This window comes from Beijerinckia mobilis, assembly GCF_000745425.1.
GTDB classification, from domain to species: Bacteria; Pseudomonadota; Alphaproteobacteria; order Rhizobiales; family Beijerinckiaceae; genus Beijerinckia; species Beijerinckia mobilis.
Map to the genome: position 1 here is coordinate 1 of NZ_JQJH01000018.1, position 82,557 is coordinate 82,557.

At 57.8% G+C, this 82,557-nt stretch carries 66 protein-coding genes, 1 tRNA gene and 1 pseudogene; 23 read left to right on the forward strand and 45 right to left on the reverse strand.

Translation table 11 applies throughout. From position 1 onward, the window contains the following. Positions 1 to 21: 21 nt before the first annotated feature. Complete coding sequence (locus DL88_RS13495; protein ID WP_051955798.1) at positions 22 to 1,404, reverse strand: IS5 family transposase; 1,383 nt, start codon at positions 1,402 to 1,404, stop codon at positions 22 to 24. Positions 1,405 to 1,641: 237 nt separating this feature from the next. Beyond that, positions 1,642 to 3,096, reverse strand: coding sequence for a methyltransferase regulatory domain-containing protein (locus tag DL88_RS13500; RefSeq protein ID WP_034996997.1), 1,455 nt, complete (start codon positions 3,094 to 3,096; stop codon positions 1,642 to 1,644). A gap of 239 nt (positions 3,097 to 3,335) precedes the next feature. Between DL88_RS13500 and DL88_RS13505 the strand changes: the two genes are divergently transcribed. Together DL88_RS13505 and DL88_RS13510 are read left to right on the forward strand one after the other, a co-directional pair. Beyond that, positions 3,336 to 5,054 (forward strand): caspase family protein, encoded by a 1,719-nt coding sequence (locus DL88_RS13505; RefSeq protein ID WP_169741582.1) that lies wholly within the window; start codon positions 3,336 to 3,338, stop codon positions 5,052 to 5,054. A 15-nt stretch (positions 5,055 to 5,069) separates the two neighbouring features. After that, a complete protein-coding gene (locus tag DL88_RS13510; protein ID WP_034997001.1) occupies positions 5,070 to 5,729 on the forward strand; it encodes a DUF4384 domain-containing protein in 660 nt (219 codons plus the stop codon). 18 nt (positions 5,730 to 5,747) lie between these two features. Here DL88_RS13510 and DL88_RS13515 read toward each other — a convergent pair whose 3' ends face one another. Further along, on the reverse strand, positions 5,748 to 6,245 hold the full coding sequence (locus DL88_RS13515; protein WP_034997003.1) for a PAAR domain-containing protein: 498 nt from the start codon (positions 6,243 to 6,245) through the stop codon (positions 5,748 to 5,750). Positions 6,246 to 6,475: 230 nt separating this feature from the next. On the opposite strand from DL88_RS13515, the gene DL88_RS13520 reads away from it, so the two are divergent. Beyond that, positions 6,476 to 7,633, forward strand: a complete 1,158-nt coding sequence (locus DL88_RS13520; protein WP_156971103.1) for a DUF4424 family protein — start codon at positions 6,476 to 6,478, stop codon at positions 7,631 to 7,633. A gap of 110 nt (positions 7,634 to 7,743) precedes the next feature. Here the strand turns inward: DL88_RS13520 and DL88_RS13525 are convergent, their stop codons facing one another. Continuing rightward, a complete protein-coding gene (locus tag DL88_RS13525; RefSeq protein ID WP_034997012.1) occupies positions 7,744 to 8,817 on the reverse strand; it encodes a LysM peptidoglycan-binding domain-containing protein in 1,074 nt (357 codons plus the stop codon). A gap of 141 nt (positions 8,818 to 8,958) precedes the next feature. Between DL88_RS13525 and DL88_RS13530 the strand changes: the two are divergent. Then, a pseudogene (locus tag DL88_RS13530) lies at positions 8,959 to 9,159 on the forward strand (helix-turn-helix domain-containing protein); the annotation flags it as partial. 93 nt (positions 9,160 to 9,252) lie between these two features. Then, positions 9,253 to 10,495, forward strand: a protein-coding gene (locus DL88_RS13535) for an ISAzo13 family transposase (protein WP_156971104.1) whose coding sequence is annotated in 2 segments (ribosomal slippage) — positions 9,253 to 10,350 and positions 10,352 to 10,495 — 1,242 coding nt in all. Because the reading frame shifts where the segments join, the coding sequence is not laid out codon by codon here. Between the two features lie 582 nt (positions 10,496 to 11,077). On the opposite strand, the gene DL88_RS13550 is transcribed toward DL88_RS13535, so the two are convergent. The 3 genes from DL88_RS13550 to DL88_RS13560 all read right to left on the reverse strand — a co-directional run bounded on the left by DL88_RS13550 (position 11,078) and on the right by DL88_RS13560 (position 12,860). Next, a complete protein-coding gene (locus DL88_RS13550) occupies positions 11,078 to 11,239 on the reverse strand; it encodes a transposase family protein (RefSeq protein ID WP_210165317.1) in 162 nt (53 codons plus the stop codon). 304 nt (positions 11,240 to 11,543) lie between these two features. Continuing rightward, positions 11,544 to 12,047 carry a hypothetical protein gene (locus tag DL88_RS13555; RefSeq protein WP_156971105.1) on the reverse strand — a complete coding sequence of 168 codons (504 nt, stop codon included), beginning with the start codon at positions 12,045 to 12,047 and terminating at the stop codon, positions 11,544 to 11,546. 736 nt (positions 12,048 to 12,783) lie between these two features. Then, positions 12,784 to 12,860 (reverse strand) — tRNA-Met (locus DL88_RS13560). Between the two features lie 352 nt (positions 12,861 to 13,212). On the opposite strand from DL88_RS13560, the gene DL88_RS13565 reads away from it, so the two are divergent. Beyond that, the gene (locus tag DL88_RS13565; protein ID WP_034997024.1) at positions 13,213 to 15,810 is read left to right on the forward strand and encodes a heavy metal translocating P-type ATPase; all 2,598 of its coding nucleotides are present in this window, start codon (positions 13,213 to 13,215) and stop codon (positions 15,808 to 15,810) included. Between the two features lie 258 nt (positions 15,811 to 16,068). On the opposite strand, the gene DL88_RS13570 is transcribed toward DL88_RS13565, so the two are convergent. The 20 genes from DL88_RS13570 to DL88_RS13665 form a co-directional block, all read right to left on the reverse strand. Next, entirely contained in the window at positions 16,069 to 16,620 is a 552-nt protein-coding gene (locus DL88_RS13570) for an RBBP9/YdeN family alpha/beta hydrolase (protein ID WP_034997027.1), read from the reverse strand. Positions 16,621 to 16,628: 8 nt separating this feature from the next. Continuing rightward, on the reverse strand, positions 16,629 to 17,258 hold the full coding sequence (locus tag DL88_RS13575; protein WP_034997030.1) for a ferritin-like domain-containing protein: 630 nt from the start codon (positions 17,256 to 17,258) through the stop codon (positions 16,629 to 16,631). Between the two features lie 33 nt (positions 17,259 to 17,291). After that, a complete protein-coding gene (gene purB, locus DL88_RS13580) occupies positions 17,292 to 18,599 on the reverse strand; it encodes an adenylosuccinate lyase (RefSeq protein ID WP_034997033.1) in 1,308 nt (435 codons plus the stop codon). 63 nt (positions 18,600 to 18,662) lie between these two features. Beyond that, the gene (locus DL88_RS13585; RefSeq protein ID WP_034997035.1) at positions 18,663 to 19,691 is read right to left on the reverse strand and encodes a P1 family peptidase; all 1,029 of its coding nucleotides are present in this window, start codon (positions 19,689 to 19,691) and stop codon (positions 18,663 to 18,665) included. A gap of 285 nt (positions 19,692 to 19,976) precedes the next feature. Next, positions 19,977 to 20,507, reverse strand: a complete 531-nt coding sequence (locus DL88_RS13590) for a transglycosylase SLT domain-containing protein (RefSeq protein WP_084705184.1) — start codon at positions 20,505 to 20,507, stop codon at positions 19,977 to 19,979. Then, complete coding sequence (gene fliK / locus DL88_RS13595; RefSeq protein WP_034997041.1) at positions 20,491 to 22,224, reverse strand: flagellar hook-length control protein FliK; 1,734 nt, start codon at positions 22,222 to 22,224, stop codon at positions 20,491 to 20,493. The genes DL88_RS13590 and fliK overlap by 17 nt, the downstream gene beginning before the upstream one ends. Further along, positions 22,221 to 23,435 carry a MotC family chemotaxis protein gene (locus tag DL88_RS19485; protein ID WP_156971106.1) on the reverse strand — a complete coding sequence of 405 codons (1,215 nt, stop codon included), beginning with the start codon at positions 23,433 to 23,435 and terminating at the stop codon, positions 22,221 to 22,223. The genes fliK and DL88_RS19485 overlap by 4 nt, the downstream gene beginning before the upstream one ends. Before the next feature lie 38 nt (positions 23,436 to 23,473). After that, positions 23,474 to 24,700: a MotB family protein gene (locus DL88_RS13605; RefSeq protein WP_034997043.1), complete on the reverse strand. Its 1,227-nt coding sequence runs from the start codon at positions 24,698 to 24,700 to the stop codon at positions 23,474 to 23,476. Positions 24,701 to 24,702: 2 nt separating this feature from the next. Continuing rightward, entirely contained in the window at positions 24,703 to 25,323 is a 621-nt protein-coding gene (locus DL88_RS13610; RefSeq protein ID WP_034997045.1) for a FliH/SctL family protein, read from the reverse strand. Beyond that, entirely contained in the window at positions 25,320 to 26,966 is a 1,647-nt protein-coding gene (gene fliF, locus DL88_RS13615; protein WP_034997048.1) for a flagellar basal-body MS-ring/collar protein FliF, read from the reverse strand. Before fliF ends, DL88_RS13610 begins: the two co-directional genes overlap by 4 nt. Before the next feature lie 306 nt (positions 26,967 to 27,272). Beyond that, positions 27,273 to 28,187 carry a flagellin N-terminal helical domain-containing protein gene (locus tag DL88_RS13620; RefSeq protein ID WP_034997050.1) on the reverse strand — a complete coding sequence of 305 codons (915 nt, stop codon included), beginning with the start codon at positions 28,185 to 28,187 and terminating at the stop codon, positions 27,273 to 27,275. Between the two features lie 534 nt (positions 28,188 to 28,721). Further along, positions 28,722 to 29,525 (reverse strand): adenosylcobinamide-GDP ribazoletransferase, encoded by an 804-nt coding sequence (gene cobS, locus DL88_RS13625; protein ID WP_034997052.1) that lies wholly within the window; start codon positions 29,523 to 29,525, stop codon positions 28,722 to 28,724. 54 nt (positions 29,526 to 29,579) lie between these two features. Further along, positions 29,580 to 30,008 (reverse strand): DUF3775 domain-containing protein, encoded by a 429-nt coding sequence (locus tag DL88_RS13630; protein ID WP_084705185.1) that lies wholly within the window; start codon positions 30,006 to 30,008, stop codon positions 29,580 to 29,582. 135 nt (positions 30,009 to 30,143) lie between these two features. After that, positions 30,144 to 31,622, reverse strand: coding sequence for a LysM peptidoglycan-binding domain-containing M23 family metallopeptidase (locus tag DL88_RS13635; protein ID WP_051955978.1), 1,479 nt, complete (start codon positions 31,620 to 31,622; stop codon positions 30,144 to 30,146). A 277-nt stretch (positions 31,623 to 31,899) separates the two neighbouring features. Then, positions 31,900 to 32,619: a protein-L-isoaspartate O-methyltransferase family protein gene (locus tag DL88_RS13640; RefSeq protein ID WP_084705187.1), complete on the reverse strand. Its 720-nt coding sequence runs from the start codon at positions 32,617 to 32,619 to the stop codon at positions 31,900 to 31,902. Positions 32,620 to 32,628: 9 nt separating this feature from the next. Then, the gene (gene surE / locus DL88_RS13645) at positions 32,629 to 33,441 is read right to left on the reverse strand and encodes a 5'/3'-nucleotidase SurE (protein WP_051955982.1); all 813 of its coding nucleotides are present in this window, start codon (positions 33,439 to 33,441) and stop codon (positions 32,629 to 32,631) included. 39 nt (positions 33,442 to 33,480) lie between these two features. Beyond that, on the reverse strand, positions 33,481 to 34,803 hold the full coding sequence (serS, locus tag DL88_RS13650) for a serine--tRNA ligase (protein ID WP_034997141.1): 1,323 nt from the start codon (positions 34,801 to 34,803) through the stop codon (positions 33,481 to 33,483). An 81-nt stretch (positions 34,804 to 34,884) separates the two neighbouring features. Beyond that, on the reverse strand, positions 34,885 to 35,676 hold the full coding sequence (tatC, locus tag DL88_RS13655) for a twin-arginine translocase subunit TatC (RefSeq protein WP_034997055.1): 792 nt from the start codon (positions 35,674 to 35,676) through the stop codon (positions 34,885 to 34,887). Between the two features lie 55 nt (positions 35,677 to 35,731). Continuing rightward, positions 35,732 to 36,277 (reverse strand): Sec-independent protein translocase protein TatB, encoded by a 546-nt coding sequence (gene tatB, locus DL88_RS20845; protein WP_084705188.1) that lies wholly within the window; start codon positions 36,275 to 36,277, stop codon positions 35,732 to 35,734. A 270-nt stretch (positions 36,278 to 36,547) separates the two neighbouring features. After that, entirely contained in the window at positions 36,548 to 36,793 is a 246-nt protein-coding gene (locus DL88_RS13665; RefSeq protein ID WP_034997057.1) for a twin-arginine translocase TatA/TatE family subunit, read from the reverse strand. 538 nt (positions 36,794 to 37,331) lie between these two features. On the opposite strand from DL88_RS13665, the gene DL88_RS13670 reads away from it, so the two are divergent. After that, positions 37,332 to 37,571 carry an FmdB family zinc ribbon protein gene (locus tag DL88_RS13670; RefSeq protein ID WP_034997059.1) on the forward strand — a complete coding sequence of 80 codons (240 nt, stop codon included), beginning with the start codon at positions 37,332 to 37,334 and terminating at the stop codon, positions 37,569 to 37,571. Positions 37,572 to 37,694: 123 nt separating this feature from the next. On the opposite strand, the gene scpB is transcribed toward DL88_RS13670, so the two are convergent. From scpB to DL88_RS13695, 5 genes are all read right to left on the reverse strand, one after another. Next, positions 37,695 to 38,414: an SMC-Scp complex subunit ScpB gene (scpB, locus tag DL88_RS13675; protein ID WP_051955979.1), complete on the reverse strand. Its 720-nt coding sequence runs from the start codon at positions 38,412 to 38,414 to the stop codon at positions 37,695 to 37,697. Positions 38,415 to 38,662: 248 nt separating this feature from the next. Beyond that, complete coding sequence (locus tag DL88_RS13680; protein WP_370736397.1) at positions 38,663 to 39,574, reverse strand: segregation and condensation protein A; 912 nt, start codon at positions 39,572 to 39,574, stop codon at positions 38,663 to 38,665. Positions 39,575 to 40,041: 467 nt separating this feature from the next. Then, the gene (locus DL88_RS13685; RefSeq protein WP_034997062.1) at positions 40,042 to 41,703 is read right to left on the reverse strand and encodes an SPOR domain-containing protein; all 1,662 of its coding nucleotides are present in this window, start codon (positions 41,701 to 41,703) and stop codon (positions 40,042 to 40,044) included. Between the two features lie 796 nt (positions 41,704 to 42,499). Further along, entirely contained in the window at positions 42,500 to 44,272 is a 1,773-nt protein-coding gene (gene argS, locus DL88_RS13690) for an arginine--tRNA ligase (RefSeq protein WP_034997064.1), read from the reverse strand. Positions 44,273 to 44,450: 178 nt separating this feature from the next. Then, on the reverse strand, positions 44,451 to 45,668 hold the full coding sequence (locus DL88_RS13695) for a deoxyguanosinetriphosphate triphosphohydrolase (protein WP_034997067.1): 1,218 nt from the start codon (positions 45,666 to 45,668) through the stop codon (positions 44,451 to 44,453). 325 nt (positions 45,669 to 45,993) lie between these two features. Here DL88_RS13695 and DL88_RS13700 point away from each other — a divergent pair, with 325 nt between their 5' ends. From DL88_RS13700 to DL88_RS13715, 3 genes are all read left to right on the forward strand, one after another. Then, a complete protein-coding gene (locus tag DL88_RS13700; protein ID WP_051955980.1) occupies positions 45,994 to 46,353 on the forward strand; it encodes a HesB/IscA family protein in 360 nt (119 codons plus the stop codon). Positions 46,354 to 46,800: 447 nt separating this feature from the next. Beyond that, entirely contained in the window at positions 46,801 to 48,618 is a 1,818-nt protein-coding gene (locus DL88_RS13710) for an aq_1923 C-terminal domain (protein ID WP_156971107.1), read from the forward strand. 190 nt (positions 48,619 to 48,808) lie between these two features. After that, positions 48,809 to 49,042 carry a hypothetical protein gene (locus DL88_RS13715; RefSeq protein ID WP_034997074.1) on the forward strand — a complete coding sequence of 78 codons (234 nt, stop codon included), beginning with the start codon at positions 48,809 to 48,811 and terminating at the stop codon, positions 49,040 to 49,042. A gap of 254 nt (positions 49,043 to 49,296) precedes the next feature. Here the strand turns inward: DL88_RS13715 and DL88_RS13720 are convergent, their stop codons facing one another. The 3 genes from DL88_RS13720 to ilvD all read right to left on the reverse strand — a co-directional run bounded on the left by DL88_RS13720 (position 49,297) and on the right by ilvD (position 52,289). Beyond that, positions 49,297 to 49,533: a hypothetical protein gene (locus DL88_RS13720; RefSeq protein ID WP_034997077.1), complete on the reverse strand. Its 237-nt coding sequence runs from the start codon at positions 49,531 to 49,533 to the stop codon at positions 49,297 to 49,299. 336 nt (positions 49,534 to 49,869) lie between these two features. Further along, on the reverse strand, positions 49,870 to 50,166 hold the full coding sequence (locus tag DL88_RS13725; protein WP_034997079.1) for a DUF6525 family protein: 297 nt from the start codon (positions 50,164 to 50,166) through the stop codon (positions 49,870 to 49,872). A 269-nt stretch (positions 50,167 to 50,435) separates the two neighbouring features. Continuing rightward, positions 50,436 to 52,289, reverse strand: a complete 1,854-nt coding sequence (gene ilvD, locus DL88_RS13730; protein ID WP_034997151.1) for a dihydroxy-acid dehydratase — start codon at positions 52,287 to 52,289, stop codon at positions 50,436 to 50,438. Between the two features lie 504 nt (positions 52,290 to 52,793). On the opposite strand from ilvD, the gene DL88_RS13740 reads away from it, so the two are divergent. Further along, entirely contained in the window at positions 52,794 to 53,447 is a 654-nt protein-coding gene (locus DL88_RS13740; protein WP_034997085.1) for a class I SAM-dependent methyltransferase, read from the forward strand. A 119-nt stretch (positions 53,448 to 53,566) separates the two neighbouring features. Here the strand turns inward: DL88_RS13740 and DL88_RS20685 are convergent, their stop codons facing one another. The 4 genes from DL88_RS20685 to DL88_RS13760 form a co-directional block, all read right to left on the reverse strand. Next, complete coding sequence (locus DL88_RS20685; RefSeq protein ID WP_034997087.1) at positions 53,567 to 54,469, reverse strand: energy transducer TonB family protein; 903 nt, start codon at positions 54,467 to 54,469, stop codon at positions 53,567 to 53,569. Positions 54,470 to 54,629: 160 nt separating this feature from the next. Next, on the reverse strand, positions 54,630 to 55,139 hold the full coding sequence (gene exbD / locus DL88_RS13750; RefSeq protein WP_034997089.1) for a TonB system transport protein ExbD: 510 nt from the start codon (positions 55,137 to 55,139) through the stop codon (positions 54,630 to 54,632). Between the two features lies 1 nt (position 55,140). After that, positions 55,141 to 56,181, reverse strand: a complete 1,041-nt coding sequence (exbB, locus tag DL88_RS13755; RefSeq protein ID WP_051955983.1) for a tonB-system energizer ExbB — start codon at positions 56,179 to 56,181, stop codon at positions 55,141 to 55,143. A 324-nt stretch (positions 56,182 to 56,505) separates the two neighbouring features. Then, complete coding sequence (locus tag DL88_RS13760; RefSeq protein ID WP_034997091.1) at positions 56,506 to 57,186, reverse strand: Fe2+-dependent dioxygenase; 681 nt, start codon at positions 57,184 to 57,186, stop codon at positions 56,506 to 56,508. A 499-nt stretch (positions 57,187 to 57,685) separates the two neighbouring features. On the opposite strand from DL88_RS13760, the gene DL88_RS13765 reads away from it, so the two are divergent. Then, positions 57,686 to 60,016 (forward strand): TonB-dependent receptor, encoded by a 2,331-nt coding sequence (locus DL88_RS13765; protein ID WP_034997094.1) that lies wholly within the window; start codon positions 57,686 to 57,688, stop codon positions 60,014 to 60,016. On the opposite strand, the gene DL88_RS13770 is transcribed toward DL88_RS13765, so the two are convergent. The 5 genes from DL88_RS13770 to DL88_RS13790 form a co-directional block, all read right to left on the reverse strand. After that, positions 59,935 to 60,426 carry a hypothetical protein gene (locus DL88_RS13770; RefSeq protein WP_156971108.1) on the reverse strand — a complete coding sequence of 164 codons (492 nt, stop codon included), beginning with the start codon at positions 60,424 to 60,426 and terminating at the stop codon, positions 59,935 to 59,937. The two genes, DL88_RS13765 and DL88_RS13770, sit on opposite strands and share 82 nt — an antisense overlap. 288 nt (positions 60,427 to 60,714) lie before the next feature. Then, entirely contained in the window at positions 60,715 to 61,059 is a 345-nt protein-coding gene (locus DL88_RS19495) for a CsbD family protein (protein ID WP_051955981.1), read from the reverse strand. A 146-nt stretch (positions 61,060 to 61,205) separates the two neighbouring features. Continuing rightward, positions 61,206 to 63,281 (reverse strand): NAD(+) synthase, encoded by a 2,076-nt coding sequence (locus tag DL88_RS13780; RefSeq protein WP_034997099.1) that lies wholly within the window; start codon positions 63,279 to 63,281, stop codon positions 61,206 to 61,208. Positions 63,282 to 63,314: 33 nt separating this feature from the next. After that, positions 63,315 to 64,469, reverse strand: a complete 1,155-nt coding sequence (locus tag DL88_RS13785) for an LptF/LptG family permease (RefSeq protein WP_034997101.1) — start codon at positions 64,467 to 64,469, stop codon at positions 63,315 to 63,317. Between the two features lie 167 nt (positions 64,470 to 64,636). Continuing rightward, positions 64,637 to 64,882 carry a hypothetical protein gene (locus DL88_RS13790; RefSeq protein WP_156971109.1) on the reverse strand — a complete coding sequence of 82 codons (246 nt, stop codon included), beginning with the start codon at positions 64,880 to 64,882 and terminating at the stop codon, positions 64,637 to 64,639. Between the two features lie 435 nt (positions 64,883 to 65,317). On the opposite strand from DL88_RS13790, the gene DL88_RS13795 reads away from it, so the two are divergent. The 4 genes from DL88_RS13795 to DL88_RS13810 all read left to right on the forward strand — a co-directional run bounded on the left by DL88_RS13795 (position 65,318) and on the right by DL88_RS13810 (position 71,145). Then, on the forward strand, positions 65,318 to 66,664 hold the full coding sequence (locus DL88_RS13795; RefSeq protein WP_034997107.1) for a (Fe-S)-binding protein: 1,347 nt from the start codon (positions 65,318 to 65,320) through the stop codon (positions 66,662 to 66,664). A 146-nt stretch (positions 66,665 to 66,810) separates the two neighbouring features. Then, on the forward strand, positions 66,811 to 67,977 hold the full coding sequence (locus DL88_RS13800; RefSeq protein WP_034997109.1) for a glycosyltransferase family 2 protein: 1,167 nt from the start codon (positions 66,811 to 66,813) through the stop codon (positions 67,975 to 67,977). A 222-nt stretch (positions 67,978 to 68,199) separates the two neighbouring features. Continuing rightward, positions 68,200 to 69,609, forward strand: coding sequence for an adenosylhomocysteinase (gene ahcY / locus DL88_RS13805; RefSeq protein ID WP_034997111.1), 1,410 nt, complete (start codon positions 68,200 to 68,202; stop codon positions 69,607 to 69,609). A gap of 285 nt (positions 69,610 to 69,894) precedes the next feature. Then, positions 69,895 to 71,145, forward strand: a complete 1,251-nt coding sequence (locus DL88_RS13810; protein WP_034997113.1) for a metallophosphoesterase family protein — start codon at positions 69,895 to 69,897, stop codon at positions 71,143 to 71,145. A 190-nt stretch (positions 71,146 to 71,335) separates the two neighbouring features. On the opposite strand, the gene DL88_RS13815 is transcribed toward DL88_RS13810, so the two are convergent. Further along, positions 71,336 to 71,809 (reverse strand): globin domain-containing protein, encoded by a 474-nt coding sequence (locus tag DL88_RS13815; RefSeq protein WP_034997115.1) that lies wholly within the window; start codon positions 71,807 to 71,809, stop codon positions 71,336 to 71,338. A 790-nt stretch (positions 71,810 to 72,599) separates the two neighbouring features. Between DL88_RS13815 and DL88_RS13820 the strand changes: the two genes are divergently transcribed. From DL88_RS13820 to DL88_RS13850, 7 genes are all read left to right on the forward strand, one after another. Next, a complete protein-coding gene (locus DL88_RS13820) occupies positions 72,600 to 75,092 on the forward strand; it encodes a PAS domain-containing sensor histidine kinase (protein WP_084705191.1) in 2,493 nt (830 codons plus the stop codon). 153 nt (positions 75,093 to 75,245) lie between these two features. Continuing rightward, the gene (gene tsaE, locus DL88_RS13825; protein ID WP_034997117.1) at positions 75,246 to 76,847 is read left to right on the forward strand and encodes a tRNA (adenosine(37)-N6)-threonylcarbamoyltransferase complex ATPase subunit type 1 TsaE; all 1,602 of its coding nucleotides are present in this window, start codon (positions 75,246 to 75,248) and stop codon (positions 76,845 to 76,847) included. A gap of 233 nt (positions 76,848 to 77,080) precedes the next feature. Further along, on the forward strand, positions 77,081 to 77,779 hold the full coding sequence (locus DL88_RS13830) for a nucleotidyltransferase family protein (RefSeq protein ID WP_034997157.1): 699 nt from the start codon (positions 77,081 to 77,083) through the stop codon (positions 77,777 to 77,779). Positions 77,780 to 77,895: 116 nt separating this feature from the next. Next, on the forward strand, positions 77,896 to 79,191 hold the full coding sequence (locus DL88_RS13835) for a hypothetical protein (RefSeq protein WP_034997119.1): 1,296 nt from the start codon (positions 77,896 to 77,898) through the stop codon (positions 79,189 to 79,191). 198 nt (positions 79,192 to 79,389) lie between these two features. Further along, complete coding sequence (locus DL88_RS13840) at positions 79,390 to 79,914, forward strand: GNAT family N-acetyltransferase (RefSeq protein ID WP_034997121.1); 525 nt, start codon at positions 79,390 to 79,392, stop codon at positions 79,912 to 79,914. A 432-nt stretch (positions 79,915 to 80,346) separates the two neighbouring features. After that, a complete protein-coding gene (ppa, locus tag DL88_RS13845) occupies positions 80,347 to 80,883 on the forward strand; it encodes an inorganic diphosphatase (RefSeq protein ID WP_034997123.1) in 537 nt (178 codons plus the stop codon). Between the two features lie 97 nt (positions 80,884 to 80,980). Then, on the forward strand, positions 80,981 to 82,557 hold a 1,577-nt coding region (locus DL88_RS13850), incomplete at its 3' end, for a Na+/H+ antiporter (RefSeq protein ID WP_034997125.1).

Below are 82,557 nucleotides of genomic sequence, written 5' to 3' on the forward strand. Positions count from 1 at the left end.
GTCGACTGTGAAGAAGGGCATTCAAGCCTGAGCGAAGTGATTTTTTGAGTGGCCACAGCTTGTAATGAAGCTCCACAGAATGGCGAGCCAAACGCGGAGCCATGAGAGGATGCGTTTGAAGTTGTAGCCGACTGCCGCGAGGACAGCGTTGATGGCATCGCCGGCTTGGCCCGCGAGATAATTTCGGTCCATGCGATGATCGGATTTTGTATGGCCGATGACGGGCTCGACGGCGGACCTGCGCCGCATCTGGCGGCGGATTTCCTTTGTCATGCCGCGTTTCTGTCCGGCGCGATAGACCTTGAAGCGGTGGGCAGGTGGCGCGTTGTGGCCCTTGTACCCCGCATCGGTGAATATCCGTTCAAGGGAGCATCCGATGAGTTGTTCGATGTCGGGAATGACTGTCCCGAGCGTATGGCCGTCATAGGGCTTGCCGGGCAGAGCCTTGGCATGGACGATGAACTGGCCGCCCTTTGAGCGTTTGAGTGTCGTCGCCAGCGAGACCTTCACCCCAAACTCATAGGGCTTGTGCGGCTTGCCCTTGCCGATGCATTCGACCTCCGGCGCATGCAGGCTGAACACCCGCAGGTCTGTATCAGCCTTTTGTCCCCTGAGAGGCCGCAGGTTTCTGTTGCCGGCATGGACGCGGCGGGCCAGCATGAGTTCGGGGGCGAAGATCTGCTGGAGTGCCTCCTGGTCTTTGATCTTGCGGGTGATGTCGCGGATCACCCGGCCGAGAGAGGTCTTGAGGGTCTTTAGCGAGCGTCTGGCGCGCCTGAACTGTTTGGCATGGGCATAGCGCTGCTGCCTGATCAGCGCATATTTGCCGACGCGGTGGTAACTCTGGCGCAGACTGACACCGTGTTTCCTGGCGAGCCGGACCAGCCTTTCACGGGCGCGCTGCATGAGCCTGGCATCCGTCGGATGCGCTACCGCCTTCGGCTGCACGGTCGTGTCGATGATCACCTTGGCGAAGTCGGAGGGCTTGGCCGCGCCGGTGCGCGTCGCACTCGCCAGACTTTCCTGCAACAGCGCGACAAGCTTTTCTTCTCCCATCCGCTGCCGCCAGCGGGTCATCGAAGAGCGGTCGAAGGCAAGGCTGTGCTGGAAGAACTCTTCTCCGCAAAACAGCTGATAATAAGGGTTTTCGACCCAGCGCTCGCAGAGCGCTTCGTCAGACAGATCGACCATGTGCTTGAGGATCGCCACGCCAGCCATCAACCGCGTCGGCAGAGGAGGATGGCCTGGCGCATCGCTGTAAGCGGCGCCAAAGCGCTTTTCGAGAAAGCCCCAGTCGATCGCCGCCGCCAGCTTCACCAGCGGATGCTGCATGTCGAGGATCTGATCGAGCCGCGCCCGAAACAGATCCTGCTGGCCGCTCTCACGCCTCTCCCGTGGCCGCATCCCCGCTGATCCTCCGCTTCCCTCAGAACCAGAGAATCACACCCAAAGCCCACGATCAATTTGCAAGAAAACCCGTCCACAGCCTATCAAATCCGGCAAATACAAAGACTTGCCAGAGGAAAATATAATCATTCATTCAATGGGTTGGGGATTCTTCACGGGCGACCATCTATGCGGAAGCTGGGACATTACCAAACTTTCCGTCTTCTCCTTGCCCCCGAAAAAACGGTAAGCCTCCTAACCTCTCGTCAGCCCCCAGGCCGCAAATTTCTTAAGTCCCTCGACAACGCTTGCACTGGCCTCATCGGGTCTGCCAGTGCTCCCCGCCATCTCCTGGACCATCTCCGCCACGGTCCGAGTTCCATCGAGCAATTGCAGGAACCGGCGCGCCTCCTCGCCTGAAATCCCCACGTTCGTATGCCGGTAGGTCGCCACTGCATGCGCCCCGAGGCGGGCCTGGGCGCGCGCGAGTGGGCTTGCGAAGGGTTTTTCGCCATAGTCGCGGCCGACCGGCGGCGGCTCGGTCGTCAGCCGGGCCATGCCCATGACGAAGAGACGCATCAGTGCGTCTGTCACGACCGCGTCTGTCGCAAGCGCCTCGAACGGCAGTGCAGCAGGAAAAGCTTCACCGAGCCGCTGCAAGGCCGCAGCGAAAGCCGGATCGCGTGTCGAAATTTCGCCGCCACGAGCCGTCTTGAACGCAAATTCACCTGCTTGAACAGTCGTGTCCGCGAAAGGCTCGAGCCGCGCGTCGAGAAAAAGTCCCCGGGCACGCTCTGGCAAAAAGCGCCGATCCAGAGGCGCCCCTGCGCGACAAAACAGGCTGCGGCGGAAAAAGCGCGTCTCGACGAAGTCGCGAAACTGCTCGTAGGCGAGAAAATCTCCACCCGTCAACGGCAGGCTCTGCGTCCAGAATTCATCTTCCCACAGGGCACCGGCGGCGAGCGACAGATCGGCGTCGCAGAGATAGTCAAGCCCGTGGGCGCGCGCGGCGGCGGCGACCTGCGAGAAGAGCTGAGGCTCGTAGAATTCACCAAGCTCGTCGTGGAAGAGGAGGCCGTCAGGACGCTCCAGGAGATCGCGGGCCTCAGCCGCGAGCGCGGCCGAAAAAGCCTCGTTTTTCGCCCAATGTTCGGCATGGAAGGCTGCGGCGTGTCGTGCCGCCGCGAGCTTTTGCTCCGGGAAAGAAAAGCCCGCGCTCGAATAGATGAGCATGTCCCGCATTGCTTGGCGCAGGCGGCATCCAGGCAGCGCATTGTAGCTGACCATGGCGACGCCTCGAGGTGAGAGGTACCGGCCGCAAAGTTTGAGGATCGCGTCGCGAACCTCTTCCGGGACCCAGGCATAGACGCCATGCGCGATGATATAGTCGAAAGATTGCTCGGGCGCCTCGAAAGCTCGGATGTCAACATAGTCGAGCCGGACATTGGCGAGCCCGGCCTCGGCGATGAGCACCCTCCCCCTCGCGATGGCGTGTTCCGAGAGGTCGATGCCCACGAACTCGGAGTCCGGCGCGGTGGTAGCCATGCTCGCGAGATTGACGCCATCTCCCGCGCCGATCTCAAGCACCCGGCAGTCCCGAAACGGGGCGGGCGGACGTCCTACCAACTGCGACAGCGCCCCGAGCAGCGCCGGATGCGTCGAAGACCTGACCGCATACGGATAGTCCATCGCGTCATAGGCGTTGCTCATAAATCCCCTCCCCGTCCAATGGGCGTCTCTTTCGCCGCGTTCGGACTTGCGACATTCGCCGCGAGGATCGCAAATGTCCAGCCCACCTTGCCCGGTGGCTCGGGGAGGTGATATTTTCAACATCCCAAGAGATGGTTCGGACGCCGCGTTATTGAATCGGAGTGGAGGAAATGGTTGCCCACGCGGACACCGGCGTTTCGCACCGCATGAGGTTGTCACGCTGCGGTGAGCGTTTGCTTGTGAGCCTTCCCCGCGCGATCGTCACCGCGGCGTTTCTCTCGCTCGTCCCGCTCGCGGCAGCGGCGGCGGCGACACGCGCTATCGTCATCGGTGTCGACATGTATCGACAAGTTCCACAGCTTCGCGGAGCGACAGCGGATGCGCGCGACATCGAGAGTGCATTGCGGCGGCACGGCGCCACCGACATCACGTCACTGCTCGACGGCGACGCAGACCGCGCCTCCGTTCTACGAGCGCTCGACAGGACCCTCGAGCGAACAGGCCCGGGTGACACGGTCATCGTTTCATTTGCGGGTCACGGCGCGCAAGAGCCGGAACATTTCGAAGGATCACAGCCGGACGGCCTCGATACGGTCTTCCTGCTCGCCAATTTCGACCCTCGTGATGCGCAGGCGAACGGCGAGAAACTCCTTCAAAGCGAATTCAACCACTATATCCGGGCGTTTGAAAGCAAGGGCGCACGCGCCACGTTCATCGCCGACGCTTCTTCGGGCAAGGGCCTGACGCGTGAGGTGGATCCGCGAGCAGCCACAATCGCCTATCGTTCGGTCGCCTATACGGCGATCCCGGACCGACTGCAACCAGTCGCGACGGGAGCCGACGCCGCACTGGTGCCCGCCGATTTCGAGCGCTCGATTTTTCTCGCCGCCGCCGACAAGCAGTCGAAAGCACCAGAGATCGAGGTCCCGGGTGAAGGCTATCGCGGAGCGCTGAGCTATGCGGTCTCCCGCGCGCTCGACGGCGCGGCCGATACGGATGGAGATGGTCTCGTCACGACCGATGAGTTCCTCGCCTATGTCCGCCAATTCACCTACCAGCTCAGCGATCAGCGGCAGAATGTCGTCGTCGAGCAGGCGAGGGCCTCAGACCCACACCAGGAGGTCGTCGCCGAGCTGCATCGCGGTGTCAGCGTTGTAGCGACAGGAGTTCGGCCAACGGAAGCCGCGCCCACGATGAGTGACGCCAAGGACAGTGCCAGCGGTCCCGCTTCGGGTGGGTTACAGATCCGGCCTCTCGCGCCGAAGTCTCTTTCGATTGCGCCCGGAGAGATGCCCGTTCCAGCCAGGCTGCCGCTCGCTGTGCCGCCGCGACCAAAGGAGCCCATCCGGCTGGCTCTGAGCGGAGCCGGGCCAGAACCGGGCTTCGGCCAGGGGTCGCGCTCCGCCTTCGACGTCGTAGGATTGGGCTCCGATCCAGACGTGATATGGGACTCTCTGACGAAGGACGTGATCGCTGGCGGCGATGTGCTCGCCCACAATATCGAAGCGAAAGATCTCAATGTAATCATCGACCGCGCAGCGACGGTGCGCTGGCTAAAGCTCTTCGCCGGTCGCGGGCCCCAATCCATCCGCGTCTCTCCCAGCGACGGCCTACACAGGAAAGGTGAGAAAATCAGCGTCTCGATTGGCGGAATGACGGGGCGCAACCTCGTCCTGTTCAACCTCACGGGCAACGGCTCGCTGCAATTCCTCTATCCGCTCGGCTCGGACCCGCCGGTTCTCGAGAGCGCCGAATACCACCTAAACCTCACCGCCCGCGAGCCCTTCGGCGCGGATCAGATCGTTGCTATCACGTCGAGCAGGCGGAATCTTCAGCTCGAGCAGGCATTGCGCCAGCTGGATCAACGTCGCGATCCGGCCAGGATCATCGATATCCTCTCTGAATATGCCGCGGAAGGCGCCCTTGTGGGTACAGTCGGAGTGTTTACCGCACGCTGAGAGAAGAGGAAAACAATGCATCTCATTTCACTATTCTCGGCCGGTTGTCTCGTTCTCATTGCCTTGGCAGCGCTCGCCGAGCCGCAAGGACAGGCCCGTTCGGTCCGAATCATCGAGAACCCGGCCGCCGAGGACTCGGCGCCAGTGCGAAAGAAAGAGCCCCCCATTCCGTTGCTGAAGGAGACGCTAAAGAGTTCCGGTGTGCGGGTCGATGTGCTGCCAGAGGCCAAATTTTCCATCGGCGCGCCGATCGCCTTCCGCGTCACTGCGGAAAAAGCGGGCTATGTCGTCCTCGTCGACGTCGACGCGCAAGGTCGTTTATCGCAGATCTATCCGAACATGGTGACGCTCTCGGATCCTGCTGGTGTCGACGAGAAGGCCAATTTCCTGCGCGTGGGACAATCGATCACTTTGCCCGACGAGAACGCCGGGGCGGGCTATAGATTCGTTGCCTCTCCTCCGGAGGGTGTCGGCATGGTCGTCGCGATTTTGAGCGAGACGCCCGTGCAGGTGATCGACCTGCCGGATGTGCCGGCCGCACTTGCAGGCCAGACCAAGGCAGCCGAGTTCGTCAAGGATATGACACGTTCGCTACAGATTTTGCCCGCCGAGGGGAGACGGCCAGTCCGCGCACCCAAATGGGCATTCGCAACGACCTTTTACTCGATCAAATAAGACCAGAGTTTACACGTTTCAACCGCCGATAAACACTGTCGGACAGCCCATGGCGATCTTGTTGGGCGGCCCTATCGCCTCGACGATGGTATCGCCCTGGCGGCAGCCTGGCAGGCCATTGATGAACACCGTCATCGAGCCATCGACGACGACGCCCGGACCATGGGGCGGGATTGGAAGAGGCGTAGAGCACACATGAATATCGGCGCCTCCGGCGGCCGAGGAAATCATCGAGCCCATCGACGCGGCCGCCGCAGCCTTTGTTGCCTCTTCGGCAGCCTTGGCGGCAGGTAGGCCGGGCGTGCCGACGGACGCAAGCGTCGCGGCTTCCGCCGTCTGGATCACCGCATCGGAGACGGCCTTCGCCGATTGTACGGCCGCCGCTGCTATTCCGCCGACTCCGCGCCACGCAGGCAGGCCGCCGATGAACACGTTCAAGCTGCCGGGCCCCGGCGTCAGCACGGGAGGCAGAGGATGGACGACAGGATCGGTCATTCTCGCCGCGGGACGTCCCATCGCTCTTTCTCTCCTACGCTTTAAAACGCTCTCCACGAGAACGGCAATCCGCAGCGAAGAGTCTCCAACAGAGTAAGCGATCGTGAGCAACGGTCAATCTGCTTGTCGACGGCATCGCACTATCAGTGATTTCGGCTCGGCGCGGCGCTGCGAAGAAGATATCCTTAAGCTCGATCGATGGATCTGCTCCGATCACGCCGACGGACAGCAGCTTTTTCGAAGGGGCCTCAATGAAAAATTGGTTAAAGCGCCTTTGTGGCGCGGCAGCGGTTCTTGCTCTCGTCTCTGATTGCGCGGTAGCGCAGGAATCGTTGCTGGAGCTCACGCATCGGGGTCCCAACCTTCGCGCGTTAGAGGCCGCTGGACTCGTTGTTGAATCGATCGATGTATCTATCGGCGTCGAGAACTCCACGCTGAAATATCGCATATCCAACCCAACCGCGGCACTCGTCTCGACGACTTTGTCGGCACCGCTGCCCGACCTCGATTTTTCCGATCCAGACTCTGCCTGGTCCATCCCCGACGCCGATCCCGTCAATTTCGTCTCGCTGGCCGCGATGATCGATCGGAAGCCCGTGACGCTCTCCTTCACCCAAACCGCGCGTGCAAACGAAAAAGACGTAGGTGTGATCCTGCGCCGCGCCGGCTTGCCTCTCGTTCCGCTCGACCAGTTCCAGAACCGTCTTGCGGCACTGACACCGGAGGCAAAGGCCCTCCTTGAAAGAGACGGATTGATCGCCGAAGCAGGACGGAACCAGGCTGGAGAGCCGCTCTATTATCCCCATTGGTCCGCCAAAACGGTGGCGTCGCGCAAGATCGATCTCTCTCCCGGACAGACGATCGCGATCGAACTCAGATTTCGAACCAGTGTTGGCCAGACCCGAGACAGTGTGCTGCGCGAGCCGTTGCGTTCAGAAAAGGCCCTCGCACGTGAAGTTGAGCGTCTTCGTGCCGATTATTGTATCGATCGCAGCTTTTTCAACGGAATAGACAAGATCGTCTCGACAGCCGTCGCGCAACTCACCCGGCCGGCCGAGAGCATCGCGTCGGGGCAAGGCTTGCCCCAAGAACCACAAGGTGATGGAAAGCCGCCCGTGTCTGGTCAGTCGGATCCGGACGCCGCCGAGCAGATGGCGATCAGGGTTTTCCCCGAAGCGAATGTAGCGAATTTGCGGGAGAAACGAATTACTTTCGACCTTGGCGCCGACGTCCCGGACGCGCCGGTTCGCCAGTTCCGCCTCGGTGTAGACAAAGGCAAGCCCGCGCAGATCATCAGCTTCTGCGCGACCAATCTACGCAAGATTTCGGCGACAGGCTTCGAGATGCAGGCCTCCGATCATCGTCCGAGCGGCCTTCTCAAGATCCTACTCATTGGCACGAAGGATTGAGCGAGTATTACACAGCTGCAGCTCGACGATCGATCGTGAAGAACGACATTTCAAGCTCTGGCGGCTGAGTTTTCTTTCGGTTCCATAGATAACCTTGTGTCGGGATGTCGTTAGAGGGGCGGAAGCACCAGGGTCTGGCCGACCAGGATCAGATTCGGGTTGGCGCCGATCACCGCGCGGTTCGCTTCGTAGATCTTCTTCCACTTTGAGGCGTCGCCATAGATGCGCTGGGCGAGGGCGCTCAGCGTATCGCCGCGCTTTACTACGTAGGTGCGTGTTTCAGGCTCCGGCGCGGGGCGCGGTTTCAATGTCTTCAACTTGAAGCGCTGGTGCGCGCCGGGAAGATCGGGAAGTGGAGGGCTCGGGACCCGTGGGACGCTTGGTTCACGCCCGTCCGGGGTCTTGATGGGACTTTGGATTGCGCCCGAGGCGAGATTGATGGTGAAGGGAATGTCGGCCGACCAGGGCAGCGACTTGGTGCACCCACCAATCTCGATCGCGTACATGAAGGCGGTGAAGATGAGCGGCCGGTTCAGCGGGCCGGCGAAAGGGCTGCCTCCGGATGTGGGGGCAAGAGCAAGGTCGGCTTCATAGGTGGTGATGCATTTACTGTAGAGACGCAGCGGATTGTTATCGTCTTCAACGTAGAAGGCCGCCAGATTCTTGCGGTATTTATCATAGAAAGGAAACATCGATCGGTCATTGTCGAAATCATAGGCGTCCTTGATGTTGTAGCTTCCAACAACAACATTGAATAATTCGTCCTTATAGTAGGCGTTGATGAGGCCGATTGAATGAATGCCGCTAATAACCTGTTGCAAGTCGCCGGAAAAATACGGCTTCACCATTTGAATGTCGCCGGACCCAGTCAGATCGGGCATCGGCATACGAAATTCATCAACGGCTTGTGCGGCGGTTGCCAGCAACTCCGGTGCCGCGAGCTTTCGACCCGTGCTGGCCTGGCGACCTTCGATGCGCTCCTTGATGAACGCAACGATCTTTTGATGCGTGGTGTGGCCCTGGACGGCCTTGACGATCCTCGACAGGACCTCCAGCCGCATGCTGCCATCAAGGTAGCAACCGAAGATGTCGGCCGCGAGTTGGGCGTGCGGGCCTCCGAAAAAGGGAATGGCCAGCTGTCCGGCGCGTGCATGGGCGAGGCATGCTATCTGAAGCAGTCCCATGGTGAGGCTCTCCTCGGGGCGAGCAAGTATCAAGTATAGCGTAGGGGGTAAAGTTATACCAAGTCCTTGGAAGGCTGACTCGTTGAGGTTTTCCAATTGGCGTTGATGTGATTCAGTTGTGGCGACTGAAGGAGGTTCGCCATGATGATCCCGGTTAAGCTCCGGACGGATTATGTTGGGTCGCAGCTTCGGACCTTGGCGAAGCAGACCAAGGAGGCGGCCTTTGCCCGTCGTCTGTTGGCGCTTGCCGAGATCTATGATGGCGGCACGCGGACCGACGCGGCCCGCATCGGCGGGGTCGGGCTGCAAACCATCCGGGATTGGGTGCTGCGCTTTAACGCTTAGGCATCGTCCGGGAATAACTGAATCGATTGAGGAGGGGTTTTCCCGCTTAAGAGGATTCCCAGCGGGTTCGCAAGGCTGTAGCCTTTCCCAATGATCGATGAATCCGCCATCCGGCTGCGTTTTGAAGCGCTCGCCCCCGTTCTTGATGAACAGGGCCGGCGGCGTTTTGCGGCAACGGAGGCAACGGCGGCTGGACGCGGCGGAATTGCTGCCGTGTCACGTGCCACGGGCATCGCCTGCAGCACCATCGGTCGGGGGCTCGTCGAATTGCGCGCCGGCAGTGAGTTCCCTCCGGCGCGGCTACGCCAACCGGGCGCTGGCCGCAAGCCGCTCAGAGAGACCGACGCGTATCTCCTCGAAGATCTGCGATCCTTGGTCGAACCGCAAACGCGAGGAGATCCGCAATCACCCCTTTTGTGGACGTGCAAGAGCTTGCGCAAGCGCAGCCAAGGGCTGTGCGAGATGGGCCATAAGATCGGCCGCCGCACCGTCGTCGGCGAACTGCTGCATGAACTCAGCTATCGTTTGCAGTCCAATCGCAAAACGCGGGAAGGATCGAGCCACCCGGATCGTGATGCTCAGTTCCATGACATCAACGATCGGGTGAAGGAGGCGCTGGCCACAGGCGTCCCGGCGATCTCGGTCGATACCAAGAAGAAGGAACTCGTCGGCAATTTCAAGAACGCCGGACGTGAATGGCGACCCCAAGGCCCTCCCGAGGAAGTTCGCGTCCATGACTTCGTCATTCCCGAACTCGGACGGGCCGTGCTGGAGCCTGCCCTCGGGCTTGACCCGAGGGGTGTCTATGACATTGCCGGCAATAAGGGCTGGGTCAGCGTAGGGATTGATCACGACACCGCGGCTTTTGCGGTCAATGCCATCCGCAGATGGTGGAAACTCATGGGCGAGGAACGTTATTGGGATGCTTCAAGCCTATTGATCACGGCCGATGGCGGCGGCAGCAACGGCTCGCGCGTGCGATTGTGGAAACTCGAATTGCAAAAGCTTGCCGATGAGTTTGGTATACCGATCACAATATGCCATCTGCCGCCCGGCACGAGCAAATGGAACAAGACCGAACACCGTCTGTTCTCGTTCATCACCGGCAATTGGCGGGGCAAACCGCTTATCAGCCATCAGGTCATCGTGCAATTGATCGCCGCCACGACAACAAAGGCTGGTTTGACGGGTGCGCTGCGAACTCGATCCGCACCCCTATCCAGCTGGCATCAAGGTCTCAGATGCCGAACTCAAGACTGTCAATCTCATTCGCCACGACTTTCACGGCGATTGGAATTATACAATCCGACCAAACCCACCCATACCAAAGTAATAATTTACGGACAGTGCCTTAGCCTTGCGGCTTGCCGTACGCGTTCCAGCGCCTGTGACACGCTTGCCCGGTCCTGAGCCCGGCGCGCGCTTTGCTGGTCCGCGTTCCCCTTGGTCCCGGTCCTTGGCTCCACCAGCTCCGCTACCAGTTGCCTAGTTTTGTTCACCGGCTTCCCAGCTACTTTGACTGAGGCAGACTTCTCGGGATCGTGCATCATCGGCTACGGTTCCTCACCTTCCCGATGCGGGCCTGCGGCGTTCCCCCGCAGGTCAATCCCGAGATCTCCCGGTTCCCGTGCAAAGAGCGTCCACATATGCCAGGGTCTTTGACCACGCCGGGCCAGACAGCAGCTCGCGATAGCGCCTCTGCCCATATTGCCTTCCGCCGATGTGACAGCGTCAGCACCCAGAATTATTAAACTTTCGCGGCTCCATGGCTGGCCTATGCGCTCCCCTGCCGACGCTTCGTCCTTGGCCTCACGGCCAAAAACGCACGGCTCGGGGCCGACGTGAATCGCTACTCCTTCATCGTAGTGGACTTTCACCACATACTCCTTGCCAGTCTCCCGGCGCACCACATCGTTTAGGACACCCTCTGCGCCGGCGTTCCGTTGGCGAACGGCCGGAAGTGGCTCAACAGATCGAGCTTCTTCTCACCAAAACGAGCGATGTCGGTGAAGGCTTCGGCTTCCACCGACATCGCGAGCAGGCACAAAAGCAGGATCTCATCGAGCGGATAAATCACCTTGCCTGCCTGCGATGGTCCGGCATACCTATGAAATATTGGAGGAAAACCGTCGTCTTGGCCAGCGCCGTACAAGCGGTTCCACTCTCGTCCACCGCCCCATCCTTCGTCCCGAATCAGAGGATGGACACAGATTCAGCTCAAATCCCTTTTGTCACCTGGTTCTTCACCCGATTGCCCTGACCATTCATCCTCTATTACTTTTCAAGTTAAGCATTCTCGGAGTAATGGCGATCTTTCCGCAATGGTTTGCTCATCGCGATGTTTGAGAAGAGCAGCTTCCGCAAATGGTTTTTGGATTTTCCTATTCGGGCTCATTCGGAGTTTGCGATTGAACGGAGCGCACTTCGATTATTGAAAGCGTTCGACCGGGAATAGGTGACGGCAATGCGGGACGCACGGCCGCGTTGGGCTGAGGATTCGGTGACGTCTGAGATGGATAGCGCTTTCTGGCCGAGATTCCCGTTGCCGCGAAGCGTTTGTCATCCTCGATGTCGCGGCAGACACGCAGCCACATGCGCCGAAGAGGTTTCGCCGAAAGCTTCTGTCCCCGGGCTCCCACGATACCTTCATCCGTCAACGCCTGGGCAACCACTCTCCAGGCCGGCTGATATTTTTTGATGGCCTCGCTGAGAGGCTCGTGATGCTCGCGCAGCCAACGATAAGTGTCGGAGCAGCGACCGAAGCTCTTCTCTCGGAGGCGAGCCAGAAAAATGGTGATGGAATCTTTGCTCATGGAAGAATCGTGGCATGGGTTCGCGATAAAAGGGACACCTAAACAAATCACATTCCCGTGAAAATCCGACACGCACGGGAACCATCATGGGCACATGTTAGAGCGATCTTGGAACCATGTTGGGGACGCCTCGAGGACGTGTCACATCCATGTGGGAACCATGTCGAGGACGTCACGGGACCATCAAAAAGCATAAAATTGGGGTACACACCAATGCACCCCTGGTGCGGGTTCCGGGCAGGCGGGAGAAGAGAAATGCTTTTGCGAGCAGTCAATGCAATGCCACAAATTTAGGCAAATGGAGAAAGAGGACACGGCGATCGTCACGGTTGCAAAATAGTTTGGTGATTCGACCGCTGTTTGGCACGTATCAGATAAGGCTGTCCCAAACCCTCGCCCGGCGCCGTGCAAGGTCAGTTGGCCTTACTTGATCAGTGACTCCCGTGACCTTTATGGGACGTCGGCTCCCGCTGCTCAGCTTTACCGCTTGGGACACCATGATCCGGAAGGTCGAGACGTCGAGGGCCACGCCATTGCCTCATCCATTTTCGTCTGTTTGCCGACGGAAGGTCCGGTCTTCCTAAATGGCCGAGCCACCATTGCGAGCCACAGCAATCTCAGCAGTGTCCTGCGATGTTCTGATTCAAGCAGGATCGTCAGAACTTGTTTCATGTCGCAAACCATGTCGCGTCGAGGAGCCGCGACAAATTAAAAACCATTTAAAATCAATTGTAACATACCGAACCATTTGCGACATGAAAAAGCCGCCAAGAGGCGGCTTAATCGGTAAATTCTTCTATGATTTCAATGGTAGCGGAGGAGGGACTCGAACCCCCGACACAAGGATTATGATTCCTCTGCTCTAGCCGGCTGAGCTACTCCGCCCCTGCTGCTCAAGGAGCCCGGTGATATAGGGCCCTGCCCTCCCGAGTGTCAAGAGGCTCCTCGCGCATCATGAAATGTTTCCCAATGGCTCTCTGAACAGCAATAAGTGGGATCAAACGGATGCCCTTTGCGCTGCAATTCAAGCCGAGCCGTCCCATCAGGCCAATGCCGCCCATAATCGCCGGGCCTCGTTACGCCGTGCGGGTAAATATTTCCTCTCTATGCTGTGAACGCCACCACAACGGTCACGCATCTTGCTTTTCAAGATAAAACGATCAATTTCAGAAGAGTCGACGTCCGCACAGGCTGAGATGCTGAATATCCTCAGGCTGGGCTCAACCGGATCAGGCAGATGGCAATAGCCCCTTCCACTCATCATTCCGATCCTTCACTCGGTCTTCGCATCAAGGGCATGCATTGCGCCTCCTGCGTCGGGCGCGTGGAAAGAGCCATCAAGGCGGTGCCGGGCGTCAATTCTGTCTCCGTCAATCTCGCGACGGAACGCGCGACGGTCGGCTTCTCCGAGGTCCCCAATCTCGCCAGTGTCGCCGCTGCCGTGAAGACGGCAGGCTATGAGCCTCTGACCGAGACTGCCGAATTCACAGTCGACAAACTGAATTGTGCCTCCTGCGTGAACCGGGCCGAAAAAGCCTTCAGGAGCCTTCCCGGAATCTTGGAAGCAAACGTCAATCTCGCCACCAAGACAGCGACTGTCACCTTCGCGACCGGCGAGACCGATATCGCCGAAATCGAAGAGACGGTCACCAAAGCGGGCTATCCCACCCGAGAGCGCGGCGACGCCGACGAACAGCCAACGATCATCCAATCCAAAGAGGGCGCTCAGCATCAGCACAGAACCGAACCGGCATCGGAAACGCAGAATTTGTTCCGCGATTTCTTTGTCGCCGCTGTCCTGACCTTCCCGGTTTTGGTCCTGGAGATGGGGTCCCATCTCAACCATGACTTCGCGCATTGGCTCGTGCAGACAATAGGGCTTTTCCCCCTGCATCTGCTTTCCTTTTGCCTTACTTTGCTCGTGCTCGCTTTTCCTGGACGGCGTTTCTTTACGCAGGGGCTGCCCAGCCTTTTGCGAGGCGCGCCGGATATGAACTCGCTCGTCGCGCTGGGCGCGGGTGCCGCCTTCGCTTATTCGAGCCTCGTCACCTTCCTCCCCAATTTATTTCCAGAAACCTCGCGGCAGGTCTATTTCGAATCCGCTGCCGTCATCGTCACCCTAATTCTGCTTGGCCGTGCACTCGAGGCGCGTGCGAGAGGCAAGACAGGCGCGGCGATCAAACACCTCCTCGGCCTCAAGGCGCGCGAGGCACGCGTGATTCTCAATGGCCAGCCGGTCGATCTTCCAATCGAAAAGATCAAGGTCGCTGATGTCGTTCTGGTTCGCCCCGGAGAAAATGTTCCGCTCGACGGCATAGTCACCGACGGTGCTTCCTTCGTGAATGAATCCATGCTGACGGGTGAGGCCGCACCCATCTATAAGACGAGCGGTGCCACTGTAGTCGGTGGAACACTCAATCTCGATGGAAGTTTTCAATTCCGCGTGACGCATACAGGCAAAGAGACTGTCCTTGCCCAGATCATTCGGATGGTCGAACAGGCGCAAGGCGCTAAATTACCCATCCAGGCACTCGCGGACAAAATCACTGCTTGGTTCGTGCCGGCCGTTCTGGCTCTTGCGGCCCTGACATTCGTGACATGGATGTGGTTTGGCCCGCAACCGGCCTTGAACTTCGCCTTGATCCAGATGGTCAGTGTCCTGATCATCGCCTGCCCTTGTGCAATGGGCCTTGCGACGCCGGTATCAATCATGGTCGGCACCGGCCGCGCCGCCGAGCTTGGTATTCTTTTCCGCAAGGGCGCGGCGCTGCAGACGCTTGCGGAAGCCGATACGACCGCTTTCGATAAGACGGGGACGCTCACACAAGGGCAACCGGCCCTGACCGATTTCATCTTGCAGCCGCCATTTACCCGCTCCGATGTTTTGCATCTGCTTGCAAGCCTCGAAGCCCATTCCGAGCACCCAATCGCCAAAGCGATAGTGAAGGCGGCTTCTGAAAATGGCCTGGCTCTCGATACCGCTGAAAAATTCCAGGCGCAGGCAGGTTTCGGGGTTGAAGGTGAAGTCGCTGGTCATCGCATTCTCATTGGTGCCGGCCGCTATCTCGAAAAGCATGGGATCGACGTCACACCATTCGACAAAGAAGCCAAGGCACTGGCTATGGAAGCGAAATCTTCTCTATATGCCGGTATTGATGGTCAACTTGCCGCCCTTCTCGCCATCGCCGACCCTATCGCCGATGGTGCAGCCGAAACAATCGTTCGCCTGCGAAAGGATCACCGAAAAACGATCATGGTGACAGGCGATCGGCGTGAAACTGCCGAAGCGATCGCCAAAAAGCTTGGAATTGATGATGTCGTCGCCGAAACCTTGCCGCAAGGCAAACGCGATGTCATTGCTGATCTCCGTCAATCCGGCCATAAGGTCGCTTTCATAGGCGACGGCATCAATGATGCACCGGCACTAGCTGAAGCCGATGTCGGCGTCGCCATTGGATCCGGCACGGATATAGCGATCGAGTCCGCAGATGTGGTTTTAATCAGTCATAGACTCACCAGCGTCGCCGATGCGCTTGCGATCAGCCGGGCAACGATGCGTAATATACGGCAGAATCTCTTCTGGGCCTTTGCCTATAATGTCATCCTGATCCCGGTCGCTGCGGGCCTTTTCTATGCTCCATTCAAATTGCTTCTCTCGCCGATGTTGGCGGCGGGAGCAATGGCGTTCTCTTCGGTTTTCGTGGTGACAAATGCCTTGCGCTTGCGCCGCTTTTCTCCAGCGGCAGTATTGCCTGCCTCGGCTGGGAGCGCGATTCATGACCAGACTTCCGGTGCCAGCCCGACCAGCATCCAGAATGAGCAGCCCATCTCTTGATATTTTGCGCGATCACCCCGATTGGCTAATAAGCCTATCCACATGAATAGACGATCAAAACTGTAGAAGGCTGGGCCTCAAATTTCGGTTTTATGCGGGGGGATTCGCCTTACCGCGAACTCGTCATCAAACTCTTCTCCGCCCTCGGCAAGCTCTCGCATGCGTTAACATGCTTCTATCTGAGCACGCCTCCCTCCAAAAATGTCCGGAAACAGATCATGAAAAATGGCTGTATCCGGTCAATATGATCGAGATCGTTTACAGATCTTTCAAGAAGCCCGCGAAACGCATCAGACCTTCCGGCCAGGGCCCATGGCCGCTTTCCACATTGATATGCCCAGACATACCGGCATCAGCAAAGGCAGCACCAAGCTTCGATGCAAGCATTTCGCTCTCTTCGAAGGTTGCATAGGGATCGTTACGACTCGCGATCACCACTGCCGGAAATGGTAAAGGAGTCTCGATCTCCTGAGCGAATGCAGAATCGATCGCGGCAACATCCCGTATGATTGCCAAAGATGGCGGGGCGACGAGAAATGCTCCCCTGACCTTGGTGACATCGATCAGCGGCACGGCATGAATGACAGCGAGGACACCAAGGCTATGCGCCACGAAAATGACCGGCATTTCCGCTTGCGCGACATCTGCGGCGAGACGCCGCGTCCAGGCCTCACGCGAGGGGTTCAACCAATCTTCCTGGACAATGCGACGCGCAGTCGGCAATTTCTCGTTCCACCGGCTTTGCCAATGGTCATCGCCCGACCCTCCCAGGCCCGGTACGATTAGAATCTCCGCTTCCGAAGTCCGCATCGGAGGGCTCAGGCTGCCGCGGCGGCGGGTTGAAGAGCCTCTGCGAGGTGGCCGAGGAAGATCGAATAAATCGCCTCTTCCTGCGGCTGCAACAAGTCCGCCCGTTCCTTAAACTGGCGATCTTTCGATGTCATCGCGGCTTCGACATCCTGGAGATGCCGCCCTTCTTCCATCAAGAGTCCTTCCAGTTTCGCCACAATATCCTTCTGCGGCAACAGCGCCTTATAGACATTATAGACTTCCAGCGCGCGCTTTTCGATCAACCATGTCACGTAAAGGTAAGTGAGGCGGCTCCGATCCGTATCAGGCAACGCAGCAAACTGCGCCTCGCAGGTCTTGTCCAACGTCTGGATATAAGTTTCCGCCGCCTCCGGACAAATCATGGTTTCCGGCGCATAGCTGTCGAAATCAGAACCACCAAGTTTCATCGCGAGTTTCTTGAGCCCCAGCGCATGGCGTCCTTCTTCCATCGCATGGGATAGGATCTGCGCGGTCATCTGCTCAGCGAGCTGGCTTTTCACGATTTTGCGAAAGCCGATATATTCCATGAAGGAGAATGTATTCAGCCAGCGTGCATGTAAACGGGCGTCGGCGACGATCTTCATGACCAGAGTTTCGAGCTGAACCGGTTCCGACATCGCGATCTCCCCTAGAATATTGATCCAATAAATTCACACTTCACCGAAAACACGTTCGAAGATGACATCGACATTCTTGAGATGATAGCCGAGATCAAACAACGCCTCGAGTTCACCCGAGCTCAAGACTTTGGCGATATCCGGATCCGCTTTCAACAGTGGCAGAAACTCGCCTTCTCCACGCCACACAGGCATGGCGTTGCGCTGCACCAGCGCATAGGCATCTTCACGGCTGATACCTTTTTGAGTCAGGGCGAGCAGCACGCGTTGCGAATGAATGAGACCGCCAAGGCGATCAAGATTCTTCTGCATATTAGCCGGATAGACCAGCAATTTATCGATGAGCCCTGTCAGCCGTACCAAAGCGAAATCGAGTGTGATCGTGGCATCGGGACCGATCATGCGCTCGACTGAGGAATGAGAAATATCTCTTTCATGCCAAAGCGCGACATTTTCCATCGCTGGGAGCGCCATACCTCGAACCAGACGCGCGAGGCCAGTGACATTCTCGCTCAACACAGGATTGCGTTTATGCGGCATGGCGGAGGAGCCTTTCTGGCCCACGGAAAAATATTCCTCCGCTTCAAGAACTTCCGTACGCTGCAAATGCCGGATTTCAACGGCAAGACGCTCCATGGAGGAAGCAATCACCGCAAGCGTCGCGAAGAACATGGCATGCCGGTCGCGAGGTATGACTTGTGTCGAGATGGGCTCCACGCCGAGGCCAAGCTTCTCCGCCACGTAAGTTTCAACTCGCGGATCGATATTGGCGAACGTGCCGACTGCGCCGGAAATGGCGCAAGTGGCAATTTCCTTTCGGGCAGCAACGAGCCTCTCCCGCGCGCGGGAAAATTCCGCATAGGCCTGCGCCAATTTGAGGCCGAATGTGATTGGCTCCGCGTGAATACCGTGCGAGCGGCCAATTGTCGGCGTCATTTTATATTCGAAGGCGCGCCTTTTCAAAGCGGCGAGGAGACCATCGAGATCGGCGAGGAGAAGGTCGGAAGCGCGGGCAAGCTGCACTGAAAGGCAAGTGTCCAGCACATCGGAAGAGGTCATGCCCTGATGGACAAAACGTGCATCAGATCCAATAAACTCAGCAAGATGCGTCAAAAAAGCAATGACATCATGCTTAGTCACACGCTCGATTTCGTCGATGCGATCGACGTCGAATTCGACATCCTTTGCCTTTTCCCAAATCGCCTTCGCCGATTCTCTGGGGATGATTCCAATCTCCGCCATAGCCTCGCAGGCATAGGCCTCGATTTCGAACCAGATGCGAAACCGCGTCTTCGGCTCCCAGATGGCAACCATGTCAGGGCGAGCATAACGCGGAATCATTCTGAACTCATCGCAAGGAAAGGCCAATGGCCTCAAAGAAGGAAAACGACTTTCTATTGTGGATTAAGCCAGCCTGCCGCGCCTGTCCAGAGCCGCCAACCGATCACGCCAAGCTGGCAATGCACCGGGAAAGGGCAATGCCGTCGCTTCATAGATGCCGCGAGCGATCGCACGAGCAAAACAATCCGCCGCGAGGGTGCCGATTTCAGTCAGCGTACGGGGGGTAACCGCTTCATTCCGCAACCCAGTGGCTACGGCAAAAATCGTATCGCCATCCAAAGCGCCATGTGCCGGCCGCAGCGCCCTCCCCAGGCCGTCATGCGCCATGACAGCAAGATGTTTCAACTCGGCTTTCGTAAGAGCCAAATCCGTTGCGGTGATGCCGATCGTCGTGTTCGCTCCAATAAGCGGGGACGCATCATCCCCCTTACAAACGAGCGTCAATGCATCGGATGGAAAAGCCGCGGGCCAACCGAGACCACCATATTCTGCGTTCCTTTCGTAAGGCGCCGCCCAGAAATGCGGACCCTCGCCAATCGTGGCGCGGCCCAAGGCATTAACGGCAACCAGTGCACCGACATAGGCTCCAGACGAACTGACACAGCTGGCTGAACCCAGACCACCCTTGAGATCAGCGATTGTCGCGCCATAACCGGCGCCCACTGAACCGAGAACGAAATCCTTATTAACAGCCTCGACGCTCAAACGCCCCAAGCGCCAATAAACCGGCTCATCACCCCAATCCTTGTTCCCGCCGTTCAACAAATCGAAAAGAATAGCACCGGGGACGATAGGAACTGTTACGTTACCCACAGCAAACCCGCGCCCGGACAAACGCAAGGCAGATTGCACGCCACCCATCGCATCGAGGCCATATGCGGAGCCCCCTGAAAGAACGAGAGCATCGACATGATCAACGGTCCGCTCAGGCTCCAACAGCCCGGTATCCCTGACACCAGGAGCACCTCCAAGCGTCACATAGGACGCGCATGCGGGAGTTTCAAAAATCACCGTGGTAACACCGGACGCACGCTGGACGTCATGATAATTGCCGACAAGAACGCCTGGCACATCGGTGATGAGATTCCGCATAATCCGCTACATGCCTCGCATCGCGCTTCGATTCAATTCCGCACCATAACTCGGAACAAACTCATATGCGTTCAATCAGATTCATCAATGCTTATCATGACGGTATCACCCATCTTCAAAGCCACAACATCAAAAGCACATTATGATGGGATTACACTCATTTCCATACATCTTGACACAGCACAAGCAGATTCAACCAGGAATACTTTAAGAATTTCACATAAACTCAATTAATGAAGCACAACTTAAGCAACCCTTAAAGCACAATGACATTCTTAGCCACGTTTAACGACAAAACCTGATTGCGTTTACAGTCCATGCGCCGAAGCCAGACGCGACCATATTTGTAATTACATTGCAGACATAATGCTTTTGTGCAAAATTATTTCCCGTCCCCGCATGATATCGCGCAGCCGCAAGCGTCCAACTACCTTCCTGAATTTTCAGATCTCTCAAAAACCGCGCAGCATAGTCTACATTCTGATGCGGATCGAACATCGCCTCGAGACTCGTAAATTTATCGCGATGAAAATGATGATTAATTTGCATACAGCCAATATCAATCAATTTCACACCATTTTTTTGAGCCGATCTGAAATGTTCGATTCCTTCCTGCAAAGACGACGCAAAAAAGGACGGACCATGCAGATTGAGGGCGTAGGGTTGGAGAGAGCCTCGATGCCCCGTCTCCGTCAACCCCACAGCATATAAAATAGAAAGGGGAACATTATATTTTTTGGCTGCCTGCACCATCTCTCTCTCGCACGGATGAATGACTAATTCCTCCCGCGCATAACATTCAAAGGTAAAAGCCATCATTCCTGCGAGCAGCCAGGGAAGAGTCCTGTAGATCGTCTTGCCGGTATTGGGGCCCTCGCCCTTGCTGCCCACCGTTTCGAGACGAGCCATCTTCCCTTGATGAATTTGAACCAGAATCGGATGTTGGATCATGTGCGCCGGAATTTGCCTTCCCGAAATGATTGAAATCGTTTTTCTCGCCAGAAACAATCCCGTCAGCAATGACATTTTGTAATCCGATTTGAAGTTTCTCCACCATATAACCGGAAGCATTCAATTTGTCAGATAGCGTATTCTTATCGTTTTCAAGCATCTCCTTCACATCCGAAGAGGAGATCTTTAATTCGACATCGAGATTTGAACCGGAGAGGCGCATTTTGACGTTGACTGTCCCCATACCGTCGGGAACAAGATTGAAAGTGATAACCTTCAATTTGTCCGACTGTAACCTTCCTGGGACCAAATCAACGATGCCATTCTGGAATGGAGAAATACCTCCATTGGCGCCATCTTGTGACATTACCAAGCGACTTTCTGAAACCGCCGTTTGTGCTCCTAATTCGGGTCCCAATACTGGCGTCAGCGGCGTGACATTATTTATCAAGCCATTCACACCTTCAATAATTTTATCGGCAATCTGCTGCACCGGTGTTGGAGGCAAATAAGGAGGAAAATAGCTTTCCTTACTCGTCACTTTAACAGTCGCAGCAACCCCATTCGCAGCGGTGTCAGTTAACGAAACAAATCCCATCGATTCCTGCTCATTCCCAATACTTTCGGCATTCGTTATCCTTGCCCTGTCACGGGACAAGGAATTCACACCTTTATCGATATCTCTATTGGGTATATCCAATTGCGTGAGCTTCAGAGATACTGAATCATCATGAAGACCCAATATTCCGGTATCCAAACCGTTCCGTAGAATATCACCGATCTCGCCAACGTCATTCTCGCTGACTCTTCGCGTCGGTCCACTTTCGCTAACAATTGTTGGGACCAGTTCGGGCACAGGGATCCCTGACAACAAATTGCTGTAGGGAATGGTCGACCCTTCAGTCGACGGCTGCGGTTTCTGGACAGTTTCCTTTTTTGTCCCTTGCGCATATTTAGATTGGCCGGTTTTGTCAGGCTCTTCCTTGTTATTTGAGAGAGATAGAAGTCGACTTTCTACTGACCCCGTGCCCCCCTGACCGTCATTATTTTGCTGGCCCGATTCCTCGGTGGCTAAACTCTGCAGTTTAAAGCCCGACGCCCTCAGATTTTTCTCTTCTGACTGTTTCGCTTCTGAGGGCAAAGCAACATGCGTATTTTGATCATTGATCCACTTGCCAAGTTCAGAAGCACTATCGGCAGAAACCGATCCATTGCCGCTTTGCGGAAAAACGCCTGCAAAACCCACACCGAGAGAGGGCTCACCTGATGGCTGCAACAGAGTATCCTGATACCGACCGCTCGAACTGCTTGCCATCAATTGGCTTGGATTTTGTGTAATCGTTCCACTCTCCAACATGGGCAACGCAGATACGCCTTTCCACGGAATCTTCTCTTTCATTGATAGGGTAGGTTCCGATTCCGTTTCGGCCGAATTCGCGAGACCAGACAATAGATTTGAAAACTTCTCGATTGCAGAATCAGAGCTGTCGGCCATCTCTTTATGGATATCTTTTGACTTTGCCTCCGTATCCGACGGCTTCGAGAATACGGCAGGCAAAATCGCTTTTTGAGTAGAATTCACGGAGCGCCCCCGTGCAATGCTCTATCCACCGAATTCATGGCCTCATCCGTCCGCTTGATCAATTCCATAACATGATCATCGCGCGCGGAACTTGCCTCTGGCTGGAAGGTCTCTTCGGACGAAAGAGTCTGTTCCGCATCCGTCTCTTGTAATACCCGCCCGATCTGCAGAAGAGCGTGAGCAAGTTCCGTATCTTTTGACGACAGGTTCTTTTCATCCAGACGAGCGATCCGATCTAGGCTCTCTCCCTCGCCCGTTTTGAGAAAATCAACAATATTCTGGTAGATGACTTCCCGCTCTGAATTAATCGCACTCTTTGTTCCCAGCGCGTGTATCCGCGAAAGGGCATAAGCAACTTGATCAATGCGTCCGCAGAGCAAATTCTGGTAGGCAATTGCTAAATAAATCTCTGCCTGTTGCTGCAAAGATAGCGCACTCAAGATTTCTCCCTGCTGAGAAATCAGTTCGGTCCCCTCATTCAGGCTAAGACTGACGATCGAATTGACAAAGTGTTTATAAAAATTATCAAAATAAATGGAATTTCGAAAACGGCGAGTGTATTGCCCGGAAAGAAAAAAGAATTTTGTGAATTTGTGGGAACTCTCCGCAAGAAATATTTCTCTACGCAAAGCTGCTTCCTCGATCAGGGTTCCGGGAGCCAGAATTCGCGCCAAGTCGAGATAACGCATGGCGTTGGCGGGCTCTTTCTCCGCCACCAAAAGCGCTTTTATAAGGGCTACATGCGCGCCTAGGAAAGACGGTAATGTATTCGGATCAGTTGTCCTGAGTATTTTAGCTGCCTCGGCTCTGTTCCCGATTGTATATGCATAGGCGGCATTAAGCAATTTTCCGTCTGAGGAAGGAAGCCCTTCATACCCCAACACTTTCTTGGCAACTCTCGGCTGTCCTCCACTAAAGAGATAAATGACAAGGGCCTGCACATTTTTCGGATCTTTCCAGACCTCTGGATCTTCGGTAATCAATCTCTCTGCGATCTGTTTCACGACAGCTGGCATCGCCGCTTCCACCGGCTTTTTCCCAGCTGCGATCTGATCCTGCAGGATTTCAATCGTACGGATCATCTCTAAGGGCGATTTTACTTTATCGTGCACGGAGGCCAAATGCGCATCACCACCTCTTGTTTCCGGATTGTGCGCGGGTGATACGATGGCTTGAGGATCTGAGAATGCCACGCCCATATAACCGATCATGTAGGATATAAATATCCCGAGGACTAATAGAGGGCGTTTCACCGCTTATCCTTTCGGATCAGAATTTCAATTCTACGATTAACGGCCGCCAAAGGATCCTCTGTCATTTTCAGATGCCGATCAGCATATCCTTCGACGTGTTCTATACGACGAGGATCAAGTCCACCCTTAATTAACATATACTGAGCCATTATTGCTCGGGATGTCGACAGACGCCAATTATCATAGGCATTATCTTTATACTGCCGCCCATCTGTAAATCCTCTGATAACAACACTTCCTTCATGGCTTTTCAGAATCTCCGCGATTTTCTGCATAGCCTGGACAGTTTGCTTTTGCGGTTCCGCAGATCCAATGGCAAACATCGAATAAGCAATATTATCCGTGAGATTTATCAACACGCCGTCATGAACCACTTTTGCCTCTATCGCAGGCGTGACAGGGCCAGCCGCACGTTCCTTCACGGAATCATTAAGATCCTTTGTCAATTGTGTGAGTTCATCGACCTGGTTGATTCCTTCAACATTTTGAGCCGGTATATCCTGCTGCCCCTTATCGGCCCCAGGCGATGGTTTCGGCACGGCGCCTTTAGCTCCACGTTTAACATTGGCACGTTCCGTTTCAACTTTAGGATCGGTTGCCGGCTTGGCAGGCTTCAAATCTTCTCGTTCTCGCCGTACCTCAAGAGCAACATTTTCCTCACTCCGCACCTCTCCGCTCACATCAGAATTCGTTATCGTGGGAGCGAATGGATCTCGATAGACTTGCGACGTCTCATCGACGCTCAACGCATTCTTATCAGAACCCGTCGACTCTCCATGGCTGATCGGTGCCTCATCAGCCCGGCCAGCTATTTCCGCAAGCACGGCATAAGGATCCCGAAAAAGAGCATCCTCGGAATATTTCGCCTTCACTTGCTGAGATGGATGCTTGTCGTCCTTGTCAGACGCGTTTGCTTCTCCTTTCCCTTTATCCGCCCCGGTGGGTGATTGATCTTTGTCAATAGAAGAACTTTCCTCCTTTTCCGGCGGCGGATGAACCCCTTTCTGCAGCGTCGTCATATCAACGAGTTTGATGGGATTGAAATAACGTGCGATTGACGTCTTTGTTTTCTCATTGGTAGAATTCACCAACCACAATACCAGGAACAATGCCATCAAAGCGGTCATGAAATCGGCGAAGGCAATCTTCCACGCCCCACCATGATGACCTTTTCCGTGTGACCCACGTCGTTTGACGATGACTATTTCTTGACCTTCAGACATTGTCACAACTCCGATGGATCTGTCAGGCACGACAACCACGTCTGTAACCTGGTCTCTATATGGGAATCACCGAATGTAATTTTCACTTCGGGATCAACCGCCGCATCAGTATCAATTCTTTCGATCTTCGACGAGATCCCTTCAACCAATATATCAAGGACCTCCTTTGGACCTTTGATAATTATCGGATTGCCTCCCGAATGATTGCCTAAAGTCGAAAGGATCGTCTTCAATTCAACGATTGCGCGTTCCCGTATTTTATCCGCAAGAAACGGACGCAAAATACGCTCAACCGCATCCGCTATTTCCTCTTCCATATGCTGGAACGAAGAATGCAGATCGTGCGTCAACGGTTGCGCAAATTCTTTCATCCATTGACGTTTTGCATCGCAAAGGCGCACTTCAAAATTTTGTCGTTCTTTTTCGAGAAGTGCTTTCCCTTCTTTACGTCCCTCTTCCAGACCTCGTGCTTGCCCCTCATCACGAGCAGCGACAAGCCGATTTTCAACGTCGTTTTCCTTTATCGTGTCGGTATAGACATCTTCCTCAATGGTCCCAGTCTCAACAATGTCACCGACATCACGAAAATGCATGAGATAGTCGCTTACGGGTCTTATACTCATACATCTTCTCCTTGGTGAATCCATTGCTTGAGGACGGCCGCTGCTTGCTGTTCATCATATTCGATGATTTGTTCAAGTCGCTTTTGTGGTGTACGCCTTTGTGTACCAGTCAAGTCTTCAATGAGATTAGTCTCCGACGGGGGCGACCAAGACGGAAGAGAAGCTGGAATATCCTCTTCTTCGTCCAAATCCTGCAAATCCTCATTATTGAACGTAATCGCGGAGACAGGATTACTTCGAGTATTGGCAAGAACCGCTTTTGTCGCGGGCCGCAATCCGAACCAGATCAATAAGATCGTGACAATGAGGATCGTGACCGCATTGACGAGATTCGACGATTGCCTCAGGGCGAGTTCCGCGAAGGAAATGGGGGGTTGCGGTTCCAATTCGTGATTTGGATCGATGAAATCCACTGCCGATATTTTGATTGAATCTCCACGCTCCTTGTGGGCACCGGACGCTGAGGCGACGAGTTGTTCGATTTCCTCCATCTGCTTCGTGAGCGCTTCTGGGGTCGGTTTTTCGCCGAGGGACGAAATCAGACTTGCACGATTAATGAGAACGGCTACAGAAAGTGTCTCGATGCCATATCCACCACTAACTGTATTGATCACTTTCGAGGATATCTCGTAATTGGTCAGTTCCTCCCGCTTCTGGCTTTCTTCAGTGGATTGCTTGCCATCATCGGAGCGCGTCGTTTCCTGTGGGAGATTGCGTTCTACCGTCGTCGGAGACTGGACTGTCGAATTTTGAGAGTTCTGGTTATGCTTGGTGACACGAGTCGAACGTTCGACCTTTGAATCAGGATTGTAGATCGTCTCGTTCGTCTGTTTCTTATCCGTGTTGAGATGCGTGGCGACACTCACCTGGAAATTACGGAGACCGAGATAAGGCGTGAGCGTTTTTCTGATATTATCGATAATCTCACGAGAGACTGCTTTTTCAAGCACCATCATGCCACTTGGAGCACCATCCACCGTGTCTGCGCCTGAGGCGAGCAAGACACCTTCTGTATTGAGAACGGTGACTTCCTCGACAGTCATCCCAGGCACAGCCGAAGCAACGAGATGCCGGATCGCCTTGGCCGCACCCGACTCGTCATTCGAATCCATGCGCACAACGACAGAAGCCGAAGGTGGCTGCCGGACGCGACGAAACGACCCTTCCTCCGGCATGACGATATGAACCCGGGCTGCTTTTACACCATGCATCAGCTGGATGGTTCTCGACAATTCTCCTTCAAGCGCTCGGACACGAGTTACTTCCTGCATGAATGAGGTCAATCCAAGCGACCCCAGCTTGTCGTATAATTCATTCCCCGCATTCGGACTATTGGGAAGTCCTTTTTCTGCAAGCAGCATACGTGCGCGCGCTGTTTCACCAAAACGAACCAGAACAGCATTTCCATCCGCATTGACATCGAACGGGATGTCAGCCTCTTTCAGAGCTGAAGCAATCCTGCTGACATCCTGCCGATCAAGACCCGAATAAAGAATCTCTTGGGCCGGCCGGCTTAGAAAATAGCCCGCGAGCCCCGTCATCGCGAAAACGGACACACCGATGACACCAAGCGTTATCAGGCGTTTCATACCCAACTTCAGCAGATTTGCCCAAAGACGCTCGATTTGCTCTCGAACCGTCATTCGCTTCCCTCGATTCCTTGCCTAAATCTTTACGAAAGATGCGGGGGAAAGCTTGTGCGAACATGACCAAGAAAAATGGCCGCGCTATCACCAGCGCGGCCACTATCATCTAGATCAAAACAACTTAAATATCTGAAACATTTTGGCCGTCACAGGGAATGTTCAGATGAAATCAATGTTCCATCGCGAACTAGACTGTTCCGATCAGCGAGGCTCATTGACAAACCATGGCTTCGCTATCGCATAGGAAAAGCACGAGAAAACTCTCATGCTTTTCCCATCACATTATTTGCGGATCATGAGAGCTTACTGGAACAGGCGGAGGATGAGCTGCGTGTTCGAATTCGCGATGCTCAGTGCCTGAATGCCCAATTGCTGCTGCACCTGAAGCGCGGCGAGTTTGGTCGAAGCTTCGTTCATATTCGCATCGACGAGTGCACCGACACCAGCGGTCAGAGAGTCGCTCAAATTCGAGACGAAATTCGACTGAACACTGATGTTCGTCTGCGTCGCACCAAGAATACTGCCCGCCTTGGTAACATTGCTAATCGCCGATTCCACATCTTTCAGAAGATTGGTGATCGAGAACGTACCGGTGGTCGAAATAGGTGTCGCAGAATCGATGGCGAAGCCGAGGACCGAGGTGCCAGATGCCCCCGCCGTGGAGGCAAGATAACCGGACGTTCCCGTCGAGTCGTAAACACCGACGGAATCTGCCGTGAACAGCAGCGTGGTGCCAGTGTCGAGAGATAGATAGCTGACACCCGACCGTGAATCATAAGAGGCGGCAAAATTGACCGCGCCGGTCGTGCTCGCGGCGAGAAGATTGATACCGTTAAAAGTCGACGACTGGCCGATGCTGATCAGCAGCTGCTGCTGAGCCGCAATATCAGTGCCGATCTTGTCGAGATCCTGGCCGGGGCTGGTTGCCTGGACAAGATCATTCTTGATCACCTGCAGAACGGAAATGGTGCTCTGCACTGCCGTGCTCATGGTAGAAACCAGCTGGTTACTTCCCGCAAGAGCATCGGAAACAGCACCGAGCGCCCCGACATTGGATTTCATTTTGGTCGCAATCGACCAATAAGATGCGTTATCCGAGGCGCTGGAGATACGCTGACCCGTCGAGATCTGCTCCTGAGTCTTTTGCAGCGACTGCTGGGTCTGACCCAAGACCTGCAGAGCCGTCATGGAAGCGCTATTGGTAAGAAGGCTTGACATTGTATGTCCCTTTAAGAAAATTTGTGAAAAAACTGGGACATACCGGATTTTCGCCGGTACAACAGAGCGGCTTGATGCCCTTGGGCCTTCAATGTGACCCAACCTGTCATGGGTTCTTTTTAGCAGGCGAAGCTTGTGTCGAACTGAATCTAATCATTCATATTCTAACGATCGGTGATTTATTCTTTTCCGTCGGTCCGACATAAGGTCGTTGGATATCCCGCTCACCCTCCAAGGACGCAGACGACAAAGCTGGAACATTGCAAAACGCTCCAGCAACAATGGATTTTCTATGCGCATCCGATCGATCGCAACCTGTGGCGAGCGATATGATCCGGCTTGAGTGATCCGCGCGCATCAAGACTTGAACCTAATCGCGCAGCGTTCCCCTTCAATGCGAAACAGACGATATGGTTGGAGCGGCGAACAGCGATTTTCGCGGATGGACCAATTCCTCACCGAGTCGGAAGCGATAGACATTCTTCCGGTGCCCATCCGCACCATCCCGCCAACCTGCAATATTTTTGCTGAGACTCATGAATGCGCTGCGAACAGCAGTAGACAGACAATCTCCACCACTTGCTGCGTGGCTCCGGCAACATCCCCGGTCTGTCCACGGATTTGTGCGCGCGCCGTGAAAGCGACGAAACAGGATGCGATGAAACCCAGAAATAAAACTCCAAGGCAGCGGAAAAACCCTGCGCCACCAAACAATGGCAGAAATCCCAGGCAGCCGGACAGAGCGAAAGCCCGCAGGACCGCAAGGTAATGAGGCCTGCCCACACTGAAACCTGACCCCTCGCTGCGAGCCGGCGGCAAAAACAGCAAGGGTATCAATGCCAATGTCCGCGACAAGGCGGCGCTGGCGATGAGAACGGTCACGGCCAGACCGAGACTGGTTTCAGCAAGGGTTGCGAGGCTAGCGATTCGCAGCCAGACGGCCAGGATGAGGGCAAGCACCCCATAACTGCCAAGCCGGCTGTCTCGCATGATCTCAAGTTTACGCGCGACATCTCGACCGCCACCGAATCCATCGGCGCAATCGGCGAGCCCATCTTCGTGCAGCCCCCCGGTCATGAGAATCATGGCGAGAATGGATAAAGGCGCCGCGAGCCAGGGCCCAAGGCCGAATCCGCCGGCGGCAAGAAGGACGAAGCCGCCCAGAGCGCCCACTACCGCCCCCGCAGCGGGCAGCGCCCGCACTGCCCGCTTCAAGCGGCCAAAGCCGCTCTCTAGCCCATGGGGATCATATTCACCCGGCAAAGCTGGAACGGGCAAGCGCGTGTAAAAGCGCAGGCAGAAGGCGACGTCATTCAGAAAGGGTTTAGAAGGGCGCATGGTCCTGTTTCCAGCAAACCGCGCGCCCTGTCGAGGAAAATACAAGGTTCTGCTTCACAGACGGGCTGAGCCATATTCGTCGAGATCCTCGACACTCAAGCCACATTGCGTGGCCCCCTCCTCGAGAAAATCACCAAGCAGCGGCATGCCGAGAAGATATTGCGCGGTCCGCTCGTTATGGGCGTCAGCCGCCGTCTGCCGCAAGGTCTTCCAACCCTCGACCGTATCATCACCGCGTCCGAGCCAGGCAAGCGCCACGAGATCGATCTGTTCATCGACATTGAGATCGTGGATGAAAGTTACGAGTTCCCGCTGCACCGGATCATTGGCCTGGTCCTCAAGAATATCGACCCCGCCATCATCACTCGGATTTGAGCCCGAATCGACATCGGTGAGCACATCCTTGGCGTCGAATTGCCGCGCCAGGGAAATGACGAAACCGATCTTATCCGGTGTGATCGTCAAATGCGGCATCTTAGCCATAGCTAGCGTCCCTGTTTGATGAATGCGAATGCCCAAAGCCTGTTTGAAACATCTACTCTGGCATAAAAAAATGCCCCGGCAGAAACAAGGTTCCATCGGGGCATTTTTGTCGCACGAGACCGTTGCAAACGGTTTTCAAAGTCCCGCGAGATATTGCGTCGGATCGACAGGGGTCGCACCCTTACGCAATTCGAAATGCAATTGCGGAGAAGTGACATTGCCGCTTTGGCCCGATTTGGCGATGGTCTGACCACGCTTAACGGTTTCGCCCCGCTTGACTTCGAGATCGCCATTATTGGCATAGGCGGAGACGAAGCCATTGGGGTGGCGGATGAGCACCAGATTGCCGTAGCCTTTGAGTTCGCTACCGGCATAGGCAACGACGCCACCCTCGGCAGCCTTGACGGCCGTTCCCTCGGGCACTGCTATATTGATACCATCGTTGCCACCCGGCTTGAATGCCTGGATGATTCGTCCGCGAGCAGGCCAACGAAACTCAGGATTGGCGCTGTCGCTGACAGAAGCCTTCGCTGGCGCCGGTGCTTCAGCCGGTTCAGCGGCCGGTTGCTCGACGGCACGCGCAGCTTTCTGTTCGACCCGCTGCGTCTGAGTCTCAAGCTGGCGCTTTTCCGCCAGTTTCACCTCCCGCGGCGTTTCGAGCATTGCCGATTTGACAGCCTTTTTCGTCTCGGTCTGCACATGCTCGGCTTTGCCGGTAGCGGCTTTCGCCGCCGTTTCAGCCTTGGCCAAGGTCGCGGTTTTCATCGCCTGCGGCGCGGCAGCACCCGCCTTGACCTGCGAGGCGAGGCGCGACTGCACCTGGGCGCCCGCAGTCTGAATCTCCTTCGCGTGCTGAACGACCGCCTGTTCCTGCGCATGGCCTTGCGCCAGCCCCGCACGGGCCGCGCCTTTGACCGCATTGGCTTCGGCCTGCGCGCTCCGCGTCGCGGACTGCGCTACATTGCGCGCTTGTCTCACAGGCTCTGCCTGCTGCGCGAGCGCCGCCGGTTTGGGGACAGTTGGGAGACGGCTCGGCAATTCGGCGGCGGCTGTCGCCGTGCGCGAGGCCAGCTGGGTGGTCTTTTGCACCGTCCCCTGGACTGCGTTTTGCGCCATATGCGCCCCGCTCGATGCGGCGAGAGCGGCATTATAAACGGGGATGATGACGCGCGTGCCGGGCTGGATCTCGCTTGCGGAACCAAACCCGTTGGCCCGCACCAGATTGTCGGTGGGAACTCCGTAACGACGCGCCAGAATGGCGGCAGATTCGCCCTGCCGCACGACGACCGGCGTGCCGCCCTCGATCGTCCAGCCAGCGGCACCACCGGCGACCGCGCGCGGCACGGCAGGCGTGGGCGAAACCGCAGGCGTGGGAAGCGACTGCGCCTGGACCGCCACGGGGGAGGATTGCGGTATCGCCGCACCCAAGGCTTGCCGATGCACTGGAGTCACCGGCGCCGAGCGCTGATAGGACCCACCCAGGCTTCCCGTCGGCGTGGAATCCGTTCCACTGGAACTACTTTCGAAAGGATTGCTGAAGGCATTCGCCAATCGCTCGGAATTGGCACATCCGGTCAGCAGGCTGGCAGCTGCCCCAGTCAGGGCAAGGCGCATCGCCAACCTGGAGGGAGCGGCGCACGATCCACGCAACGAGAAGGAAAAACGCATAATGCAATCCACTAGGCGATGTCAGTGGGGAACATTAAGGCCAAGTCGGGTTAAAGGAGCGTTTAAGGTGAACGCTTCTTCAGAAAAAAGCCTCCCAAAATTAAGATTACTCCTCATTAACCTTGCCTGAAGCGTTGGGGCGGGCGGGCTCCGGCACCGGCCGATCAAACCCACAGGAAGACCGGCAAAACACCTCCTCCACCAATGCACCGGCATCAAAGCCTCAAAGAGAGCGGGCGGTCCCCTGCAACAATGGCTGAAAGAAAAAGCCGCGCTCCTGCCCTGTTTCGTCGAGCGTCTCCTGGAGCCAGCCTTCGCCATTGCGGCGCAGGATCCTCAAGCTCTGGGGTTCCTCATCCTGCGGATAAAGGATGAGCCCGTCAGCAGCTAAAAGCTGTCTCAGCGCCTCCGGAATGTTGTGGCAGGCAGCGTGGATGAGGATGCGGTCAAAAATTCCACTTTCCGGCGGAACCGTCGAGCCATCCCCCGTCACGACGAGAACATTATCGCGACGTAGCGATGCCAGCCGGCCGCGTGCCGGTTCGGCGAGAGACGCAAAACGCTCGAAGGAGATGATTTCACGCGCTATATGCGAAAGCACGGCGGCGGAATAACCAGAGCCGGTCCCGATTTCGAGAATCCGGTGGCGTGGCAGAACAGAGAGCTTCTCGATCATCTGCGCGATGAGCACCGGTGCCGTCATTGTCTGCCCGCATCCGAGCGGCAGGGCAAGATCGCTATCGGCGAAGGCGGCGCAGCCCTCCGGGACGAAGAGCTCACGCGGCACCTTTTCGAGCGCGCGCAAAAGCGCGAGATCGCGAATGCCACTGCCGCGCAGGCGCAGAAGAAAAGCGGCCCGGCTTTCCGCCTCATGGATCGCACCGGATGCTAAAGGCGCATCGGCGCAATGAGAATCAGCGAAGGAAGGACCGGAATGCCCCATGATAACGGCTCATGCCGGCGTCTTGGACGAAGCCAATGCTTCATCGTGGAGATCCCTCGGCAGCATCTGCGCAAGCCGCGTCATGGTCGGCTCGTCGGTCAGATCGATGCGCAGGGGCGTCACCGCGATCTTCCTTTGGGCGATGGCTTCGAGATCGGTGCCGATCCCCGGTTGGCGCGTATCACGTGCGAAGGCGATCCAGTAATAGGGCAGATGACGGCCATCATGGCGACCATCGATCTTGATCGTCGTGGCGTCACGACGCCCCTGCGCGGTGACCGCCAAGCCCTTCACCTCGCTCGCGGCACAGGCGGGAAAATTGACATTCATGACGATGTCTGGATCGATTCCCGCCGCAAGCAGGCGCCGGATGATCGAGGGAGCGTAGGTCTCGGCGCAATCCCAATGCATGCCGTCGCGCCCTCCCGTGCCAGCGTCGTAGCATTGCGACAGAGCGATGGAGGGAATGCCGAGAATCGTGCCTTCCATCGCACCGGCGACTGTACCGGAATAGATGACGTCCTCGGCGAGATTCTGTCCACTATTGACGCCCGAAAGGACGAGATCCGGCTTGTGTTCGAGCAGAATCTTGCGCACGCCCATGATCACGCAATCAGTCGGCGTGCCCTTCACCGCGAAACGCCGTTCAGATATTTGGCGCAGGCGCAGGGGATCGCTGAGCGATAGCGAATGCGCCACTCCGGATTGGTCGCTTTCAGGCGCCACGACAAAGACATCATCCGAGAGCGCGGAGGCAATCCGCTCCAGAACGGCAAGGCCAGGAGCATTGATGCCGTCGTCATTGGTGATCAATATGCGCATCGCCATCCTTGCCAAATTTCTCGGCCAAATCTCTCACAATCAGCGGGTCCCGCTTCCGGGCATTATCGCCGTCAAGCCGCCCATATAGGGCCGCAGGGCTTCCGGCACGTTTACCCCACCATCTTCCCGTTGGTAATTTTCAAGCACGGCGACGAGCGCACGACCGACCGCGACACCCGATCCATTCAGCGTATGCACGAAACGTGTCGCCTTGCCGCCTTCCGGACGGTAACGCGCATTCATTCGGCGCGCCTGGAAATCGCCACAGACGGAACAGGACGAAATCTCGCGATAACGCCCCTGCCCCGGCAACCAGACCTCGATGTCATAGGTTTTCTGCGACGAAAAACCCATATCGCCGGTGCAGAGTGTCACCACGCGATAGGCGAGGCCAAGCCGTTTCAGCACCGTCTCGGCACAACCGAGCATTCGTTCATGTTCGATCAGCGCCTGCTCCGGCGTGGCGATCGAGACGAGTTCGACTTTGCTGAACTGATGCTGGCGGATCATGCCACGCGTATCGCGGCCAGCCGACCCAGCCTCGGCCCGGAAACAGGGCGTCAAGGCGGTGAACCGCAGCGGCAATTGCCTTTCTTCCAGAATCGATTCCCGCACCAGATTGGTGAGCGACACTTCCGCCGTGGGAATGAGCCAGTAGGAGTCCCCACCACCTTCCTGCGGCAGACGCCCGGCATGGGCAGCGAAGAGATCTTCCTCGAACTTCGGCAATTGCGCCGTGCCAAACAGGGCATCGTCACGCACCAGAATCGGCGGGTTGATTTCGGCGTAATCATGCTCGCCTGTATGCAGATCAAGCATGAACTGGCCGAGCGCCCGTTCAAGCCGCGCAAGCGGTCCCTTATTCACGACGAAACGCGCGCCGGACAATTTGGCCGCGGTCTCGAAATCCATCAGGCCGAGATTTTCACCTATCTCGAAATGTTCTTTCGGCGTGAAGGAAAAGACGGGCTTTTCGCCCACCACACGCAATTCCGGATTGTCGTTTTCGTCACGCCCGAAAGGCACGTCGTCGAGCGGCAGGTTGGGAATTTCCGCAAGCGCGCGATCAAGCACGACGATCGCCCGTTTTTCCGCTTCCTCGAGAGCCGGCGCGCTGGCCTTGAGCTCCGCCATCTCGGCTTTCAGAGCCTCGGCACGCTCATTATCCTTGGCTTTCATCGCCGCACCGATTTCCTTCGAGGCAGCGTTGCGGCGTTCCTGGGCCACCTGCGAGGCGGCGATGGCAGAGCGGCGCGTATCATCGAGCGCAAGCAGGTCCGCGGCGAGCGGCGGCAGGCCTCTCCGCTCGCGTCCCGCATCGAAAAGGGCGCTATTCTCGCGAATCCATTTGATATCGAACATGCCGCTATCCAAAGCCGCCGTTCCAGCCTCATCGTTGAAAAGCGATGCGCCAGCCCTGGCGGCAGACGTCAGAATCAAGGGTCAGAATTTCGCCGCAGCCTGTTCCGCACGAGCTTCCGCCGCACGTTGTTTTTCAATCAGCTGAACGGAAAAAACCGATAGTTCGTAGAGGAGGAGAGCCGGAACGGCAAGCGCCAGCATCGAAAAGATATCCGGCGGCGTGAGGACGGCGGCGATGATGAAGCAAAGCACGATCGCATAACGGCGCTTGTCGCGCAAAAAGGCCGAATCAATGAGTCCCACACGCCCGAGCAAGGTAAGGATCACCGGCAATTGGAAGGTGACACCGAAGGCCAGAATGAGGCTCATGATGAGCGACAAATATTCGCTGACCCTTGGCAGAAGCTCGATCTGCGGACGTCCGGGCTCCTTGGCCTGCTGCATGCCAATGAAGAAGCCGAGCAGATTCGGCATCACCATAAAATAGACGAGCAAGGCACCGGCAATGAAGAAAATCGGTGTCGCCACGAGATAGGGAGCAAAGGCTTTGCGTTCCTGGCGATAGAGGCCGGGCGCGACGAAGGCGTAAAGCTGCGCGAGAATAATCGGGCAGGAGAGAAAGGCCGCGGCAAAGATCGCCACCCGGACCTGGGTGAAAAAGAATTCCTGCGGCGCCGTATAGATCAGCTTCGCGTCCGGCCCGGCGGCTTTCTGAAACGGTATGACGAGAAGATTATAAATATCCTTGGCGAAATAAAAACAGATGAAGAACATCACCAGGAAGGCGAGCAGGGCCTTGATCAGCCGCGCGCGCAATTCGATCAGATGATCCATCAAGGGGGCCTTGGTGGCCTCGATGTCAGCGTCGGTCATAGCCGAAAGCGTTTCCTGTGAAATTCTCAAGGTGAAAAGGGCAGGATGCAGCGCGTCAAGCCGAAACCCCGTGCTTGTCCGTCGAAACGGTTTCGACCACTTTCGGCTCGCCCGCATCCAATTCGGCCGTTTGGGCTGGTTGGGATTGTGCGGGATTGGATGCAGCGGATTCCGCGTCGGCCACGGCCGGAACCGCAGGCGAGGAAATCGCTTGCTCGGGAATTGATTGGGAAAGCTGCGGTATCGGTTCATGAACCGGCGTGACGGCAGGCGTCTCAGTGGCGGGCGTCGCGGTGGCAGCCGGCGAAGCGACCGGAGAGGAAAGCGCGCCGGTCAAATGATTGCGGACTTCATGAATCGGCTGAAAATTCGCTTCAATCTTGGCATTTTCGCCAAGCTTTTCCATATTCGCGCGAATATCCTCCATATCCGCCTCATGCATGGCTTGCATGAACTGCGCCTGGAAATCCGCCGCCATGCGCCGCATCCTGCCGACGGCCTGACCGACCTGACGCATCACGCGCGGCAAATCTTTCGGGCCGATCACGATCAAAGCCACGACGCCGATGATGATCAGCTTGCCCGCGTCGAAATCAAACATGAAACGCGTTATCCGCTCTTAGAACCGCGACCTTGACAACCAAGATCCCCAAAACCCGCAATGGTTGACCGCATTTCCTTCATGCGGCCCGGCGACGACAGCCGGGACGAAGCGCTGCATCAGAGCATTATCGCCAACGGCCTTGCTCCAGACTTGTCGCGCTCCGAACCATTTCCAGCCGCCGGACCTAAGCGGTCTCCCAAGCGTCCTTCAAGCTGAAGTGGCTATAGAACCACTCAGGCCCGATTGCTGCCCTGAAACACTCGTGTCTCAGCTGGCGCGATGCGTTTCGGACACTTTGGAAGCGTCTGTGATCGTCTGGTGATCGAGCACACGCGGAGCCTCAACCGGCCGGGCTGCTTCCGGTTTCTCGTCGTCGTCGGCGAGACCCTTCTTGAAGGATTTAATGCCCTTGGCGACATCGCCCATGAGATCGGAAACCTTGCCCTTGCCACCGAAGACGAGCAACAGGACGGCGCCGACGATGATCCAGTGCCAGAGCGAAAGGGAGCCCATGAAAACCTCCATCCCCGCGGAATGTTGAAATGTAAATTAGCCTCTTGATAACACGGATCCGGCGAACCTGTCCCGCATGTCGAACCGCTAGATAAGCATGATTCTTGAAATTATCACCACAAAGTCCGGCCCAATATGCACTTCCGCGTTAAATCGCCCCGACAATGCGGTTTTTCCGACGAACACCCATAGTTTCGCGGAATTCTGGACTTCAACCAGAACATTCACTTGGAGAGTGATGCTACTTTAACGCGGTTCTTTTCTCGCATGACCGTCACTGCAGTTCTTTCACCATGTCGCCATGCAGTGCCGCCGTGCTCCCGCCATCGAGCTCCTTTGGCATAATGTTTCCATGCGGAATGTCTCATCGCGCCGGCCGGGCTCCCGGCCTTCCCGGGACTTTTCGTCGTCGGACAAAAAATGGTATCTGGGCGTCTTCCAATGACGTCCGGCCATTGCTGTTTGGCCGTGGGCGGTCTGATCCCGCTCGCTGCTTATAGGGTCGGCACCGCTTTTCTGTTCAACTGATGAGGATCTGATGCCCCTTTACGCTTATCATTGCAACGATTGCGGGAATGAATTCGAGCTTCTCGTCCGTTCGTCCGATGTTCCGGCCTGCCCAAGCTGCCAAAGCACAAATTTGCAGCAGATGGTGTCCAAAATCTGTGTCGAAATCAAATATCCGGCCATAGCCGCCTCCTGGCGCAAACAGGCACAGAAGGAAGGCGACCTGTCGCATTTCAGTAAGAAGGAAATCGATACCAAGAGTAAGGCCTGATCGGGATCGACAGCAGCACGGAGGAGAACGAAGCGCACCAGTCTGCAATCACGCTCGCGGCCAAGCCCACGGCAGATTGTACGCGACGATCTCCTTCAGGAGGCCCCTGCCCTTGCGGGCGATCTATTGTTCAGAACTCTCGGCGGTAAGGGTAGCAGCAAGCGCAATGACCGCATTATCCGCACCAACTCCCGGGCCATCCATCTCTTCCGGGACCTCGTCAACCAGGTCATCCGCGACGGTGCGCGGCTTACGGGAAGTCCCCTTCGCCGCCAGCGTCTTCTTCAATTCCCTCAGCGAGGGCAGATCGGCAAGGCTCGCGAGCCCAAATTCCAGCAGAAAAGCCTCCGTCGTGCCATAGGTCATCGGCCGCCCGGGACCGCGTCGGCGCCCACGGAGATAGACCCAGCCGGTCTCGATGAGCACGTCGAGCGTACCCTTGGAGAGAGTTACGCCGCGCGTTTCCTCGATCTCGCCGCGAGTGATCGGCTGCTGATAGGCGATGATCGCCAGAGTCTCGAGCGCGGCGCGAGACAATCTGCGGATATCCGTCTCGGAATCTTTCAAGAGATAAGAAAGATTGGCCGCCGTGCAAAACAGCCATTTGCCGCCCGCCTTGATGAGATTCACGCCGCGCGGGGCATAATCCGCCTGCACTGCGGCAATGACTTCCGCAACATTGCTCCCGGCTGGAAGACGTCTCGCAATATCGCTCTCGGCGAGCGGGGCGCCGGCCGCGAACAAAAGGGCCTCAGTGATCCGCTTTGCCTCGATCATGGTTGCGCTCGGCATTGTCTGCTCATGCGCGTCCGCCACTTCGGTCACGGATGGAAGCTCCGTCATTCGGCGCAATACTCCTTTACCGGTCACGAATTCGAACCCGGCGCAACTGCGTCCACCCCGAACCATGACATTATAGTTGGAAGATTTCGGAAAAAGCCGGGAGAGCGGATGAAAATGACGATCTCCGCACGCGTTGCCTCGGCTTTTTCCAGCTTTTCGCTTTTCTCCGGAAAAGGCGGAAATTCAAGGTGAAAATCCAAGGAAAATCGAAACGTCGTTCAAATAGCGCTGGGAGCGACCTGCCGCATTCAGGCTCTGTGGGAGCGCCGCTTTTCGGCCTCCACTCTGCCCCCGTCACTTTCTTCGCGATTTTCCTCAGACGGCCCGTTCCTCTGCCCTTTGGTAGAGCTTTTGACCCATAAAGGCGCGAAAGGCGCATCCTGACGGATCTCGACGAGGCCTTCACGCGCCATTTCCAGCATGGCCGACAGCGACGACGCGCGCACGGTGCGGCGCATTTCCGGGCTCGTGCAATAATGGATGAGATAGGCGTCGAGAGGGCTCCAGTCCGTGACGGCGCCGATCAGCCGCTCAAGCTCGGCACGCGCCTGCACCAGTGACCAGACGGCACGCTGTTTCAAGGTGACCACTGTCGGACCCTTGATCTTCGTGCGCGGGAAAGGCCGATTTTCACGCCGGCTCGCGTAAATCTCCAGCAATTCGTGCAGGCTCGTTTCCCACTGCGGGGTCGTGACCTTCTCGATTGTTTCCGGATTACCACGCAGAAGACTATCGCGGCCAAGGCGCGGCCGGCTGACAATTTCATCCGCCGCGGCGCGCAATGCCTCGAGCCGGGTCAGACGCGCCGCGAGAAGGCGAGCAACCTCTTCCGCGACCGGCTCTTCATTGGCATTGTCCTGCGGCAACAACAGACGGGATTTCAAAAAGGCAAGCCAGGCTGCCATCACCAGATAATCGGCGGCGAGTTCAAGGCGCAGATGACGCGCCTCCTCAATGAATGCGAGATATTGCTCGACGAGCGCCAGGACCGAGATCTTGTGCAGATCGACCTTCTGCCGGCGTGCGAGATCAAGCAGAAGATCCAGCGGCCCTTCGAACCCTTCGAGTTCGACGATGAAGGACATCTCCCGGCAGGCAGAGGTCTCGATGCCCTGCTCGCCTTCCTCATTGAGCACGCTTTCGAATTCATCCTGCGCCAAGCCTGTCGATCCCCCGCTGCCGATCCCGTCCCGTACTCCAGGCGGCCGTTCCTTCCGGCCCGGAGCGTTTCGGATCGTTCCAGAAACACTCCACTCAAAAAACAAGAGCATTTTGAATGCTCGAGAATCGCGAAGCGATTCAAGCTCGTCAAAAAACGCTCTGGAAGTCTGTGCACTGTCAGGACGGAGATGCTTTCCGCATCGGCCCATTTCGAAAATAGCGCGGATTTGAGACGCTATCGCTACGCTGCGATTCAACCCAAAACATCCGCATTCGCGAATCAGATTATCAGCTTTCGGATTCCCGGCCAATGGAGCCGATGGGAGGCTCATCGAGATTTGGGATCATGTGACATCAAGACGGCATGAAGCCGTCCGGATGGTTCCGAACGGCTTTCATTGAAGAAATCGGGCGCTTTTCGACGCTTTTGAATGGCATCATCATGCGATTCAAAAGCGAAAATTCGCTAATTCTTGGCCACGAAGCAATTGCCGCCGGCGCCCTGCACCGACTGACACAGGCTGGTGGCCGATTCATGGGAAAGACCGACGACCCGCACGCGATAGACAGTCCGCTCGCCGCTGACCGCCTTGTGGATCGAGGTATGATGACCTGCAAGCGCGGCCCCATATTGGTGGCCGAGCTTGATCTGAATGTCACGGGCTTCCTTTTCCGAGGTCGGCGCCGCGAATTGCACCACGAAATTGCCTCCCGCAGCCCCGGCCGCCTCCGGTGTCGCGCTCGCATGTTGCACGGGCTGCGCCTTAGCGGTAGCGCCCGCGGCCGTCGTGGTCCCCACCCCGCGAATCGCCTCCGCCACCGGATCCTTTGAAGTTACCCTGGCGGTGGATTTCGGCGTTGCCACCGCTTTCGCAGGCGACGCCACAGGCTTGGGCACGGGCATCGCCGAGGCGGCCGGCTGCGATGGCGTCTCATTCTGCACCAATGTCCCATCCGGACGGACGGAGATCGTCTTGACCTTTTTGGGTTCGATTAGCGATGCAATGCTCTGCGACTGCTGCGGCGCGAGTTCATGAGTCTGTTGCGGCTTTTCAACACCGGCCGATTGCGGCAACGGGGGAGCCGCAGGCACAGGCACGCTGGCGGCCGCGACCGTATCAGCGGCAGCCAGAGGCTCGCTGCGTGCATCGCGTATCGGCGCCTGGCTGAGATCGATCGGCCGTTCCTGATGGCCCGTCAGGGCCGGGGGCGTGGTCGGCGCCGCTTTTTCAAGCAGCGAACTATCCTGGGTAACGGTCTCGCCGCCAGCTGGAGCAGGAGGTTGGACCTTCATCGGGCCGCTATCAGCCATGATCGTGGCGACATTTTCGGGGTCGGTCACCTTGCCGCCGCGCATGGTGAGGCTAGCGCCTATGCCGACCAGACCCGCGACGATGATACCGGCCACGATATAAAGCGGACGCCGTGAACGCGGCTCGTCGAAGGAATGGCCGCTATAGGTCGCCTCGGCAGAACCCGAAGGATCACCCACTTCATCATAAGGCCAGAGATTGGCATTGCCTTCGGCCTGCGGATAGACGCGCTGATAGGCAGCAGCGGTATAATCATTTCCGGCATTCTGGTCGTAGCCATAATTGGCATAGGTCTGCGCCGCCTGGCCCGCCACCATGCCCGCGCCCTGGCTTCCTCCATGACGAGCATCATAAGACGCGGGTTGAGCAGCGGCTCCGCGCTGCCCCAAATCGGCATAGGCATGCGGCGCATAAGCCTGTGAACCGCGCGCCATTTCCGGTGGCACCTGTACGCCCGGATCAAGAGAACCGAGCAGACCCGCCTGAATGGCGGCGAAATCGACACGGCCGGATTTTCTCGGCGCCGGTCCCGGCCCGACGTTCGGATCAACATTCGGCATCACATTAGGAGCCATGGGTTCCCAGCCGCGATCAAGCGGCGGATCGTAATGCTGATCCTGATAAGGATTTTGGGGCTGTTCACGCGGCGGAGGATCGAAGACGGCTTTATAGGGATCTTCCTCGACGTCCGACAAACGCGCGAGTTCGCTCAAGGCGCGGCCATCCTTGTTGTGCTGGGTGGAAGGCTGGCGCAAGCGGCGCTCGAATTCTTCCAGATCGATCATCGGGCGCCGTCTCGCAACAGATTCGCTCATGACTTCCAATCTCCCTTCGCACTGCAACCCAGAGCTTCACGCCCAGACCACCGCATCCTGTTCATCGCGTCGATTATCAAAACATGCCGTGCGAAACCTTAACCGCGCCGACAGATCCCGCCCGCTTCTTAATGCTGGAGAAGCCCTGAAATTTTTCTTAAAATTCCAACGCGTGCCCAAAGGGCACAAGGCGAATGCAATAACGCCGCACTATCCGCTGCTGCGGCCAAAGCACGCGAGCATCTCATCTTACAGGGCCGTTGTTTTGTGGCACTGCGGCCGAGCGCAGATTGGATCTACCTGAACGTCCCTACTGGAGCATTTCCGATAAGGTTAAATCGCTAAGCGATTCATCTCCTTGAAAATACTATAATTTTTTAGAAAAGCGTTTCTGGATATTTCCGAAACGCTCTAGCCAATCATAATCCGCTAGTTGCCAGATCGGACAATGAGGCGGCGGAGCCAGCCTGCGGCAATACACTCTTCAACGAACCTGTGCCCGTTCGATCGCGTCAGCAGCTCTTCCCAAAGATTTTAGAGAAAAGCTCTGGATTTTTTCAACCCTTTTCAACCGCACGACACGCGGACTTGGATCGAAATTTTTTGTTCTTCAGCGATGCTATTCAGAACAATCCGAACCAACCGAGGCAATAGCTGGCTCTATAAAATAAATGCCGATCGCTAGAACATGTTCGGATGTTTCCGAACATGTTCCACTTGAAAAATGCTCCAAGCGAAGAACGAATATCCGCCCCTCGCTCGCATAATCCTCACGTAACCCCTTGCTCGCGCAGCCTCACCGCATTTCGTCGGGAGCACTGACGCCGAGAAGGGCGAGACCGCTTGCCAGAATATGAGCGACGAGAGCGACCAAGGCGAGTCGGGCAATGGTCAGCCCTTTGTTGTCTTCCAGAATGAAACGCAATTGGGGCTGATCCTTGCCCCGCGTCCATTGCGCATGCAATTCCGACGCCAAATCATGGAGATAAAAGGCGATGCGATGTGGCTCATGCGCCAGCGCTGCACCTTCGATCACGCGCGGATATTGCGCCAGAACCCGGATCAGCCTTCCCTCACCCTCATCGGTCAAAAGCGAGAAATCGGCCTTTTTCAAGGCCGATGCCGGACGATCGAGGTCCGGCAAAGCGGCCGCCGCCTGGCGAAACACCGATTGCGCCCGTGCATGGGCATATTGCACGTAGAAGACAGGATTGTCCTTCGATTGCTCAATGACCTTGGCGAGATCGAATTCGAGCACCGCGTCATTCTTGCGAAACAGCATCATGAAGCGCACGGCATCGACGCCCACTTCGTCGACCACCTCGCGCAGGGTCACGAAATCGCCTGAGCGTTTCGACATCTTCACCGGCTCGCCGCCCCGCATCAGCTTGACCAATTGGCAAAGTTTGACGTCGAGGCTCACTGCCGAGTCAGAAAGTGCTTTCACCGCCGCCGCCATGCGCTTCACATAGCCGCCATGGTCAGCGCCCCAGACATCGATCAAGACAGCAAAGCCGCGATCGATCTTGGTCTTGTGATACGCAATATCCGACGCGAAATAGGTATAGGATCCATCCGATTTCATCAGCGGGCGATCGACATCGTCGCCAAAATCGGTGGATTTGAACAAGGTCTGCTCGCGATCCTCCCAATCCTCGACCGGCTGGCCCTTGGGTGGCGGTAGCCGCCCTTCATAGACGAGGCCTCGCGCCCGCAGAAAAGCAATCGCGGCGGCCACCTGATCGCCCTCCGGCCCGCGCGTCAGCGAACGCTCCGAGAAGAAAACTTCATGGGTGATATTGAGCGCGGCGAGATCGTCGCGGATCATGTCCATCATCGCACCAATGGCTGCGAGGCGGAAATCCTCCAGCCATTCCTCCCCATCAGCGCCCTGATGTCTATCACCATGAGCCTGCGCGAGGCTTACGCCGACGCCTTTCAGATAATCGCCCGGATAAAGCCCTTCCGGAATGGCACCGATCGCCTCGCCCAGCGCCTCGCGATAGCGCATGTAGGCCGAGCGGGCGAGCACATCGACCTGCGCCCCCGCATCATTGATGTAATATTCGCGCGTGACGTCGTAACCGGCAAAGGCGAGCAGATTGGCCAGAGCATCACCAAAGACGGCCCCGCGCCCATGGCCCACATGCATGGGGCCGGTCGGATTGGCCGAGACATATTCGACATTGATCTTCGTTTCCCGCGAGGTCTCGGGGCGGCCGTAGCCTTGCCCCTCATCCAGCGCCTCGCTCAGGAAACGGCCGAAATATTCCGGTTTCAGGCGGATATTGATGAAACCCGGCCCCGCTACCTCCGCTTCGGCGACATCGCCATCCTCGGAGAGCGCTAGTGCGATCTCGACGGCGAGCTGGCGCGGATTGGCGAAAGCCTGTTTCGCTTCCTTGGCATAGACCATTGCCGCATTGGCGGCGAGATCGCCATGCGCGGCCTCACGCGGCGGCTCGACGACGAAACGCGCCAGATCGAGATCTTCGGGCAGACGGCCGCTGCCGATGATCCCGCGCAGAACGGCGGCGATACGAGCGTGAAAATCGGAAAAAATATTCATGAACCAGCCTGAAATGCGATAACGGCCACCCTGTCGCCTCTATTCCGCCTGTCGTGAGGAACGTCACGAAGGCTGCCCAGGGTTTCAATCTCGGCGCAGCCGCGGACTGTCGCTCAGTCGGGCGGCGCCTTTGAGCTTTCCTCTACAGCAAGCGCGGGAAAATCAAAATTCCCGGCACTCACGAAAATTCCGGCGCGACGCCGAACAGGCGGCGATGCTCGGTGATCGCGAAACGATCCGTCATGCCGGCGATATAATCGCAGACGATGCGGGCGCGTTTGGCTTCATCGCCCGCGGCACGCCGGACGGAATCCGCCCATTCCGGCGGCATTTCCTCGGGCGCATCGAAAAAACGCGGAAACAGACGCGCAATGACCTCCGCCGCACTGTCGCGCATCGCGTTGAGGCGCGGATGGCGGTAGAGATTCTGGAAGAGGAAGCTCTTGATCATCTTGTCGACGCTTTGCGTCGCCTCCGAGAAACCGACGAGAGCGGATTTCTGCGCCCGCACTTCCTCGATGCTGGCGACACCCGAACGCTCGATCCGCTTCCGGCTCTCGTCAATCGCATCCTCTATGCAATGCGTGATGAGGCGGCGCACCAGTTCATGGATGATGCGCACCGGCTCGAGACCCGGATAGAGCGCCTCGATCTCGCTACCGATGTCGCGCAAAAAATCGACTTCCGAAATCTGCTGGAAGGTGAGAATGCCGGCGCGCAGACCATCATCGATATCATGGGCATTATAGGCGATATCATCGGCGAGCGCCGCCGCCTGCGCCTCAGCCCCGGCGAAAGTGCCGAGATCAAGGCGATGCACGGCATCGAAAGCGACGAGCGCCGCAGGCAATCCGCGCTTGGCATAGCGCGGCACGGGGGTGCCGTCGGCCTCCAGCAGAGGGCCATTATGCTTGACGAGGCCCTCGAGCGTCTCGAGCGTCAGATTGAGGCCATCGAAAGCGGCGTAGCGGCGCTCCAGCTTGGTGACGATCCGCAGCGCCTGCGCATTGTGATCGAAACCGCCATAGGGCAGCATGATCGCGTCGAGCACATCCTCGCCGGTATGGCCGAAAGGCGTATGGCCAAGATCATGGGCGAGCGCCAAAGCCTCGGCGAGATCGTCGTCGAGGCCGAGCGCACGGGCAAGCGCACGGGCGATCTGTCCGACCTCGATCGAATGGGTAAGCCGGGTGCGATAATGATCGCCCTCATGCGGCACGAAGACCTGCGTTTTGTGTGCGAGGCGACGGAACGCCGCCGAATGGATGATCCTGTCCCGATCGCGCTGGAAATCACTGCGCGAAGGAGACTTCGGCTCATTGATGAGCCTACCGCGACTTTTTGTCGCATCTGCCGCATAGGGGGCGCGCCGGGGCGTTAGGTCGAAAGCTTGCATAGGATCCCGCTCGTATGGGGCACGTCGTATCCCGGCGCCTGGGGCAAGTGCGATCGAAACGGTTGGATCCGCTTCGGGCGCCCCTGTCCATCCTCTTGAGGTAGAAGCGATTTTCCCGATCCGGCAGGACGCCGGAGGAGAAAACGCCACAACTCATTGCGGTCACGGGCATTGCGACGTATCTTCCCTAATCAAAGGTGAGGCAAGCGCGATCGACAATTTCCTGTCGCAGAGACGACGCGCCGCCTGACCGCCATACGCATTTTTCGATCCCGCCACTGATATTACGCGGGATCAAATAGAGGTTCGTCCGGAAGGGTCGTCCATGAGCGAAGTCATTAGCGAAGCCGCAACCGAAGCGCAGCCGGTCATCCTGACCGAGAACGCCGCCCGCCGTGTCGTCGAAATTATGAAAACCGAAGCGCCAGGCTCCATGCTCCGCGTCGGCGTCGATGGCGGCGGCTGCTCGGGTTTTACTTATACCTATAATGTCGTCACCGAGCGGGAGCCCGATGATCTCGTTCTGGAACGTGAAGGCGCGACTGTTCTCGTCGATCAGATTTCACTTGAATATCTGCGTGGCTGCCAGATCGATTTCATCGACGATCTGATGGGCCGTATGTTCAAGATTTCGAATCCGTCGGCCACCGCCTCCTGCGGCTGCGGATCGAGCTTCGCGGTCTGATCTCAAGATCCTCTTCTCGAGGCCGGAGGGCGTGCCCTTCCGGCTATTGCCATCACAAACGCACGGACGAAGCCTCAAGTCCTCCGTGCGGTTGCTTTGTTCTGCGTTCCTCCCACGCGGGTTTGCTCCGCACCTGCCCCCTTTGCGGCAAGGATTTGAGACGCAAGTATGACCTTTGCCTCCCGCTGGAACCTTGATCTTGAAACGGTTCCGGTTTTCAAGGCATGATAAAGCCCGCACGCAGTTTCCCTGAAAAAGACATTAAATTGATCGTGAACGGGATGCCCGCCCGCGCACTTGGTGCTATTCGCCGGGATCATAAATTTATCGCCTTTCGGCATCATCCTTGAGGCTCTTCGGTGATGTCGGGTGCATGCTTCAATGCGAGGTTTTATGGGAACCAAACGATCCCTGCCCGCGGCAATAGTCTTGGCCAGCGGGGCCGTCTTGCTACTCGCTCCTTTTCATCCGCCAATTCTTGGATCGCTCCTTGATTCATTCCTGGCCGTTCCGGCGCGGGCACAGGCATCCCACGCCTATGCCAAGGATCTGGTCATCGAAGCCGGAGCGACGACCTATCGCATCAAGCAGCTCGATCTTTCCGGAACGGCACTGCAATCGGCGGATCTCGCGGCCCTGTTCGATCCCAAAAATCCCCGCTCCTTGCAGGAAAGACTGCAACAATTGGGTGCGGGCGCGCTCACGGCGCCGGAAGTCATCGCGGAAACGAAGCGCGATGGCTATGTTCAGACGGTGATCTATCGCAACGTCTCACTGAATACGCTTGAAGCCGGCCGCGCGACTGCGGCGCGGATCAACCGGACGGAGCTCAAACTCGCCGGCCCCAACGGAACCATCGAAGGCACCTACGGCGCGGTCAAAGCAAGCGGGATCGATCTCACTTTGGCAGCGCAAATGCTGGGTGCCAATGTCAGCGCCGGAAGCGATAAGACCGTGGCGCGCGCGCCCTTTCTCGAGACATTGGAAATCAGCGACGTCCAGCTCGCCAATCAGGAAGCCCATTCACGCCTCACCATCGAGGCCTTGCGTGCCCGCGACATCAAGGCACAGGCTCCCGCCACGGCGCCTTCCACCGAACCGCATATGGCGGAGAGCAAGGAGGCCGGAGCCAAAGGCCTACTCGACAAGGACCAGCCAGCGGTGCCGGGCGCTTTCGACAATCTCGCCGGCACTTTGCCCGCCAGTCTCGATATCGGCGCAATGGAAGCCGACAAGCTCGATCTCGTCCTGACCAATCCGCAGAACCAGCCGCTGCATCTCAGCTTCGCCAAAGGCGCGTTCACCAATTATTCGGCCTTTACCTTCGGAACGGTGCATCTCCAGGATGTCGGCCTGCAATCCCCGGCACTCGCTTTCACCCTGCAGGATCTGGCCTTGCGCGACGTCGATTTCACGACGGTCCGCACACTCCTGCGAGAAGCCACCGAAAACAATACGATGATTGGCCTGCAGGCGATCCTGCCACGGGTCGACCAGCTTGATCTCGCCAAACTCGACGTCAGCAAATTCGGCGAGAAGGTTCCGGCAACCGACCAGGATCCGGGCCGCGATCCCTTGTCCTTCAAGGTCGAGCACCTGCACACCGAGCGCTCACAACCTTTCGAGGAAATGCCGACCAGAATTGACGGGACGATCACCCATTTGCTCGTCGATCTCGACAAAAACCATAGTGGCCTGTTCAAGGATCTCGCAAGCTTCGGCTACAAGGCCCTTGATCTTTCGAGCCAGCTCGCGGTCGTCTGGACGCCCGACAAACAGCAATTGAATGTCGATAATGTCATTGACGCGAAGAACATGGGCAAGGTGACACTCTCCGCTTTGCTGACCAATATCTCCAAACAATTCTTCTCGTCGAAGGATGTCGAGACGACCCGGCACGCTACCGAAGCCGCCCGGCTCAAATCAGCAGAACTGACCATCGACAATGATGGAATTTTCGACAAATTCCTATCCCAGCAGGCGCAGGCTCAAAACAAGCCCCTCGCCGATTTGAAGAGATCCTATACGAGCGCCGCAGCCGTCGTCGTGCCGATCCTTCTCGGCAATGGGCCAGGCGCCAAGCTCATCGGCGCCGCCGTATCAAAATTCATCGCCGATCCGAAGAAGCTTCACCTGCTGGCGACAATGCCTGACGGCCTCACCCTGAAGGATGTCGATCTGATCCAGACGCCGGGCCTCCTGCTCGACAAGATCGAGATTCAGGTCTCGCACGAGTCGCAAACGGCAGCGCCACAGGCGCATTGACGCCTGCCATCACGTCTCTTCGTTTGGCCCACGGAAGCCCGAGGGCCATCGGAGCAGCCACGGTCAGGCTTGTGGCATCCGGCATGCTGGGACGGCATTGCGGCTTCCTGCTTCCAACCTGCCTACTGGCATGTCTTTCGGAGGTAGTGTATGCCGCACCTGCTTTTCCAGTTTTATTGTGGAGACCAAGGTGGCTACCCTTCCCAAAATCGAATTCGAGGTCGGCGGCAAGACGATCGAGGCATTCACACTCGATGATCTCGCCAATGGCAGCCTCGAGATCATGTTCATCGACAAGGAAACCCAGAAAGGCCTCGCCAGCTACACGGTGCAGAACAACAAGTTCAAGGCCAAGAATTCCACCTACGACATTACGAAGTTCTTTGAATTCGCCGTCGAGGAATTCAAATCCGTCGGCCTTTGATAGCGACGGGCGATGATCGAATTCTCATCGCCCTTCGGCTCCCCTGATTGCGAGCGGCCCGCAATCCCGACCGAGAATTATGACAGCGCGTCATCCGGCGCTCTGGCTTGACTCTTCCACAAAGACAAAGCCCTTGCCTCCCTGGGAAGCAAGGGCTTTGATGTTTATAGGACTAGCGTGATACGAATGATTGCTCCGGATGGCGCCAACATTTGCGCACCCGGACGCTTACCGCTTCGTATCGAGAAGCGGGATTATTCCGGCTCCTTGTAGCGCCCAGCCTCGCCCGGCTTGAGACCCAGTTGCTCGAAGGTCTCTTTCGGCAGATCAATGACCATGGAAACGATGTGATCATCGGTCAGATTGAATGTCTTGATGACAGTGAGAACCGCGTCATTCTCGCCGGGCACCCAGGAAGCATAGAGCTCGACATCCTGCTCGCCATCAGCCGGATTGCCAGACGTCACTTGAATAAGCCAGCCTTCGAACATCTTCTCTTCCCTATATTGAGCCTACTCTTCAGATTCAGAGGTACGGCCGCAAAGACCTAATTTTGCTCACTGGATTCGCCGGGTCCTTGCCGCTCTCATCGTTACGCGATCGACCCAACCTCGTCCAAATGCAGCAAAATCGGTGCCGGGTCACTCGGGGTCACTCGGCCGGGCCGCATCAGGAACACCTGCCATCGGACGGCGCCCGATCGCCATTTGCGTCATTGCAACCAAACGGGACAAGTCACGCGAGATAAACCCGGCAAGCTTACGCCGGGGGCCTTGAGCATTTTCAGGCGGAGCAGTTCGAAAAAATCCGAATATGCTCTGGCCCAGTCATCTGACCCACCAATAGTCCCGCTGCACGGGATAATGGTAATATTTCAGCCAATTCGCCTGAACGCTCGCCGCAGCACCGGGATGCGCCGGACCATACATCACATAATTATCGATCGGCAAACGGCGCCGTTCGTCTTCATGAATGCGGGCGATAATGCCTTCGACCTGGGCACCGAGATCGAGCGCTTCGGCGACGAGCGTGGCGTCCCAATCGAACGCCGCATTGGCCAGGGTTTTGCGCAAGATCTCGGGCAGCCTGTCAAAGCAATCGAACTGCTTCTTCAAATGTCCCATGCGGTGCCTCGATTTCTTGCATGGCGCATAGGGAGCATCTCAGACCGTCTGAGCGCGATGAAACCGCCTGCCTTGCGGCTGGCGCCACGGTCCGCATGCAAACCTCGGCGCCCACCGGGAAGCTATCACCGTTTCATCCTCCCATGAGGAATAGTTCCCATGCATTTTTCGCGCGAGAATGGACCACGCCTGAAATCTCCTCCCAAAGCAGGCAGTATCGGGCAGGCGCGCGCGGATGCGCGAAATCAGAAATCCGTCCAATCTCCGGACTATATGCGCGGTTTCTGGTCGAGATCGCGCACCGCGCCACGTGCCGCGCTCGTGGTGAAGGCGGCATAGGCGCGCAGAGCCGTCGAGACATGGCGCTCTCTCGCGCGCGGCTTGAAGCCCGCGGCGCCGAGTGCCTCCATCGCCGCGCGGCGGCGGGCCAGTTCAGCATCCGGCACGGCGAGAACGAGTGACCGCGCCTTGATATCGATTTCGATCCGGTCGCCATCTTCGACGAGCGCGATCATGCCGCCCTCCGCCGCCTCCGGCGAGACGTGACCTATCGAAAGCCCGGAAGTACCGCCGGAAAACCGCCCGTCGGTGATGAGCGCGCAGGCCTTGCCGAGACCCTTCGATTTCAGATAGCTCGTCGGATAGAGCATTTCCTGCATGCCGGGACCACCACGCGGACCCTCATAGCGGATGACGACCACATCGCCAGCGACGATCCTACCGGAAAGGATCGCCTCCACGGCGCTATCCTGGCTTTCGAAAACCCGAGCCGGCCCGGCAAAGGTCAAAATGCTCTCATCGACGCCAGCGGTCTTCACGATCGAGCCATCCTCGGCCAGATTGCCATAGAGCACGGCGAGGCCGCCATCCTGCGAGAAAGCATGGGCCGAATCGCGGATCACCCCGGCCTCTCGGTCGAGATCGAGCGCCTCATAGCGCTTCTCCTGGCTGAAGGCCTGGGTGGTCGGCACATTGCCCGGGGCCGCTTTATAAAAAGTCTGCACCATTTCGCTATTGCTGCGGCGGACATCCCAGCGCATCAGCGCTTCACCGAGATTCGCCGCATGAACGGTCGGCAAATCGGCATGGATGAGCCTGGCGCGATCGAGCTCGCCGAGAATGCCCATAATGCCACCCGCCCGATGCACATCCTCCATATGCACGTCATTCTTCGCCGGAGCCACCTTGCACAGGCAGGGCACGCGGCGCGACAGACCGTCGATATCCGCCATGGTGAAAGGCACACCCGCCTCATAAGCGGCAGCCAGGAGATGCAGCACCGTATTGGTGGAACCGCCCATGGCGATGTCGAGCGTCATGGCGTTCTCGAAAGCCTTGAACGAGGCAATGGAACGCGGCAGCACGGAGACATCATTCTGTTCATAATAACGGCGCGCGAGATCGACGATCAGATGGCCGGCCTCGACGAAAAGCCGTTTGCGGTCACCATGGGTGGCAAGCAGCGATCCATTGCCCGGCAGCGAAAGGCCAAGCGCCTCGGTCAGGCAGTTCATGGAATTGGCGGTGAACATGCCGGAACAGGAACCGCAGGTCGGACAGGCAGAGCGTTCGATGACGGCGACATCCTCAGCGCTTACCTTGTCATCAGCGGCGGCAACCATGGCGTCGACGAGATCGAGCGCCACCTGCTTGCCACCGACCTGCGCTTTGCCGGCCTCCATCGGGCCGCCGGAGACGAAGATCGCTGGAATGTTGAGCCGCAGCGCCGCCATCAACATGCCGGGGGTGATCTTGTCGCAATTGGATATGCACACCAGAGCATCGGCGCAATGGGCATTGACCATATATTCGACGCTATCGGCAATGAGCTCGCGCGACGGCAGGCTGTAGAGCATGCCGTCATGCCCCATGGCGATCCCGTCATCGACGGCGATTGTGTTGAATTCCTTGGCGATGCCGCCCGCCTTCTCGATCTCGCCGGCGACGAGCTGGCCGAGATCCTTGAGATGCACGTGGCCCGGCACGAATTGCGTGAAGGAATTGGCAATCGCGATAATCGGCTTGCCGAAATCCTCATCCTTGACACCCGTCGCCCGCCACAGGCCGCGAGCGCCGGCCATATTGCGGCCATGGGTGGTGGTGCGGGAACGATAAGCGGGCATGGGCAACCTCTGATATGCACCGGCAATCACCGCCTGGCGCATGCGGAAGGAAATGGGCCGGACAGGCAATCGGCGCTTGCAAAGCCCCGCTGCATCCCATCGCCAAACGGTAACGCCGCACGAAGGTTCGATCCGTGCGCGCAGGTCCGAAGAGGCGCGAAAGGTGCGAAGATGCCCCAATTCCGGCGCTGACCTGCCGAAAGCGGGCGCAAAAGGCTCGTCAAGCGGCAAGGTCGCCCGTCTTTACACCATCGGACATTGGAATGAAATCATTCCATACCATCCAAATCCGCACGCTTTCGATCCGCACGGCACCGCGCTAAGTCAGTGTATGGCAAAGAATTTGCGCCGCCTCATTCCATGTCTCGTTGATCCCAACAAGACCCGGCGGTAAGCCACCGCCCCGCCGTCGTGGGGGCTTGATATTATTGACTTCCCCTCAAAGGCTTCGCAGCCAATGCCCTCACGAAATCCCTGCCAGGCCCGAGCCAGGAAAATGCCGCCATGAGCGATCTGCCTGATGAACAAAGCCGCGATCCGGATTTGCCGGAACTTTCCGCCAATGCCTTCCTCAAGCAGGATGATGCGCCGGACGAAGCCTTTTATGCCGCGCCGCGCTTCGTTGCCCATATCGACGCTCCGGCGATTGCGGCCGTCACCGAACTCTACCGGGAATGCATTCCACAGAACGCCAAAGTGCTTGATCTCATGTCGAGCTGGATTTCCCATCTGCCATCGGATGCAGCCTATGCCGAGGTCATCGGCCATGGCATGAATGCGATGGAATTAAAGGCCAATCCGCGCCTGACCCGCTTCTTCGTGCAGAATCTCAATATGGATCCGCTGCTTCCGCTTGATACGCAGACGCTTGACGCGGCGCTGATCTGCGTGTCCATCCAATATCTGCAAAAGCCCGTCGCCGTGCTGCGGGAAATCCGCCGAGCCCTGCGCCCGGGCGCGCCAGTGCTCATCACCTTTTCCAACCGCTGCTTTCCGACCAAGGCCGTCACCGTCTGGCAGGCAATGGAGGATGCAGCCCATTGCAATCTCATCACGCTCTATCTGGAGCGTGCGGGCTTTGCGACGGCGGAAGCCCGCACGCTCTGCCAAGGGGGGCGCGGGGCCGATCCGCTTTGGGCCGTGATCGGCCGCACCTGATAGCTGACAGGCGATGAGCACATCTCTTGCGCTCTCGGCTGGTCGGCAGACGCGTTAGAGCGTTTCGGATATATCCGGAAACGCTCCACGAAAGAAAATTAGAGTATTTTCAAAATGCTCTAATGAACGCTGAAACGCACCGGCGCCGACAGGCTGATCCTGCCGCCGCCAATTTCATCGGGCGGCGGCGGCAAGGGGCTCGCATTATGGACCATCTGGATCGCTGCATTGTCGAGCGCCGATGAGCCGGAACTGCGCGTGACACGGGCCGCAAGAACATGCCCACCGCGATCGATGGTGAAAGAGATGCCGACAGTCCCCTGCACACCCGCCATCCGTTCACCATCAGGATAATGTTTGTTGCGGGCAAGCTGCGCGAAGACACGGCTCTTCCAATCGTTGGAAGCAGCACCACCGCCACCACCACCGCCGCCATGACCACCGCCATAGCCCGTGCCCGCCCCGTTTCCGGAGCCGATGCCGCCGCCCTGGCCACCGCCTGAGCCGCCGGCATCCTTCGCCTTCACCTTGGTAGGCGTCCGCGTCGTGGATTGCAGCACTTTCTCTTTTTTGACGATCTTCTTCTTTGGCGGTGGCTTGACGATTTTCTTGACCGGCATCACCACATCCGCCTTCGGAACCGGAGGCGTCTCCGGCATCGGCACGACATCCGGCGGCGGCGGTTCCTGAACGTCCGGCGTCACATCCGGTTCGGGTGCGTCATGGGTTACCTGCGGCGCCGATTCCGTCTGCTCCTGCGGCGCGACATGTTCGGCATTGTTCTCGATACCTCCGCCTTCCCCGCCCTCGCCGCCGTCACCACCTGCCGTCCCGGCGCCGAGATCGATCATGATGGCGGGCTCTGCCGCATTGAACGCCATCTGCTCGGGAGGCTGACGGATCAGCCAATAGAGAGCCGCAGCATGAACCAGGAGGACCAGCGCGGCGGCCGATCCCCATTTGCCGAGATCCGGTCTCTCGTCATTGGACCCCAGAAAGGAGCGGTCGGAGACGAAACTCATTGCATCATCCTGTTCATGCCACCAAGCAAACCAAAGCCGAAGACACCCAATCACAGGCCAAGGTGTGAGAAATCCCAACGCTCTGTCCGAAATGGGCGAGAGAGGAGGGGTGAGCCGATCGCCAAAGCGGCGGCTTCTCCCAAGGCCCCGGTTCCACTCCCTACTGGGCAGCGGCGGGTGGCACCGAGCCGGAAGCGGGAGCGCTCGCCGCAGGTGCATTGGCGGGAGCATTGGGCGTTGCCGCGGCACCAGGAACCTGTTCGAGACCAACGAGCGCAACCTTCAGATAGCCCGCAGCCCGCAATTTGTTCATCATGTCCATGAGATCGCCATAGGGAACTGTCTTGTCCGCGCGGACAAAAATACGCTGATCACGATCCGAATGGGTCTTCGCATCCAGAGCGGAGGCAAGCCCGCCCGGCGGCACGACAATTTCGCCGATATACATGGAATGATCGGGCTTCAATGTCAGAAACAGCGGCTTGTCCGGCCGTGGCGCCTGCTGCGCCGTCGAGGCCGGCAGGTCAACCTTGACATCGACTGTCGAGAGCGGCGCCGCCACCATGAAGATGATGAGCAGCACCAGAATGACATCAATGAACGGGGTGACATTGATATCGTGATTTTCCGGCAGGTCGTCGTCATTACCGGTCGAGAGTTTGGCGCCCATCTTATTCAGCCACCTGCCGCATTTGCGGAACGTGCCATTCCTTGTCACCACTTTCCGCGCGGTCGAGATCGCGCGAGAGATGCCGCAGCACCTCGGTCGAGGCATCACCGAGAATACCCTTGTAGCCGGCGATGGAGCGCGAGAAGACATTATAGATGACGACAGCCGGAATAGCCGCGACGAGGCCGATCGCCGTCGCCTGCAAGGCCTCGGCAATACCCGGCGCCACCACGGCGAGATTGGTCGTGTTCGCTTTGGAAATGCCGATGAAGCTGTTCATGATGCCCCAGACGGTGCCGAACAATCCGACGAAAGGACTCGTCGCGCCGATGGTGCCAAGGATGACGATGCCTCGCGTCATCGTCCTCGTCGCACGCACCTCGATGCGGCTGAGGAGAGCGGTTGCGCGTTCCTTCACGCCTTCGGCGGGCAGTCCGCGCGACCTTTCGGCCTCGGAAATGGCACCACTCACGAGTTTTGCGACCACACCCTTGTTCAAACCGGGTGTATTCGCCAGATGCGCCTCCGCCTGACGCAAATTCTGCGCACCTGCGAGAATATCGATTCCGCGGCCGAGATTACGCCCAGCTGCGGCGATTTCCAGCCATTTGGCGATGCCGATCGTCCAAGTCACGAGCGAGGCAAAAGCCAAACTGGACATGACCGCTTTCACGATCAGATCGGCATTGAGGAACATGCCCCAGGGCGACAGATCATGCGGCAAGGTCGAGGGATCGACGGGCTCGATGATTTCTTCGATCACCCGTGTCTTCGGCTCTTCGGCACCAGGCGGGGCCGTATCGACAGAATTTGGCGCCAACAGGTTCTGGGTGGGCGCATTCGGCGTTTCCGGGGAAGGAACGGCAGCGGGGGCAGAAGCAGCGGATGAGGCCGCCTCCGACTGGGCAAGGGACTCAAAGGAAGTCAAAGCGACGGCAGCCGGCAGGAGACACACCAAAACCGCCAGCAACCAGCCGGTCTGGCGCGGAATTCTCGGAAAGCGCCTATTGCGGCTCTGGCAGGCGCCTATTCGGTCATTCATCGCAATTCCTTCCAATTCAATAATTCCGTGCTCGAATGCACCATCGCCCGCTTTACGCAAAGGCACATCTGACCCGCACCACCGTAGATCCAAATTCCTCACGCGTCCCAAAGGACGAATTCCCACAAAAACCAGCAACATCCGTCCGCGATCAGCCCGTGATCGGCACAAGCCGATCAAATTGGCGTGACACGCCTCCCAGAGGGAGCGGACGCCGGGCATCGCTTCCCAGACGGGACTTGCAAGCGAGGTTACCCCGATTCCTCTCCCGATTCCTGGCCGATTTCCTGATAACGCCGCGGCCCGGCAAAGAGTTTACGCGCCTCACACCTCTGCCCATTGCCGCAGGAGGTTATGGTAGGCGCTTTGCAGAGAAACCAGGGCTGGATGGTTTTTCGCCACTCCGGTCAGGCTGATAATTGCTGTATCCATATTGAATAGCAAGCTCCGCCTTGCCGTCTCCCGAATGAGGCTTTGAATCCAGAAGAACGACGCAATGCGCGAGCCGCGCGTGACGGGGCTCACATAATGGAGACTGTCCGCCGGATAGACGATGAGATCGCCGGCCGGCAGCTTCACGGCATGACTGCCGTATGTGTCCTCAACCGTCAGTTCCCCGCCATCATAATCTTCCGGACCCGTCAAGAAAAGCGTAGCTGAGACATCCGTGCGGATGCGCAATCCGCCTTCGGCTGTCAGCCGCACCGCGCTGTCCACATGCGTCCCAAAACCCATGCCTTCATCGTAACGATTGAACAAAGGCGGAAAAATCGTGTGCGGCAGCACTGCCGAAACGAAAAGCGGATTGCGCAGCAAAGCCTGCACGATCAATTTTCCAAGTTCACGATGTTCCGCGCTGCCTTCGGGAAGCTGCAGATTGTTCTTGACTTTTTGCGATTGATGGCCAGCCGTGACGCGTCCGTCGATCCAGGAGCCCTCCCGCATGACGGCAAGACACCGCGTCACCTCCTCCTCATCAAGAACATGGGGGATGTGAACCATCATGTGTCCCATCTCCCACCAAACGATGGCGCACCAGGCACCAGCACCTCAAGCGTGACGCGCAGGCTCCCGCCGCTGACCCCGTTGCGTGGCCCGCGTGCCCTCTCATCCATGGCGTTTTTAAAGCCCCACGGATTTCCAGATGCTCGATCATGTGGAACAGACAAGGACAACAAAGATAAACCCATAAGACGATCTTACGTGAAAGGCGCTTTTTTGAACCGGATACAAAAGCTTTATGAACGCACACCAGACATATTGCAAGTAAAGATTAGTTTTTAATTATTCTAATGTAAGTCTAGCAATAGACTATATGCAATTGTTCTTCGATTATTTCTGTGTTACAAAGTTTTACATCCAATATTATTTTGGAACAATTCCAAGACATTCATATATATGAGAATTCACTGGTTTTCGTTTGCCTTCGCGACTGGTCGATCAAGCCAGGCGAGAGATGGCGATTCTTTGCCCAGTGAAGGAGCAAGTGCAGGAGTTTGGTGCTATGAAACCGGAAGAGATTGAGACGGCGGAAGATAAAGCCCTGCTTGCTCCGGCGGCTCATCCTTATATTAAGGCCAAGGCCCGTCCGCCGTTGAGGAATACTGTGGTTGGCGTCGCATCCGTCATGCTCGGCGGAGCCAATGCACAGGCGCAGGAAAGCACCAACAACCTTTCCCTCGAAGAGATCGAAGTGGCCGCCGGGCAAAATGCCGGCAGCAGCTATAATCCTCGTTCGACCGGCACCGACCGTCTGCCGGAAACGATCCTCAATACGGCACAAAGCATCAATGTCGTCCCGCAGCAATTGATGCGCGACCAACAGACGACGACATTGGTCGAAGCCTTACGCAATGTCCCCGGCATTACGATGAACAGCGCCGAAGGCGGTACGCAGGGTGACAATATCAATATTCGCGGCTTTTCGGCCCGTAACGATATCTATCGCGACGGCATGCGCGAGCCCGCCTGGTACACGCGCGACGCTTTCAGCATTGAAACCGTCAACGTCTACAAGGGTCCCTCTTCCTTCATCTTTGGACGCGGTTCGACCGGCGGCGTCGTCAATATGGTGAGCAAACTACCGCTCTTCACCAATTTCACTGAGATAAACATTGCCGGCAATACTGCCCCCGGTGTGCGCGGGACGATCGACGTCAACCGGGCCTATGGCGACATTGCCGCGCGCATCGTGATTCTCGGTACCGATTGGGACACGGCAGGACGCAATTTCGTCGGAACGAAACGTGTCGGCGCCATGCCTTCGATCAAGTTCCGTTTCACCGAACAGACCAATCTCACGCTTTCCTATCTCTATCAGCGCGACGACAATATACCCGATTACGGCATACCGATCATTCCCGGCTCCTATTTCGGGACGTCCTATGGTCAGCCCGCCCCGGTGCCCCGGAGCACTTATTATGGTCAACAGACCTCCGGCTTCGCCGATACCGAAAAAGTCAACGCCCATGTTATTACGGCGAAGCTGGAACATGAATTCAACAAGGATTGGTATCTCACCAATACGACGCGTTTCTCGCTCGTCGATCGTTTCCTGCGCGCCCGGGCGCCACAGTGGAACAGTTCAGGCGCCAATTACAGCTGTTCGGTAGGTGCATGCTCGCTTAGCTCTCTCGCCGGCCAGCCGCTTTATGGGCTCTGGAATAGCGACAACAATCATTTCCAGAATCGTACGATCAACAGCATGGTCGGCAATCTGACCAATGTCATCGGTCATGTCGAAACTCTGGGTTTGCAGCATACACTTCAGGCCGGCCTCGATCTCAGCAAGGAAAGCCGTTACAACAAGCGCGAGGCCACGAACAACACATCAGCGGCAACCACTAACGACCGCATCAATCTGCTCTATCCGGACGCCTTCCCCACCGATAATGTCTTTGGTCCGAATTCGACTTATACAAGAACCGACGCCCGCGACATCGGTATCTATGTTTCCGACCAAATACGCTTCAATGAATATTTCGAAATGAAAGGCGGATTCCGTTATGATTTCTACAAGGCATGGCAGAACACCTATGCCATCAACAACAGCACCGGCGGCCTCGGCCAGAACGGAACGACGCCCTATAATCTTTCGTCGACGACCAATTTCTCGAGCTGGAACGGTTCCGTCCTGTTTCATCCGTCACAAACGTCGACTCTCTATTTCCAATATGGCACTTCGGCCAATCCGCTCGCCGAATATACGACGATCACCAACGGCCAACAGAACATCTCTTCGCCCACGGAGAACGAGACTTATGAAGTCGGCGGCAAGATCGATCTTCTCGACAGCAAGCTGAGCCTGACCGCCGCCGCCTTTACGATCACCCAAAAGAATGCGGTCGAAACCATCGATGCGAATACGAGCCCAGCGACGGTCGCGCTCGTCGGCACGACGCGGGTCAAGGGCTTCGAACTCGGTGCCACGGGTGAAGTCCTGCCGGGCTGGATGGTCTATACCGGCTATACGTTCCTCGATGGCCGCTTGCTCAACAGCGTGGCAAACCCGCAATATGTCGGGCATACGATTCAGAACCTTCCCCGCAATCAGGTGACCTTCTCGACCACTTATGCGATAACACCTCAATGGCGGGTTGGCACGAGTGTCTATTTTGTGGATGCCCGTTGGAACAATGTCGCCAATACGCAGCGCGTCCCCGGCTATTATCGCTGGGATCTGATGACCGCCTATCAGGTCACCGAGAATTTCTCGCTGCAGGCCAATATTTTCAACGTCCTCGATACAACGAATTATGAATCGATCGCCGGCGCGGGTTTCGCCGTTCCCGGTATCGGACGCTCCGCCATGCTGACGGCCCGGCTGCGCTGGTAAGCCAGATCGTCAGCCGTCCGTTCCGGTGCGATCTTCACGCCGCGCAGGGACCGGACGGCCGGCGAGCGCATGGTCTTCCGGGCCGATTTGACGCCGGAAGGTCTTTCGGCTCCATCAAGCTGATAAGTTTGCTGGAGCCATTCGATCATGGATCTCGCCGCGCGCAACGCCTTGTTATCAACGCGCGGCCTGACTGCAGCCAGCGTCCAATTGGCTTCCAATTCTTCTTCCGCCTCATCGAGAGGCGCTTCCCCGGATTGCCCCGGCGTCCCGCTCCGGTGCAGATCGCGTCTCTGTATATCGCGATATTGCACGAGAATTTCGGTGACGTGCTCGAAACCTTCAATCCGTTTGAGATTGTGCAGACAAATGAGCTGCAAGTCCGCGTGCGAGCATCTATCTCGCGGCATGACCGTCCCTTCCCATCATAAGAGCAATTATTACCCGCCGAGAATCGTCAAACATCGCACCGCCAAACATCGCCGAGCGATTCGGAATCATCGAGCATGCTCTGATTATTGAGAGTCCGTTCGGAGGGTTCCGAACGGCTCCAGAAGGCGGAAATCGCTGCCTCAATTTTTTGAGGCTGGAGCGTTTCCAATAGATCAGGAATCGCGCTCCTGCAAAGTTCAGAGCATTTTCAAGGGAATGAAATCGCAAAGCGATTCACCGGGATCGGAAAATGCTCTTACTACCGCCTATCGGTGATGGCGGTGCAGCGCCCAACCAAGCAGATAACCAAGGGCACCGGCGAGGAACAATGTTTCGAGCGGCTGCCGACCAGCGCGTTTGCCAATCGTATCCACACCCTGCCGGCAGAGTTCCTGACCGCGTTCCACCGTATCAGACACGGCCTCCGGCACATGCGCCGTCGCGTCCTGTACTGTTTCCTTCACGCGGCCATAGAGTTCTTGAACCTTGCCGGCAGCCTGATCGATCACGCCCTGTGCCTGCATGTCGCGGTCACCAGTGATTTCACCGAACTTGCTTTCGGCCTTGCCCGCAACACCGCGCGCCGCGCCTTCGATCTCATGAACATTCATGATCTGCTCCTTCCGTCATCGAGCGTTGTCACTTGGGTCCACGACCATTTGCAACGCTGTCACCCGTTATGCAGGGAACGCAGGACGATCAGATCCGTTCCCGTCGCCCTGTTTCCATCGGCTCGGTCACGATCACGGTGCGCGCTTCAGAAGGGTATGGCGGGCTCTTCATCCGGAACATTAGCCTCGAGCTCCGCCAGCCAGAGACCCGGCCGAGCATCGGAAGGCGCGCGCCAGTCGCCGCGCGGGGAAAGCGAGCCGCCGGATGAGATCTTGGGCCCGTTCGGCATAGCCGTGCGCTTGAATTGACTGGTAAAGAACCGGCTGAGAAACACCCGCAGCCAATGTTTGATCTCCTTGAGATCATAAGCCGAATAGGCCGAGAGCGGAATATTCTGCGGCCAATTGCCAGCCTTAGCGTCACGCCAGGCGTGCCACGACAGATAGGCGATTTTGGAGGGACGGAACCCGTATCGCGTCAGGTAATAGAGATTGAAATCCTGCAGCGCGTAGGGACCGATGATCGCCTGCGTCGATTGTATCTGTCCGGATGCATCCTGCGGTATGAGTTCCGGGGAGATTTCAGTCGCCAGAATGGCATGGAGAATCCCGGCTGTCGCAGGATCGACCTCACCGGATGCGGCGACGAAACGGATCAGATGCTGGATCAAGGTCTTCGAGACCGAGGCATTGATATTGTAATGCGACATCTGATCGCCGACACCATAGGTACACCAGCCAAGTCCCAGTTCAGAAAGATCGCCTGTGCCAGCGACAATGGCATGATGGTAATTGGCGAGCCGGAACAGATAATCCGTCCGCAATCCAGCCTGAACATTCTCGAAGGTGACATCGTAGACACCTTCACCTTCTGAGAAGGGGTGGCCGAGATCGGCGAGCATCTGCCGCGCTGCCGGGCGGATGTCGATTTCGGCGGCACTTACGCCCACTGCATGCATGAGCGCGAAGGCATTTTTCTTCGTCTCGTCGCTGGTTGCGAAACCGGGGAGCGTATAGGCGAGGATATTGGTGCGTGGCAAGCCAAGCCTGTCCATGGCGCGGCAGCACACGAGAAGCGCCTGCGTGGAATCAAGGCCACCCGAGACGCCGATGACGACGTTCTTTGTGCCCGTGGCGCTCAGGCGCTTCGCCAGCCCCTGAACCTGGATATTATAGGCTTCGTAGCAATTTTCAGCGAGTTTTGCCGGATCGGACGGCACATAGGGAAAACGCTCGATGCTGCGGCGTAACGGTAGCGATTCCTCGGGAGCGCGGAGCGAAAGCGGAACAATCCGGAAATTTTGCGGGGCGGTGCCCAGAGCCCTTCCGCAATCGCCGAATGTCACCTGCCGCATACGTTCCTGACGCAAGCGGCCGACATCGACATCGGCGACCGCCCAGGTCGAGCCTGCCGGAAAGCGCTCGGTTTCGGCCAGAAGCTGACCGTTCTCGAAAACACCACCCTGACCATCCCAGGCAAGGTCCGTCGTCGATTCACCGGGACCTGCCGCGGAATAGGCATAGGCCGCGATGCAGCGCATGGATTGCGAGCCGCACAGCAGGCGCCGATCCTCGGCCTTGCCGATCGTAATGTTGCTAGCCGACAGATTGAGGAGAATTTCAGCACCCGCCAGTGCGGCAAGCGTGCTCGGCGGCTGCGGCACCCAGAGATCCTCGCAGATCTCCACATGGAAGGAAAAACCGCAATCATTTTGTGAATGCGCCAGTGCCTGAAACAGAAGATCGGTGCCGAAGGGCACACGAAAACCGGCAAGGGAGATGTCCCGGTCACGGATTCCGACACCCGAGGCAAAATGCCGGCGCTCATAGAATTCCCGGTAATTGGGAAGATAGGTTTTCGGTACGACGCCAAGCAGACGCCCGCCATGAATAACCACGGCGCAATTGTAGAGGCTGCCGTCAATGCGCAAGGGCGCACCGACGGTGAAGACAGGGAACAGCGCCGTGCTCTCGGCGATCAGCCGCGCTATCGCCCGTTCGACGGCTTCGAGCAGGGCATCCTGCTGCAGAAGATCATCGATCGCATAGGCCGAAAGCCCGAGTTCCGGAAACACCATGAGGGCGACGCGTTCTGAATGGCCCTGCTGCAGCAGGGTGAGCGTATGCGCGACATTGCCATCCGGATTGGCGACATCGCCTTGCGGCACGCAGGCCGCGACACGGACGAAATCGTGATGATAAGGCGAAAAGAAAGAGGTCATTCCATATCCGTGCGCCTGCCGCAGCAATGATCGTCAGGCGTTTTGATATTCCGCCCGGGTGTAATCGGCCGTCACCGGCTCCGGCAGGTTATAATTGGAATTCTTCCGGTGGATGAGATAGCAGCCGGCGATGATTTCGCCGGCGATGGCCACACCGACCAGCCAAACGAGATGCGGATCCTGCCGCACCAGGGTCTCGGCGCCAATCAAAATCAGAATATGGGCGATCGGAATGACGATGAAGGCGGTTATCCCCGCCTTGGTACTGCGCCCGGTGGCATTGGCAAGCGTGAGCACCAGCGCCATGGCGAGCAGAGCATGGCTGAGGGAAAGCAGCGGGATCGCCACCCGTTTCGTCCCCTCACTCATCCATTCGGAGAAACGGCGTGGATCATCGGCCCGGTGCGGCCTCTCGCGGAAGAATTCAAGCCCGGGAATTTCGAAAACGCCGCGCCAGTTGCGTTTCGGCATGCCACCATTGCCCTGCATGTCGATCGGAATGACATATTCATCGAAATTGGCGCTGTGCATGCCGTTATCGCCCTCGGCCCGCGTCTCGATCGAGCCATTGCTCAGAACCAGCATGACGCCGGTATCGGAGCGCCTGAATTCCGCGACGGCCGCAGTGATGATCTGTTCTTCCTTCTTTTCGTCGGCGATCTGATGAATGAAAATGCCGTCAACGACATCGGGTGTCCGCCAGCGTTGGAAATAAAGCGTCTTCGACCCATTGTCGAAAGTGTAGAAATGCGCCGGATCAAGCATGCGATGATTGAGCGAATTGCGGATGACGTGGATCACGTCATGCATCTCGCCGACATAATTGGGAGAGACCACCGAAGAAAGGAAATAGCCAATGCCGACGCAGACAATGGCGATGGAAATGCCCGGCAGGCAGATCGACCAGACCGACATGCGCAGAGAATAGAGGACGGCGATCATGCCTTCCGAGGCCATCCGGTAGAATTCAAGCGCCATTGCGATACCGACCGCCATGGGCAGGGCGATGTAGAGAATGGTCGGCATGATGCCAAGAAGCGCGGGCCAGACCAGGCCGCCGCGCACCGCCGCCGGCGGCAGAAAGCTGAACAGCGAGGTCATTACCAGAGGCAGGCAAAGGCTCGCCTCGATCATCAGGACCGAGAGCGCGATGCGCTTCGTCAGATAAAGCGTGAGCAGGCGTGGCATGGGTCCTCGATGATCGGAATGATGCAGACGGAAATCGGCGGAGCGCGAAGCGTCATTCCGCCTCTACTCCCCTGAAAACAATTGCCTTTTCAATGCTTTCATATCGCGTGGCATGGCCACTCGAAGCAAAAAGGTGTCAGTTTTACAAACCACTCGCGCATCAGGCGTCAGCGCCGGATGCTTCTCACCATGAAATCGGCGGCCTTCCTCTGCAAAAAATGGAACAGGCCGCTGCGTCGCCAGCGGAGAGTCCGTTGCATCGCAGGCGGAACAACTCCCAGCACTCTCCTACAAGCGGGTAAGGCATCGAACCCAAACATGGCTACTTTCAGGTTCAGCGCCACGGAATGCACCAATTTTTGCTGGTCTCGCGGCATACCGCCCACGCCGGCCGATCTCTGCAAATAATTCATTTCGCTCCAGACCGAAGCGACAGAGCTTGGCGGAAATCCGACATCCATTCCACCGACAAGCCCAGGCGCTGCCCCCTCATGTATGAGACGCGGCACGTTTTGTCATCAGGCAGTTCCGATCCGCAGCACGCCCCCCCGGCTGGTCGATAGTCTCCAAGCCTTTTGCCGGAAGGCCTCCCACAGGAACCGAGAGCCCTTCTAATATTTTCCCGGAACGCCCGTCATTTCAATGAAAAGAGAGGACAAACGGCGCGGGAATTGCTTCCGATTTTCCATCCACCATCACACGCGGGCATGACGCACCGGGGGGATCGAGAGCCTCCTGCTCCTCCTTCCCCGGGCAGCGACGCAGGTTCGTCGCTGCCCCTGCAAGCCGGACGCAAACCTGACGGCCGACCAGACGGCAGGCCGGACGATTAAAGGACCCCGAACCGTATGAAGACTTTCCTCGATTGGTCGGCCTACGACACTTACGGCATCGGCGACGCTTATTCGGGGATTCCCGCTACCGGCGGCAATTATGCCAAGGCGGTCGCCGTCTGCATGCATAGCCGCGACTGCCAGAACACCGGCAAGGGCGTCATGTGCCCAAGCTATCGGATCACCGGTGATCGGGCTCATTCGACGGAGGCGCGGGTCGCCGCCTTCAAGGCCGCCCTCAACGGGGACTATGGGGACAAGTCCTTCGATGATCCCCGTCTAGCCGCGTCGATGGATCTCTGCGTCTCCTGCAAGGCCTGCAAGAAGGAATGTCCGAGTTCCGTCGACATGACCCTCATCAAGACGGAATATCTGGCCCAGCGCCATGCCATTCTCGGCGTACCCAAGCGCGCGCTCCTGTTTGGCGCCATTCCTCGCTGGGCGTCAAAATACCGCACCCTGTTGCGCATCGGCACGCAGCTGCGCAACCGCTCCAAATTCCTCGCCCGGCTCGGTGAACGCTGGCTCGGCATAGCGGCAGACCGCAGCCTGCCGGTTTTGGCGGCAAAACCCTTCTCCGGCGTCACGACAACCAAGGAGAATGCAGGCGAGCGCGGCGAAGTCATTCTTTTCGTCGATACTTTCTGCCACCATTTCGATCCCGAAATCGCCGAAGCCGCCGCCGCCGTGCTTACCCATGCCGGCTATAAGGTCAGGGCCGCCAAGCCCGCCGCCACAGATGCCGAACCCGAACGGCCGCTCTGCTGCGGGCGCACTTATCTCACCACCGGCCTCGTCGAGGAAGCCCGTGCCGAAGGCAAGCGCGTGCTCGAAGCCTTCCGGCCGGAAATCGCCAAGGGCACGCCGATCATCGGTCTCGAACCCTCCTGCCTGCTTTCCCTGCGCGATGAACTCTATTCGCTGGGCCTCGGCGCGGAAGTCGGCGACCTCGGCAAGCAGCTCTATCTCTTCGAGGAATTCCTGGTGCGTGAGCACCAGCGCGGATTGAAACTCGATCTCAAGCCGCTCGACCTGCCCAAGGCGCTGGTCCATGGCCATTGCCATCAGAAGGCGTTTGGCGTGATGAAAGCCACCCGCAAGGCACTGAGCTTCATTCCAGGCTTCAAATTCGACATCATCGAATCAAGCTGCTGCGGCATGGCCGGCAGCTTCGGTCTCGAGGCGGAACATTTCAAAGCCTCGCTCGATATGGCCGAGATCAGCCTCCTGCCAGCGGTGCGTGATGCGGGGAACGAGACGCCAATCATCGCCAATGGCTTTTCCTGCCGCCACCAGATCGAACACGGAAGCGGCCGCAAATCCATCCATATCGCCGTCCTGCTGCGCGCCGCGCTCGCCTGACGCGTCTTACCGTATCCAGGCGGGTAACAACGCTACCCGCAGGTGCGCCTCCCCCCATGACCAGTCAGGCCCCTATACCGAACTCCCTCTTCAGAAAGGGATTGGATAGCTTGTGCTGACCCTCTCCTCCGGGCTAAAAATCCGGAATGACGATTCAGCCCCCTACTGACCATTTTCTCGCCCATCCTTCCGCCAATATGGCGGATGCCCTGCGCGTGCCGCTCGTCAGCGTCATCATCGTCAATTATAATTATGGCCGTTATCTCCGCCAGGCGGTCGCCTCGGTGCTCGGCCAGACCTATAAACGGGTCGAATGCATCGTCGTCGACAATGCCTCCACCGACGAAAGCAGCGAGGTGCTGGCGGAATTCGAGGCGAGCAACCTGCCGGTGAAGATCATCCGGCGCGCCGCAAATGACGGGCAGACGCCCGCATGCCTCGACGGTTTCACCGCCTCGAACGGCGCTTATGTGATCTTCGTCGATGCCGACGACATGCTGCTGCCGCGCTCGATCGAGATCCATATCGCGGTTCATCTGTCGATGCGGATCCATGTCGGCTTCACCTCCGGCGACATGTTGCAGGTCATGGGCGATCAGGTCGTCGTCGCGAGCGGCAGCGAATTCAACGCCTATATCCGCAGCGGCAAGGGCCTGAAGCGGGATATTGCCCGCCCTTATCATCACGCTCTGGAGCCGAGCTGGCCGCCCGCAGGCGTGACGGAGGATCTCGTCAGCAAAATCCATTTCGTACCGCCGTTGGCGGTGAATTGGGTCTGGGCGCCAACCTCCGGCAATTGCTACCGCCGCGACGCCCTGATGCTGTTTGCCGATAATCCCGCCCTCGCCAAATTGCGCACCGGGACGGATATGTATTTCGGGCTCGGCATCAGCGCCCATAGCGGCAGCGTCCTCATCGACGAACCCGTCTTCGCCTATCGCATCCATGGCGGCAATATCTTCACCCGTCATGCGCAATTGAACCGGACATTGTGTTACCAGCCGGGCGGTTCGGGCGACAGCAATGATCAGGCGCGCCGGGTTCTCGTCGATCATCTGGTCGCCAATGCCAAGCGCTTCGTCCCCAACACCTGGCTCCTCCTGCATTTCATCGCGCTGCTGACACGGCTCGATTATGGCGACCCCAACCCCGCCCTGCCGCGCTGGGCCCAGCGGTCTCGGCTCGCCCAGCAGCTCGTTGCCCAATATGCCACCATCGCGCCGGTCCTCGGCGCGAAAAAGGTGAAGATGATGCTGCTGCGGCTCGGTGTGCCCTGGCGGATTATTCTGGGCCTGCCGAAAGGGCAGCACTAACCACCAAGCAACAATATAAAGATTTGCTTATATGTTTATTGCCACTGCCCTGGCCTGCTGCTATAGACGGCAGCCAAGGCAGGGCAGAGCGCGCCATGCGGAGCTTCGCGACTGCTCTCGAGCATCGCTCACGCCTTTGGTCCCTCAGGCCTTTGGTCCATGAGCGATACCTAAAACGACCACGCATCATCGGATGATGCTTGCCCGGAGCGCCACCAGCCCATGACCCAATCCTCAACGCCCGATTATGTGATCGCCAATATCGACCTCGCCGACTGGGGCCGCAAGGAACTGGCCATCGCCGAAACGGAAATGCCGGGCCTGATGGCGACCCGGGCCGAATATGGCCCGAGCCAGCCGCTGAAAGGCGCGCGCATCGCCGGTTCGCTGCATATGACGATCCAGACGGCCGTGCTGATCGAGACCCTCAAGGCGCTGGGCGCCGACATCCGTTGGGCCTCGTGCAACATCTATTCGACGCAGGATCATGCGGCCGCCGCCATTGCCGCGGCCGGCATTCCCGTCTTCGCCGTCAAGGGCGAGAGCCTGACTGATTATTGGGAATATACCCACCGCATCTTCGAATGGGGTGACGGCGGCACGCCCAATCTCATTCTCGACGACGGCGGCGACGCTACCCTCCTCATTCACCTCGGTATGCGGGCGGAAAAAGGCGATACAGCTTTTCTCGATAAAGCCACCAATGAGGAAGAAGAAGTTCTCTTCGCCTCGATCAAGAAACGCCTAAAGGAAAAGCCCGGCTTCTACACGAAATGCGGCGAAGCCATTCAGGGTGTCAGCGAGGAAACCACGACGGGCGTGCATCGCCTCTATATTATGGAGAAGGAAGGCAAGCTTCTCTGGCCGGCAATCAACGTCAATGATTCCGTGACCAAGTCGAAATTCGACAATCTCTATGGCTGCCGGGAATCGCTCGTCGACGGCATCCGCCGCGGCACCGATGTGATGATGTCCGGCAAGGTCGCTATGGTCGCCGGCTTCGGCGATGTCGGCAAGGGTTCCGCCGCCTCGCTGCGCAATGCCGGTTGCCGCGTGCTGGTCTCCGAGGTCGATCCGATCTGCGCCCTTCAGGCCGCCATGGAAGGCTATGAAGTCACGACCATGGAAGATGCGGCGCCGCGCGCCGATCTTTTCGTCACCTGCACCGGCAATGTCGATGTCATCACCGTCGATCATATGCGCGCCATGAAGGACCGTGCGATCGTCTGCAACATCGGTCACTTCGATTCCGAGATCCAGGTTGCCGGCCTGCGCAATTTCAAATGGGAAAACATCAAGCCGCAGGTCGATGAAATCGTCTTCCCCGACGACAAGCGCATCATCCTTCTGTCGGAAGGCCGGTTGGTCAATCTCGGTAATGCGACCGGTCACCCCTCTTTCGTGATGTCGGCCTCCTTCACCAACCAGACCTTGGCGCAGATCGAACTCTGGACCAAGAAGGGCCGTTATGCGCGCAAGGTGCATACGCTGCCCAAACATCTCGATGAAAAGGTGGCGGCGCTGCATCTCGACAAGATCGGAGTGAAACTAACCAAGCTCACGCCGACCCAGGCCAATTACCTTGGCCTGCCGGAGAACGGCCCGTTCAAGCCGGATCATTACCGCTATTGAGAGAAGCCGCCCCATTTCCGGGGCGGACTTCCGGGATACCGGGCGGCGCGCTGCACCATCCAGTGTGCGCTTGGAAATAATGTCCTTTTGCTTTCAATCAGCGCGTCCTGCATCCACCGGTGCGGGGCGCGTTTTCACGAATAAAACGCGATGAGAGCGCGCAGCCGTCTGCACAAAGCGCACATCAGTCTAATCTTGTCATTTTTCTGTGATTTCCATCAAGCAAACCGGAACCCATAGCTTCGCCATAATTCACTGGCGCGGGCCTTTCCGGGAATTTTTTTCATGCCTTTCGAAACGACGACCCTGCGCACGACATTGCGCACCCTTTCCCTTACCCTGCTTACCTGTGTTGCTCTTGCGCCTTTAGCGTTGTCGGAGGCGCATGCCGAGGAACGCTTTGGTTTTCCGTTCCTTGAAGAATTGAAGGACCTCGATATCGGCGACAATCCCGTCGATCCCGTCGTTTTGTCCTTCTCGACCGTCGGTGACTCGCGCCAGGATCCCACGAATCCGGATCCGACGACGGTTCCCGTCTCCGGCCAGGATCAGCATTGGCTGCAGAACACCAAGGCATGGTCGCGTATCATCCGCACCATTGAATTGCAGCATCCGCAATTCCTGTTCTTCAACGGCGACATGATCATGGGCTACGGAAAAGCCTCCGTGCCGAGCGATACGTCGACCGTGTCGGCGGTGGTCAAGTCCGATCTCGTCAAGTTCTATACACAATATGCCTTCTGGCGCGGCATGGTCGCCGATTTGATGGAGACCGGCACTTACGTCGTTCCCGTTCCCGGCAATCATGAAGTGCAGTCCAAGGCTGCCGGCAAGAAAGCCCAACCAGAAAACGAAGATGCCTGGCGCGCCAATATGGGCGACCTCATCCTCGACACCAACCGGTTTCAAAACCTCTTCAGTGAAACGCCATCCAACATCAATGTCGCAAACAATGGATCGCTCGACGGTCTGACAACTGATCAAAGCCAGCTTTCCTACAGCTTCGATTTCCGCGGTTCGCATTTCGTCGTCATCAACACCGATCCCGTCGGCAATGACGCCCATGCGCCAACACGCTGGCTGTCCGATGATTTCGCGAAGGCCCAGTTCCGTGGCATGAAACATTTCTTCGTATTCGGCCACAAGCCGGCATATACATATTATTATGGCGCAAACAGCGCCTCACCGCTGCCAGCGAGCCCTGCCGGCCTCGACAATGATACCACGGCGCGTGATGCCTTCTGGCAGGTCATCGAACGCTATGGCGCGACCTATTTCTGTGGCCATGAACATATTTTCCACATAAGCCGTCCGAATGCAGCCAAGGGCGGTTCCGCAGTGCAGGTGTTGGTCGGTTCCGGTGGCTCTCCCTTCGAAGCTTCACCGACCGATGCAACCGTCTCGAAAACCGACCGCATGTATGCCTGGGCGACTGTCAAGGTGCATCGCAGCGGTCAGGTGCAGATCTCGGCCTATGGTTTCAATGATCAATACGGCGCCACCAAGAGACTGCAAACCCTCGTCGTACAGCACTAAAAGAAACACGAGAACGCCAGAGATTTTCACGGCGTGATTGCATTTACACTGCGATCACGCTTTGAACCCTGCCATGCATAGAAAATAGAAACCCGAAAGTCAGCCTAAGCTGTTCGGAAACATCCGTCCAGCTCAGGACTGCCCGCACTCACCAGTTGCGGAACCTTTTGATCGTGCTTTGAGGCCGTTGTTATTGCGGCCTGTTTTGAGGATCTCCAGAGGGAGATCCCTTGGCATAGAGATCTGCTTCGGTGGCGATCAATATATCCGCCAACACCCAATAGGCCTTGCCCCAGGCATCGAGAATTTTCTCGTCCGCAGCATCTCCCAGAACATCCTTGATCGCGGCAAGAAGCGCTGTCGCCACAGCCGGATAATGTTCCGGCTTGATATGCGCCGCCACGTGGCTCTTGGCGATCCGTTCAATCGCAGGCGCGAGAGCATCGAGCCGATCGGCATTCTGCGCATAGGCGAGAATCGCGCCGGCGAGACGTTTCGGCTGTTCGCCGGATTGCTGCGCCGATGGATCGAACAGGGCCTTCATCTGCGGATCGACGAACAGCCGTTCATACATGCGCGTCGTGATGGCAAGGCCATGCTCCTGAAGAGCCGGAGCGGTGGATTTGAGAATGGCGATGGTCTCGGGTGTGAGGGCGTCGGACATGATTTCTCCGGTGAAACGGCGCGGGTGGAACGAAAAGTGACCTTACTATCTCGAAATCGTCAGAAGGATTGCAATCGGGTCAAATTGCCCCACCATGGTCTCGCCGCGAGCATTTCCGGCTGAATGAGATCCGGTGGGCAAGCCACCGTCCCCCTGTCGGAGCCAGCTCTCGATGGGCCGAAAGGCAACACAACCGCTGGACATTAAGAGGTGGTACAGGAACCCTGGCATAAAGATGCGGCAACGCCTCCGACCGCATCACAAGCCTCTTTGACTCGCCTCGATGGCGCTGAAAGTTTCAGGCAAGATCCGACGGCTAAACAATTTTGCAGAGGCCGAGGTTTCCATCGGGAACAATCGTCTCATCTTAGCCAAAAGGCGGGTGGTTTCCCCTTGAAGAGCCCGGATTGATCAAGGCGCGAGAAGATAGAATCCGTTCAAATATCGGCTTTATATCAAAAGGCGAAAAAACTGGCCCATCGCCTTTTGCCCCCGCGAATGCAAGGCGACGGCTTTCCACCGACATGCATTTTGGTATTAGGGCTTGTCGGCCTCATGGCCACCGAACCCGCCTAGGCAGCAGTCTGGTCGGGATAACAAGAGGATAGGAATCATTGATCAATGCCGATAGAGGGAGATGGTGAGAGCGCGCAATCGGTATGGCGGAATTCCCTTGCCATGCCGCGATAGCCGGTCTGAGCGCAAGCGTTCGGGATTCGCCCTGTCGACGACAATCATTTGTTTCTGAAAGGCCGAAACCATTTTTCCCGCAACCCCATTCCTCGCCCCGATGAAAGATTATGCTGGCCTTACTTGGCCTGCTCTCGCACTCAGCCTGTCACTCGCACTCGCGCTGATCGCCTTTCTTTCGAACCGGCTACGCGAACAGGCGCGGAAGCGGGAACAAGGTCTTCGTGAGAAAATCGACAGACTGCAAACCAGGCTCGATCAGGCGGAAACCTTCCTCGCGATTGACCCGCATGTGCTTGTAGCCTGGACCACACCGGACGAAAATCCCGAAATCATCGGTACGCCCTCCCCGCCGGTCGAGACTTCCGCTTCGTCCTGCGCGGCAGAGCAGTCGATTCTGAATTTCGCAGCCTGGTTACCCGCCGAAGACGCGCGAATGCTGGAGGCCCATGTCAGCCGTCTGCTCAATGAGGGAAAACGCTTTCATCTGTCCTTCCCGAGCCGCCACCGCTATTTCGATTTCGAAGGCGTTCCTGTCGGCATCCATGCAGTGATGCGGATCCGCGATGTGTCCGGCGTGAAGCTGGATTTCCTGCGGCTGCGCGATGAGCAAAACAGAATTCTCTCCAATTTCACAGCATTGCGCGGGCTACTCGACGCCATTCCACACCCTGCGTGGCAACGTGACAATGACGGCCACATCAGCTGGGTCAATCACGCCTATGCGCAAGCGATCGAGGCACGGGACCGGGCGGAGGCGGTCACCCGCGGCATTGAACTTTTGGACCGTCCCGCCCGTGATGCCTCGGAAGCTCTGAGAGCGGCCGGCCAAATCTGGAAAGCCCGATGCCCAGCCATCATGATGGGAGCGAGGCGCATGCTGGATGTCATCGAAATGCCTGTTGCGGCAGAGGAAGCCGCAAGCGCCAACCGGGGCCCGGACTCTACGGCCCATCCACAATCCGGCTGCAAGGCAGCGATTGCCATGGCAAGCGACGTATCGGAACTCGAAGCCATGCGCGCCGCCCATGCCCAACAGATCGAGGCCCATGCCCGAACGCTGGACCAGTTGACGACGGCCGTCGCGATTTTCGACCGGACCAAACGGCTCGTCTTCCACAATACCGCCTATCGCCAGCTTTGGGCGCTCGATCAGGCATGGCTCGATCAGGGGCCGAGCGATGGAGAAATTCTCGACCGTTTGCGCGCCGCGCGTCTCCTGCCGGAGCAGGCCGACTTCCGCAGTTGGAAGGAGGATCTGTTCACGGCCTATCAGGCGATCGAGATGCGTGAACAACTCTGGTATTTGCCGGATGGACGCACGTTGCGCAGCGTCATCACGCCCAATCCAGAGGGCGGCGTCACCTATCTTTTCGATGATACGACGGAGCGGTTCCACCTCGAATCCCGGTTCAATGCGGCGATCCGGGTTCAGAGTGAAACGCTGGACACCTTGCAGGAAGGCGTAGCGGTGTTCGGCAGCGACGGACGGCTAAAATTGTTCAACCCGGCTTTCGTGTCGCTCTGGCACCTCGACGCGGAAAGCCTCGGCGGCGAACCGCATATCGACAAAGTCGCATCCCTCTGTACGCCGTTCCAGGAGGATCCGGCCGCCTGGAGCAACCTGCGGACGATGGTCGCGAGCCTTCAGGAAGAACGGCTCGGCCTCGAAAACCGTCTGACCCGCCGGGACGGAACCGTGCTCGATTATGCCGCCGCTCCCCTGCCGGACGGGGCGACGCTCGTCACATTCATCGACGTGACCGCCAGCGTCAATATCGAGCGCGCTTTGACCGAGCGCAATCAGGCCCTGCTCGATGCAGAGAAATTGCGCAACGATTTCGTCCATCACGTCTCTTATGAATTGCGCTCGCCTTTGACCAATATCATTGGTTTCATCGAAATGCTGGCCGCCGGTGCTGTCGGGCCGCTGACGGAAAGACAGCATGAATACATCGGTTATGTCATGGCCTCCTCCTCAGCGCTCATGGCCATCATCAATGATATTCTCGATCTCGCTTCGATCGACGCCGACGCGATGGATTTGTCCCTGGAAAGTGTCGATATCACCGAAACCATGCAGGCAGCCTCGGAGGGTGTGCAGGACCGCCTTCGGGAATCGGCCCTCACACTGACGGTGACGGCGGAACCAGGGATCGGCTCATTTCAGGCGGACGGCAAACGCATCCGCCAGATTCTCTTCAATCTCCTGTCGAATGCGATTGGTTTTTCGGAACCTGGTCAGACGGTTACCCTTTCCGCCGCGCGCAGCAATGGACATGTCGTCTTCAAGGTGAAGGATCAGGGCTGCGGAATTCCGGACGATGTCGTCGAACATGTTTTCGACCGTTTCAAGACGCATACTGGCGGCTCGAACCATCGCGGCGTCGGTCTTGGCCTTTCGATCGTGCGTTCCTTCGTGGAATTGCACGGCGGTAAGGTCCTGGTCGAAACCGCTCCTGGCAAAGGCACCACCATGACCTGTATTTTTCCGGCCCACGATCGATCAGATGGCCGGCCGGATGACGGGACAGCGTCACAAGCCCTGCATGGGACCGGAGCCGGAAGCGCCGAGGAGGCAACGCGCCATTAGAGCGTTCCGGATATATCCAGAAACGCTCCCCTCAAAAAACGGGGCATTTTCGTTTCCGTTAGATTCACTTAGCGATGTAAAGGTATTGCAAATATTCGAGGGAATTGCTCTGCAATTCCTGATGATGATTTCCGACGGCACGAGTGGAATGGCATGAGCGAGCTGGCCTCCGACACGGGGCGGATGAATTTGGAGACGAGCATCTGGCAGAGAGACCTTGCCGGGGAGGCCGCGACCGCCGCTCTCGCGGCCGATATTGCGCCGCTTCTTGGCCCTGGTGACCTCGTCACCCTGTCCGGTGATCTCGGCAGCGGCAAGACCAGTTTCGCACGCGCCCTGATCCGCGTCCTCACGGGCGATCCGACGCTTGAGGTGCCGAGCCCGACGTTCACCCTGCTCCAGCTTTATGACGGCGAACGCTGTCCGATCGTCCATGCTGATCTTTACCGCATCAATCGGCCGGAAGAACTCGCTGATCTCGGCTGGGATGAAGCCGGAGAGGGCGCAATCGTCCTTGTCGAATGGCCGGACCATGCGCGTGAAATCCTTTCCAGCGACCGCCTCGACATCGCCTTCAGGCTCGATCCTTCGCAGCCGCCGACCTATCGCGCCGCAACGCTCACTGGCTTCGGCGCCATGGCCGAGCGGCTCGCCAACGCCCGCGCATTGAAAACATTGCTGGAACGCTCCGGCTGGCAATCGGCGGAACGGCACTTCCTGACTGGCGATGCCTCGAATCGGCTCTACGAACGTCTCATCAAACCGAATGGTGATCGTGCCCTTCTGATGATCTCGCCGCCAAGGCCCGACGGTCCGCCGATCCGCTACGGCAAATCCTATTCGACCATCGCCAAGCTCGCCGAGACCATTCATCCTTTCCTGGCTCTCAGCGAAGGGTTGCGCGCGCATGGCTTTTCGGCACCGGCCATTTTCGCAACAGATCCCAATGCCGGCCTTGCCGTCATCGAAGATCTCGGCGGCGAATTAATCGTCGAGGGCCGCGAGATCATCCAGGAGCGTTATGCCTGGGCAGCGACGGCGCTCGCCGCCCTGCACGTCACGCCCCTGCCCGACACGCTCAGCGCGCCCGACGGCAAGGGCGGCGAGATCCCCTACCCCATTCCTCTCTACGATATCGATGCGCTTGCCATAGAGATCGAACTCTTCGTCGACTGGTATGCGCCATTCATCGCCGGGGTCCACCTCGCCTCGGGCGCCAAGGCGAGTTTCGTCAACCTCTGGCGTCATGCTCTTCAGGAAGTCTCGGCGCGTCCTTCCGCAATGGCCAATCTCACCTGGACTTTGCGCGATTATCATTCGCCGAACATTCTCTGGCTTCCCGAGCGCGAGGGCATCGGCCGCGTCGGCATGCTCGATTTTCAGGATTGCGTCCTCGGACACCCCGCCTATGATCTCGCCTCACTGCTGCAGGACGCGCGCGTGACGGTCCCCGACGATGTGGAGATCAAACTGCTCGGCCATTATCTGCGGTTCCGGCGTGAGCGCGATGCGGCTTTCGATATTTCCTCCTTCGCCCGCGCCTATGCCCTCCTCGGCGCCCAGCGGGCAACGAAAATTCTCGGTATTTTCGCCCGGCTCGACCGGCGCGACCACAAGCCCGCCTATCTCACCCACCTGCCGCGGGTGCATACTTATCTCTTGAAGGGGCTCGCTCATCCAGCGCTCGCCGACATCAAGCTTTGGTATGAAACCTATATGCCCGCAATGTTGAACCCGCTCGTCGCCGGACGCTGACAGGTCTTCCTGCAGGAAGGCCGGCCGAATGTTCGCGACGCAGCCCATTCTCAACCCTTGCCCTAGGCTTGCGCTTGGCCTCCACATGACCTCCCCCTCGGCCTGCCCCTGGCGAAGGTTTCAGCATGTTCGACGGATAACCGAAGACAGTCATGCCCTCCGATATGAACTCGATCCCAAAGGCGGCGTCAGCCGCGCTCCCTGCCGGCTCTCATGCCTGCCCGCACACGGCGATGGTCTTTGCCGCAGGTCTTGGCGCACGCATGCGCCCCCTGACCGAAACGACACCGAAACCTTTGATCAAAGTGGGCGGCAAGCCTCTGATCGATCACATGCTCGATCGTTTCGCCGCAATCGGCCTCCCGCAGGCCGTCGTCAATGTGCATTATCTTGCGCAACAGATTAAGGATCATCTCGCGACCCGAACAGAGCCACACATCATCATCTCGGATGAAAGTGATCTGCTGCTCGATCAAGGCGGCGGCATCAAACGTGCCCTGCCCTTCCTCGGCAAAGACCCGTTCTTCATCTGCAACACGGATGCTTTCTGGATCGAGGGACCCCATTCCAACATCGAGCGTCTCGCCAGGGCCTGGGATCCGGAGCGGATGGATATTCTCCTTTTGATCGCCGCGACGACATCAAGCGAAGGAATTGACTGGCCCGGCGATTTCACCTTCCAGCCTGATGGACGTCTCAAGAAACGCGAGGAGCGCTTCGTCGCGCCTTTCGTCTATGCCGGCGTCGGGATCGTCAAACCCGAATTGTTCATGCATGAACCCCGCGACGTCTTTCCGCTTTCCCCCTATTTCTTCGAGGCGGCGGCCAAGGATCGGCTCTTCGGCGTCCGGTTGGATGGCATCTGGCTGCATGTCGGCACGCCGGAGGCCATAGAGGTGGCCGAGCGGAAGCTTGTCCGCAGCGTACTTTGAGGTTTCATCAATTTGCCGGCATCATTTTGTCGACCTGTGACATATCCCTCACAGTCCAGGCGGTGGCGCTGCATTATTATTAAGATCCCTATCCGTCTCCGGTACCGATCCTTAGCATGTCCGCAGCCCCCCGATCGCAAGAGAACCCCGCGACCGAAGCCGCCAATCTTCTGACGCTGCTTGGCCTCGCCATTCTCATGCTCGGCCTGCCGCTTGCCGGACTTTTCACCAAGACGGCGATCTACCTGCTGCTGCCCATCGGCTCGGTTCTCGTCTTTATTGGCTCCGTTCTCGAATCCGCAGAACATCACACGCATTATCTGCGTGGCGCGCTTTTGTCCCGCACCACCATCATCGGTCTGTTTCTCGTCGCCTGGACCTGCCTCTCGCTTTTATGGACGCCCTTCCTCGCCGAGGCCTCGGAACATCTCCTCAAGGGTCTTGGCACTCTGGCTTTGGTGATCCTCGTCGGGGTCGTTCTTCCAGCCCGCACCAAGCCGCTGCATCTCTTCCTGCTCCCTACGGGTCTCGGCCTTACCGTCATCGGCGTCGGCGCCATGCTTTTCGTCGGGTCGGACGCCTTCCTCACAGCCGCGGTCTTCGATGATTCCCTCTTTGAGCGGACAGTCCTGACACTCATCGTGCTGATCTGGCCGGCACTCGGTGCACTCGCTCTTCGGGAGCGCTGGATCAGCGCGACTGTGCTCACGCTTGGCGTAGCGGCGGTCACCATTGCCGGCCATGCTCAGATCACTTTGGCGGCACTCGGTGCGGGTGCCTTCACTTTCGCCATCGCCATGTCTTCGCCGGTGAAAGTCTCGCGCGTGCTCGCCTGCCTCTTCGTTCCGCTGATCCTGTTCGCCCCGGCAATCCCTTTGTTGATCCGCCTGCTGCACCAGATCGCGCAATTGCCCCTCGCGCCACAAAGCTCCTTTGCCGTCTGGGCGCAGATCCTCGATCACGACGGTTTGGCCCGCCTGATCACGGGCCATGGCGTGGAAGTGGCGAACCGCGCGATGGCGCTCGGCTATCTACCGGCAGGGGCACCGAAAAGCCTTCTGTTTCTCCTCTGGTACGACCTCGGCCTCCTCGGTGCTCTCGCTTTCAGCCTGCTCACCGCCTTCACCCTGCTTGGCGCCGGGCGCCTTTCCGCCAGCATGTCGCCGGCGCTTCTCGGAGGCATCGTTGCGGTGCTGCTGATCACCTTCCTCGGCTTCGCGACGGTGCAGATCTGGTGGGCGAGCCTGCTGGGCACCGACATCATCGCCTTTCTCCTGCTGTTGAAGAGTCCACAACGGCTGACTCGCCCCGTCGCCACGGAGATCGATGCCATCCCGGATGAGGAAGCACCAAGCGGCCAAAGAGCCCTGTTCCGGAACATCAGCCTCGAGTCCCTGCGCCGCCTGTCCTGATGCCATGGCTCTTTCATCCCAACCTGATGAATGAAAGAGATCTGACGGGAAACCACCGCCCCATCGTCACGAGAGCCAAGTCTCCGTAAGTCATCCTCATTGAGACTTGGTGTGATGCCTCGGATGCCCATTTTCCAGGCAGCAGACGGCGCGAACAAATTCTTGCGGGACAGGGCCAAGGCGTCTTAACATCATTGCATGATCGAAGATGTCATCACCATTCGCGCGGCGCGGGAGAAGGATGCGGCAAGCATAGCCGCCGTCCACGATTCTGCCTGGCGTGACGCTTATCGCGGCATCATCCCTGGCCGCGAGCTTGAACGCATGATTGCCCGTCGGGGCCCGGCATGGTGGCATCAGGCGATCGTACGCGGCTCGCGCCTTTTGCTGATCGAATGGAACGACGCCATCTGCGGCTATGCCTGTTATGGCCGCAACCGCGTGCCCTCGATGCGCTACGGCGGCGAAATTTTCGAGCTTTATATAGCGCCTGAATATCAGGGGGCCGGCTTCGGTAAGAGATTGTTCCAAATCGCGGCGCAGGATCTCAGCGCGCATGGTTACGCCAATTTCCTGGTCTGGGCCCTCGCCGAGAACGAGCGCGGCATGCGGTTTTACGAGGCACAGGGCGGTATTGTCGTACGGCAGGCCAATGAACGTTTCGGTGGGGAAACCCGTGCCCGGGTCGCCTTCGCTTTTGAGAATCAGCCGCTGCCACGGTAAAATACGTCCAGCACGCAAACCCAGATCTCAGATCGAGCTCTCAAGCGAAGAGCTCGGGTGTCTCCGCTTTTTCCTGAGCGTCCGGTAAATACTTCCATCGTCCGAAAAAGAGATGCCACTTTTTACTGGCATGCTATAGAAAAGCCGTTCTGGAATCGTCGTATGCACGATGCAGCCGGCCAACGTGGCCGGATGGTATCTATACAAAGTCTTAATAAACATGACTCATTGAGACTTTGTACCCCGCGCCTGCGGGGCGGCAGCTTTCCGCCGGTCCTCATTGATCCTGACATATTGGGATCAATAAGACTTGGTACGAGCCATTCCAGTTCACGTCCGGACCCTTCGCATCGGTCCGGGCTCCTTCCCGCCAGGCGCTCTTGCGGCCTTCGCGCGCCGCAAAGGCGTCGATCCATCCTCCGGAGATCATTCATGCGCCTCGACGCAATTGCGATCGGCAAAAATCCCCCAGATGAAGTCAATGTCGTCATCGAGGTTCCGATCGGAGGCGAGCCGATCAAATACGAGCTCGATAAGGATTCCGGCGCCTTGTTCGTCGACCGTTTTCTTTATACGGCGATGCGCTATCCCGGCAATTACGGCTTCATCCCGCATACGCTCTCTGATGATGGCGATCCCTGCGATGTCATCGTCGCCAATACACGCGCCATCATCCCCGGCGCCGTCATGAACTGCCGCATCGTCGGCGTCCTCTTCATGGAGGATGAAGCCGGCGGCGACGAAAAGCTCATCGCCGTGCCGGCGAGCAAGCTGACGAAACGCTATGAGCATGTCAAGAATTACACCGACCTGCCGGAAATCACGATCAAGCAGATCGAACATTTCTTCACGCATTACAAGGACCTCGAACCCAATAAATGGGTCAAGATCGTGCGCTGGGGCGATGTCGACGAAGCCAAGAAGATCGTGCTCGAAGGCATCGAAAAGGCCAAGGCCAAAAAGGGCTGATCAGGCTGCCACGGAACGTGGCTCAGCCTGATCATTGCCACACTTTGGGCGCGCCGGGTCCCGGCGCGCTTTCCTTTGCCGGCGCAGGGGCATGAGGATGCACGACGCTTCGCACGTACTCGTCTATCATTTTCAATTCATCCTTATGCTCATGGTCGCGGTGCTGCTGCTCTCGCGGCTCGCGCAGCACCTGCGCCTGCCGCAGGCAGCGACCTTCATCATCGGCGGCAGCCTGCTGGCGCTGGTGCCCGGCGCACCGGTCTTTGAGCTCGACCCCGACCTGGTCCTGCTGCTGTTCCTGCCGCCGCTCCTGCAATCAAGCGCGTATTTCACCCCCTGGCGGGAGTTCCGCGCCGATCTTGGCATCATCCTCAATCTTGCCGTGGGCGCAGTGGCCTTCACCACCTTCGTGATCGGCCTCGTCGCCCATTGGGCCGTGCCAACACTGTCGCTCGCCGCCTGTTTCACGCTCGGCGCCATCGTTTCGCCGCCCGATGCGGTGGCAGCCAAGGCAGTTCTGCAACGCCTCCCGCTGCCGCCCCGTGTGTCCATGCTTCTGGAGGGAGAAAGCCTCGTCAACGACGCCTCGGCTCTGGTGCTCTATCATTTCGCTGTCGCCGCCGCGATGACCGGACATTTCAGCGCCGGCCAGGCGGTCGGCCAGTTCCTGCTGCTGGCCTTCGGCGGTGTCGCGGCGGGCCTCATCCTCGGCTGGCTCGCGCTCATGGTGATGCGCCAGCTTCACGATGAAATTCTCATCATCGTCGCCACCTTCCTCACCGCCTGGGGCGTCTATATCGCTGGTGAATATCTGCATGTCTCGGGTGTTCTGGCGGCGGTCTCCTGCGGCTTGCTGCTTGGCGGAAAAGCCCATGTGGAGATGGATGCGGCGACACGGCTCAAGGCGCGCGCCTGCTGGGATGTGGTGATCTTTCTCCTGGAATCGATCGTCTTCATTCTGATCGGCCTGTCGCTGAAAGGCGTGCTCGAACGTCTCGCGCATCAGGGCGACGGCGTCTACGCCTGGTTCCCGGCCATGGCCGTGATCCTTCTCGCTCTCATCATCAGCCGCTTTTTATGGATCTTTCCGGCCACCTGGCTTGCGCGGCGGCTGCTGCCGATGCGCCGGCGCGAGCCCGAGCCGCCGCTCGCCGTGCCGCTGGTCCTGAGCTGGGCCGGGATGCGCGGCGTCGTCACGCTGGCGGTGGCGCTTGCTCTGCCCGAGAATTTCCCCGGCCGCGATTTCATTCTCGTCACCGCCTTCGGCGCCATATTGGTGACAGTCCTGTTCCAGGGCTCGACGCTTGCCCCGCTCATCCGCCGCCTCGGCCTCAACGCGCAATCGTTACCGCTGGCAAAAACGCTGAGCGAAGCGGAAGCCCGGGCCCAGATCGCGGCGATGCAAAACGGCACCATCCAGCGCCTGTCGCTGCAGCCCGACGGCACCCACCGCCACCCCCGCCTGGCCGAGCAATATGCCTATCGAGCGCAGATCGCCGGCCGTTACGCGAAAGAACAGCAGCAATTGTCCCCGCACCGCCGCGCGCATTTTCAGGCCGTGCTGCAAGCCAATAAGGATGGCCGCACGGAACTGTTACGGCTGCACAGCGAAGGCGCGATCAGGGATGAAACCCTGCATACATTGGAGAGAGAATTGGATCTCGAGGAAATGAA

Excerpts from the sequence above, each read along its gene's own strand:
- DL88_RS13610 (WP_034997045.1), bottom strand. The coding sequence starts at position 25,323 with ATGAGTATAAGACCCGTAAGCGACTATCTCATGCATTTTCGTGATGTC.
- DL88_RS20685 (WP_034997087.1), bottom strand. The coding sequence starts at position 54,469 with ATGAGTTTCGTCTCCGACCGCTCCTTTCTGGGGTCCAATGACGAGAGA.
- DL88_RS13525 (WP_034997012.1), bottom strand. The coding sequence starts at position 8,817 with ATGGGACTGCTTCAGATAGCATGCCTCGCCCATGCACGCGCCGGACAG.
- ppa (WP_034997123.1), top strand. The coding sequence starts at position 80,347 with ATGCGCCTCGACGCAATTGCGATCGGCAAAAATCCCCCAGATGAAGTC.
- DL88_RS13570 (WP_034997027.1), bottom strand. The coding sequence starts at position 16,620 with ATGCGGACTTCGGAAGCGGAGATTCTAATCGTACCGGGCCTGGGAGGG.
- scpB (WP_051955979.1), bottom strand. The coding sequence starts at position 38,414 with ATGACGGAGCTTCCATCCGTGACCGAAGTGGCGGACGCGCATGAGCAG.
- DL88_RS13510 (WP_034997001.1), top strand. The coding sequence starts at position 5,070 with ATGCATCTCATTTCACTATTCTCGGCCGGTTGTCTCGTTCTCATTGCC.
- DL88_RS13585 (WP_034997035.1), bottom strand. The coding sequence starts at position 19,691 with ATGCGGAATCTCATCACCGATGTGCCAGGCGTTCTTGTCGGCAATTAT.
- DL88_RS13695 (WP_034997067.1), bottom strand. The coding sequence starts at position 45,668 with ATGCAAGCTTTCGACCTAACGCCCCGGCGCGCCCCCTATGCGGCAGAT.
- cobS (WP_034997052.1), bottom strand. The coding sequence starts at position 29,525 with ATGCGCCCTTCTAAACCCTTTCTGAATGACGTCGCCTTCTGCCTGCGC.
- purB (WP_034997033.1), bottom strand. The coding sequence starts at position 18,599 with ATGATTCCGCGTTATGCTCGCCCTGACATGGTTGCCATCTGGGAGCCG.
- DL88_RS13815 (WP_034997115.1), bottom strand. The coding sequence starts at position 71,809 with ATGTCCGACGCCCTCACACCCGAGACCATCGCCATTCTCAAATCCACC.
- argS (WP_034997064.1), bottom strand. The coding sequence starts at position 44,272 with ATGAATATTTTTTCCGATTTTCACGCTCGTATCGCCGCCGTTCTGCGC.
- DL88_RS13685 (WP_034997062.1), bottom strand. The coding sequence starts at position 41,703 with ATGAGCGAATCTGTTGCGAGACGGCGCCCGATGATCGATCTGGAAGAA.
- tatC (WP_034997055.1), bottom strand. The coding sequence starts at position 35,676 with ATGACCGACGCTGACATCGAGGCCACCAAGGCCCCCTTGATGGATCAT.
- DL88_RS19495 (WP_051955981.1), bottom strand. The coding sequence starts at position 61,059 with ATGAATGTTCATGAGATCGAAGGCGCGGCGCGCGGTGTTGCGGGCAAG.
- DL88_RS13800 (WP_034997109.1), top strand. The coding sequence starts at position 66,811 with ATGACGATTCAGCCCCCTACTGACCATTTTCTCGCCCATCCTTCCGCC.
- DL88_RS13700 (WP_051955980.1), top strand. The coding sequence starts at position 45,994 with ATGAGCGAAGTCATTAGCGAAGCCGCAACCGAAGCGCAGCCGGTCATC.
- DL88_RS13720 (WP_034997077.1), bottom strand. The coding sequence starts at position 49,533 with ATGTTCGAAGGCTGGCTTATTCAAGTGACGTCTGGCAATCCGGCTGAT.
- ilvD (WP_034997151.1), bottom strand. The coding sequence starts at position 52,289 with ATGCCCGCTTATCGTTCCCGCACCACCACCCATGGCCGCAATATGGCC.
- serS (WP_034997141.1), bottom strand. The coding sequence starts at position 34,803 with ATGTTCGATATCAAATGGATTCGCGAGAATAGCGCCCTTTTCGATGCG.
- DL88_RS13765 (WP_034997094.1), top strand. The coding sequence starts at position 57,686 with ATGAAACCGGAAGAGATTGAGACGGCGGAAGATAAAGCCCTGCTTGCT.
- exbD (WP_034997089.1), bottom strand. The coding sequence starts at position 55,139 with ATGGGCGCCAAACTCTCGACCGGTAATGACGACGACCTGCCGGAAAAT.
- DL88_RS13830 (WP_034997157.1), top strand. The coding sequence starts at position 77,081 with ATGGTCTTTGCCGCAGGTCTTGGCGCACGCATGCGCCCCCTGACCGAA.
- DL88_RS13620 (WP_034997050.1), bottom strand. The coding sequence starts at position 28,187 with ATGTCAAGCCTTCTTACCAATAGCGCTTCCATGACGGCTCTGCAGGTC.
- DL88_RS13810 (WP_034997113.1), top strand. The coding sequence starts at position 69,895 with ATGCCTTTCGAAACGACGACCCTGCGCACGACATTGCGCACCCTTTCC.
- tsaE (WP_034997117.1), top strand. The coding sequence starts at position 75,246 with ATGAGCGAGCTGGCCTCCGACACGGGGCGGATGAATTTGGAGACGAGC.
- DL88_RS13725 (WP_034997079.1), bottom strand. The coding sequence starts at position 50,166 with ATGGGACATTTGAAGAAGCAGTTCGATTGCTTTGACAGGCTGCCCGAG.
- DL88_RS13630 (WP_084705185.1), bottom strand. The coding sequence starts at position 30,008 with ATGGCTAAGATGCCGCATTTGACGATCACACCGGATAAGATCGGTTTC.
- DL88_RS13515 (WP_034997003.1), bottom strand. The coding sequence starts at position 6,245 with ATGGGACGTCCCGCGGCGAGAATGACCGATCCTGTCGTCCATCCTCTG.
- DL88_RS13665 (WP_034997057.1), bottom strand. The coding sequence starts at position 36,793 with ATGGGCTCCCTTTCGCTCTGGCACTGGATCATCGTCGGCGCCGTCCTG.
- DL88_RS13840 (WP_034997121.1), top strand. The coding sequence starts at position 79,390 with ATGATCGAAGATGTCATCACCATTCGCGCGGCGCGGGAGAAGGATGCG.
- DL88_RS13835 (WP_034997119.1), top strand. The coding sequence starts at position 77,896 with ATGTCCGCAGCCCCCCGATCGCAAGAGAACCCCGCGACCGAAGCCGCC.
- surE (WP_051955982.1), bottom strand. The coding sequence starts at position 33,441 with ATGCGCATATTGATCACCAATGACGACGGCATCAATGCTCCTGGCCTT.
- DL88_RS19485 (WP_156971106.1), bottom strand. The coding sequence starts at position 23,435 with ATGATCGGTTATATGGGCGTGGCATTCTCAGATCCTCAAGCCATCGTA.
- DL88_RS13780 (WP_034997099.1), bottom strand. The coding sequence starts at position 63,281 with ATGACCTCTTTCTTTTCGCCTTATCATCACGATTTCGTCCGTGTCGCG.
- DL88_RS13760 (WP_034997091.1), bottom strand. The coding sequence starts at position 57,186 with ATGATGGTTCACATCCCCCATGTTCTTGATGAGGAGGAGGTGACGCGG.
- DL88_RS13640 (WP_084705187.1), bottom strand. The coding sequence starts at position 32,619 with ATGGGGCATTCCGGTCCTTCCTTCGCTGATTCTCATTGCGCCGATGCG.
- DL88_RS13740 (WP_034997085.1), top strand. The coding sequence starts at position 52,794 with ATGAGCGATCTGCCTGATGAACAAAGCCGCGATCCGGATTTGCCGGAA.
- DL88_RS13670 (WP_034997059.1), top strand. The coding sequence starts at position 37,332 with ATGCCCCTTTACGCTTATCATTGCAACGATTGCGGGAATGAATTCGAG.
- DL88_RS13520 (WP_156971103.1), top strand. The coding sequence starts at position 6,476 with ATGAAAAATTGGTTAAAGCGCCTTTGTGGCGCGGCAGCGGTTCTTGCT.
- DL88_RS13795 (WP_034997107.1), top strand. The coding sequence starts at position 65,318 with ATGAAGACTTTCCTCGATTGGTCGGCCTACGACACTTACGGCATCGGC.
- DL88_RS13820 (WP_084705191.1), top strand. The coding sequence starts at position 72,600 with ATGAAAGATTATGCTGGCCTTACTTGGCCTGCTCTCGCACTCAGCCTG.
- DL88_RS13565 (WP_034997024.1), top strand. The coding sequence starts at position 13,213 with ATGGCAATAGCCCCTTCCACTCATCATTCCGATCCTTCACTCGGTCTT.
- ahcY (WP_034997111.1), top strand. The coding sequence starts at position 68,200 with ATGACCCAATCCTCAACGCCCGATTATGTGATCGCCAATATCGACCTC.
- DL88_RS13575 (WP_034997030.1), bottom strand. The coding sequence starts at position 17,258 with ATGTCGGAACCGGTTCAGCTCGAAACTCTGGTCATGAAGATCGTCGCC.
- DL88_RS13790 (WP_156971109.1), bottom strand. The coding sequence starts at position 64,882 with ATGAATTATTTGCAGAGATCGGCCGGCGTGGGCGGTATGCCGCGAGAC.
- DL88_RS13770 (WP_156971108.1), bottom strand. The coding sequence starts at position 60,426 with ATGCCGCGAGATAGATGCTCGCACGCGGACTTGCAGCTCATTTGTCTG.
- DL88_RS13785 (WP_034997101.1), bottom strand. The coding sequence starts at position 64,469 with ATGCCACGCCTGCTCACGCTTTATCTGACGAAGCGCATCGCGCTCTCG.
- DL88_RS13590 (WP_084705184.1), bottom strand. The coding sequence starts at position 20,507 with ATGGCTTTTACCTTTGAATGTTATGCGCGGGAGGAATTAGTCATTCAT.
- exbB (WP_051955983.1), bottom strand. The coding sequence starts at position 56,181 with ATGAATGACCGAATAGGCGCCTGCCAGAGCCGCAATAGGCGCTTTCCG.
- DL88_RS13500 (WP_034996997.1), bottom strand. The coding sequence starts at position 3,096 with ATGAGCAACGCCTATGACGCGATGGACTATCCGTATGCGGTCAGGTCT.
- fliF (WP_034997048.1), bottom strand. The coding sequence starts at position 26,966 with ATGACGGTTCGAGAGCAAATCGAGCGTCTTTGGGCAAATCTGCTGAAG.
- DL88_RS13495 (WP_051955798.1), bottom strand. The coding sequence starts at position 1,404 with ATGCGGCCACGGGAGAGGCGTGAGAGCGGCCAGCAGGATCTGTTTCGG.
- tatB (WP_084705188.1), bottom strand. The coding sequence starts at position 36,277 with ATGTTTGATTTCGACGCGGGCAAGCTGATCATCATCGGCGTCGTGGCT.
- DL88_RS13605 (WP_034997043.1), bottom strand. The coding sequence starts at position 24,700 with ATGTCTGAAGGTCAAGAAATAGTCATCGTCAAACGACGTGGGTCACAC.
- DL88_RS13635 (WP_051955978.1), bottom strand. The coding sequence starts at position 31,622 with ATGCGCCTTGCCCTGACTGGGGCAGCTGCCAGCCTGCTGACCGGATGT.